The sequence below is a fragment of the Winogradskyella sp. genome (assembly GCF_013213835.1).
Classification (GTDB): domain Bacteria; phylum Bacteroidota; class Bacteroidia; order Flavobacteriales; family Flavobacteriaceae; genus Winogradskyella.
This window is the reverse complement of record NZ_JABSSU010000008.1, coordinates 57,672-173,014: the sequence shown is the minus strand read 5'-3', so window position 1 is coordinate 173,014 and position 115,343 is coordinate 57,672. Positions and strand designations below refer to the sequence as shown.

Annotated in this window: 102 protein-coding genes (2 of these 102 cut by a window edge); 36 read left to right on the top strand and 66 right to left on the bottom strand. The window is 34.0% G+C overall.

The annotated features are described in order from the left end of the window. Nucleotides 1-1,676 carry the 3' portion of a zinc-dependent metalloprotease gene (locus tag HRU50_RS13275; protein WP_296351602.1) on the top strand. The gene continues 778 nt to the left of window position 1, outside the view, so 1,676 of the gene's 2,454 nt are visible here — the last part of the coding sequence; its start codon lies beyond the left edge, outside the window; it ends in the stop codon at nucleotides 1,674-1,676. A gap of 35 nt (nucleotides 1,677-1,711) precedes the next feature. On the opposite strand, the gene HRU50_RS13270 is transcribed toward HRU50_RS13275, so the two are convergent. Genes HRU50_RS13270 through HRU50_RS13255 form a run of 4 tightly spaced genes read right to left on the bottom strand, consistent with a single transcriptional unit; the run spans nucleotide 1,712 to nucleotide 4,294 of the window. Beyond that, nucleotides 1,712-2,476, bottom strand: coding sequence for an alpha/beta fold hydrolase (locus HRU50_RS13270; RefSeq protein WP_296351578.1), 765 nt, complete (start codon nucleotides 2,474-2,476; stop codon nucleotides 1,712-1,714). A 34-nt stretch (nucleotides 2,477-2,510) separates the two neighbouring features. Next, a complete protein-coding gene (locus tag HRU50_RS13265; protein WP_296351577.1) occupies nucleotides 2,511-3,389 on the bottom strand; it encodes an alpha/beta fold hydrolase in 879 nt (292 codons plus the stop codon). A 33-nt stretch (nucleotides 3,390-3,422) separates the two neighbouring features. After that, nucleotides 3,423-3,689: a hypothetical protein gene (locus HRU50_RS13260; RefSeq protein ID WP_296351576.1), complete on the bottom strand. Its 267-nt coding sequence runs from the start codon at nucleotides 3,687-3,689 to the stop codon at nucleotides 3,423-3,425. Nucleotides 3,690-3,691: 2 nt separating this feature from the next. After that, the gene (locus tag HRU50_RS13255) at nucleotides 3,692-4,294 is read right to left on the bottom strand and encodes a CPBP family intramembrane glutamic endopeptidase (RefSeq protein ID WP_296351575.1); all 603 of its coding nucleotides are present in this window, start codon (nucleotides 4,292-4,294) and stop codon (nucleotides 3,692-3,694) included. Nucleotides 4,295-4,425: 131 nt separating this feature from the next. Between HRU50_RS13255 and HRU50_RS13250 the strand changes: the two genes are divergently transcribed. After that, entirely contained in the window at nucleotides 4,426-4,740 is a 315-nt protein-coding gene (locus tag HRU50_RS13250) for a hypothetical protein (protein WP_296351574.1), read from the top strand. Nucleotides 4,741-4,796: 56 nt separating this feature from the next. Here HRU50_RS13250 and HRU50_RS13245 read toward each other — a convergent pair whose 3' ends face one another. Both HRU50_RS13245 and HRU50_RS13240 read right to left on the bottom strand, forming a co-directional pair. Next, the gene (locus tag HRU50_RS13245; protein WP_296351573.1) at nucleotides 4,797-5,276 is read right to left on the bottom strand and encodes a hypothetical protein; all 480 of its coding nucleotides are present in this window, start codon (nucleotides 5,274-5,276) and stop codon (nucleotides 4,797-4,799) included. Nucleotides 5,277-5,310: 34 nt separating this feature from the next. Next, nucleotides 5,311-5,655 carry a hypothetical protein gene (locus tag HRU50_RS13240; protein WP_296351572.1) on the bottom strand — a complete coding sequence of 115 codons (345 nt, stop codon included), beginning with the start codon at nucleotides 5,653-5,655 and terminating at the stop codon, nucleotides 5,311-5,313. A 457-nt stretch (nucleotides 5,656-6,112) separates the two neighbouring features. Here HRU50_RS13240 and HRU50_RS13235 point away from each other — a divergent pair, with 457 nt between their 5' ends. From HRU50_RS13235 to HRU50_RS13225, 3 genes are all read left to right on the top strand, one after another. After that, on the top strand, nucleotides 6,113-7,624 hold the full coding sequence (locus HRU50_RS13235) for a hypothetical protein (RefSeq protein WP_296351571.1): 1,512 nt from the start codon (nucleotides 6,113-6,115) through the stop codon (nucleotides 7,622-7,624). Nucleotides 7,625-7,713: 89 nt separating this feature from the next. Further along, nucleotides 7,714-8,154, top strand: a complete 441-nt coding sequence (locus HRU50_RS13230) for a hypothetical protein (protein ID WP_296351570.1) — start codon at nucleotides 7,714-7,716, stop codon at nucleotides 8,152-8,154. Between the two features lie 101 nt (nucleotides 8,155-8,255). Further along, nucleotides 8,256-8,585, top strand: a complete 330-nt coding sequence (locus tag HRU50_RS13225; RefSeq protein WP_296351569.1) for a hypothetical protein — start codon at nucleotides 8,256-8,258, stop codon at nucleotides 8,583-8,585. A gap of 50 nt (nucleotides 8,586-8,635) precedes the next feature. On the opposite strand, the gene hemL is transcribed toward HRU50_RS13225, so the two are convergent. Genes hemL through HRU50_RS13210 form a run of 3 tightly spaced genes read right to left on the bottom strand, consistent with a single transcriptional unit; the run spans nucleotide 8,636 to nucleotide 11,637 of the window. Continuing rightward, a complete protein-coding gene (hemL, locus tag HRU50_RS13220) occupies nucleotides 8,636-9,922 on the bottom strand; it encodes a glutamate-1-semialdehyde 2,1-aminomutase (RefSeq protein WP_296351568.1) in 1,287 nt (428 codons plus the stop codon). Between the two features lie 3 nt (nucleotides 9,923-9,925). Next, entirely contained in the window at nucleotides 9,926-10,747 is an 822-nt protein-coding gene (locus HRU50_RS13215; RefSeq protein WP_296351567.1) for a glucosaminidase domain-containing protein, read from the bottom strand. Beyond that, the gene (locus HRU50_RS13210; RefSeq protein ID WP_296351566.1) at nucleotides 10,744-11,637 is read right to left on the bottom strand and encodes a 1-aminocyclopropane-1-carboxylate deaminase/D-cysteine desulfhydrase; all 894 of its coding nucleotides are present in this window, start codon (nucleotides 11,635-11,637) and stop codon (nucleotides 10,744-10,746) included. The genes HRU50_RS13215 and HRU50_RS13210 overlap by 4 nt, the downstream gene beginning before the upstream one ends. A 150-nt stretch (nucleotides 11,638-11,787) precedes the next feature. On the opposite strand from HRU50_RS13210, the gene HRU50_RS13205 reads away from it, so the two are divergent. From HRU50_RS13205 to HRU50_RS13180, 5 genes are all read left to right on the top strand, one after another. Beyond that, a complete protein-coding gene (locus tag HRU50_RS13205) occupies nucleotides 11,788-14,694 on the top strand; it encodes a T9SS sorting signal type C domain-containing protein (RefSeq protein ID WP_296351565.1) in 2,907 nt (968 codons plus the stop codon). A 370-nt stretch (nucleotides 14,695-15,064) separates the two neighbouring features. Then, nucleotides 15,065-15,226 carry a DUF5522 domain-containing protein gene (locus HRU50_RS13195; protein ID WP_296351600.1) on the top strand — a complete coding sequence of 54 codons (162 nt, stop codon included), beginning with the start codon at nucleotides 15,065-15,067 and terminating at the stop codon, nucleotides 15,224-15,226. 14 nt (nucleotides 15,227-15,240) lie between these two features. Further along, entirely contained in the window at nucleotides 15,241-17,235 is a 1,995-nt protein-coding gene (locus tag HRU50_RS13190) for a urocanate hydratase (protein ID WP_296351599.1), read from the top strand. An 11-nt stretch (nucleotides 17,236-17,246) separates the two neighbouring features. Next, on the top strand, nucleotides 17,247-17,807 hold the full coding sequence (locus HRU50_RS13185) for a DUF4136 domain-containing protein (RefSeq protein WP_296351564.1): 561 nt from the start codon (nucleotides 17,247-17,249) through the stop codon (nucleotides 17,805-17,807). A 121-nt stretch (nucleotides 17,808-17,928) separates the two neighbouring features. Beyond that, the gene (locus HRU50_RS13180) at nucleotides 17,929-19,578 is read left to right on the top strand and encodes a SulP family inorganic anion transporter (RefSeq protein WP_296351563.1); all 1,650 of its coding nucleotides are present in this window, start codon (nucleotides 17,929-17,931) and stop codon (nucleotides 19,576-19,578) included. 31 nt (nucleotides 19,579-19,609) lie between these two features. On the opposite strand, the gene HRU50_RS13175 is transcribed toward HRU50_RS13180, so the two are convergent. The 17 genes from HRU50_RS13175 to HRU50_RS13095 all read right to left on the bottom strand — a co-directional run bounded on the left by HRU50_RS13175 (nucleotide 19,610) and on the right by HRU50_RS13095 (nucleotide 37,511). After that, nucleotides 19,610-21,682 carry a thiamine pyrophosphate-dependent enzyme gene (locus tag HRU50_RS13175; protein ID WP_296351562.1) on the bottom strand — a complete coding sequence of 691 codons (2,073 nt, stop codon included), beginning with the start codon at nucleotides 21,680-21,682 and terminating at the stop codon, nucleotides 19,610-19,612. A 216-nt stretch (nucleotides 21,683-21,898) separates the two neighbouring features. Next, complete coding sequence (locus HRU50_RS13170) at nucleotides 21,899-22,966, bottom strand: branched-chain amino acid aminotransferase (protein ID WP_296351561.1); 1,068 nt, start codon at nucleotides 22,964-22,966, stop codon at nucleotides 21,899-21,901. An 84-nt stretch (nucleotides 22,967-23,050) separates the two neighbouring features. After that, nucleotides 23,051-24,358 (bottom strand): dihydrolipoamide acetyltransferase family protein, encoded by a 1,308-nt coding sequence (locus HRU50_RS13165; RefSeq protein ID WP_296351560.1) that lies wholly within the window; start codon nucleotides 24,356-24,358, stop codon nucleotides 23,051-23,053. A gap of 24 nt (nucleotides 24,359-24,382) precedes the next feature. Next, entirely contained in the window at nucleotides 24,383-24,979 is a 597-nt protein-coding gene (locus tag HRU50_RS13160) for a transferase hexapeptide repeat family protein (protein WP_296351559.1), read from the bottom strand. 71 nt (nucleotides 24,980-25,050) lie between these two features. Beyond that, on the bottom strand, nucleotides 25,051-25,803 hold the full coding sequence (locus tag HRU50_RS13155; RefSeq protein ID WP_296351558.1) for an enoyl-CoA hydratase/isomerase family protein: 753 nt from the start codon (nucleotides 25,801-25,803) through the stop codon (nucleotides 25,051-25,053). A gap of 68 nt (nucleotides 25,804-25,871) precedes the next feature. Beyond that, nucleotides 25,872-28,409, bottom strand: a complete 2,538-nt coding sequence (gene paaZ / locus HRU50_RS13150; RefSeq protein WP_296351557.1) for a phenylacetic acid degradation bifunctional protein PaaZ — start codon at nucleotides 28,407-28,409, stop codon at nucleotides 25,872-25,874. 241 nt (nucleotides 28,410-28,650) lie between these two features. Then, nucleotides 28,651-29,859, bottom strand: coding sequence for a 3-oxoadipyl-CoA thiolase (pcaF, locus tag HRU50_RS13145; RefSeq protein ID WP_296351556.1), 1,209 nt, complete (start codon nucleotides 29,857-29,859; stop codon nucleotides 28,651-28,653). 44 nt (nucleotides 29,860-29,903) lie between these two features. Further along, on the bottom strand, nucleotides 29,904-30,311 hold the full coding sequence (locus HRU50_RS13140) for a hotdog fold thioesterase (RefSeq protein ID WP_296351555.1): 408 nt from the start codon (nucleotides 30,309-30,311) through the stop codon (nucleotides 29,904-29,906). A 90-nt stretch (nucleotides 30,312-30,401) separates the two neighbouring features. Next, nucleotides 30,402-31,577, bottom strand: coding sequence for a 3-hydroxyacyl-CoA dehydrogenase NAD-binding domain-containing protein (locus HRU50_RS13135; RefSeq protein WP_296351554.1), 1,176 nt, complete (start codon nucleotides 31,575-31,577; stop codon nucleotides 30,402-30,404). Between the two features lie 2 nt (nucleotides 31,578-31,579). Then, nucleotides 31,580-32,362, bottom strand: coding sequence for an enoyl-CoA hydratase-related protein (locus HRU50_RS13130; protein ID WP_296351553.1), 783 nt, complete (start codon nucleotides 32,360-32,362; stop codon nucleotides 31,580-31,582). A gap of 37 nt (nucleotides 32,363-32,399) precedes the next feature. Then, the gene (gene paaD, locus HRU50_RS13125) at nucleotides 32,400-32,897 is read right to left on the bottom strand and encodes a 1,2-phenylacetyl-CoA epoxidase subunit PaaD (protein ID WP_296351552.1); all 498 of its coding nucleotides are present in this window, start codon (nucleotides 32,895-32,897) and stop codon (nucleotides 32,400-32,402) included. Between the two features lie 34 nt (nucleotides 32,898-32,931). Beyond that, on the bottom strand, nucleotides 32,932-33,684 hold the full coding sequence (gene paaC / locus HRU50_RS13120; RefSeq protein WP_296351551.1) for a 1,2-phenylacetyl-CoA epoxidase subunit PaaC: 753 nt from the start codon (nucleotides 33,682-33,684) through the stop codon (nucleotides 32,932-32,934). Nucleotides 33,685-33,733: 49 nt separating this feature from the next. After that, complete coding sequence (paaB, locus tag HRU50_RS13115; protein WP_296351550.1) at nucleotides 33,734-34,021, bottom strand: 1,2-phenylacetyl-CoA epoxidase subunit PaaB; 288 nt, start codon at nucleotides 34,019-34,021, stop codon at nucleotides 33,734-33,736. A gap of 75 nt (nucleotides 34,022-34,096) precedes the next feature. Beyond that, a complete protein-coding gene (paaA, locus tag HRU50_RS13110; protein WP_296351549.1) occupies nucleotides 34,097-35,053 on the bottom strand; it encodes a 1,2-phenylacetyl-CoA epoxidase subunit PaaA in 957 nt (318 codons plus the stop codon). Nucleotides 35,054-35,161: 108 nt separating this feature from the next. Continuing rightward, entirely contained in the window at nucleotides 35,162-36,235 is a 1,074-nt protein-coding gene (locus HRU50_RS13105; protein ID WP_296351548.1) for a 2Fe-2S iron-sulfur cluster-binding protein, read from the bottom strand. A gap of 86 nt (nucleotides 36,236-36,321) precedes the next feature. After that, nucleotides 36,322-36,894, bottom strand: coding sequence for a TetR/AcrR family transcriptional regulator (locus HRU50_RS13100; protein WP_296351547.1), 573 nt, complete (start codon nucleotides 36,892-36,894; stop codon nucleotides 36,322-36,324). Beyond that, complete coding sequence (locus HRU50_RS13095) at nucleotides 36,891-37,511, bottom strand: DUF4230 domain-containing protein (RefSeq protein ID WP_296351546.1); 621 nt, start codon at nucleotides 37,509-37,511, stop codon at nucleotides 36,891-36,893. Before HRU50_RS13095 ends, HRU50_RS13100 begins: the two co-directional genes overlap by 4 nt. A gap of 378 nt (nucleotides 37,512-37,889) precedes the next feature. Here HRU50_RS13095 and HRU50_RS13090 point away from each other — a divergent pair, with 378 nt between their 5' ends. Continuing rightward, nucleotides 37,890-38,615 carry a hypothetical protein gene (locus tag HRU50_RS13090; RefSeq protein ID WP_296351545.1) on the top strand — a complete coding sequence of 242 codons (726 nt, stop codon included), beginning with the start codon at nucleotides 37,890-37,892 and terminating at the stop codon, nucleotides 38,613-38,615. Here the strand turns inward: HRU50_RS13090 and gldC are convergent. Next, on the bottom strand, nucleotides 38,602-38,940 hold the full coding sequence (gldC, locus tag HRU50_RS13085) for a gliding motility protein GldC (protein WP_296351544.1): 339 nt from the start codon (nucleotides 38,938-38,940) through the stop codon (nucleotides 38,602-38,604). The two genes, HRU50_RS13090 and gldC, sit on opposite strands and share 14 nt — an antisense overlap. Continuing rightward, on the bottom strand, nucleotides 38,940-39,905 hold the full coding sequence (gene gldB / locus HRU50_RS13080; RefSeq protein ID WP_296351543.1) for a gliding motility lipoprotein GldB: 966 nt from the start codon (nucleotides 39,903-39,905) through the stop codon (nucleotides 38,940-38,942). The genes gldC and gldB overlap by 1 nt, the downstream gene beginning before the upstream one ends. Nucleotides 39,906-39,986: 81 nt before the next feature. Here gldB and nadE point away from each other — a divergent pair, with 81 nt between their 5' ends. Continuing rightward, a complete protein-coding gene (nadE, locus tag HRU50_RS13075; RefSeq protein ID WP_296351542.1) occupies nucleotides 39,987-40,775 on the top strand; it encodes an NAD(+) synthase in 789 nt (262 codons plus the stop codon). Nucleotides 40,776-40,896: 121 nt separating this feature from the next. Next, nucleotides 40,897-41,526 carry a response regulator transcription factor gene (locus tag HRU50_RS13070; RefSeq protein ID WP_296351541.1) on the top strand — a complete coding sequence of 210 codons (630 nt, stop codon included), beginning with the start codon at nucleotides 40,897-40,899 and terminating at the stop codon, nucleotides 41,524-41,526. Between the two features lie 6 nt (nucleotides 41,527-41,532). Here the strand turns inward: HRU50_RS13070 and dnaG are convergent, their stop codons facing one another. From dnaG to HRU50_RS13045, 5 genes are all read right to left on the bottom strand, one after another. Continuing rightward, a complete protein-coding gene (gene dnaG, locus HRU50_RS13065; protein WP_296351540.1) occupies nucleotides 41,533-43,494 on the bottom strand; it encodes a DNA primase in 1,962 nt (653 codons plus the stop codon). Between the two features lie 120 nt (nucleotides 43,495-43,614). Next, nucleotides 43,615-44,715, bottom strand: coding sequence for a hypothetical protein (locus HRU50_RS13060; RefSeq protein ID WP_296351539.1), 1,101 nt, complete (start codon nucleotides 44,713-44,715; stop codon nucleotides 43,615-43,617). 90 nt (nucleotides 44,716-44,805) lie between these two features. Beyond that, complete coding sequence (locus tag HRU50_RS13055; RefSeq protein WP_296351538.1) at nucleotides 44,806-45,558, bottom strand: hypothetical protein; 753 nt, start codon at nucleotides 45,556-45,558, stop codon at nucleotides 44,806-44,808. After that, nucleotides 45,545-46,108 (bottom strand): RNA polymerase sigma factor, encoded by a 564-nt coding sequence (locus tag HRU50_RS13050; protein ID WP_296351537.1) that lies wholly within the window; start codon nucleotides 46,106-46,108, stop codon nucleotides 45,545-45,547. Before HRU50_RS13050 ends, HRU50_RS13055 begins: the two co-directional genes overlap by 14 nt. A 119-nt stretch (nucleotides 46,109-46,227) precedes the next feature. Further along, complete coding sequence (locus HRU50_RS13045) at nucleotides 46,228-47,205, bottom strand: polyprenyl synthetase family protein (RefSeq protein ID WP_296351536.1); 978 nt, start codon at nucleotides 47,203-47,205, stop codon at nucleotides 46,228-46,230. A gap of 137 nt (nucleotides 47,206-47,342) precedes the next feature. On the opposite strand from HRU50_RS13045, the gene HRU50_RS13040 reads away from it, so the two are divergent. Continuing rightward, the gene (locus HRU50_RS13040) at nucleotides 47,343-48,989 is read left to right on the top strand and encodes a T9SS type A sorting domain-containing protein (RefSeq protein WP_296351535.1); all 1,647 of its coding nucleotides are present in this window, start codon (nucleotides 47,343-47,345) and stop codon (nucleotides 48,987-48,989) included. Between the two features lie 51 nt (nucleotides 48,990-49,040). Here HRU50_RS13040 and rlmN read toward each other — a convergent pair whose 3' ends face one another. From rlmN to rsgA, 8 genes are all read right to left on the bottom strand, one after another. Continuing rightward, a complete protein-coding gene (gene rlmN, locus HRU50_RS13035) occupies nucleotides 49,041-50,081 on the bottom strand; it encodes a 23S rRNA (adenine(2503)-C(2))-methyltransferase RlmN (protein ID WP_296351534.1) in 1,041 nt (346 codons plus the stop codon). Between the two features lie 96 nt (nucleotides 50,082-50,177). Then, a complete protein-coding gene (gene queA, locus HRU50_RS13030; protein ID WP_296351533.1) occupies nucleotides 50,178-51,227 on the bottom strand; it encodes a tRNA preQ1(34) S-adenosylmethionine ribosyltransferase-isomerase QueA in 1,050 nt (349 codons plus the stop codon). Between the two features lie 68 nt (nucleotides 51,228-51,295). Next, nucleotides 51,296-52,522 (bottom strand): 3-phosphoshikimate 1-carboxyvinyltransferase, encoded by a 1,227-nt coding sequence (locus tag HRU50_RS13025; protein WP_296351532.1) that lies wholly within the window; start codon nucleotides 52,520-52,522, stop codon nucleotides 51,296-51,298. A 30-nt stretch (nucleotides 52,523-52,552) separates the two neighbouring features. Then, a complete protein-coding gene (locus HRU50_RS13020; protein ID WP_296351531.1) occupies nucleotides 52,553-52,879 on the bottom strand; it encodes a nucleotide pyrophosphohydrolase in 327 nt (108 codons plus the stop codon). Continuing rightward, entirely contained in the window at nucleotides 52,876-54,930 is a 2,055-nt protein-coding gene (locus tag HRU50_RS13015; protein WP_296351530.1) for a hypothetical protein, read from the bottom strand. Before HRU50_RS13015 ends, HRU50_RS13020 begins: the two co-directional genes overlap by 4 nt. Nucleotides 54,931-54,954: 24 nt before the next feature. After that, entirely contained in the window at nucleotides 54,955-56,865 is a 1,911-nt protein-coding gene (locus tag HRU50_RS13010; RefSeq protein ID WP_296351529.1) for a DUF3857 domain-containing protein, read from the bottom strand. Between the two features lie 105 nt (nucleotides 56,866-56,970). Further along, nucleotides 56,971-57,423: a D-aminoacyl-tRNA deacylase gene (gene dtd, locus HRU50_RS13005; protein WP_296351528.1), complete on the bottom strand. Its 453-nt coding sequence runs from the start codon at nucleotides 57,421-57,423 to the stop codon at nucleotides 56,971-56,973. Next, nucleotides 57,423-58,370 (bottom strand): ribosome small subunit-dependent GTPase A, encoded by a 948-nt coding sequence (rsgA, locus tag HRU50_RS13000; protein ID WP_296351527.1) that lies wholly within the window; start codon nucleotides 58,368-58,370, stop codon nucleotides 57,423-57,425. The genes dtd and rsgA overlap by 1 nt, the downstream gene beginning before the upstream one ends. 82 nt (nucleotides 58,371-58,452) lie before the next feature. Here rsgA and HRU50_RS12995 point away from each other — a divergent pair, with 82 nt between their 5' ends. Next, nucleotides 58,453-58,947 carry a hypothetical protein gene (locus HRU50_RS12995; RefSeq protein ID WP_296351526.1) on the top strand — a complete coding sequence of 165 codons (495 nt, stop codon included), beginning with the start codon at nucleotides 58,453-58,455 and terminating at the stop codon, nucleotides 58,945-58,947. Between the two features lie 39 nt (nucleotides 58,948-58,986). On the opposite strand, the gene HRU50_RS12990 is transcribed toward HRU50_RS12995, so the two are convergent. The 4 genes from HRU50_RS12990 to HRU50_RS12975 all read right to left on the bottom strand — a co-directional run bounded on the left by HRU50_RS12990 (nucleotide 58,987) and on the right by HRU50_RS12975 (nucleotide 62,954). Next, nucleotides 58,987-60,069 (bottom strand): bifunctional 3-deoxy-7-phosphoheptulonate synthase/chorismate mutase type II, encoded by a 1,083-nt coding sequence (locus HRU50_RS12990; RefSeq protein ID WP_296351525.1) that lies wholly within the window; start codon nucleotides 60,067-60,069, stop codon nucleotides 58,987-58,989. A 62-nt stretch (nucleotides 60,070-60,131) separates the two neighbouring features. Continuing rightward, a complete protein-coding gene (locus tag HRU50_RS12985; protein ID WP_296351524.1) occupies nucleotides 60,132-60,983 on the bottom strand; it encodes a prephenate dehydrogenase in 852 nt (283 codons plus the stop codon). 4 nt (nucleotides 60,984-60,987) lie between these two features. Next, nucleotides 60,988-62,130, bottom strand: coding sequence for an aminotransferase class I/II-fold pyridoxal phosphate-dependent enzyme (locus HRU50_RS12980; RefSeq protein WP_296351523.1), 1,143 nt, complete (start codon nucleotides 62,128-62,130; stop codon nucleotides 60,988-60,990). Further along, on the bottom strand, nucleotides 62,127-62,954 hold the full coding sequence (locus HRU50_RS12975) for a prephenate dehydratase (RefSeq protein ID WP_296351522.1): 828 nt from the start codon (nucleotides 62,952-62,954) through the stop codon (nucleotides 62,127-62,129). The genes HRU50_RS12980 and HRU50_RS12975 overlap by 4 nt, the downstream gene beginning before the upstream one ends. 313 nt (nucleotides 62,955-63,267) lie before the next feature. Between HRU50_RS12975 and gldA the strand changes: the two genes are divergently transcribed. Then, nucleotides 63,268-64,161: a gliding motility-associated ABC transporter ATP-binding subunit GldA gene (gene gldA / locus HRU50_RS12970; RefSeq protein ID WP_296351521.1), complete on the top strand. Its 894-nt coding sequence runs from the start codon at nucleotides 63,268-63,270 to the stop codon at nucleotides 64,159-64,161. A gap of 71 nt (nucleotides 64,162-64,232) precedes the next feature. Here the strand turns inward: gldA and HRU50_RS12965 are convergent, their stop codons facing one another. Both HRU50_RS12965 and HRU50_RS12960 read right to left on the bottom strand, forming a co-directional pair. Further along, the gene (locus tag HRU50_RS12965; protein WP_296351520.1) at nucleotides 64,233-64,985 is read right to left on the bottom strand and encodes a head GIN domain-containing protein; all 753 of its coding nucleotides are present in this window, start codon (nucleotides 64,983-64,985) and stop codon (nucleotides 64,233-64,235) included. Between the two features lie 35 nt (nucleotides 64,986-65,020). After that, nucleotides 65,021-66,115: an acyloxyacyl hydrolase gene (locus HRU50_RS12960; RefSeq protein ID WP_296351519.1), complete on the bottom strand. Its 1,095-nt coding sequence runs from the start codon at nucleotides 66,113-66,115 to the stop codon at nucleotides 65,021-65,023. 478 nt (nucleotides 66,116-66,593) lie between these two features. On the opposite strand from HRU50_RS12960, the gene metK reads away from it, so the two are divergent. The 4 genes from metK to HRU50_RS12940 all read left to right on the top strand — a co-directional run bounded on the left by metK (nucleotide 66,594) and on the right by HRU50_RS12940 (nucleotide 72,250). Next, nucleotides 66,594-67,847 carry a methionine adenosyltransferase gene (gene metK / locus HRU50_RS12955; protein ID WP_296351518.1) on the top strand — a complete coding sequence of 418 codons (1,254 nt, stop codon included), beginning with the start codon at nucleotides 66,594-66,596 and terminating at the stop codon, nucleotides 67,845-67,847. A 149-nt stretch (nucleotides 67,848-67,996) separates the two neighbouring features. After that, entirely contained in the window at nucleotides 67,997-69,820 is a 1,824-nt protein-coding gene (locus tag HRU50_RS12950; RefSeq protein WP_296351517.1) for a hypothetical protein, read from the top strand. Nucleotides 69,821-69,967: 147 nt separating this feature from the next. Further along, entirely contained in the window at nucleotides 69,968-70,411 is a 444-nt protein-coding gene (locus HRU50_RS12945; RefSeq protein ID WP_296351516.1) for a carboxypeptidase-like regulatory domain-containing protein, read from the top strand. 69 nt (nucleotides 70,412-70,480) lie between these two features. Further along, nucleotides 70,481-72,250 carry a hypothetical protein gene (locus HRU50_RS12940; protein WP_296351515.1) on the top strand — a complete coding sequence of 590 codons (1,770 nt, stop codon included), beginning with the start codon at nucleotides 70,481-70,483 and terminating at the stop codon, nucleotides 72,248-72,250. A 111-nt stretch (nucleotides 72,251-72,361) separates the two neighbouring features. Here HRU50_RS12940 and HRU50_RS12935 read toward each other — a convergent pair whose 3' ends face one another. After that, nucleotides 72,362-72,556, bottom strand: a complete 195-nt coding sequence (locus tag HRU50_RS12935; protein WP_296351514.1) for a hypothetical protein — start codon at nucleotides 72,554-72,556, stop codon at nucleotides 72,362-72,364. Between the two features lie 91 nt (nucleotides 72,557-72,647). Here HRU50_RS12935 and HRU50_RS12930 point away from each other — a divergent pair, with 91 nt between their 5' ends. Next, entirely contained in the window at nucleotides 72,648-74,483 is a 1,836-nt protein-coding gene (locus HRU50_RS12930) for a hypothetical protein (protein WP_296351513.1), read from the top strand. 118 nt (nucleotides 74,484-74,601) lie between these two features. On the opposite strand, the gene HRU50_RS12925 is transcribed toward HRU50_RS12930, so the two are convergent. The 5 genes from HRU50_RS12925 to HRU50_RS12905 form a co-directional block, all read right to left on the bottom strand. Next, nucleotides 74,602-77,370, bottom strand: coding sequence for a carboxypeptidase regulatory-like domain-containing protein (locus HRU50_RS12925; RefSeq protein ID WP_296351512.1), 2,769 nt, complete (start codon nucleotides 77,368-77,370; stop codon nucleotides 74,602-74,604). Nucleotides 77,371-77,512: 142 nt separating this feature from the next. Then, the gene (locus tag HRU50_RS12920; RefSeq protein WP_296351511.1) at nucleotides 77,513-78,388 is read right to left on the bottom strand and encodes a GLPGLI family protein; all 876 of its coding nucleotides are present in this window, start codon (nucleotides 78,386-78,388) and stop codon (nucleotides 77,513-77,515) included. Between the two features lie 116 nt (nucleotides 78,389-78,504). Then, the gene (locus HRU50_RS12915; RefSeq protein WP_296351510.1) at nucleotides 78,505-79,386 is read right to left on the bottom strand and encodes a GLPGLI family protein; all 882 of its coding nucleotides are present in this window, start codon (nucleotides 79,384-79,386) and stop codon (nucleotides 78,505-78,507) included. A gap of 100 nt (nucleotides 79,387-79,486) precedes the next feature. Continuing rightward, a complete protein-coding gene (locus HRU50_RS12910; protein ID WP_296351509.1) occupies nucleotides 79,487-80,350 on the bottom strand; it encodes a GLPGLI family protein in 864 nt (287 codons plus the stop codon). A 17-nt stretch (nucleotides 80,351-80,367) separates the two neighbouring features. Beyond that, the gene (locus tag HRU50_RS12905) at nucleotides 80,368-80,739 is read right to left on the bottom strand and encodes a hypothetical protein (protein WP_296351508.1); all 372 of its coding nucleotides are present in this window, start codon (nucleotides 80,737-80,739) and stop codon (nucleotides 80,368-80,370) included. Between the two features lie 124 nt (nucleotides 80,740-80,863). On the opposite strand from HRU50_RS12905, the gene HRU50_RS12900 reads away from it, so the two are divergent. The 4 genes from HRU50_RS12900 to HRU50_RS12885 are packed head-to-tail and all read left to right on the top strand — an operon-like array spanning nucleotide 80,864 to nucleotide 84,511. Continuing rightward, complete coding sequence (locus HRU50_RS12900; RefSeq protein ID WP_296351507.1) at nucleotides 80,864-82,387, top strand: HAMP domain-containing sensor histidine kinase; 1,524 nt, start codon at nucleotides 80,864-80,866, stop codon at nucleotides 82,385-82,387. After that, nucleotides 82,380-83,063, top strand: coding sequence for a response regulator transcription factor (locus tag HRU50_RS12895; protein WP_296351506.1), 684 nt, complete (start codon nucleotides 82,380-82,382; stop codon nucleotides 83,061-83,063). Before HRU50_RS12900 ends, HRU50_RS12895 begins: the two co-directional genes overlap by 8 nt. A gap of 46 nt (nucleotides 83,064-83,109) precedes the next feature. Next, nucleotides 83,110-83,892 carry a hypothetical protein gene (locus HRU50_RS12890; protein WP_296351505.1) on the top strand — a complete coding sequence of 261 codons (783 nt, stop codon included), beginning with the start codon at nucleotides 83,110-83,112 and terminating at the stop codon, nucleotides 83,890-83,892. Nucleotides 83,893-83,896: 4 nt separating this feature from the next. Continuing rightward, nucleotides 83,897-84,511 (top strand): deoxynucleoside kinase, encoded by a 615-nt coding sequence (locus tag HRU50_RS12885; RefSeq protein WP_296351504.1) that lies wholly within the window; start codon nucleotides 83,897-83,899, stop codon nucleotides 84,509-84,511. Here the strand turns inward: HRU50_RS12885 and HRU50_RS12880 are convergent. The 5 genes from HRU50_RS12880 to HRU50_RS12860 all read right to left on the bottom strand — a co-directional run bounded on the left by HRU50_RS12880 (nucleotide 84,508) and on the right by HRU50_RS12860 (nucleotide 92,321). Next, the gene (locus tag HRU50_RS12880; protein ID WP_296351503.1) at nucleotides 84,508-85,503 is read right to left on the bottom strand and encodes an App1 family protein; all 996 of its coding nucleotides are present in this window, start codon (nucleotides 85,501-85,503) and stop codon (nucleotides 84,508-84,510) included. The genes HRU50_RS12885 and HRU50_RS12880 overlap by 4 nt on opposite strands. Nucleotides 85,504-85,563: 60 nt before the next feature. Further along, complete coding sequence (locus HRU50_RS12875; protein WP_296351502.1) at nucleotides 85,564-88,014, bottom strand: sodium-translocating pyrophosphatase; 2,451 nt, start codon at nucleotides 88,012-88,014, stop codon at nucleotides 85,564-85,566. A 129-nt stretch (nucleotides 88,015-88,143) separates the two neighbouring features. After that, complete coding sequence (locus tag HRU50_RS12870) at nucleotides 88,144-88,671, bottom strand: inorganic diphosphatase (protein ID WP_296351501.1); 528 nt, start codon at nucleotides 88,669-88,671, stop codon at nucleotides 88,144-88,146. Nucleotides 88,672-88,743: 72 nt separating this feature from the next. Beyond that, nucleotides 88,744-91,254: a DUF5686 and carboxypeptidase-like regulatory domain-containing protein gene (locus HRU50_RS12865; RefSeq protein WP_296351500.1), complete on the bottom strand. Its 2,511-nt coding sequence runs from the start codon at nucleotides 91,252-91,254 to the stop codon at nucleotides 88,744-88,746. 89 nt (nucleotides 91,255-91,343) lie between these two features. Beyond that, nucleotides 91,344-92,321, bottom strand: a complete 978-nt coding sequence (locus tag HRU50_RS12860) for a pyruvate dehydrogenase complex E1 component subunit beta (protein ID WP_296351499.1) — start codon at nucleotides 92,319-92,321, stop codon at nucleotides 91,344-91,346. Between the two features lie 239 nt (nucleotides 92,322-92,560). Between HRU50_RS12860 and HRU50_RS12855 the strand changes: the two genes are divergently transcribed. The 6 genes from HRU50_RS12855 (at nucleotide 92,561) to HRU50_RS12830 (ending at nucleotide 98,322) form a co-directional block, all read left to right on the top strand. Then, the gene (locus HRU50_RS12855; RefSeq protein ID WP_296351498.1) at nucleotides 92,561-93,307 is read left to right on the top strand and encodes an electron transfer flavoprotein subunit beta/FixA family protein; all 747 of its coding nucleotides are present in this window, start codon (nucleotides 92,561-92,563) and stop codon (nucleotides 93,305-93,307) included. Between the two features lie 73 nt (nucleotides 93,308-93,380). Beyond that, entirely contained in the window at nucleotides 93,381-94,343 is a 963-nt protein-coding gene (locus HRU50_RS12850) for an electron transfer flavoprotein subunit alpha/FixB family protein (protein WP_296351497.1), read from the top strand. A 147-nt stretch (nucleotides 94,344-94,490) separates the two neighbouring features. After that, nucleotides 94,491-95,108, top strand: coding sequence for a bifunctional nuclease family protein (locus HRU50_RS12845; RefSeq protein WP_296351496.1), 618 nt, complete (start codon nucleotides 94,491-94,493; stop codon nucleotides 95,106-95,108). A 14-nt stretch (nucleotides 95,109-95,122) separates the two neighbouring features. Beyond that, nucleotides 95,123-96,844, top strand: a complete 1,722-nt coding sequence (locus HRU50_RS12840) for a nucleoside transporter C-terminal domain-containing protein (protein WP_296351495.1) — start codon at nucleotides 95,123-95,125, stop codon at nucleotides 96,842-96,844. A gap of 209 nt (nucleotides 96,845-97,053) precedes the next feature. Then, complete coding sequence (locus HRU50_RS12835) at nucleotides 97,054-97,878, top strand: thymidylate synthase (protein WP_296351494.1); 825 nt, start codon at nucleotides 97,054-97,056, stop codon at nucleotides 97,876-97,878. 3 nt (nucleotides 97,879-97,881) lie between these two features. Next, entirely contained in the window at nucleotides 97,882-98,322 is a 441-nt protein-coding gene (locus tag HRU50_RS12830) for a hypothetical protein (RefSeq protein WP_296351493.1), read from the top strand. A 60-nt stretch (nucleotides 98,323-98,382) separates the two neighbouring features. Here HRU50_RS12830 and HRU50_RS12825 read toward each other — a convergent pair whose 3' ends face one another. Continuing rightward, nucleotides 98,383-98,679, bottom strand: coding sequence for an isoamylase early set domain-containing protein (locus HRU50_RS12825; RefSeq protein ID WP_296351492.1), 297 nt, complete (start codon nucleotides 98,677-98,679; stop codon nucleotides 98,383-98,385). A gap of 285 nt (nucleotides 98,680-98,964) precedes the next feature. On the opposite strand from HRU50_RS12825, the gene HRU50_RS12820 reads away from it, so the two are divergent. Genes HRU50_RS12820 through lspA form a run of 3 tightly spaced genes read left to right on the top strand, consistent with a single transcriptional unit; the run spans nucleotide 98,965 to nucleotide 101,332 of the window. Continuing rightward, a complete protein-coding gene (locus HRU50_RS12820) occupies nucleotides 98,965-99,897 on the top strand; it encodes a dihydrofolate reductase (RefSeq protein ID WP_296351491.1) in 933 nt (310 codons plus the stop codon). Between the two features lie 36 nt (nucleotides 99,898-99,933). Beyond that, nucleotides 99,934-100,827, top strand: coding sequence for an ACP S-malonyltransferase (gene fabD, locus HRU50_RS12815; RefSeq protein ID WP_296351490.1), 894 nt, complete (start codon nucleotides 99,934-99,936; stop codon nucleotides 100,825-100,827). Between the two features lie 10 nt (nucleotides 100,828-100,837). Beyond that, nucleotides 100,838-101,332 carry a signal peptidase II gene (lspA, locus tag HRU50_RS12810; RefSeq protein ID WP_296351489.1) on the top strand — a complete coding sequence of 165 codons (495 nt, stop codon included), beginning with the start codon at nucleotides 100,838-100,840 and terminating at the stop codon, nucleotides 101,330-101,332. A gap of 40 nt (nucleotides 101,333-101,372) precedes the next feature. Here lspA and galE read toward each other — a convergent pair whose 3' ends face one another. Then, a complete protein-coding gene (gene galE, locus HRU50_RS12805) occupies nucleotides 101,373-102,389 on the bottom strand; it encodes a UDP-glucose 4-epimerase GalE (RefSeq protein ID WP_296351488.1) in 1,017 nt (338 codons plus the stop codon). 4 nt (nucleotides 102,390-102,393) lie between these two features. Beyond that, nucleotides 102,394-103,551, bottom strand: coding sequence for a DegT/DnrJ/EryC1/StrS aminotransferase family protein (locus HRU50_RS12800; protein ID WP_296351487.1), 1,158 nt, complete (start codon nucleotides 103,549-103,551; stop codon nucleotides 102,394-102,396). 118 nt (nucleotides 103,552-103,669) lie between these two features. On the opposite strand from HRU50_RS12800, the gene HRU50_RS12795 reads away from it, so the two are divergent. Continuing rightward, nucleotides 103,670-104,905, top strand: coding sequence for a glycosyltransferase N-terminal domain-containing protein (locus tag HRU50_RS12795; RefSeq protein WP_296351486.1), 1,236 nt, complete (start codon nucleotides 103,670-103,672; stop codon nucleotides 104,903-104,905). A gap of 55 nt (nucleotides 104,906-104,960) precedes the next feature. Here HRU50_RS12795 and HRU50_RS12790 read toward each other — a convergent pair whose 3' ends face one another. Further along, nucleotides 104,961-105,965, bottom strand: coding sequence for a LacI family DNA-binding transcriptional regulator (locus tag HRU50_RS12790; protein ID WP_296351485.1), 1,005 nt, complete (start codon nucleotides 105,963-105,965; stop codon nucleotides 104,961-104,963). Nucleotides 105,966-106,414: 449 nt separating this feature from the next. On the opposite strand from HRU50_RS12790, the gene HRU50_RS12785 reads away from it, so the two are divergent. Beyond that, nucleotides 106,415-107,158 carry a hypothetical protein gene (locus tag HRU50_RS12785; protein ID WP_296351484.1) on the top strand — a complete coding sequence of 248 codons (744 nt, stop codon included), beginning with the start codon at nucleotides 106,415-106,417 and terminating at the stop codon, nucleotides 107,156-107,158. Between the two features lie 136 nt (nucleotides 107,159-107,294). Here the strand turns inward: HRU50_RS12785 and HRU50_RS12780 are convergent, their stop codons facing one another. The 4 genes from HRU50_RS12780 to HRU50_RS12765 all read right to left on the bottom strand — a co-directional run. Continuing rightward, nucleotides 107,295-109,415 carry a thioredoxin domain-containing protein gene (locus tag HRU50_RS12780; RefSeq protein ID WP_296351483.1) on the bottom strand — a complete coding sequence of 707 codons (2,121 nt, stop codon included), beginning with the start codon at nucleotides 109,413-109,415 and terminating at the stop codon, nucleotides 107,295-107,297. Between the two features lie 106 nt (nucleotides 109,416-109,521). Continuing rightward, nucleotides 109,522-110,988: a T9SS type A sorting domain-containing protein gene (locus HRU50_RS12775; RefSeq protein WP_296351482.1), complete on the bottom strand. Its 1,467-nt coding sequence runs from the start codon at nucleotides 110,986-110,988 to the stop codon at nucleotides 109,522-109,524. Nucleotides 110,989-111,187: 199 nt separating this feature from the next. After that, complete coding sequence (locus HRU50_RS12770; RefSeq protein ID WP_296351481.1) at nucleotides 111,188-114,490, bottom strand: VCBS repeat-containing protein; 3,303 nt, start codon at nucleotides 114,488-114,490, stop codon at nucleotides 111,188-111,190. A gap of 84 nt (nucleotides 114,491-114,574) precedes the next feature. Continuing rightward, on the bottom strand, nucleotides 114,575-115,343 hold the 3' portion of the coding sequence (locus HRU50_RS12765) for a glycosyl hydrolase family 17 protein (RefSeq protein WP_296351480.1). 143 nt of this gene lie beyond the right edge of the window; only the last 769 of its 912 coding nucleotides appear in the window; its start codon lies beyond the right edge, outside the window; its stop codon occupies nucleotides 114,575-114,577.

Sequence of the window (115,343 nt, the reverse complement as noted above, 5' to 3'; positions counted from 1 at the left end):
ATTACGGTTCTGGTGCACAAAGAAGTAAAAGCTTAACTTATCTAGATCGATGGAGATTAGAGGTGAAAGATGAGGATATAGAAAAATTTAAACGCGGTGAATTAGTAGTGCCTAAAAAACAAATCATTTACTACGTTGACAGAGCAACACCAGAAAAATGGAGAAAATACATTAAACAAGGTATTGAGGATTGGCAAGTGGCCTTTGAAGCTGCTGGTTTTAAAGATGCTATTATTGCTATGGATCCACCAACACCTGAAGAAAACCCAGAGTGGACACCAGAAGATGTAAGATATTCAGTGGTGCGATACTTAGCGTCACCAATACCAAATGCAAACGGACCTCACGTTAGTGACCCAAGAACTGGTGAAATTCTTGAAAGTGATATAAACTGGTACCATAATGTAATGTCATTGTTACGCGGATGGTTCTTTGTACAAACTGCCGCGATTAATCCAGACGCTCAAAGTCCAGAATTTAAAGATGAAGTTATGGGTGAGTTAATACGATTTGTTGCTGCTCATGAAGTTGGACATACCTTAGGATTACCTCACAACATGGGAAGCAGCTCAGCCTATTCTGTTGAGAAGCTGCGTGATGCTGAGTTTACCAAGAAAAATGGAACTGCACCTTCAATTATGGATTATGCACGTTTTAACTACGTAGCACAACCTGGTGATGAAGGTGTTGCATTAATGCCTAATGTTGGTGTATATGACAAGTATTCAATTGCTTGGGGTTATAGACCAATTTTAGATAAAACTGCAGAGGAAGAAAAAGAAACTCTTAATGAGTGGATTATGAAACATGCAGGTGATCCACTATATAGATTTGGACACCAGCAAGTTGGCGATATTCACGATCCAAGTTCGCAAACCGAAGACTTAGGAGATAACGCTATGTTAGCTAGTGATTATGGTATTAAAAACCTTAAACGTATTGTTCCTAACTTAATTGAATGGACTACTGACAAAGGTGAAGATTATGATGATTTAGGTGAAATGTATGGTCATGTAGTATCTCAGTTTAACCGTTACATGGGTCACGTTTCAAGTAATATAGGTGGAGTTTATGAAGATTATAAAACAGCAGACCAAGATGGAGTTGTATATACACCAGTAGATAAAGCACACCAAAAGGAGGCGATGAAGTTTTTACAAAAACATTTGTTTGAAACGCCTGAATGGTTAATAGACAAAAACATTTTTGATCGTATTGAATACTCAGGTTCGGTTGAACGTGTTCGAAGAATGCAAGCAAGAACCTTGAACAATCTTTTAAGTCTAGGAAGAATGCAGCGTCTAACAGAGGCTCATACGTACGACATTAAAGCGTACTCTTTATTAGAAATGATGAGCGAACTTAGAAAAGGTGTTTGGAGTGAACTTAGAACTGGAAAGAAAATAGATACTTATCGTCGTAATTTACAGCGTGCACACATAGACAGATTAGCGTATTTAATGACTGCTGAAAACCAAAGTGGTAGAACTTTTAGCCCATACGTTAAGGTGACAGCCGTTAATACAAGTCAGTCTGATATTAGAGCTGTAGTTAGAGCAGAATTAAAGTCTTTACGCAGTCAATTAAGATCAGCTCGTGGTGGAGATGCAATGAGTAGAATACACATAGCAGATGCCATTGAACGTGTAAACAATATTCTAGATCCTAATAAATAGGAATTCAACTTATATCAAACAAAAAAGACTTCAAGTTAACTCGAAGTCTTTTTTGTTTTTAAACAGCTTTCTATAGCTTGATGATATTTTTTAAAGTTGATTAAATTATTATGATTTCCACCAACAATAGTTGCGAATTGAATTAATTTTCGGTTAGTACCTACAAGTTTTCTACCGGAAGCAAATGGCACAACTGTATCTTCCGTTCCATGAATTATGGTAATCGGACATTTTACATTAGGTAAGTACTTATAGGTAGGGAATTTATACTTAAGTAAAGACTCTACAGGAAATACTGGAAATCTTCGGCTAGCCACATCGGCAATACTGTAATATGGTGTTTCTAAAATAAGTTGCTTAGGTTGATTTTCTAAAGCCAAATAAGATGCTATTCCTGTCCCAAGAGATCTACCGTAAAGGGTAATTTCATTTTCTTTATAGTGCTTCAACAGATAATCATAACAATATTGCGCATCATTATAAAATGCATCTTCAGACAATTTCCCTCTACTTTTTCCATAGCCTCTGTAATCCATAACCAATACATCGTACTGCTTTGCAACAAAATATTCAGTTATTTTTCCCCAACGACTCAAATCACCAGCATTTCCATGAAAATAAAGTATAATACCTTTAGGATTTTCTGTTTTAAAATGAAGGGCATTAATACTAGAATTAGATTCTGTCTCAAAAAATAATTCTTCAAAATTATAAGTAAACTGATATTGATAATCTTGCTCTAATTTAGTCGGAAGAAACAATAGCCTTTCTTGAAAAAAATACAGTGCGGAACCCAACATAACGTATAAGCTTAAAAATATTATTAATACTGTTTTAAGCTTTCTTTTTACTTTTTTTTGATGAATGAATGACATTAATACTTGTGGTTTCTAGATCTATCGTTTTAGGTTCGTTATTAAGAATATCATCTAGCATCTTATGATAAGACTCAAAATTATTAAGATTTTTATGTCCACCACCAAGTACCGAATGTAGCTTAGTTGTCTCAGGCTTAATCTGAGCCAGCTTCACACTAGTTTTAAACGGTATTAATTTATCCTTTGTACCATGAATTATATGAATAGGACAGTTGACATATTTTAACCACTTGTATGTCGGCATCGGATATTTCATAAGCAACGACAGTGGCATAAATGGAGCATATCGCGCTGCTACCTTCTTTAAACTGTAATATGGCGCATCAAGTATTAACATTCTAGGATTATTAAGCGACGCTAATTTTGTTGCGAAACCAGAACCTAATGAACGTCCATAAATGATAATGTTATCTTCAGAAGTACGTTCTTTGAGCTTATTATAAATTTCTTGTAAATCACGCTTTATGGCTTTATGAGAGCGTTTACCTGTACTTTTACCAAAACCTCGATAATCTATCATTGCCACATTATAACCATGTCGTGTAAAATCTACCGCAAATTTCCCCCAACCTTTTATACTTTTCGAGTTTCCTTTAAGGTAGAGCACAACACCTTTGCTTTCGCCCTTTGGGTAAAAACGCAACCCATTAATTATTGCACCATCTCTAGTCTCTAGATTGTACTCTTTTGTTAACTGATTATCGTAATGAAACTGAAAATTTTTCGGAAGCTTTTCAGGCTTAAAAAGCATGTAATCTTGCAAATAATACAAAGCTACGCTCACGGCAATATAAATAGCCAAAACGAGTAAAATTGTAGAAATCCAATATTGCATATACTAAGTTTACTACCAACAAGATACTAAATTTTACTTATGCGGAAATAGAATCAAATTTAAGAAGACAAGAATTAAAACCATTATTACAAATGCTTTACGTCTAATTAAATCACTTTTAGTTTTAAATGAATAATTGAAGATGATTGTCGTTATTATTGCAATCAAAATAATAAATGGTATTGTGATAACAATTATTAAAGATGCGCCTCCTCCTTCAACTGGTAGTATTTCAAGCAAAGGAATGGTTAAAAACCCAAGCAACAGTAAAATAGAACTTCGTATTAAATTTGTTCTCATAGTTAAAAATATTTCAAGAAAATTTCACTAAAAGGGTCTTGGTTAAGCACAGTGTAATAAAAAAACGCGCCTAACCAGCCATGCAGTAAACCTAAAGCATAAAGGTTTTTAGATTTTAAATAAATAAAGCCGTAATACAGTGCAAGAATAAAAGTTCCAATCATTAACCAAATCGAAGGAAAATGCACTATTGAGAAAAAGATAGCTGTTATTATAATTACTGAAGCTCTCTTGAGTTTTACCCTTTTCATATTTGATAAATTACCAGCTAGCAGACCAATAGTTAAAAATTGCTGAATACTTCCCCAAATAGGATAACTTATCAAAATTGGAATGATATGCCAGGTTAAGTTTATAGATCCCTGAAGCAGACCCACAACAAAAAAAGTGATCACTGAGAATATTGCAAAAGGCATCATTAACCTTAGCGTTGGGACAAAATTATCTAACCTAAAACCCCAATCTTTTATCACGTTTTTATTCTTCTTATAACGATAAAAAACATAAATAGACCATGCTAAAATCGCCACACAAACATACTGTAATCTCCAATTGAGATAATCCATAAAAACGAACTTACCCAAACCAGTTGCAGCAACACCCAAAATTTCTAAAAGTCTAACTTTATCTTCAACCCCTTGACCTGAATTTAGGTCTCTCGACGTTTTGAAATATTTTTTAAACCTGACTACCATTATTCTATCTTTTTTTAATTGTTAAAGCGTAATTTTGAATTATGTATAAAAACTTACTTGGCGTTATTCTTGGACTTTTAGGTGTTTTACTTTTATATAACTCATCAATTGGGATAACAGGTTTATATCGCCAAATACCATTAAGAGGTGTTTTAGGAATATTAGGTATTCTTTTAATCTACCTAAGCGCAAAACTTATAGATTTAAAGCTATTTGAGTCGCCAAAATGGAAGAACAATAAGTGGGTCAACTATACTATATCACCTAATAGGGTTATCATCATTCTCTTAATATTTTTGACAATAGCTTTTTGTTTAATTCTATTTATAACATATATGATAACAACTAACATTTAAAACCTCGCAGCCCTAAACCAATCTGCGAGGTTTTTTGGTCATCCTCTGACTAATCATCAAAACAAAAAAATCATATATACAATAATACCTTCCGCAATGCCTGTCACTATAGACATTCCTAGTATATCCTTAATCTTACTTCTCAGAAAAAACACAATACTCAGAATGGCTATTATACCGGCTAATAAGATTTCTAAAGCCTCTATTTTTGATAGTAAAAATGTAACCCCAGTAAATGCTAGGGTAATTCCTAAAGTGATTACACAAAACTTTACGATTTCTTGTTTGGTATAATTACCTTCAACAAAGCCTTTCCTTAAATCTCTTAAAATTGACAAAACAAAAAGCAAAGGAACTACTGACAGAAATGGCGCAAAAACCACTTTAATACCCTTTACTATGCTTAAGTCGTTATAAAAGAAAAAGGCAATTGTTGTAAAGGTGAGTAACCCTGCTACTATAATGGTCTGAAAGCTAAACAGCATATCTCTTTTATTAGCATTAGACTGATCGCCTGATGTTTTAAATAAATTCATAATAATTGTGTTTGATGATTTTACATTTAAAGTTTTAAGCGGATAAAAAGAAGATATGTACTGCCAAGGCCAAAAGGACTCCGCTTAAGATACCGTTAGCCTTTAGATTATTATATAACAGAAAATTAAAAACGTAAGAGCTTATAGTAGTTGAATTAATTAAGTGCGCAAGAACTAAAGCATTTTCAAGTTTCTTATTTGTAATCGCCTCTAGTAACTGAATTAGAACAACAGTCACTATTATAGAAACTACTAAAAACTTTGTCGCCGACTTTTGATGTTTCGCCTTATACTCATCTGTATTTTCAGGCAAAAAATGCTCAATCACTATAAAACGTGTAAAAAATAAAATTGGAATTGGAAATAAAATAGAGCTCACTATTTTAACTATATCCTTTAAGGTCTTTATCTCATCGTAACCCAAAAAAATCAAATAAATAAAGACAATTAAGGAGACTCCAACTGTAATAAAAAAAGTAATATTTAAACTTCTTTTTAGCATACTAATACCTCAAAATCCCTGTACTTGTTAAAGTGTTGTTGGCTAAAAACTCTACTTTTTGGGCATAAGCTTCTAGAAGATAACCATGTATTGATTTTACAAATACTATTAAAAGACAGAAGGTTACTAGTAATAAGATTGAAAAAATTCGCTCTGTTTTTGAAAACTTTGATATTGATACCATAATTTTTGTTTTAATGATTCTGGTACAAAGCTCAATTATTAGATGGCATTAGAAAAACCTAATTTCTATCATAACTGACGACTTATTTTTACATATTATGATAATATTATTATATTTATGTGGCATTGTGTATTTATATATGACGACTAAATGACTGATTTAACTACGATAATAAATGCCTTAAGCACTAAAGAACAACACAAGTTTGTTGCATATTTAGAAGATAAAAACAAAAGAAAGGATACTAAAAATGTGCTACTTTTTAAACTAATAGCTAAATCCGAATTAGACTCGAAGTCTATATGCACTCAACTTTACAAGGTAGAACAATGCAATGCTTATCACGCGCTAAGAAAACGCCTATTTCAATCTCTAATTGATTTTACAGCCAATAAAAATCTTGAAGATGAAAACTCAACAGACATGCAGATTATTAAATATATTCTTGCTTCAAGAACATATTTACTGCAGAATAACTTTGAAATAGCCTATAAAATATTGGATAAGGCAGAACGAATAGCTGAAGAACATTCATTATACCCAATACTCAATGAAATTTATCACACTAAAATTCAGTATGCACCTAATTACTCAAAAGTCAACTTAAAAGACTTAATTAAAAAACAAACAGAAAATCACAAAAAACATCTTCTTGAAGATCAACTTAATATAGTCTACGCAAAACTAAAATCAGTCTTAAATCAAATTAATTATGAAGGAAAGATTATAAATTTTGAAGAAGAATTAAATACTATTCTCAAGGAGTTAGACATCACATTAAATGAATCACTTTCATTTAAATCGCTATACCAAATACTAGCTATAGCTAATATTTCGGCCTTAGTAACAAGTAAGTATTATGAGATTGAGGAATTTGTTTTAAAAAGCTACCAAATACTTAAAAATAAAAAAGACTCAGAGAAACAACTCTTTTACCAAATACACATCGTTTATATTATTGCTAATACCTTATTTAGAAACAAAAGATTTAATGAATCACTTCGTTACATCCGCGAGATGAAATTACTCATGGAGTCTAAAAATGGAACTTACAAGAACACATTTATTCTTAAAAGCACTTTGGTCGAAGCCCTTAATTACAATTACACGAATCATCAAGGCAAAGCTATTAATTTAGTTGAATCAATTATTAAAAAGAAACACAAAGACATAGAATCGTTGTTAGACTTACACCTGTCTTTACTTATGTTTTATTTTCAAAATGAAGAATTTACAAAAGCAAAATCAATTTTATCTAAATTCTATCACACAGATAATTATTACATAGAGAAAGCAAGTATAGATTGGGTGATTAAAAAAAATATTGCCGAAATACTACTATACATAGAACTAACTGAGGATGATCTTTTATTTTCAAGATTAAAGAGCTTTAAAAGTAAATACACATCTTACCTTAAACAGATCGGTCAAAACCGCATACTTCTCTTTATTTCGTTTGCAGAACGCATCTACAACAATCCTGTTATAGTCAATAATCCAGAATTTAAAAAGCAAATAGCAACAAGTTTTGACTTTTCTAATCCTGAAAAAGAAGACATTTTCGTTTTGAGTAGTTATGCTTGGTTGAAAAGTAAAATAACCAAGACTAATCTTTATGAAACTACCATTAAAACCATTAAACAAAGTACTTTCTATCCATAGCGTATTAAATAATTTTTTAAATTAGCATTATTACATAGGGAACTTCTAATGGTATTTAGTTTCCGTTTTTTAATAAAAAGTAACTCGACATGAAAAAATTATTAGTCATCGCATTAGCACTATTTACATTCAACGGATTTGCTCAAGAAGAGACGAAGCAAAACACTGACGGTAAAGAAATTACAGCTAAAAAAAAGATTACAACTCCAATTGACGCTGCTAATGAAGAGGTTGACATGCTTACAAAAAGACTAAATCTTACACCAGAGCAACAAACCAAGGTAAGAGAATTATTTGTTAAGATTGCTGAAGAAAATGAAGTAAGAATTGCAGAAGTAAAGAGAAAGAAAAACGAATTACGAAGTGAACAGGACAAAGGTGCCACGGCGAAATCTAAGAGTCATAAATTAAGTCAAAAGAGTGAATTGCAACAAAAATTGAAAGAAATTCTTGATGAAAAACAGTATGAGACCTACATGAAGTATTTCGGAAATAGAGGTCAACGAAAAAATAGACTTAGATCAAACTAATATAAATCTAGAAAGAAAAAGTATCGCAAATGCGATACTTTTTTATTTAAAACAAATAAATTGTTATTTTAGACCTCTTATAATTAAACAATAATATATTAATGAAAAAGATCATTACACTTTGTTTGTTTGTATTTGCTCTGTTAGTAGGGTCGCAAACTGCATTCGCTCAAAAAACATCTACTCTAGATAGAGAAGCAATTAGTAAAACTGAAATACTTCAAAAACAAATTGGTTTTGATGACGCTCAAGCGGACAAAATTTACGAAGCTATAAAAGAACATGCTAAAGCAGCAAATGAATTTAAAAGCAAAGACGGCATGGATAAAAGCCAAAGTATGAAAAAGATCAATGATGAATTAGATCGTAAACTCAAAGGCATCTTAACCGAGAAACAATACGAAACTTACATAGCTAATAAAAGATATTAGTTAGTTACTATCTTATAAAAAAAGGCTTCGTTTTAACGAAGCCTTTTTTATTACAAGTCTTTGGCAATTTCTTCTACGGCTGTTATCGTCTCATTTAAATCTTGATAGGTGAGCGCATCGGTTATAAACCAACTCTCAAAAGCACTTGGCGCGATATAGATGCCTCGTTCTAACATGCCATGAAAGAACTTTTTAAACGTATCATTATTACCTTTTGCAGCTGAATCAAAATCTACAACAGCATCTTCTGAAAAATGTACAGAAATCATTGAGCCTATTCTATTAATGGTATGGGCAACATTGTTTTTGTTCAAAGCATCAGCAATACCGTTATGTAAATATTTAGTCTTCTCCTGTAACCTATTCATGAGACCTTTATCTTCATTTATTGACTTAAGCATAGCCAATCCTGCTGCCATTGCAAGCGGATTTCCGCTCAAAGTTCCTGCTTGATATACTGGCCCTAATGGTGCCAAATGATTCATTATTTCTTCTCTAGCAGCAAAAGCACCTACAGGCAAACCACCACCAACAACTTTACCAAAGCAAACGATGTCTGCATCAATACCTTTTAGTTCTTGCACTCCACCATTTGCCAATCTAAATCCAGTCATTACTTCATCAAAAATGAGCAAAATATCATTCGCATCACAAATAGCTCTTAAACCTTCTAAGAATCCTTCTATTGGTGGAATACAGCCCATATTCCCAGCTACTGGTTCTATGATTATAGCAGCGATTTCATCTTTATTAGCACTTACAAGATCTTTCACATTTTCCAAATCATTATACCTTGCAAGTAAGGTATCCTTAGCTGTACCTTGTGTTACACCAGGACTATTGGGTGTTCCAAATGTAACCGCACCACTACCTGCTGCGATTAAAAATGAGTCACTATGACCATGATAACAGCCAGCAAACTTTACTATTTTGTCTTTACCAGTAAATCCTCTTGCCAATCGAATAGCACTCATACAGGCTTCTGTTCCAGAATTTACAAAACGAATTTTATCAATATTTGGAACCATTGATACCGCCAGTTTTGCTATTTCTGTTTCTAGTTCTGTTGGCATACCAAAAGATGTCCCTTCTTTAGTTTTTGATATCACAGCATCTACCACAGGAGGAAACGCATGTCCTAATAACATTGGACCCCATGAATTGATATAATCAATAAATCGATTTCCATCCTCATCATAAACATATGCACCCTTAGCAGATTTTGCGAAAATTGGTGTTCCACCCACTGCTTTAAATGCTCTTACCGGTGAATTAACACCACCCGGAATAACGGTTTGTGCTTCTATAAATAAAGCACTACTTCTTTGATATAACATAAATTAATTAGGAATCATTAATTCTTGACCTGCTACAAGGTCATTAGAATTCATATTATTTAAGCTTTTAATTTTATCTACTGTAGTATTGTATCGTTTGGCAAGTGAATAAAGTGTATCACCTTGCTCTACAATGACGCGCTTAACACCATGATTAACTTTTATAAGTTCTCTTTTTTCTGAATTACTTTGCCCTAAAACCTCTTGATCGTATTTATATAATTCATAGCGCTCGATTAGACTTATTAGCTTTTGAGGGTATTTTCTATCTGTGGCATAACCTGCAGCTCTTAAGCCTTTTGCCCATCCTTTATAATCATCAGGTTCTAAATCGAACAACTTGGCATAACGTTTTCGACCAGTTAAAAAATCAGAATGATCTTCATAGGAAGATTCAGGTTTTCTATATTTTCTAAAACACTCTTGAGAACGATCATCATCATGATAGATTTTAGCACCTTTCCATCCATGACATTTTATTCCAAAGTGATTATTAGCTTTAACAGCCAACCTACCATTTCCAGATCCAGATTCTAAAATACCTTGTGCTAGAGTAATACTCGCAGGTATTTTTGACTTTCTCATTTCGGTCATTGCTATATTTGAATAACGCTGTATATAGGCGTCAACTTTAGAAACTGGTTTAGACTTCTGTTCAGTCTTCACTTCCTTTTTATCATTCACCTTTTGTTCTTCAGTGCTTTCTTTTGTACCTTCTGTTTTTTGTTTTTCATCACTTCTTTTGGTAACGATTCCTTTCTTAGGACCACAACTAAACGCAAGTGTAATTAGCAATAACAATATGTGTTTGTGAGTTTTTTTCATTCTTTAATTAGTGGCATATTTTTTCTTCTCAACCTTTGATTCATACCTGAAATACCTTGTAAACCACCTGTATGGATTGCCAATATTTTCGAATCTCTAGGGAAATAATTCTTTGCAAATAAATCATAAATCCCAAACATCATTTTACCCGTATACACAGGATCTAAAAGGATATTAGTTTTTTGTTTAAATTCATTAATAAACGTTACCAATTCAGGCTTTATTTTAGCGTAACCGCCAAAATGATAATCAGTGATCAATTCCCAATTTTGCTGATTTGCAAATTTACGAATATCTACCTTTAAAAAGTCACCTTTTAATGCCGGAAAACCTAAAATTTTCTGTTTATTACTAGAACTATTTATGATACCAGAAATCGTGCCACCTGAACCAACACAAACACATATATAGTCAAATTGCTGATCTTCTGGTATTAATATTTCTTCACATCCTTTAACTGCCAATGTATTGGTTCCGCCTTCAGGTACAGTATAAAAGGAACCGAACTTAGATTTTAAATCTTCAAGAAAATCGTTCTCATTCTTTTTCCTATATGCTTCCCTATCGATAAAATGGAACTGCATACCACATGACTTTGCAAAAGTTAATGTTGGATTCGATTTAATTTTATGAGCCAACTCTTCACCTCTAATGACTCCAATGGTATTAAAACCGCATATTTTGCCTGCGTATGCAGTTGCTGCAATATGATTTGAGAATGCACCACCAAATGTTAACAATGCATCTTTATTTTGATTTTTCGCTTCAATCAAATTATATTTTAACTTCCGATATTTATTTCCAGAAATAAATTGATGCGTCATGTATTCTGGTTTTATAAAAACCTGATTATCAATCCGTATATTTTCAAACTGAATGTCTTTTAGCATACACCAAAACAAACTAAATTAATTTTCTAAAAATGTTAAAGTTTAATTTATTTTTTTACATTTAGCTCGTCAACCCATCAAAATCTATCTTTTCAATGAGCTCAATTATTGTGAGTTACATCCTATTTATAGTTGTGTGAACTATAAATTATGAAGAAACTATTACTATCCACAATTGTTGTTTTTATTGTTTTTACTTACTCTGGTTTTTCGCAATGTGCGGCATTTAACACTATTGCTTGCACCGAGGATGCACCAACGATAGTCGGTAACTCTATAACTTGCACTCCACCTTTAAATGATGCTGGTAGACGAAACTTTAGGGTAAATAATATGCTTGCTGGTGCCACTTATAGAATTTCTAATTGCGGCTCTGGTCAGGATACTCAAATGACAATAAGAACTTTAGCAGGTGGATTTGAAGCATTCAATGATAATAACGGACCTGCCTGTACCGGAACAGCTGCATCAATTGATTTTACACCAACAGCAGATGGCGATTACAGAATTCAACTAAACAGGTCTAATTGTCAATCCTCTGGTTTTTTGTCTAACGGCAACATTGAAGTTACCTTATTATCTGATCCGCCACTACCTCCAGGAGTTTATGGCGTTACTCTAAATTGCCCAGGTGAGGCTAGCCAACCATTAGTATCTAGTTTAGAATGCGATAGTTCTACAAGCATAGGCAATACAATTAATGGTAACCTGAATGCTTCTACCGATAGTGTTGCTTTACAACCTCAAATATTTATTTCTAGCGGTGATCCGTGCGCTTTTGATGCTACAGATACCGCAAATTATGCATCTCTTGATTTTACTGTAGATGCAACTGGCGAATATGTCTTCTCAATGGATGAACCTGTACCCTATTTTGATGCAATGGGATATATTTATGAGACCGACTCTGGTTTTGTACCTGGAGTTTGTTCCGCAGGTTGGGTAGCAGGTTCTGATGATGACGGACCAGATTTAAATCCAGAATTGACCGTTGACTTGGTAGCTGGTGTAAATTATACATTGGTTACGACTAAATATTCATTTTCAAGCACCACACATACCGGACCCTTTACTTGGAATGTTAGTGGTCCACCTGGCAATACAGAATGGTACACCTCTGAAACTGGTGGAACATCAATAGGTAGCGGATCATCGTTTGATCCTGTAGGAGTTACTGGCTCACCACTTTCGGATACAAATACGCCAGGAATTTACACTTTTTGGGGAGCGTGTACTAGTAATCCAAACGTTAGATATCAGGCAGATTATGTTATAGGCAAAGTATGGAATGGAGCATCAGGCAGTACTGATTGGGATATTGATGATAATTGGACACCAAGTGGCGTCCCAGACGATACCAATTGTATTTACATACCTAATACATCTGGTAATAACCCAACATTTTACAGTAATTTAGATGCTGTTGGTTATAGTCTCTACATTGCAAATGGTGCAGAATTAACTCAAGAAACTAATTCTACCTTAACCATTACCAATAGTGTTACTGTTGAATCTGGTGCAACGTATCACATTGATGACAGTGCTAGCCTTATTCAAATAGATGATGTTGCCAATACCATTAATGGCAGTTTTACAATGAATCGTACTGCCAATATTAGAATAAGCGATTATGTTTACTGGTCTTCTCCGGTTAGTGCTTTTAATATTGAAAACGTCTCACCGCTTACACCAAACGGATTTAAATATCAATGGATTCCTACCTTGTTTCAAGGAATTACACCTTTTGGAAATATGCTTTTTGGAGAATGGCAAGGCTATAATAATGGAGCGATGACAGTTGCAAAAGGGTATGCAGTAAGAGGACCTTCTGGTCATACTACAACGCCTTCTGATTATACAGCAACATTTAGTGGAACCCCAAATAATGGCACAATTGTTTTTCCAATAGAACGCGGAACACATACTGGTGGCGCTTATTTTTACCAACCAATTGTAGGAGGAGATTTATTAGAAGTCACTAATAATGATGACAACTGGAATCTCGTTGGAAACCCATATCCTTCAGCAATAAATGCCATAGATTTTTTATCTAGTCCGAGCAACACTAATATTTCTGGAAGTATATACTTATGGACCCATGGCACAGAGGTTGGGACTGCAAATCCAGATCCATTTTATGATGATTTTCTCTATAATTATAATTCTGCAGATTACATAGTATATAACCTCAGTGGTTCATCAACTCCTGCAGGTTTCAATGGAAATATTGGTGCAGGACAAGGATTTTTTGTTCTCATGACAGATGATGCATCTACTAATGAGACAATTACCTTTGACAATTCTATGAGAGATAGTACCCATGATAATGACCAGTTTTATAGAGATAATACAAACACAACTAATAACTCGGATGAAGAAGGTATTGCACATAGAATTTGGCTAGATTTTATTAGTCCTGCCGGTAGTACAAACACAACACTTGTCGCCTACGTTGATGGGGCTACAAATGATGATGACAGACTATATGACGCCGCTGCAGCATCTGGTAATGGTCTAGATTTATACACTTTTATTAATGACCAGAGTTATTTAATACAAGGACGCCAGACTCCTTTTGACAGTGCAGATAGCGTTCCTATTGGAATGAATATTTCTGAGCAAGGCATACAAACCATAGCCATTAATACCTTGGAGGGTATTTTTGACAATTCAGATCAGGATATATATATTGAAGACCTTGAACAAGGCATCATTCATAATATTAAAAATAGTCCATACTCCTTTACTAGTGCTATTGGTGAAATCAATGATAGATTCATTCTGCGCTACACAAATACCACATTAAGTGAGGATGATTTTAACGTGTTAAATAGCATTAAAGTTTTTGAATCTAGAGAAACTCTACATGTAACGTCTGAGAATGAATTGCTGCGATCGATAGAGATTTTTGATGTTATTGGTAGACAATTATTTTTTGAAAGTGCTGTGAATATGAATACTTTCACAGTTACAGGTATGCGTCCACAAAAGCAAACACTACTTATAAAAGTAGTATTAGAAAATAATGCTCAAAAAACGTTCAAAATTATTTTTTAAAAAAATAAATAAAGTTCCAAAATGCTCTTTTTTGAAGGAAGTTCAAATCCCCTTCATTCTGATAAGCCTCTCGTTCAAAAGACATATTTCTATAGGCAACTTTTCTGGATTTATACTGAATTAACCTTACCAAGAATTCAATTCCATAAATGATAAAAAACGGAACAATTAACAACTCTAATTGCTGTCTGAGATGAATCTTTTCATGATTTATTAAAACATTGTTTCTTTTTAATGTTTCACTCTTTAAAAACATGAAAGGAAAAACAGTAAGTCCAACAAAACCTCTCGGCACTAAATATTTTGAAATTATAAGCACTATTCTATAGAAAGCAAAAATCAATCCAAATTAAGCTATCTTTGTAATATGATGAAGAAATATGTCCCAATAGAAGAAGGAGATTACTATTTAACACCTGAAGGCTATCGCTGTTTTACAGAGCAATATCATCTAAAACGCGGTTATTGCTGTGAAAGCGGATGCAGACATTGCCCATATGGTTTCGATAAAGAAAAACTTAAAAAGAAGTAATGCAAACAACTCAACTGTCATTTAAAGACCAAATATTACAAGGTATCCCTAATGAATTACCACAACCTAAGGTGTATGATTCCAACATTAATCACGCGCCTAAACGAAAAGATATTTTATCGATTGAAGAAAAAAAGTTAGCGTTACAAAATGCACTACGTTACTTCGACAAAAAGCATCACTCAATACTTCTACCAGAATTTAAAGAAGAACTAGACACTTATGGTCGCATATATATGTATCGCTTTAGACCAGACTATAAAATGTATGCACGACCTATAGATGAATATCCTGCAAAATCTAAACAGGCTGCTGCGATAATGTTGATGATTCAGAATAATTTAGATTATGCTGTAGCGCAACATCCGCATGAGTTAATTACTTATGGTGGTAATGGAGCTGTATTTTCAAATTGGGCTCAATATTTAATAACCATGAAATATTTAGCAGAGATGAATAATGAGCAAACTCTGGTAATGTATTCTGGTCATCCATTGGGTTTATTTCCTTCACATGAAAACGCACCAAGGGTTGTAGTCACTAATGGTATGATGATTCCTAATTATTCAAAACCGGACGATTGGGAAAAATTTAATGCACTTGGAGTAACTCAATATGGACAAATGACTGCTGGAAGCTACATGTATATTGGGCCGCAAGGTATTGTTCATGGCACTACAATTACTGTTCTAAATGGATTTAGAAAAATAAAGAAAGAACCAAAAGGTAACGTATTTGTTACGTCTGGATTAGGTGGTATGTCTGGCGCGCAACCAAAAGCTGGAAATATTGCTGGCTGTATTACCGTTTGTGCAGAAGTAAATCCTAAAATCACTCAAATACGCTTAGATCAAGGCTGGATTGACGAAAAAATCACTGATTTAGATGAATTAGTTTCAAGAGTTAAAAAAGCTAAAGCTGAAAAAGAAATCATTTCTATTGCTTACCTAGGCAATATTGTTGAAGTTTGGGAAAAATTTGATGAAGCTAATATTAAGATAGACTTAGGAAGTGACCAAACCTCACTTCACAATCCTTGGGCTGGTGGTTACTATCCTGTCGGACTATCTTTTGAAGAATCTAACGATTTAATGGCTAATCAACCGGAATTGTTCAAAGAAAAAGTCCAAGAGAGTTTAAGGCGTCATGCTAAAGCTATTAACAAACATACGGCAAATGGCACTTATTTCTTTGATTATGGAAACGCCTTCTTACTTGAAGCCTCCCGAGCCGGTGCCCATGTTATGGCAGAAAATCCGACTATCGGAAGAGAGTTTAAATATCCTAGTTATGTTCAAGATATTATGGGACCAATGTGTTTTGACTATGGATTTGGCCCATTTCGCTGGGTTTGCTGTTCTGGTAAACCTGAAGACCTGGCCAAAACCGATGCGATTGCCTGTGAGGTCTTAGAAGAGATAATGAAGAATTCACCTTCTGAAATTCAACAGCAAATGGCCGATAATATTCAATGGATAAAGGGAGCTCAAGAAAACAAATTAGTCGTAGGTTCACAAGCCAGAATCTTATACGCTGATGCTGAAGGGAGAATGAAGATTGCTAAAGCTTTTAACGATGCTATTGAAAGAGGTGAAATAGGATATGTTGTTTTAGGACGTGATCACCACGATGTCTCTGGAACCGATTCACCATACCGTGAAACTTCAAATATTTACGATGGTTCTCGTTTTACAGCAGATATGGCGATTCATAACGTTATTGGTGATAGTTTTCGAGGCGCAACATGGGTTAGTATTCACAATGGTGGAGGTGTTGGTTGGGGAGAAGTAATGAATGGTGGTTTCGGCATGGTTATTGATGGTAGTAAAGAAGCTAAAAAACGCTTAAAATCAATGCTTTTCTGGGATGTAAACAACGGAATATCTCGACGAAATTGGGCACGAAATGAAGGAGCTACCTTCGCAATTAAACGTGCAATGGAAGTTGAGCCTAATCTAAAAGTCACCATCCCAAATATTGTTGATCACGACCTATTAGAAACCATTTAAAAAAAAGCAATATGAAAAATTTAATTAAAATCGCACCTATTCTTTTGTTTGCTGTATTATTAACATCATGTAGTTCTGTGAGAGTTGCTGCAGATTATGACAGAGAAACAAATTTTGACCAATACAAAACCTTTGCTTTTTTTAAGCCAGGAATTGATAAAGCCGAAATTAGTGATATCGATAAACGAAGAATTTTAAGAGCTATCGAAGCTGAATTATTAGCGAAAGGAATGACTAAATCTGAGAATCCAGACATGCTAATTAGTATATTCACTAAGTCAAATCAACGTGTTAATGTCTATAACAATGCCTGGGGCGCTGGTGCCTGGGGTTGGGGAGGCTTCGGTGGTTGGGGCTGGGGTTGGGGACCTGGTTTTGGCTGGGGAGGCAACCAAGTTTCTACGAGAACTGAAGGTATGCTATTTATAGACTTCATAGACACTAACAAAAAAGAATTAATCTGGCAAGGATCTGGAACGGGTTACCTTGTTACTCGAAATGTTGATAAAAAAGAAGCTAGGATAAAAGAGTTTGTGGCCAAAACCATGGAGCAATTTCCACCAACAGAATAGAAATAAAAAATTATTTAATTTCAAAAGCATCAGTTTAACTGATGCTTTTTTGGTTTACAGCCTTTTATTAGGCATTAAAACTAAATACTATATCTTTGCCGACTTTCAAAAGCACAATATTATGATTTTAGGTCAAACCACTCGAAAAAACTTCACACAGAACCCTAAGAACGATATTTTATCAGGTTTAACAGTTGCACTTGCATTAGTACCAGAAGCAGTCGCCTTTGCCTTTATAGCAGAAGTACCACCAATAGTAGGACTTTATGGTGCTTTTATGATGGGAATTGTGACTGCACTTTTTGGTGGTCGCCCTGGCATGATTTCTGGAGCTACTGGAGCTATGGCTGTTGTTATGGTGCATCTTATAAAAAAAGGAAATGATGTTGGCCTAGCCTTAGACACACCAATAGATAATCTTGGACTCCAATGGTTATTCATCACCTTATTGATTGTTGGTGGTATTCAAATACTGGCTGGATTATTCAAACTTGGAAAATTTGTACGTTTAATTCCACATCCTGTAATGATGGGATTTGTAAATGGTTTAGCTATTGTAATCTTCATGGCTCAACTCGGTCTTTTTAAAGAACTCGTAAATGGTGAATTACAATACATGAGCGGGACAAGCTTATATACTATGCTTGGTCTAGTAGCCTTAACTATGGGAATAATGTATGGATTACCAAAATTGACCAAAAAAATTCCAGCTGCATTAATTGCGATAATTGTTGTTGCATGTATAACTATTTTTGGAGATATCGATGTAAGTACTGTTGGGTCTTTCATTGCTGATCGCGGTGGAAAAGAAGGTATAAAAGGCACATTACCAACTTTTCAAGATCAAATATTTGGATTGTTTGGCACATTAGATGGTCATTTACTAAGTACTATTTTGCCTACTGCATTTATTCTTGCAGCAGTTGGACTTATAGAATCTTTAATGACCTTGAACCTTGTTGATGAAATTACTGAAACTCGAGGAAACGGAAATCGTGAATGTATCGCTCAAGGTGGAGCAAATATATTGAATGGATTATTTGGCGGAATGGGCGGATGCGCAATGATTGGTCAATCTATCATTAATGTAGATTCTGGCGGACGTGGACGTTTATCTGGTGCTGTTGCAGCTATTGCCTTATTATGCTTTGTTTTATTTGGCGCACCATTAATTGAACAAATACCAATTGCCGCATTGGTAGGTGTAATGTTTATGGTAGTCATAGGAACTTTCGCTTGGAGTAGCTTTAGAATTCTCAGAAAAATACCATTAGCTGACGCCTTTGTTTTAATTGCAGTTTCTGCCATTACGGTTTGGAAAGATTTAGCTGTTGCAGTTATTGCTGGTGTTATTATTTCTGCACTTGTATTTGCCTGGAAGAATGCAACAATGATTAGAGCTCGTAAACGTATGCAATCTGATGGCACAAAAACATATGAAATTTGGGGACCACTCTTTTTTGGTTCTATTCAAAATTTTAACGCAAAGTTTGATGTGAAAAACGACCCAGAAAAAGTAGAAATAGATTTTATTGAATCTCGTGTAACCGATCATTCTGCACTTGAAGCTATCTTTAATTTAGTAAACAAGTATGAAGCTGAAGGAAAGTCAATAAAACTAAAACATCTAAGTGAAGATTGTAAAATACTTTTACGTAAAGCCAACCCTAAGTTTGATGAAGTCATTGTAGAAGATATTGATGATCCAAGATATCATCTTGCAGAAAATCCGGAAGAGTTTACGAAACCACTTTCTGAATATAATCTATAATAAAAAGCGACTCTTATGAGTCGCTTTTTATTTAATATGCTAATATCTCTTCTATTTTAATTTTTACTTTTTCTGTTGAAGGTATCATGGTTTGTTCTAAAGTAGAATTTAAAGGAATTGCAGGCATATTTTCACTTCCGATTGTCATAACTGGTGCATCTAAAAATTTAAAACATTCTTCTTGAATTTTACCTGCTAATGCTCTTGCAAAACTATTGTTTGAAGGCTCTTCGGTAACGACTAAACATTTTCCTGTTTTCTTTACAGATTTCATAATCGTGTCTTCATCTAAAGGAAACAATGTTCGTAAATCGATAATTTCAATTTGATTACGCATTCCTAATTCACCAGAAGCATTATAAGCCCAATGCACTCCCATTCCGTAAGTAACAATGGTTAGAGTTTCAACATCTTCTTGTTTCCAGATCTCTTGTAATAACCAAGCTTTTCCTAATGGCAATATATAATTATCGGAAGGTTCTATTGAAGTTGCTCCATCTGTACCTTTTACCTTAGACCAATACAAGCCCTTATGCTCTAAAATCACCACAGGATTTGGGTCGTGATAAGCCGCTTTCATAATCCCTTTTAAATCTGCGCCATTGCTAGGGTAAGCAATTTTTATACCTCTAATATTGGTAATCACACTTTCAACCGAAGAAGAATGGTATGGACCACCACTTCCATAAGCTCCAATTGGCACACGAAGAATCATACTTACAGGCCATTTTCCATTTGACAAATAACAACTTCTACTTACCTCAGTAAATAATTGATTTAATCCTGGCCAAATGTAATCTGCAAACTGAACCTCAACAATTGGCTTTAAACCAACTGCACTCATTCCTACTGTAGACCCAACAATAAATGCTTCTTGAATTGGTGTATTAAACACACGATCGTCACCAAACTTTTGAGCCAAAGTTGCTGCTTCTCTAAACACTCCACCAAGTCTTCCACCAACATCCTGTCCATACAACAAGCATTTTTTTTCTTCTCTCATCAACTCTTCAATAGCGTGCAAAGCACAATCAACCATTACAACACGCTCACCATCTTTAGGTTCGCGCTCTCCTACTTCATCAGTAATTGTTGTTGGAACAAAATCGTGAGTAAATAAATCTCCAGGTTTTGGGTCTTCGGCTTTTAAAGCCTCTTCAAAATCTGATTGTACTTTTTCTTTAGCAGAATGCTCTATTGCTTCAACATCTTTTTCTGAAAAACCATTGTCTAAAAGTTGTTGTTTTAAAACTGGATAAGGATCACGAGAACGTGCTTCGTCTAAATCGTCTCTATACCATTCCATTCGAACCCCAGAGGTATGATGATTTAATAACGGAACTCTAGCGTGCACTAGAAAAGGGCGACGTTCTTTTCTAATCGTAGCAATTACCTTTTCTATGGCTTCATAACTATCAATAAAGTTTGCACCATCAATACTTATAGCTTCTAACCCATGAAATCCTGCTGCATATTCAGCTGCATTTTGCGCTCTAGTTTCTGCTTCATTTGCAGAAATATCCCAACCGTTATCTTGCACCAAATACAAAATTGGCATTTGTTTTAAAGCTGCCATTTGAAATGCTTCTGCAATTTCCCCTTCGGTTACTGATGCATCACCTAAGGAACATACTGTTATTGGGTTTTGAGACGTTCCGGCTGCGCTCAACGTAACATTTGAATTTTCAAGATATTGTTTTTCTAGATATTGCATTCCCATTGCAACACCTGTAGCTGGAATGGCTTGCATACCTGTTGCTGAAGATTGATGTGGAATTTTAACCTTATCTGCATCTTTTAAACTTGGATGCGAATAATAGGTTCTTCCACCAGAAAATGGGTCATCTCTTTTTGCCAACAATTGCAACATCAAATCATAAGGTTGTAACCCGAAAGCAAGCAACATAGCATCATCTCTGTAATACGGAAATGCATAATCTTGTGGTAATAATTGCATACCCAAAGCTGTTTGAATTGCTTCGTGACCACGTGATGTTGCGTGAACATATTTTGATACTTGCTTGAAGTTATCTTCATACAATTCTGCCATTGCTTTTGCTGTGCAGAGATTCAAAAATCCTTTTTCTAATATTTCTTTTTTCATATGTCTTCTCATGAAAATGGAATCATTTAATATTCCAGTCTATTACTTCAGATTCCTGCTTTCGCAGGAATGACAGTCTTGCTATTCCGGACCCAGCGTTAGGGATTGAGGCTTTGTTGAAGCTCATTTTTTGGCATTTCGAATGCCTCAATGACCAAAAAATAGCGACTGCCGAAAGCCCGACCACAATACTATTGTAGTAACGCCCAATATTTTCTACGCTAACTCTTTTCTTGTCTTCAACATCCAATTAAACCTATCTTCAAGTTTCCCTGTTTTTATGGCGTTTAAAGTATCGTTAATCTCTATACCTACTGGACTTTCATCTGAAACATGAATTACTTGACCTTCTAACCCAATCTCTTGAATGTATGCGATACCAACTGCTGTACCTGCTCCAAAAGCTTCTTCTAACTCTCCATTTTGTGAGGCTTGCTTAATTTCATTTAATGTAATTAAGCGTTCGGTTACATTAAAGCCTTTGTCTCTTAATATATCAATAACGCTTTTTCTAGTAATACCATCTAAAACAGACCCGTCTAATTTTGGTGTAATGAATTCACCATTAATCTTGAAAAAGATATTCATGGTGCCTACTTCTTGAATGTATTTATGCTCAGCAGCATCTAACCATAATACTTGGTCGTAACCTTTTGCCTTTGCAAGCTCAGTTGGTCTTATTGCAGCAGCGTAATTACCAGCTGCTTTTGCTTCACCTGTTCCACCATGTGCAGCTCTGATAAATTGTTTTTCTGCCCATAACTTTATGCGCTTGCTAAAAAATGGACCTGCTGGTGATGCCATTATAATAAATTTGTAATGGGTTGCTGCGCGCATTCCTATAAAAGGTTCATCAGCATACATAAAAGGTCTTAAATACAACGCGCTTCCTTCTTTAGGCGGAATCCAATTATGTTCTAAACTTACGAGTTCTTTTAAACCTTCTACAAATAATCCTTCTGGAAAATGTGGCATACCCATTCGGTCAGCACTTTTGTTTAAGCGCTTTGCATTTTGGTCTGGTCTAAATAACATTGGTTCACCATTCTCATTTTTATAAGCCTTCATACCTTCGAATATGGCCTGACCATAATGTAATGCCATTGCTGCTGGATGCGTTGGTATCATACCCATAGGAACTATTCTAGGATTTACCCATTGACCATTTTCATAATCGGAAATAAACATATGATCTGTAAAGGTTGTACCTAATGGAATATTGTCAAAATCTAATTGGTCTACATTAGACCTTTCTACTTTGGTTGTTGTTATTTTGTAACTCATAATTCTTATCATTCCTGCGAAAGCAGGAATCTCATTTACATTATTTATTTAAAAGATTCCTGCCTTCGCAGGAATGACAGTACACTAAATTTCTCTATCTACATCAAACTGCTCAAAGTAATCCGCAACTCTGCGTACAAAACTTCCTCCTAAAAATCCATCAACCACACGATGGTCAAAAGACAAGGACAAATACATCATACTTCTAATTGCTATTTCATCACCATTTTCAGTTTCAATAACTTCTGGACGTTTTTTTATAATTCCTAAAGCTAGAATCGCTACTTCTGGCTGATTGATAATTGGTGTTCCCATAACACTTCCAAATGTTCCAACGTTTGAAATTGTAAAGGTGCTTCCTTGTATATCGTCTGCTTGTAATTTATTTTCTCGCGCTTTATTTGCTAATGCATTAACATCTGCAGCTAATTCTTTTAGATTTTTAGTGTTCGCATTTTTAACCACAGGAACAATTAAATTTCCGCTAGGCAACGCTGTTGCCATACCAACATTTATATCTTCTTTTATGATGATATTTTTACCATCAACTGAAGCATTGATATTTGGAAAATCTTTAATTGCCTTTGCTACGGCCTCAACAAAAAGTGGTGTAAACGTTAATCGTTCTCCATATTTTTCTTGAAATGATTTTTTATTTTCATTTCTCCATTGTACCATATTTGTCAAATCCGCCTCAACATAAGCAGTTACGTGTGGTGACGTATGTTTAGAATACACCATATGATCGGCAATCATTTGTCGCATTCTGTCCATTTCTACAATTCTACCTTTTCCTTTATCTAGATTTAATTGCGGAATTCTGTAAGCTGTTGGGTCTTGCACAACTGGTTGTGCAAACTTGTATGGTCTGCCTTCTTCAATATATTGAAAAACATCACTTTTACGTAATCTTCCTTCGTGACCTGTTGCTGGTATTCGAGCTAATTCTTCAAAACTTATGTGATGCTGTTTTGCTATTTCAATTACTAAAGGTGAAAAGAATTGGTTTGAGTTAGAAACTGAAAAAGACTGAGATTCCTTCACTTCATTAGGAATGACAGCACGCTTTTTTGTTTTCTTTTTCAAAGATTGAGATTCCTTCTCTTGGTTCGGAATGACAGAGGATTTTTGTGTTGAACTTGAAGTCTTTCCATCTGCTTTTATAATAGCAACGGTATCGCCAATTTTTATAACTTCATTAGCCTCAAAACATATTTCTTCTATTATTCCTGAAACATTGGATGGCACTTCAGAATCTACTTTATCTGTAGCAACTTCAAGAAGCATCTCATCTTCTTCAATATAATCACCTACATTTTTAAACCAAGTAATTATGGCTGCTTCTGTTATACTTTCGCCTAGCTTAGGCATTTTAAATTCAACTCTAGACATTATAATGAACTAATGTTTGTTAGTTTATTTTTTTAAAAAATCACGAAGTGTTTTATAAACATCTTTCTGCATTTTCATATGCTTTGGAACCTCACGCAAAGGTTCCACTTCTTTCAAACTGTTATGACAGTCTTGAGGTAATTGTTGGTACAATTGCGTACCTTTTGTTTTCCAAGCAATCATGTCATCACTAACTTCTTTTACAATTTTTGCTGGATTACCAACGACTAAACTTCGAGGTGGAATTTTTGTCTCTGCTTTTACAAATGTCATTGCTCCAACAATTGATTCGTCTCCAATTTCAGCATCATCCATAATAACAGAGTTCATTCCTATTAAACAATTTCTTCCAAGGTTTGCTCCGTGAATTATTGCACCGTGACCAATGTGCGCGCTTTCTTTTAACACAATTGACTTGCCAGGAAACATATGTACAGTGCAATTCTCTTGAACATTAACTCCATCTTCGAGAATGATTTGTCCCCAATCTCCACGAATAGCTGCTCCAGGACCAATGTAACAATGCTTGCCAATAATGACATTTCCTGTGACAGCTGCCAAAGGATGCACGAAGCTAGTTTCGTGAACAACTGGTATGTATCCTTGAAATTCGTATATCATTGATAGTTGTGAGATTTTAGTTTTGAGTATTGAGATTTGACTCACATCTATTATCTCAATACTCTGTACTTCTATTTAAATCGTTTTAATGTTTCTTTTGTAAACTCACTTAATACCAAACGACCACTAATTGCAGCCCGTTCAGCTAAAAGCGTATCCCAATCTTCTGTTCCTTTCCAAAACATTGTTTTCATTTCTTTCATTGCTTCTGGATTGTATGTACATAAGTTCTCAGCAAATGACCTTACAGATTCATCTAACTCTTCAGTTGTATCGTAAACTTGTGTAAATAAGCCTTTCTGCTTTGCCCAATCTGGCGAATAGAATGTATTTGAATCTATTGCAATTTGAGACATTCCGCTAAGACCTAATTTGCGTTCTACTGCTGGTCCCACAACAAATGGCCCAATACCAACATTAAGCTCACTCAGTTTAATTGCTGCAAACTTTGTTGCCATACAGTAATCTGTTGCAGAGGCTAATCCTACTCCACCACCAACGGTCTTTCCTTGAACGCGTCCAATGATAAATTTTGGACATTTACGCATGGCGTTAATTACGTTTGCAAATCCTGAAAAGAACACTTTCCCAGTTGCTTCGTCATTAATATTTATAAGCTCTTTAAAGCTTGCGCCAGCACAAAATGTTCTGTCTCCTCCACTTTTTAAAACAATAACTTTAATGGCATCGTTTTGTCCAGCTTCAGCTATTGTGTTGGCTAGTTTTGCTAAAATATCTCCTGGTAAGGAGTTATGAGCAGGATGAAAAAACTCTATGTATCCTACTTGGTTATCTATGGTTTGTTTTACGTATGGTTGTGTCATAATTTTAAATATTAGTAGTGAGACAATAGTATTGAGATGTCTTCATACTCAATATCATATCCATATTCTTATAAAAGTCCAAATTGTTCAAAATGATGATTAAAATGTTTTCGATGGAATAGATTCCATTCGTATTTGTTCAACTCGCCAAAAACTATATTTGTAAGCTTTGCTTCTGAATATTTCTTGAAGAATTCGATGTAATTATCATAAGCCTCTAACAAGTTTTGTTTTGCTTCCTCTAAACTATTATAACTCAAAGTCTCCAATTCCTTTTCTAATTGTTTAGGTGCTGGATGTTCCTTTGGCATCTTCTTATAGTTGTATAAAGTAGCGTGAACTTTTTCTAGTATTTTTTCTGGTGTGGCAATTTCATTTACTTCAATCTCACCTGAAGAAATTCTTACTGAATATTCTAAGTGTTCTACCATATGCTGTGCAGACATTGTTCCCCAAAGCGGTTTTGAATCTTCACTTAATTTGCTCAAGCAATTTTCAATTGAAGCTTTATTAATTTCAACAAAAGTTTTCTGTTTCTTTTGAACCATAGTGAGAATGGTTGCCACTGCAACTAAAGGACTATCTTTTGGTCCTTTTTCACTTTCTGGTCTATCTTCAAAATTAGCATCAAACACCTCAACGTGCCATTTTACAATTCCGCTAGGATGCTCTGTACTTGCCACATCTCTATCTACTTTTTCTTTACAAGTTAATCGCACATAAATGGTATCGTTGTGATACAATGGTCTTAAAAACCTGATACTATCTAAACCATAATTTGCAGCTACTGGACCTTTATTCGGATACACAAATAATCCTGCTGCGGCTGAAATAATGAAATAACCGTGAGCAGTTCTTTTTTCGAAAATACTCCCATCTAAAGATGTAATATCTGTATGTGCATAAAAATGGTCCCAAGTCAGATTTGCAAAATTTACAATATCTGAATCTGTAATCGTTCGCTTATGCGTTTTAAGAGACATTCCTGGTTGAATATCTTCCCAATGGTATTGAAATGGATGCTTCTCAGCTTCTTTGTATTTTGCATTTTGCTGATATACACCTGTAATCTCGGTTATAGTTGATGGTGAACCTTGAATAGCTGTACGCTGTAAATAGTGTTTTATACCACGCATTCCACCCATTTCTTCACCTCCACCAGCTCTTCCTGGTCCACCGTGTACCAAATAAGGTAAAGGTGAACCATGACCGGTACTTTCCTTAGAACTTTCTCTATTAAGCACCAAAATTCGTCCGTGATGACTAGCTGCATTTACAACATAATCTCTAGCGATATTATCATCATTAGTCACAATTGAAGATACCAGCGAGCCTTTACCCATTTGCGCTAATGTTACTGCTTCATACAATGTTTTGTAAGGCATAATTGTACTTACAGGACCGAAAGCTTCACGTTCGTGAATGACTGTATTCTGAAACGGATTGTCTGCTCTCAATAAAATTGGACTTATGAAAGCACCTTTTTTTGCATCTGCTCCAACTGTATCTATCTTATCTAAATTTCCATAAACAATTTGCGCTTCTTTAGCTAAATCATTTACCGAATCTCTAACCGCTTCAACTTGTTGTTTACTGACTAAAGCTCCCATTCTAACTTCTTTCAGTCTTGGGTCACCTATAGTCACTTTATCAAGCGCTTTTCCTAATGCTATTTGAACATCTTCGACTAAATTTTCAGGAACAATGATTCGACGTATTGCGGTACATTTTTGACCAGCTTTTACTGTCATTTCTTTTCGAACTTCTTTGATAAACAAATCAAATTCTGGTGTTCCTGGAACAGCGTCTTCACCAAGAACTGAAGCGTTTAAGGAATCTGCTTCAGTTGTAAATGGAACCGATTCTTGAATTAATCTTGGATGTGCTTTTAATAATCTTCCGGTTGCCGCTGAACCTGTAAACGTCACCACATCTTGAGATTCGACTGTATCTAGAATTGTTTTAACCGTTCCGTTAATGATTTGCAATGCGCCTTCTGGTAAAATTCTAGATTCTATAATTGTTCTAGTCACTGCTTCTGCCAAATATGATGATGAAGGTGCTGGAAGCACAACAGCAGGCATTCCTGCCATCCAATTTACAGCACACTTTTCTAACATTCCCCAAACTGGAAAGTTGAAAGCGTTAATATGAACAGCAACTCCCTTTTTTGGTACCATAATGTGATGCGCCATAAATCGTCCACCTCTTGATAAATCTATTGGGTCGCCTTCGACGTGAAACGGTTGATTTGGAAATAATTTCCTTAATGAGGCATTTGCAAAAAGGTTTCCGAAGCCACCTTCTATGTCAATCCAACTATCAAGTTTTGTTGCTCCAGTTCTATAGCTTAGTTCATAAAAAGCATCTTTTCTTTTCGTTAGATATAATGCTAACTTCTTTAGTATATTACCACGCTCTTGAAAGGTCATTTTACGAAGCACTTCTCCACCGGTTGTTCTGCCATATTGAAGAATCTCTGGAATATTTAATCCTTCTGTAGCTACTGAAGCGAAAGCTTCGCCTGTAACTGCATCAAGGATTGGCTGACCTTCTTCAGTTCCTGTTGTCCAGTTTCCAGTTACATAGTGCTCAATTTTTCTCATATCTTATTCTTTTTATGTTCATTTTGTCTTGAAACAAAACGAACCAAAAATTCAAGTTGAAATGAGGAATTTTTCAATCTTGTTTCTCAGATTGAAAACCAAAACTAAAATCTAAATTTCTTCCAAGGGTTCAGAAATTCTTAACGATTTGATTTTTATATTCTACATTTCAACATTTATTTCAATGCTTCGCATTGATTTGGTTTAACATCTAAAAGCGAAGCGGTATTGTATCTTGTTTTTATCCTACTCTTTCTATAATTGCAGCATATCCTTGTCCGACGCCAATACACATCGTAATTAAGGCATAACGCTTTTGTTGTTGGTGTAATTCTAATGCTGCTGAATATGCAATTCTTGTTCCTGTGACACCAAGTGGATGACCGATAGCGATTGAACCGCCATTTGGATTTACCCGTATGTCATCGTCCGCTAAACCTAATGCTCTTATACAAGCTAGAGCTTGAGCTGCAAATGCTTCATTAAGTTCAATAACATCAATATCATCTAATGTTAAGCCTGCTCTCGCTAAAGCTTTTTTAGAAGCTTCAACTGGTCCAATTCCCATAATTCTTGGTTCTACTCCTACTACTGATGAGCTAACGATACGAGCTACAGGTTTTAGACCATACTTTTTTACTGCCTCTTCAGAAGCAATTATTGTTGCTGCTGCTCCGTCATTTAATCCTGAAGAATTTCCTGCTGTCACACTTCCATCTTTTTTAAAAGCTGCTCTTAGTTTACCTAAAACTTCTAAACTCGTATTTGGTTTCACAAATTCGTCTTTTGAAAAGACAATTGGATCTTTCTTTCTCTGAGGAATTTCAACCGAAATTATTTCTTTTGCTAACCTTCCATTTTCTTGAGCTTTGGAAGCTTTCATTTGAGACCAATATGCAAATTGGTCTTGGTCTGCTCTTGAAATGGCATACTTATCCACTAAGTTTTCAGCAGTATTTCCCATTCCGTCCGTACCATACATTTCTTGCATTTTAGGGTTTACAAAGCGCCATCCAAAAGTGGAATCATATAACTTAGAATCACCTCCAAACGCACTTGAAGGTTTTGCCATAACGTATGGTCCACGTGTCATATTTTCGACTCCACCAGAAATAAACACATCGCCATCACCAGATTTGATTGCCCTGTTTGCGTGAATAATTGCCGACAATCCTGAACTACATAAACGATTTACCGTTTCGCCTGGAACAGTATATGGTAATCCTGCTAATAATGATGCCATTCGTGCAACATTCCTATTATCCTCTCCTGCCTGATTAGCACAACCTAAAATAACATCATCATAAGCCTCTTTAGGTATGCTAGGATTTCTTTTAACTAATTCCTGAATAACCAACGCAGCCAAATCATCCGTTCTAACGGATGAAAGTGTTCCTTTGTAATTTCCTATTGGTGTTCTTACACCATCTATAATATATGCTTCTATCATATTAAAATTTCTATAAAAGTAGGTCTTACATTATTCCATACTTTTTAATCTTCCCAATCTTTGTTAGTTCTGTAAACTACTCCTTTAAAAAGAGCAACTAATTGTTCCCCTTTCTTCACTTCAACAATGTTAAAACCTACTTTTATTTTCTGTAAATTAACCGTCGATTCTGCCGTGATATAATCGTTTTCTTCCAGAGCTTCTATATGGTTTATACTGGACTCAATTGACACTGCATATTTGCCATGTGTATTTGCTGTAAAACCAAATGCTGTATCCGCCAACGAATATGTTATTCCACCATGGGTTTTAAACATACTATTGAGCATATCCTTTCTAATCCTCATTCCAAGCTTACATCTTCCAACTTCTGATTCTAAAATTTCTATGCCTAGCCATTGACTGAACGCGTCTTGGCTTAGCATTTTATATGGAATTAGTTCTCCTTTCATATTTACAATTTGTCACTTCCAGTGATTTTTGAAATAAAATGTATCGAGAAGTCTCGCTTGTTCTCCATACGCTTCGCACTGGGACTGACGCTAATTAAAAAACGTTTTGTTCTCTAGTTTCATTTTGCGTAATAACGGTGAACATCTGTATCTATCTTCGTGATATACATTATATAATTCGTCCATCATATTCACACACCAAGCAATGCCTTTTTCATCTGCCCAAGCCAGTAAACCTTTTGGATAATTTACGCCTTTGGTCATTGCGTTATCTATATCTTCTGCTGATGCTATATTTAGAAACAATGCGTCTGCTGCTTCATTAATGAGCATTACTAAAACACGATTGAAGATTTGCTCTTTTATATTCTCTGTGTTTTGAGATTCAATCGCTTCGTCTGGAATTATAATTCGTCCACTTTGGTCGTAATCGTAGTAGCCTTTTCCTGTCTTTCTACCTAAAAATCCAGCTTCGGATAAGCGTTTTTGGGTAAAAGATGGTTTATATCTTGAATCAAAATAAAATGCCGTAAACACAGTTTCGGTTACTGTATAATTCACATCATTACCTATAAAATCCATTAACTCAAATGGCCCCATTCTGAAACCTCCTAATATTTTTAGGCTATAATCAATTGTTTGAAAATCAGCTAATCCTTCTTCATATATTCGTAATGCTTCACCATAAAATGGTCTTGCAACTCTATTGACTATAAATCCTGGTGTATCTTTTGCTACAGCAACGACTTTCTTCCATTCGGAAATGGTTGCAACAGATTTATCTAACACTTTTTTTGATGTTTGGATAGCTGGAATCACTTCAACCAACTTCATTAATGGTGCTGGATTAAAAAAATGAATTCCTATACAACGATCCGGTTTTTGAAGTGATGAAGCTATTGATGCTATTGATAAACTTGATGTGTTTGATGCTATGATACAATCTTCTGAAACATAAGTTTCTAGTTCTGAAAATACGTTTTGTTTGATTTCAAGGTTTTCAATAATAGCTTCAATAGTAAGATTGGAATCTCCTAAATCCTTTAAATTATCGACATAAGAGATATTAGATTGAATTCTACTCTTTTCAACTTCATCAATTCTCCCTTTTTCAACTAATCGAGATAATATTTTTTCTAATGCTGATTTCGCTCTGTCTAATGCAGCTTGGTTGGTATCGTAAAGTTTTACTTTACAACTTGCTGTTGCTGCTACTTGAGCAATTCCGCTGCCCATTGTTCCAGAACCTATGATTCCTATGTTCATTATTATTTACCTTTAAAAGTTGGCCTTCTTTTCTCAATAAAGGCGGCAACACCTTCGGCATAATCTTCAGTTTCTGAGGCTTCTATTTGATATTTTGATTCTAGTGTTAATTGTTCCTCCAAATCATTTGTCATGGATTTGTTGAAGGCTTTTTTTATGAGACCAAGAGCTTTTGTAGGCATATTAGCTAGTTTTAGTGCTAACTTATTAATCACCTCCTCGAACTCATCGGCTGGAACTTGCTTGTATATCATTCCCATTTTTTCTGCTTCTTCAGCTGATACTTTATCTCCTAGCATAGATAGAGCTAGTGCTTTTTGAAATCCTATTAACCTTGGTAAAAAGAATGTACCAGCACTATCAGGAATCAATCCAATTTTGCTAAAGGCTTGAATAAAACTTGCATTGTCCTTTGCCACTACTACATCACATGCCAAAGCTATGTTAGCGCCAGCACCAGCTGCCACACCATTAACAGCAGCAATGATTGGCTTTTCAATTGTTCTTATTCTTGAAATAATTGGGTTATAATGATTATCAAGAATGCTTTTCAATCCCGGATTAATTTCTGGAGTAGTAATCTCAACAATGTCTTGTCCTGCACAAAATGCTTTTCCGCTTCCTTCAATTACAATGGCTCTTACTTCTACGCTATTTCTGCAGTAATCTAAGGCATCTTGCATTGCTATGGCCATTTCTTTGTTAAAGCTATTAAAAACGTCTGGTCTATTAAGCTTAATATAACCTACACCATCTTTGATATCTAATAAAATACTTTTGCTCATATATTCTTCGAGTAATTGAATATGTTTTAATTCAAGTTTATTTTAAGCATTTGAAATAATCGAATGGTTCGTGACAGTCATTGCACTGAAATTGTGCTTTACATGCTGTTGAACCAAATTGACTAACCATTCTAGTATTTGTTGATCCGCAATTAGTACATTTTACTAATTGCTTACCATTTAATAACACCTCTTTATCTGCTTCAGCTTCTAATGGCGCTGCAATCCCATAATCTTCAAGTGCTCTTCTCCCTCTTGGTGTTATCCAATCGGTTGTCCAAGCAGGATGCAAAATCAAATCTACTTCTGTATTATATCCTGCATTTTTCATAGCGCTTTTTATATCGTCTCCAATAACATCCATTGCTGGACAGCCACTATATGTTGGTGTAATTTCAACCTTTACAATTTCATTTATCACTTTCGCAGAACGTACAACTCCCATATCCATAATGGATAATACTGGAATTTCGGGATCAGAGACTTTTTCCAAAATTGGAATTAAAATGTCTTCTATGTTTTGTTCTGTTGTCATCGCATTATGAGATTTCTGCTTTCGCTGGAAAATGTTACCATTCCATATTAGGATAGGTGCGTTGCATGTATTGTAAATCTGCCAACAAATACCCTAAATGTTCTGTATGAATGCCTTGCTTACCTCCTTTATGGAAATATTTGCTTTCTGGAACTATTAAACCTGCTTCTTCTAAAACTTCCGACACATAATTGTAATAGTCATCTTTGAGCTTTGTTACATCCACTCCAACACTTTCTTCAACCATTACCTTGTCTGCGTCTGTTTGATGAAACAACTCATCTGTATACATCCAAAGATCATTAATAGCTTCTTGCATTTTTGCTTTACTCTCATCTGTTCCATCGCCTAGCCGCTTTACCCAATCTGACGAAAAGCGTTCATGATAACTCACTTCCTTAATGCTCTTATTTGCTATTGCAGAAAGTGTTAAATCTGCGCTTTTTTGTAACTCTTTTAAGAAGCTTAAATGATACGCATCAAATAAAAACTGCCTTCCAATGGTGTAAGCAAAATTTGTATTTGGTTGCTCTACCAATAATACATTTTTGTATTCTCTCTCTTTTCTTAGCATGGCAATATCATCTTCAGTCCTTCCATCTCCTGCTATTTTAGCTGCGTACTGAAAATAACTGCGTACTTGCCCAAATAAATCAAGTGAAATATTTGTTCCAGCAATATCTGTTTCTAAAGTAGGACCATGACCACAAAGCTCACCAAGCCTCTGCCCAAGAATAAGGCTATTGTCCGCTATACCTAGAATATAATTATATAAATTTGAATTCATTTTGAAATTGAAATTAAACTTGATTGAGAGTCCTGCTTTCGAAGGAAAATTACATGTGTTTTACATCATCAGGCACATCATAAAATGTTGGATGACGATATACTTTATCTTGAGCAGGTTCAAATAATTCACCATTATTTTCTGGATTTGACGCCGTGATATGTTTTGACTCAACAACCCAAATACTCACACCTTCGTTTCTACGTGTATAAACATCCCTTGCATTTTCTAACGCCATTTCGGCATCTGCGGCGTGAAGACTTCCGAAGTGCCTGTGTTCTAATCCGTTTTTACTTCTGACGAAGATTTCCCAAAGAGGCCAATTTTTTGATGACATATTATTAGTGTTGAGATGTTAGCATTTAGTATTGAGAATAATCTAGAGTCTCATTACTTAAAACTGACATCCTAATTAAACTGCTTGCTTTTCTTTTCGCTTTTGTTTCTTTTCTGCATGAGCCATTGCCGCTTCTCTAACCCATTCACCACGTTCCCAAGCACCAACTCTAGCCTTCATTCTTTCTTTATTCATTGGTCCATGACCTTTGACTACTTGCCAAAACTCTTCCCAATCTATTTCTCCGAAATCGTAACTCTGACGTTCTTCATTCCACTTTAAGTCTTTATCTGGAACCGTAAGTCCTAAGACATCTGCTTGAGGAACGGTTTGATCAATAAATTGCTGACGTAATTCATCATTTGTTTTACGCTTTAATTTCCACTTCATCGATTGTTCTGTATGCACCGATTTGTCATCTGTTGGACCTAACATCATTAAACTAGGCCACCACCATCTATTAAGAGCATCTTGCGCCATTTCTTTCTGTTCTGGTGTGCCGTTACAAAGTTTTAGCATAATCTCAAACCCTTGTCTTTGGTGAAAGCTTTCTTCTTTACACACACGAATCATTGCCCTTGCATAAGGACCATAAGATGTATTACAAAGTGGTACTTGATTAATAATTGCAGCCCCATCAACAAGCCACCCAATAGCTCCCATATCAGCCCAAGTTAATGCTGGATAGTTAAAGATGCTTGAATATTTAGCTTTTCCGGTGTGTAATTGTTCATACAATTCATCCCTCGACACACCTAAAGTTTCGCATGCACTGTAAAGGTATAGTCCATGACCAGCTTCATCCTGTACTTTTGCCAATAAAGCGACTTTACGTCTTAATGAAGGAGCTCTTGTTATCCAATTGCCTTCTGGCAACATTCCAACAATCTCTGAATGCGCATGCTGAGAAATTTGTCGTATGTGAGTTTTACGATACTTTTCTGGCATCCAATCTTTCGGTTCAATTTTCTCATCGTTTGCAATGCGCTCATTAAAATGTCTTTCTAAACTTTTAATCTGTTCTTCACTCATAATCCTTAACTTTTAACTATTTGCTTATGCCAAATAGCTTGTGATATTTATTCTTCTTTTTCAATATATTTTATAACCCTTCAACTTGGGTTTGTAATATCTTTTTCCTTAAACGTCAAAATCAACAACTACTTTATCGCTTGTTGGTACAGCCTGACAACTTAGTACTAGATTTTGAGAAACTTCTTTTTCATCTAAAGCATAATTGATCTTCATCTCTACTTCACCATCTTTAACTTCGCATTTACAAGTACTACAAACACCACCTTTACAAGCAAAAGGTAAATCTGCACCTGCACCTAAGGCGGCATCCAAAATATTATCGTACTCTTTTGTCATTGTAAATACAAACTCCTTTCCTCCATCTAAAACTGTTACTTCAATACCTTCAACGTTTTGTTTAGACAGTCTATCAGCTCTTTTAATATCTTCCTCTGATAACCCACTTACAAACAGTTCGTAATGCACTAAATCTTTAGATAAACCTTTCGCTATCAAATACTCGCTCACATAATTTACCATTTGTTCTGGTCCGCAAAGAAAAACTTCGTTGGTATCTGGAATGTCAATAAAAGTCCTACATAGTATTTGCATTTTATCATCGTCAAAACGACCATTAAACAATTCTATATCTCTTCTTTCTTGAGTTAAAAAATAGTAGATTTCTAACCTTCCGAAGTATTTATTGCGCAACTGTTCTAACTCTTCCTTAAAGATAATTGATTTTGCAGTCTTATTGACATAAAATAATTTACAGGTAGATTGCTGTTCTTGTGCTAAATGTGACTTTATCATAGATATTACTGGAGTAATACCACTTCCTGCGGCAAAAAACAGATAGTTCTTAGCATTTTCTGAATTCGTGTCAATACCAAAATTTCCACTTGGTGGCATTACTTCCAAATCATCACCTTTTCTTAAAAAAGTATTGACATAGGTAGAAAATTTACCTTCGGGTATTTGTTTCACCGCTACTTGCCATTTATTTTCTAGAGGACTTGAACACAATGAATATGATCTTCTCACGTCTTCACCATTAATGATGGCTTTTAAAGTTAAATGCTGCCCTTGTCTAAACTTAAATTGGTCTTGCAAGTTATCTGGTACATTCAAAGTAATTACAGATGTGTCTGATGTTTCTTTATGAATATCTTCTACCTCTATATTGTAAAATTCTGCCATAGCCTACGAAAACGTTATCGAAAAACTTAAAAATAAAAACTAACAATCGTTAGTTTAGGTAACAAAGTTAAAAAAATAAATCTAAACTATTTGTTAATTCCTTCTATTAGAATTTCACTAAGATGAAGGGCAAGGTCACTAGAACTCACATCTTCTTTATTTGGAAGCCATAAATACAAAGACCTTAAAGTGGATAGCATGGAAAACATGATAACCTCAGGATTCTTTGACTTTATTTCTAAATTTTTTACACCTTCCTTAATGATTACCAAAAAATTCTGTTCGTAATCATTACGCAATTTTAAATAATACTCTAATTGATCTTCTAAATGCATCCAATCTGTATTTAAAGAAGCCATACCATTAGTATTAGCTGAAGCAATAGTCACATGAAGCTGAACAATTTTTTTTAATTTTTCGATACTAGATTTTTCGGAACGAATAACCTTATTCATCCCTTCAGTAAATTCTTCTGCAAGAGAAATAATTATAGTTTGTAAAATATCTTGTTTTGAAGTTATATGATTGTATAAACTTGCAGCTTTTATGCCCATTTCTGCAGCTAGATCTCGCATTGTAACGGCGCTATAACCCTTTTCTTTAAATAATTGAGCCGCTACTCTTACTATTTCTTCTTTGCGTGTCTCTAGTTTTCTCAAAGCTTGAAGTCTATTGATTTAAATTGTTCAATATTTGAAATAGGTGATTGGTTATACTGCAATTCCCAACCCAGAGAATTGGTAAGTATAAAAAATTTAGATAATTCACTTATTAGCCTATTTTCTGCATTGGATTTTAAATCTGACTGTTCTACCTTTTTGGCTATTGAAGACTTAACTGTTTCTGCTATTTTATTATAATCTTCAGGTTCAAAAGGATTTAAAAAATCAGAATCCATATCGTAGTACTCCAACTCTGGACTTATCTTTATTTCTTCTTTAGGAATATTTTTTATTCTCAAAACCTTACTCTCACTATCTATATCAAACTCAATTTTACTTAAGTCATAAGCAACTGTAACATCAGCATTGACAATAACCACTGCTTTTTTATTAGGATTGTACCAATTATTAAACATGGATTTAGATTGTTGATATGTAATAACTTCACTAAAATGTCCTTCAGTAACTACCAATTTACCAACATTATTAATCTGCTCTTGTATTAAAGCTGAGTTCTCTTGGATAGAAATCTTGGTATTGTTTTGATCTCCGCAATATTTGAAAGTAAATAGGATTATTAATGCAATAACTACACCAAATAAAATTTTTCGCATAAAGCTAAGTTAATCAGAAATAAGATAAAAAAAAACACTAGTTCTCTTCTCATGTGAAGATCTAACTAATGTTTGTCAATGATTAATAGCATCACAAATCTACACTTTTGACTGATTTTATTTATTAAAAAAATATCACTTCTTAGTTATCAAAACGTAACTAGAAATTTAAAAAAATACAACTCTAACATGTTGATTTTGATTCACGTTTAATCCCTAATTTTTTGCATTAAACCGAATAGCATTGCCATTCATCTCAAAAATTTGCAGAATATCTCTTTTAAATATTTAAAACTATTTATGTGTATAATTTTGTTTTTAAAGATTCTTTCCCCTCAACAGAATTTTAAAAAGTACCCAAACCAAAACCTACTTATTATGAAAAGAAGTTGTATTGCTATACTGCTGTTTATTTCTACACTTTGTTATGGCCAAAAAACCACATTAATACAGAATATTAATTTTAGAGCTAAAGAACTTAAACATCATTTGAATAAAAGTGGAGACAGTCTCGTACTTTCTAGCGATAATGTTATTTATAAGGTTGAAATTTTTAATAATGATTTTACCAAGTCTTTTGAGATTAATGATACCGCAGCCAAGATTCCATTGGCAGAAATTCCTAAAGGTCGATTTGTAACTGAAGTTAAAGTCAATCAGAAATTAATTATTCTAACATTAATAAGGCATAAAGACATTTCGTTAGCCGATGCAACGCCTGATCTTTCTAGTGATAATTCTGAGGTAAACCTCGCGGCATCCTTTAACCCTCACGAAGGCAAAGAAAAACAACTAATTATACCTATCAAAGTAGCGAAGTTTTTTTGGGTAATAAAAAAAATAAACAAGGGACACAGCTCAAGTAAAATAACCAAGCTTGCTGATAAAGAAACTGTTGAAAAGATGATTGAACAACATAAAATTGATCAAAAATCTAAAGCAGGTAGATTAAATATGTTAACGATCTGGGAAGTTTATGACACCTCTGCTTTTTTGAGACATAAACGCATTAACCCAAATGATTACACAACAAAAGACGCTGAATTTTTCAACTCAACGCCTTTTTACGATTCTAAGCCACAGAAGGAAATTACTTCTTCTTAAGCTCTAATTTTTCGGCAAAATAATCGCAAAAATCTTTCATTGTTGCTGTCATTTTTTCATCTTGAGTTGCCCTCATAAAAGTGTCACTCATAGTGACTAAAGTTTGATGAAAAAACTGTTTCATCTCGTCAACAGGCATATCTTTTGTCCAAAGATCTATTTTTAAAGTTTCTTGTGCATTGCTATCCCATACTGACAACATTAGCGCCTTTGCTTCTTCATTATTTATACCTCCATCCTCAGCAGACCATCTTAATTTTTCCGGCACACGATTTTCATCGAGCTCTACGTTCAATTCTATTTTTGACTTTATATTGTTTGCCATTATTTCTTGGGTTTAAAATTCGATTTTCTAAATAATTCTTCTGGTTGCATTTTCATGATATCAAAAACATTATCACCTGTTCTTTTGGCATAGGTCTTAACAATTTGCCAACCAATATACTGACCTAATCTTCCGGGCGATTCATTATCCAATTCCAAATAAAACTTGGAAAAAGGTGCATTAGCAATAAATCTACCAGGTAATTTACTATCTGTACTATAAAGCAGTTCTTTTTCTATAAAATAACTCCATATAGCACTTTCATTTGCTTCTGCCCACTTTAATTCTTCTTCGGTATACTCTATTTTACTAGCATCTGACTTAAAAGGAATCATAATATCTTTAAAATAATGTAGTTTTCCGAAGTAAATCATTTCATCTAAAAAGGTTTGCCTTTTTGGCTGAAAGATATATTTCTTAGCGTACTGTTCTGCAACATTTACAACAATTAAATCATCTCGCATATTCTCTGACAAATATTGAGGAATACTTTGATAAAATCTATGCTCACCACCTAAAAAATTGTCTAATGCAATAAGCACAATTGAGTCCGTAACAATTGTTTTATTTCTATAATCAACATAGTTAGTTAAAGTTACTACTCGCGGTATTGAAAAGCTTTGGTCATAATACTTTAAATGTTGAAATAAGTTTTGTAAGTCGGCTTTAGAATTCTTTAAATCTTGAAACTTAGCAGATACCTCTTGGGATAATTCTTGCTGCAAAGTGTCTTGCATTCTCTGAACCCAAACAGAATCTGGTATATGCTTAGAAAACAAAAATGGGAATGTTTTTTTAAGATTTGGCAAATCTTTAGAATCTGCATTGGCATATACTTTATCAAAACGTTCTATATCGAATTGAACCTCAACATTTGAAATTTCTTTTTCAAGCTTTGAATCTTCCTCGCAAGACACCAAAAAAGAAACAAACATTAAAACAGAAAACAATCTCGTTAACTTCATATAAATCATTTTTAATCCTAACACGATTCTGTTATTTTTGTTGTGCAAATGTACATTTCTTTGTCTTAAATTTAAATTATTATGCAAACTGAAAAGGTAGTAAATCATATTGTTAGTTGGATGAAAGATTATGCCTCAAAGGCAAAAGTTGACGGCTTTGTTGTAGGAGTTTCTGGTGGTATTGATTCTGCAGTTACCTCAACACTTTGCGCGGAGACAGGATTAAATGTTTTGTGTATTGAAATGCCGATACATCAAGCAGCAAGTCATGTTACAAGAGCACAAGAGCTTATTGCTCAACTCAAAAAGCGCTATTCGAATGTAAATGATGCTAGAGTTGATTTAACACCAGTGTTTGAAGAGTTTAAAACTGAAGTTAGTCTTGATGGCGAAAAAGCAACTGTAGATATGGCATTAGCCAATACTAGAGCAAGACTTAGAATGACCACCTTATACTATCATGCCGGTCTTTTAGGCAGATTAGTTGCCGGTACTGGTAACAAAGTTGAAGATTTTGGTGTTGGTTTTTTTACAAAATATGGTGATGGCGGAGTTGATTTAAGCCCAATAGCTGATTTATTAAAATCTGAAGTCTATAAGGTTGGTGAATTCTTAAAAGTACCAGAATCTATTATGGAAGCAGCGCCAAGCGACGGTTTGTTTGGAGACGCAAGAAGTGATGAAGATCAGATTGGTGCATCTTATCCAGAACTTGAATGGGCTATGCAAATGAAGGACGAAGGAAAAACTGCTGAAGATTTTTCTGGTAGAGAACAAGAAGTCTTTAAAATTTTTATGAGTTACAACACAAGAAATCATCACAAAATGATTCCAATTCCGGTTTGTGAGATTCCGTCCGATTTTAGGTAAAAAGCTCACCTTTAACGAATATATTGCTCTTTTTGTTCAGAAATTACTTATTTTTAGTGAACAAATCTTCTAGTTACACCCTTAAAGTAACTGTACTAACCGAACTAAAAGAAAATTTGAAATGATTCGTATTTTAATTGTTGACAACCATCCTATCGTAAGAAAAGGATTGGAGCTATTTTTGAATAGCAAACCTGACCTCAAAGTGGTAGGAAGTTTAAGTAACGGTATCGAAATCTTTGATTTTGTAAGACACCATGATGTCGATGTTATAGTTTCTGAAATTGATCTTCCAGAACTCAATGGTATCACTGCTCTTAGAGCGATTAAGAAAGAAAAAAAATCCATTAATGTATTGATGTTTAGTCATCAACCTGAAGAAATTTATGCAGTTAGCACCATTAAAGCTGGCGCATCTGGTTATCTAAATAAGGCTGCAGATGTTGACACCATTGAGGCTGCTATTAGAAAAATACATAATGGAGAAATCTCTTTAAGTGAAAAGATGGATAAGCATCTTAGATATGAGGATACCAGAAAAAGTCAGACAAGATTGTTTAAGAAACTTTCTACAAGAGAGGTAGAAGTTTTAAAACTGTTATCTATTGGTAGAAAAAATAAGCAGATTTCGCAAGAATTAAATATCAACGAGAAAACAGTAAGTACTTATAAAGCACGTCTTTTTAAGAAACTTAATGTGAATAATATTGTGGATTTAATTCATCAGGCAAAGCACCATAATTTGGCTTAATAAAAGTTAACTTATAACTTTTCCGAGCTTTCTTGACAGTAACATTTTAAGACCTAAATAATCCTTAACATCTTCCATTATGTTGCGTGTATCGGTATTATTTAGTGTCTTATTTTGATACTCTGCTACTTTTTTATCAATGAGATGACAACGCAAGCTTAGAATAGTCTGACTCACTAATTGAGAAATTGAGTGTTCCTTTTCTTTAGGAATTATTTGGTTGCGTTCCCAATCGTGTAAGTTGTATTTTTCATCTTCCATCAATATGCTCGTTACTTCACTTGCCGATTCTTGATCTAATTGATTAATGAAATTTTTAGTTGAAAAGTTTTGATCTTGATTTAACTTATCGATAAGTGAATAATACAACGTTTTAAACCTCTCGTTAGAAAACATCATTTCGTCTTCTTGAAGGTCTAAGTATATTTTTTCGAATACTCTGGCTTGATGCACAGTTGGCTCTAAAATTAAATCTTTAGACACTTCATCTTCCTTAAGTATTAAATCTTCAAATTGTTCTGTCTTATCACCATACAGCATTAGAATTTCAATAATCTTTCTTTCTAGTTCATATTGAACATCTATTTTATGTTTAGAACTTGGTTCGTTTTTTACAACTTCAAAGGCCTTTTGCTGTTGCTTGTATTGTTTATTTGCTTCCTGAGCACCCTTTTTACTAATCTGAGCAAGCGTACTAAATAAGACACTTTCACTTATATCCATAATTGAAGCACACTCTTGCACATAAACTTCACGCTTTATCGCATCTGGTATCTTAGCTATACTGTTTACAATTTCTCTTATAGTTTCAGCTTTCTTAATAGGATCATTATTAGCCTCTTTAACTAAAAGTGAGGCTTTAAATTGAATAAAATCTTTAGAATTAGTATGTAAGTAGTCTTTTAATTCTTCTAGCGAATTGTTCTTAGCAAAACTATCTGGATCTTCACCATCAGCGAACGTACAAACACGTACATTCATGCCTTGTTCTAGAATAAGATCAATCCCACGAATTGAAGCTCTTAATCCCGCCGCATCTCCATCAAACAGTACGGTAATATTATTTGTAAGCCTATTAATTAATCTAATTTGCTCAGATGTTAAAGCTGTACCTGATGAAGACACCACATTCTGAACACCTGTTTGGGAAAACTGAATAACATCAGTATAACCTTCAACCAAATAACAATTATCCTCTTTTGCTATGCTTTGTTTGGCGAAATACAGGCCATACAACACCTTACTCTTATGGTAAATTTCACTTTCAGGTGAATTGAGATATTTTGCTGCTTTCTTATCATTGGTCAGAATCCTTCCACCAAATCCTAAAACACGACCACTCATACTGTGTATAGGAAACATGACACGACCTTTAAATCTATCGAATCGTTTTTCTTCCTTTACAATTGTAAGTCCTGTTTGTTCTAAAAACTCAAGCTTATAACCTTTACCCAATGCATCATCTGTAAAGGCTTGCCATTCATCTAATGAATACCCAAGCTGAAACTTTTTTATAGTGTCCTCTGAAAATCCTCGTTCGTTAAAATAGCTTAAACCAATGGCTTGACCTTTATCGGTTTTGAGCATTGTTTTTTGAAAATACGTATTTGCGTATTCACTCACCAGATACAAACTCTCCCTAGCATCAGCTTGTGCCTTTTGCTCATCTGTTTGCTCGGTTTCTTCAATTTCAATATTATATTTCTTAGCTAAATACTTTATGGCTTCTGGATAGGTAAAATGCTCATGCTCCATTAAAAAAGTCACAGCATTTCCGCCTTTACCAGTTGAGAAGTCTTTCCAGATTTGTTTTACTGGTGACACCATAAAACTTGGTGTACGTTCGTCACTAAATGGGCTTAAACCTTTAAAATTACTACCTGCTTTTTTTAATTGCACAAAATCACCAATCACCTCTTCTACTCGAGCGGTGTCAAATACTTGCGCTATGGTGTTTTGAGAGATCAATTAATGCCTGTTTAATTAAGATGGTAAAATTAAGATAATCTCCTTGTAATAAAAAAAGACCCTAGTCAAATATTAACTAGGGTCTTTAAACACTCAAAATTGATTGATGAAAAAATTGCTTTAATCCATATCGAAGCGTACTCCAACTGAAATATTATTTTGATTTATAGTTTGATTTTTGAATAACGGATTTAGATCGTATTTTACATATAGTGCAACCTCACCTAGAGCAACATATCCACTCAACCCATATACAAATTCACTCACTTCAAAACCGCCACGCTGCTTATCTTTAATACGGTTGCCATCTTCTTTATATTTAAGTTTTTGCATACTTCCAATATTAAGACCTGCATAACCTCCAATACCTATTTTTAGTTTTCTGTATGTTGAATATCTAAAGTAATCCTTCTTCTCAATCTTCTTTGAAGGTCCAAATTCTAAATGTACAGGGAACACTAAATTTGTAGTTCTAAATTTAGCTTTTGTTAATTCTACAGGAAACTCCTGTAAAGTAATATCACCATCGTTATTGACTAAAAACTGATTATCTTTAATATCAAACTTGTTCCATTGAAATGAGAACCCGTACTTTAATCTCCAAAAATTAGTATTATCAAATAATCTAGTTTTCCAAGCATAACCGAGTTCCATGAATCCAGAACCTCCGATTTTATAAGGTGAATCGTCTAAGCTTACACCATCTATGATTGCGTTATTAAATCCGAAGGCAAACACGACATCTTCAGTTGTACGCAAGTCATATTTTCTTGGTTTATTTTTAGTTTTTTCGCCTATATAAATAATACCATCACTTTCTCCATCTGGACTCCCTATTCTGATCACAAAAGAATCTTCATTATCCTTACCAAACTCATAATTATCAATACCATTACGTCTTAATAATTCAATCTTACTATTAATGATATTTGTTCGAGTTTCAATATTTAATGCTGCCAATTCAGCCGCTGCTTTCTTTTGCGCCTCTGCTTCTGCAGCTGTAATAACCTTATCGTCTAATTGGCTATTAATACGAGCTATTTTAGCTTTTAATATCTCCTTTTCTTCGTCTTCAATCTTTGCTTTTTCCTTTTCTAAACTTTCTATTCGTTGGTCTAGCTTAACTTGATTGATTGAATCTTGCTCCTTATTCTGAGCGTTTACTGTTGTTATGGTTAACGATATAACCAATAGCACTGCTAATCTTGTAATTGTGTTCATAACTGTTCGTTTTTATTGATGATTAAAATTGATTCTATTTCATTGTCACTTCTAAAGCACTTCGACAAGCTCAGTGTGACACTTTGTGATTTAATTATTTCGTTCTGCTACGGCAGTTTTAACGGTTTCATAGCTACCTTTTAATGCTTCAAAAACTCTACTTCGAAACGACTGTCCCATTTCTTCTTCCACATCTTCTAACAATAAACTTGCATCTACCGTTACTTCCGTATCCTTTGTATATTTATTTTTAGTGATCTCTTTATGAGCTAATTTTAAAAGTGAATCTACCTCTTTATTAATCGCTTCATCACCTAACTCTTTTTGTTGATTTACAGCGCTCGCAATAGCAGACTTAACCTCCTCAGGATTTAATACTATTAGTATTTCTTCTTTAATTTCTTGTTGGTCAACTGCAGTAGTTTGCTCTTCTGCTAATCTTGTATCTGCTTTAGTTTTTTGACTGACTTTATTTTGTATAATAATTGGCTTTGGATCTTCAATAATAGGTAATTCTACTTCTTCCTCATCTATATCTTCACTTGCTACTTCACTCTTAAAAGTCTCTAAATCTTCTTGTTCTTCAGCTTGCTCTTTTATGTTATCTTCCACCAATACAGGTGTATTATTTTCGAGTTCATTATTGTTGAAAAATTGCACAGCTACTGCAACCATGATAATTAATCCAGCAGCAATACTCATCGACCAAAACCATGGAAACTTACCTTTATTGTCATCCTTGTCTAATCGTTCTGACAGTTTAGCCCAGCTATCTGCTGATGGCGACAACCTTCTCTCCTCTAACTTATCTTTTAATTGTTCTTCAAACTTAATTGGTGCCATAACTACTGTTATTTAATTCTTTAATTCCTTTTTGAAGCATTTGCCTTGCTTTAAACAACTGCGATTTAGATGTACCTTCTGAAATATTAAGCAATTCAGCGATCTCATGATGCTTATAACCCTCTATGGCGTACATTACAAAAACCATTCTGTATCCTTCAGGCAATCTGTCTATTAATTGCTGAATTTCTGCAACCTCAATATTCGACTTAATATTATTGTCATAATCATGGTCTAAATATTCATCTTCAGTAGCAAATTCAATATTCTTTTTTTGTCTCAAAAACGAAATTGCTTCTCTGACCATAATTCTTCGTATCCAACCTTCAAAGCTTCCTTCACCTTTAAATGCCTTAAGATTTTTAAACACTTTAAAGAATCCATTTAACATTACCTCTTCTGCTTGATGCACATCTTTGATATAATATCTACATACACTCAGCATTTTAGGGGCATGTAACTCATACAGCAGATGCTGTGCCTCGCGATTGTTTTTCGCTGCTCTTTGTATAAGTTTAGATTCATTTTTATGAAGTTGGATAACTTTCATTAATACGGTTTCTTTTGCGCTTCTATTAACTAAGACGCAAAAAGTTTAAAAATGGTTGTCTGAATAATTAAAAAAAATAAAAATAAATTACAAATTACTTGTTTTCAGTATTTTACAATCTATTTTTTTCTATTAATTACGTAATCCACCATTAAAATAAGTGAAGATTTATATGGAGATTCAGGATAGTCTTGTAATAAAGATAGAGCTTCTTGCTGAAAAGCTTTCATTTTTGATATGGCATATTCTAATCCATTATTAGATTTTACAAAAGCAATAACCTCCTTTACTCGTTTTTTATCCTTATTGTGATTTTTAATAGAATTTATAAGCCACGATTTCTCTTTTTTAGTACAATTATTAAGTACATAAATAAGAGGTAATGTCATTTTTTGCTCTTTAATATCAATACCAGTAGGCTTACCAATGGCTTCTTCTCCGTAATCAAAAAGGTCATCCTTAATTTGAAAGGCCATACCAATAAGCTCACCAAATCTGCGCATAATTTCTATGTGTGAAGTATTTGGCTTTACTGATGCCGCGCCTAAACTACAACAAGCTGCAATCAGAGTAGCTGTTTTTTGTCGAATTATGTCATAATATACCTCTTCAGTAATGTCTAAATGTCTAGCCTTTTCAATTTGAAGTAGCTCACCTTCGCTCATTTCTTTTACCGCAATAGATATTATTTTCAGAAGGTCAAAATCATTGTTATCAATTGATAGTAATAGGCCTTTAGACAATAAATAATCGCCAATTAAAACTGCAATTTTATTCTTCCATAGTGCGTTGACAGAAAAGAATCCACGACGACGGTTACTATCATCTACAACATCATCATGAACTAAGGTTGCTGTATGAATCAATTCAATTACTGAAGCACCTCTGTAAGTGCGATCACTAACATTACCATTGTTTAGCATTTTGGCTACCAAAAACACAAACATTGGTCGCATTTGTTTTCCTTTGCGATTGACGATGTAATGAGTAATTCTATTAAGTAACGCCACTTTACTTGCCATGGAAAGCTGAAACTTTTGTTCAAAAAGTTCCATTTCATAAGCAATGGGCTGCTTTATTTGTTCAGTAATCTTCATTTTAACTCAAAATGACTGCTAAATTACAAATAAAAGGAGTTTATATCGACAAAATGTGAATTTTACAGATTTAACATTAGCAGGTAAGAATTTATTGTAACTTTAGACCAATTAAATTAATCTTAAAACTAACATTTATGAAGAAAATTACATTATTGATGACATTATTCTTTACCTCAAGTTTAATGTTTGGACAAGTATTATCCGAGGATTTTGAAGGCGGCGGGCCTTTTGGTGCTTTTCCACCTACTGGATGGACAAACAACGAAATCGCACCGATGGGTGGATCATGGGTTAGTGCTTCTGATGGAGACGCTGTGGGATATAATTCACCTAATACTATTCTTTATGATAATGGTTTACTAGCAGGTACTTATGCATTATTTAATAGTGATGCTCTTGGAAATGACGGTAATGCAGAAAACACGGCTTTAGAAAGTCCATCGTTTGATGTATCTACTGCGTCGAATGTATTACTTTCTTTTAATCACTTCTTTACGGCTGGATATGGCGGACAAGGATTTGTTGAAGTTTTTAATGGAACAACTTGGATTGAGGTTGCCAATTATACTGGAGCTTCTCAAACCGATAGTTCATTTGGATTGGAGACTATAGATGTATCCACTGAATTAACCGGTGTTGCTAATGCACAAGTACGATTTAGATGGACTGGAGATTGGGCCTGGGGATGGGCCATTGATAATATTGTAGTTACCGCCCCTTCTTGTGTTGACCCTGCTGTAAGCTGGGTTGATTTTAGTACAACAACTGCCGATATAACGATAGATATTACAGGAGATTTTGAACTTGAATGGGGTGAATTCCCTTATACTCAGGGTAGTGGTGGAAATACGGCTACAATTTCAGCTGGCGACTCATATCAATTTACTAATCTAACACCAGGAGTTTCTTACGATCTGTTTGTAAGACAAAATTGTGGGGCTGATGGTTTCTCTAACTGGGTAGAAGCGGGGTTTGGCACTAGTCCTGACTTAAGTACTTTGCCGTATAACGAAGATTTTGAGTTTGCTTCTAACCAAAACTTCTTTGTAAACAAAGCCATTACTTTTGCTGGTACTGGTGTATGGAATTTTTCACAAGACGACCTATCTGATGGTGACGACACTAATGATTTTGCGAATAGTGGGGTAACTACATTTTTCTCAAATAATACAACTGTAGCTGATCCGGCGGATGCAATAATCTTTGTTGGACCTTTTCCTTTAACCACGGCTAACGAGTATATATTTTCTTTCCAACAAAGAACGTTGGCTGCAGCTGAACCAACAAGACCAGCAAAAGATTTTGATATTGTAGTTGCTGCAACAAATGATGGTATGGGTACTTCTGTACTTGGTTCTTTTGATGATGTAGATAATGTAACGTATACACTAAGAACTGGATCAGCATTTAATCCTCCCGCTGACGGAGACTACTATTTTGGGATACATGATAGAACAGATGTTCTTGCAGGAGTGGCACTTGCCAACACTATTTTTGTGGATGATTTAAGTATCACTAGCCAACCATTAAGTATTGATGAATTCGACCAAAACAGCTTCACTCACTTTTACAACAAAAGTTTAAAAACTTTAAATATTTCATCTGAAACCATAGCTTTTACGGGAATTGAAATTTACTCTGTTTTAGGAAAGAGTGTTGTTAACAATTCACTTACTGACACATCTGTAAGCATAGATGTATCAGCATTAAATGATGGTGTATATTTAGCAAAAATTAATACAGCTAATGGCACATCGACGTTTAAATTCGTGAAAAACTAACATAACATTATTCATTAATAAAAAAAAGTGGCTTAAAGCCGCTTTTTTTTATTAACTCTTGTTAGCGAGCTGCCCACAAGCAGCATCAATATCTTTACCTCTACTTCTTCTTACCGTAACGGTTATATTATTTTTTTCTAAAGTCTTAACATACATATCTAAAGCTTGCGGATTAGCTTGTTGAAACTCACCATCATCAATTGGATTATATTCTATAAGGTTGACTTTACTTGGTGAGAATTTGCAGAACTCTACTAAGGCCTCTACGTCTTTTTGCTTATCGTTTATACCTTTCCAAACAACATACTCGTATGTGATTCTGTTTCTGGTTTTAGCATACCAATATTCTAATGCTTCTCTTAAATCCTTAAGAGGAAAAGTAGCATTAAATGGCATAATGGAAGTTCGCACCTCATCTATTGCAGAATGCAGAGATACTGCAAGTTTAAACTTTACTTCATCATCTGCCATTTTCTTAATCATTTTTGGCACTCCAGAAGTGGAAACCACAATACGCTTTGGAGACATGCCTAAGCCTTCTGGTGATGTAATTTTATCAATTGCCTTAAGTACATTATTGTAATTCATAAGAGGTTCACCCATGCCCATAAATACAATATTACTTAAAGGTCTGTCATGATATAATCGACTTTCGTTATCAATAGCAACAACTTGATCGTATATCTCATCAGGATTAAGATTACGCATTCGCTTTAGTCTCGCCGTGGCACAGAATTTACAATCAAGACTGCAACCAACTTGAGAAGAAACACAGGCTGTGGTGCGTGTTGGTGTTGGTATTAATACAGACTCTACAATAAGATCATCATGAAGTCTCACCGCATTTTTAATGGTACCATCAGAGCTGCGTTGCATTTGATCTACTTTAATATGGTTGATGACAAAATTATCCTGAAGCATCTGACGTGTTTTTAAGGATATATTAGTCATATCCTCAAAACTATGTGCAGACTTTTGCCATAACCATTCATAGACTTGATTTCCTCTAAAAGCTTTATCACCTTCCTTAACAAAGAAATCTCTCAACTGCTCTTTGGTGAGTGCTCGTATGTCTTTCTTTTTCGCTTCCATATTGTTGCAAAAGTACTCAAATATAAATGCATAAAAAAAGCCTCAACACTTAAGATAAACTCAGTGATAGAGGCTTAAATTTAATATTCTTCTAAATTATATAATTAGCATTGCGTCACCATAAGAATAGAATCTGTACTTTTCTTTTACGGCTTGGTCATACGCCTCCTTCATAAAATCATGACCTGCAAATGCAGAAATCATCATTAACAACGTTGACTTAGGTGTATGAAAGTTTGTAATCATACTATTAGCAATGCTAAAATCATAAGGTGGAAAGATGAACTTGTTTGTCCAACCTTCGTATGGATTTAATTTTCCACTTGAAGACACAGAACTTTCAATTGTGCGCATAGATGTTGTCCCTACAGCACACACTCTTTTTTTGTTATTAATACCTCTATTCACAATATCAGCAGCTCTTTCAGATATACGAATTTCTTCGCTATCCATTTTATGCTTAGATAAATCTTCAACCTCAACCGGATTAAAAGTCCCTAAACCAACATGAAGTGTAACTTCTGCCATATCAACACCTTTAATTTCTAACCGTTTTAATAAATGCTTAGAAAAGTGTAACCCAGCAGTTGGTGCAGCAACAGCACCTTCATTTTTAGCATATATCGTCTGATAACGCTCTTCGTCTTCTGGCTCTACATCTCTTTTAATGTACTTAGGTAATGGCGTTTGGCCAAGCTCAGTCAGCTTAGATCTAAAGTCTGAATAAGATCCGTCATATAAAAAACGAAGTGTGCGCCCTCTAGACGTGGTATTATCAATTACTTCGGCTACTAATGTTTCATCTTCACCGAAATACAATTTATTTCCTATTCTAATCTTACGCGCAGGATCAACAAGTACATCCCACAAACGTTGATCTTTATTTAACTCACGTAATAAAAAGACTTCTATTCTTGCACCTGTTTTTTCTTTGTTACCATATAATCTCGCCGGAAAAACCTTAGTATTATTCATTATCATGACATCACCTTCATCAAAATAATCAATAACATCCTTAAACAACTTATGCTCAATTGTTTGATTAGCTCTATCTAGAACCATTAATCGAGATTCGTCTCTATGTTCTGCAGGATGTTCTGCTAATAATTCTTCTGGAAGGTCAAAATTGAAGTTAGATAATTTCATATAGATCTTTTATTTTTAAAGTCGCAAATATACAATCTCGACATAGGCGTTGTCAAGTAATTGATTGTTTATTTTATATGAAAACCAATTGAACTAAAGTCTTTCCAAAAATCTGGGTAAGATTTACTCACAACATTGGCATCTTCAATAAATAAAGAAGTTTTTAATCCAAGAGGTGCAAATGCCATTGCCATTCTATGGTCATTATAAGTGGCAACGCTAACATTAGGTCTGATATCTTCAGACGACTTTAAGTGTAAAGTCTTGTCTGTAATGATAACCTCCGCACCGAACTTTTCTAATTCTGTTTTTAAGGCAACTAACCTATCCGTCTCTTTGATCTTTAAGGTATGAAGCCCCGATAAATAACACTCTACACCAAGACCAAAAGCAGTCACAGAAATGGTTTGCGCAATATCTGGAGCATTACTTAAATCTAGCTCAATTGATAATTCACGATTAACGATTGACCATTTTCTCAATGTTATTGTATTGTCCTTAAAGGTAGTTTCAACTCCAAATTGCTGATATATCTCTGCCAGCACAGAATCGCCTTGTAGCGAACCCTTTTTGTACGACGACAATGTCAATTCTGTTCCTAAATTACTTAACGCTACTACACTAAAAAAATAAGACACAGAAGACCAATCTGACTCCACGGTTAAAGTTTGAGACTCAACAGATTTTATCACAGGCTTTACTGTAATAATATTTCCTTCAAACGATGTCTCTATGCCTATTTGATTTAACAACGCCAAAGTCATCTTAATATAAGGTACTGATGTAATCTTACCATCAAGATTCAATTCTAGTCCATTCTCTAGCTTAGACGCAATTAATAATAATGCAGATATATATTGGCTGCTTACATTAGCTTTTAATGTAACTTTTGATTTATCGAGTTTTTTTCCTTTTATTATTAGAGGTGGAAATCCTACATTTTCCAAATATTCAATGTCGGCACCTAAAGCTCTCAATGCTTCAACCAAAATCTGAATTGGTCGTTCTTTCATTCTCGAAGAACCTGTTAACAGGACTTCTCTGCCATCCTTTATAGAAAAGTATGCTGTTAAAAAACGCATTGCTGTGCCGGCATGATGAATGTCTACAATATGCTCATTAGACAATAATGCCTTTTTCATTAAAACTGAATCATCAGAATTTGAAAGATTCTTTATTTTAATGTCTGGATATAACGCTTGTAGTAATAATAAACGATTAGACTCGCTTTTAGAACCAGTTATCGCAACTGAACTTGATTTGGTAATTCTTGACTTTAATATCTGGATATTCACAACAATACACTTGAATTTAAAGATGCAAAGCTACTTTAATTTCTCATTATTATGGTGTCTGTCGTGATCTCGCTTTGCTTTTTTATCCATTTTTTTATCAAAAGAAGCTTGTAAATCTATTCCTGTTTGATTTGCCAAACACAATACCACAAAAACAACATCAGCCAATTCTTCACCTAAATCTTTATCCTTATCACTTTCTTTCTCACTTTGTTCGCCATATCGTCGGGCTATAATGCGCGCAACTTCACCAACTTCTTCCGTGAGTTGAGCCATGTTGGTTAGTTCGTTAAAATAACGTACACCGTGTTCTTTAATCCATTTGTCTACTTCTTGTTGCGCGTTTTTGATGTTCATGGTTGTGCTTTAACTAGTACTATTTGCTCAGCATTTTTTTCCAAAACTTTACTGTAGAATGCTTTGAAGTTCTTATAATCTTCTGCGGCAATTATTGGGTTATTAATTTCAAAATTAACCTTTAAACTTAAATACTTGCCATTTTCTTTCATAATATAAGAAAACTTAACATTACCCTCGCCAAAATCCATTGCACTGCTTTCTGGCAAAGATTCTACTGAATAGCCTTCAGGTAATAAAATATTGACGATGGTAGAATTTTGAGTAGTTGTTCTAAAATCAATAGGATAAATTCTGTCCTCTAACTTAAAAGGATTTTCTCTTTTTGTCATAAACAATAATGGAGAGAAGTATAATTTATCAGCAATCTCGTCAACACCATCTTCTAAAAGGTAATTGTATGTTACTTTTACTGGCTTTATAAGATCTTTCGCATTTTCAAAATTTAATTCTGAAACTTCAATATTACCTTTATTATTCTCTATCAATTTAATATGATCTTCGCTACTTAAATTCGTATAACGCTTTCTGTAATCTAAAGCTAGATTTGAAGTATAACTCTCTCTAACTTTACCTTTTACAACAAAATCATCCTGAATCTGAACATTTAACATCGTGGTTTTTTTTGATTTGATATCAGGTGATACGTCAATCCATCGAGACTGACCATCTTCGGTTATAACTCTACCTTGCCAATTGATAACGCGTTCCGGAAGAACATTATTTATACTATATGGCTCAGTCGCATCCATTAAAAGGATTTTTCCGTCATGTTCAACTAAACAAATAACATAATTAAAACCTTTTCTTGTTGGGAATAATGGAACACCATTATTTCTAGTACTAATTAGGACTGGACTCGCATTTATCCCTTGAGACTTCAACATAGATACTAATAACAAATTTATATCCGCTACATTTCCTGCACCATCTTGATAAGCAGTCCTTATTCCATTTTCAGAATACTTACCATAATTACCGTTCCATTTTACGCGAGACTTAACCAATGCTTCTGTCAGAAAGACTTTTTGAAAGACATCTTCAACCCCATTCAAGTGGCTTTCTAACTCTTCTTTATAAAAAGAGGATTTTCTCAGTTGCCCTCCGAATTTTTCACTCTCGTATATAGTTTTTGAAACCCCTTCCCAAGTAGAAGCAAATGATTTCTCAACATAGCCTTCTCTGGCTAGACGCGCTTCAAGTTCTAAACTTAATTTTGCTCTATAATTATTTAAATTTCCTCCAAAAGATTCTGCTTTTAACGATGGAATATTTAATTCTGAAATACTAATTACATTATCGTTATATTCAAATTCTCTATTAACAATAGACGAGCCCGAACCTACCTGCCCACCTCCTGTATTTAAAAGACTCACCGAACTTTCGCCTCTTTGTGTAATTGATGCTTTTCTATTTTTTTTAGATTCCGATATATTTGGTGTAAAAAAGGCCTTTGAATTAAATCTTCTATTATATTTATAAAACTGAGGTGTCGCCACAGAAACATCAATTTTGTTTAATGGAATGGTATATTGTAAATTTATATCATCTATTTGAAGAAATGGAGATTTTACCATATACTGATATTCAATGACAGAACCTTCATTAGCATTAGGAAGTGTAAAAGATGTTAAGTCAAATATTTCGGATGATTGTTCTGTAAAAATGCCATCACTTTTTAGTTTACTTTTATTTATTTTACCTTTAACTAGATTATATGTATAGCCTTTAATGCCTTTAATTTTCTCATCATTTCCAGATTTACTTTTATATAAGTACACTTTTTCAGTTGCCCAATTTAAACCCTCTTTATTGTAAATTTTTATTCTTACTGAGACTTCCTTGACTTGACTAAATCCTTCGGATTGAGTGTAATTAAATGTCACATTCTCACTTTTGTATAAAATTGCCGCATTTGTTGAAGAATCTAATGGATGATATTTCTCTTCTATTTCTTCTTTTGAGACTTTACCAAACTTGAAATTCTGGCTTATTAAATTTTGACTAATAAGGGTGAGCAATGTTAAGAGAACGAAAAATTGTTTGTTCATTGGTATTGATTTATTGTGTTCTAATTATTGTTTGATTAATACAATTTTGTTTTTATCTAACCTAGCGATTTGTTTTCTAAAAGAACGAAACTCTTTATAATCTTCTTTATTATAATCACCTTTTAGTAATACATAAGTTCTTGTATATTTAATTTTATTACCGTCAATCTTCTCAACCTTAAAATTATAATTACCGAATTTACTTTCTATAGATTTACTCGCTGTCATAGCCTCAATACCATACTCTTCTGGTATTGTAATAACCAACTCATCGGTATCTTTAAATGAACGATCAATTTTAAAATCTAATCGTCTGTTCTTATACCTTGTTGGTATGTTTGTAGATCGTGTGAACATATTTGGTTCAAAAATCAATCTAGAACCGCTTTTTGATGCGTAATTACTTGAAGTAAGACTAACCTTTTCAGTGTAAACAATCTCTTCTTTATCATTAATCAGTTTTATATCATCAATGGTTAGGTCATTTATATTATCCCAATACTCCTTGTAGTGCAATTCTTGATCTCTTAATGCCTCATTCTGAAGCCCTTCGTGAAGTTTATATTGATAACCTGTTGTTTCAATTGTTACTATTGCAGAAAATCCACCATCCTCTGATAATAATACATTAGCTTCTGTTTTCTGCATACTATCATCGGCGTCATAAATTTTGGTATGAACAATCTCACCACCTTCCGGTTTTACAAGTAGCACATCTCTGTCGTCCGTAAAACCAGCAATTAAGCCAAAAGGACTTGATTGACTTGTACACTCCAAAAAAATATTTTCTTCAGGTGTAGGGACACATAAAATGGCATGATTCCCTTGGGTCACTGAAAAATCTTTATCTATGTCTTTGATTGTTCGTCCACCGTAAACTAATGTATAATATGATTTTACACCAACCGCCTCGAGTAAAGATTTTGTATAATTTGTTAGCCCTTTACAATCAGAATACCCTAATTCGTCCACATCCCTAGCCATCATTGGTTTCCAACCACCAATACCAATTTGAATACTTATATAACGGGTTTTATTTTGCATGTATTCATAAACTAGTTTTGCACGTTCTATATCGTCTTCTACACCATCCGTAAGGAGTTTAACTTCGTTAATCGTTTCTTCAGGAATATCAGTAGTACCACTAATTAATCCATCGTATATCCATTTACCAAAATCTGACCAATTATTATTAACACCAGGTACACCAAGCATATTAAAATTGACTAAAGCCACTTTTAGTGATGGTACAATATCACTGAGCAATGGTGCATAACTTTCATGCTTTATCCCACCTATATTGCTGGCTATATAATGATATTCATCTAATTTTTCAATTGAATAATCTTCAAAATTTAACTCTTTGGTTTTTAATTCAATTCCAGATGTGTTTTTGATTTTAAACTCTGAATGTTCTACACTCAAATAATAACCATCAATAGGCTGCCATTTAGGAAAGAATGCTGTATTTCTAAATATTACTTCAGAATAATACTCTAATGTGTAGGGATATTTTAATGGCGTGTATTCTAAATATTTTATGCGGTCATCGGTATAGATTGATATCTCATTAACGGCACTAACATCCTTAAAATCTCTTTGTTTATACTTTTTGATGTTATTACCAAATTCATCATAAACAAACGCACTTATTTCTTCTATTTTTGTGTTATCATCATAGTATTGACCGGCATTAATGTGACGATCTCCATATTTATTTAATACCGTTGTTACTCTTTTAGTTTTAACCTTAATTTCTTCAATACTTAAGACTTCAACATCTATAGTTTCATACCTTACAATAGCATTTGCATTTTCTCTTAAACTATCTGAAACCGTTAAACTTAGATAGGTAGATGCATCTTGTGTAAAAGAATAAAATGAGGCAAAAAAACACATGCCCCAAAGGATAGATTTTAGGCATTTTAAACTCATAAGTATATCGTTAATTTAGTTCACGAAAGATACGGAGTAAAATAAATTTTTCAAACGAAAATTATGTAAATTTCCGAAAAGATAATATAGACTTAACAAACGAAATTATTCCCTGTTTTTGGAATCAATAATTATAGTTACCGGACCGTCATTAAGCAAGCTAACCTTCATATCTGCACCAAATTCTCCTGTTTGAATAGACTTACCTAGCTTAGTCTCTAAGGACTGAATGAAGTCCTTATAAATTGGAACCGCTAATTCTGGTTTTGCAGCCTTTATATAACTTGGTCTATTCCCTTTTTTGGTGCTTGCGTGTAAAGTGAATTGACTAACTAAAACAATATCACTATTTGAATCTATTAGAGAAGTATTCATGACGCCATTATCATCAGGGAAAATACGGAGATTTACAATTTTATTACACAACCAATCAATATCTTCTTGAGTATCCTCATTAACGATACCTAATAAAACTAAAAGACCTTTTTTAATAGAGGCAACTTTATTATTATTTATTGTTACTGATGCTTCAGAAACTCTTTGAATAACTACTTTCATTAATTATCCCAATTATCGGTTCTGTAATGTTCGTCTTCTCCTTCTAATATTTGGAGATAACTTCTGTAACGCGAGTATGCTATCTCATCATTTTCTAGAGCCTGTTTAACAGCACACTTCGGCTCATGAATGTGTAAGCAGTTGTTGAATTTACATTCATGTTTTATAGCAAAAAACTCAGGAAAATAGTCACCAACTTCTTCCTTCTCCATATCCACAACACCAAATCCTTTAATTCCTGGTGTATCAATAATTTTAGCATCAAAACTTAGATCAAACATCTCTGCAAATGTCGTAGTATGTTGCCCTTGCATATGTTGCTCTGATATTTGTTTAGTCTTTAAATTAAGACTTGGCTCTATTGCATTGACTAAAGTTGATTTTCCCACACCAGAATGACCTGAAAACATGCTCACTTTACCCAACATCAATGACTTAACCTTATCTATATTATAACCAGTTCCTGCCGAAATCTCAATACAGTCGTAACCAATTTTTGTATAAATACTTTTGAGATATTTAACTTCAAACATGGTGTCTTCATTGTAAACATCTACCTTATTAAACAATAATACAGTTTTAATAGAGTATGCCTCGGCGGTTACTAAAAAGCGATCTATAAAACTTGTTAAGGTTGGTGGATTATCTATAGTAACTAACAGAAAGACCTGATCTATATTTGAAGCTATTATATGTGTCTGTTTAGAGAGATTAACTGATTTGCGAACAATATGATTCTTACGCTCTTCAATCCGGTTAATAATACCAGTTTCTGTATTGTTCTTGGTCTCTAACTGAAATTCTACAATATCTCCAACAGCAATGGGATTAGTACTCTTAATACCTTGCAACCTGAATCGGCCTTTTATTCTACATTCATAGAATTTACCATTCATGGTTTTCACTGTGTACCAGCTCCCTGTAGATTTATATACTGTCCCTGTCATTCAAATAATTGATAAAACAAAGTAACAACTTTTAAGGAAAAAAGTCATTACTTTATAAACACAAAACAAATATTAAACAATCATGAAAAAAAATTTACTTATTATCGGTGCGGTAATCGTTGGTTTCATTTCTTTTTCCTTCATTCAAGAGGAAGAAATACCACAAGAAGAAAACAAACCTGTTTTAGAATACAAGGTTATTACAAGTGTTGAATCTATAGTACCAAGTGGTTTGGGACGATCTCGATTAATTTCATCAAATGCTGAAAGAGATTATGCAGAATTCACATCAGAACGTACTGAAGAAAACAACAAAAGAAATAAATCAAAAAGAAAAGACATTCGTGTTAAAGATTTTGAGGAGACCAAACTTCTTAACTTCTTTAATTTAGGTGGTATCCGTTTTCAAAATATCGTAGCTAACGACGCCGTAATTACATCGAAACTAATTGCAATGGGACAAGAAGGTTGGGAACTTGCTTTTGTAACAAGCTCTTCTGAAAGTGATGCTGGTGAAGGTGATGGAAAAGGTATTTTTGTAACAAGATATATTTTTAAAAGAGTAAGAACAGAATAAACATACAAAAGGCTCGCAAATTGCGAGCCTTTTTATTATTTAATGATTTAGAATTTCTTCTTGATGATTAATCGATTCTTGGTGGATCGCTTTAAACATTCTTAGCACGAATTCTTCACTCAGATTCTTTTCTTCTCCTTCAAGAATCATTTTCCCTAGAATCTCATTCCAACGCTTATTTTGAAGGACTGCAACATTATGATCTTTCTTTAATTGACCGATATCATCTGCCACTTGCATTCTCTTTCCTAAAATCTCAATTAACTGATGATCTATAACATCTATCTTAGTTCTCAGTGTTCCTATCTTTTTATTAAACTCTGTACCATCACCAACTTCTTTTCTAATACGTAAGTCCTCCGTGTACTGTTTTAATGTGTCTGGCGTAATTTGTTGTGCAGCATCACTCCATGCATTATCTGGATCGTGATGTGTCTCTATCATTAATCCATCATAATTAAGATCTAAAGCCGTTTGACTTAAATCAAAAATTATATCTCTACGGCCAGCGATATGTGATGGATCTAAGATTAAAGGTAAATCTGGAAAGCGTGTTTGTAAATCTACTGCCACTTGCCAGTTAGGGTTATTACGATATCGTGTTTTTTCATAGGTTGAAAACCCTCTGTGAATAACACCTAAATTCTTAACATCCGCCGTATAAAAACGTTCTACTGCACCTAACCACAATGACAAATCTGGATTTACAGGATTCTTGATTAAAACAGGCTTATCAGTCCCCTTCAATGCATCGGCAATATCCTGAACAATAAATGGACTCACTGTGGTACGCGCACCAATCCATAAAATATCTACATCGTGTTTTAAGGCCAATTCAACATGGTTGGCATTAGCAACTTCAGTGGTAATCTTTAAACCTGTTTCTTCTTTTGCTTTTTGTAACCATTTTAAACCTAAAGCGCCCACGCCTTCAAAATTCCCTGGTCTTGTTCTTGGTTTCCAGATACCAGCTCTATATACGGTTGCATCACTATCTTTTAATTGATGTGCAATATTTAAAACCTGCTCCTCTGTTTCCGCACTGCAAGGTCCTGCTATAACTAAAGGATGCTCTAAATTAAAAGCATCTAACCAATTTCTTAATTCTTTTTTATTTTCCATAGTTTAAAAATTCCAACTCTTTAAACGAAAGGTTTCGACTGCGCTCAACCTGACATTGATTTTTATTGTATTCCGTTTAGTATATCTTTTATATGATTTGTTTTTTCCATTTCATTGTAAACCTCGTCAAAATCACCTTTTTCCATTAGCGACTTAAAGTGCTTAAGGTTATTGATATATTCATCTAAAGTTTCTATAACATTTGTTTTATTTTGCTCAAATATTGGTGTCCACATAGCTGGTGAACTTTTTGCCAATCTCACCGTACTTTCAAAACCACTACCTGCCATATCAAAAATATCGCGTTCGTTTTTCTCTTTCTCTATGACCGTTTTTCCAAGCATGAAAGAACTGATATGTGACAGATGTGAGACATACGCAATGTGTTTATCGTGTGCTTTTGGATTCATGTATCTAATACGCATTCCTAAATCTGCAAAAAGCTTTAAGGCTTTTTCTTGAAGCTTAAAAGCAGTTTCTTCAACTTCACAAATGATATTGGTTTTATTCTTATATAATCCTTCAATCGCGGCACTTGGACCAGAATATTCTGTACCAGCAATAGGATGAGTCGCTAAATAATTTCGTCTTTTTGGATGCTCTTTTACAACCAAACATATATCTTCTTTGGTAGAACCGGCATCAAACACTATAGCTTCATCATTAACGATATCCAGAACTTTGGGAAGTACTTCTAAAGTAGCATCAACAGGAACAGCTAAAATTACCATGTCAGCACCTTTCACATCCTGAAGATTCGCCTTTTCATCTATTACACCTAAAGCTATTGCTTCATCGAGATGTGCGTCATTATGATCAATACCATATATCACAAACTCTGCATTCAGCTTCTTTAAATCTAAAGCGAAACTACCACCAATTAACCCTACACCAATGACATATATCTGCTTCATAACTCTAGACTCTTGCTATTGCCTCTTTAATTGTTGATTCTGGCGCACACAAAGAAAAACGCACATATCCTTCACCATTAGTCCCAAATACTGTTCCTGGAGCAATAAATATGGAATGCTCTTTTAAAACCTTATCTGCAAATGCTTCTGATGTTATGTTTGGTGGTAATTTTGCCCAAACGAACATACCAGTCGCATACTCATCATATGTACAATCAAGTTTCTCTGCTAATTTCCAAACCAATGCTCTTCTTAGTTCGTAGACACTATTTAAACTTACATACCACATATCTGAACACTGCAACGCTTCTATCGCACCTTTCTGAATACCATAAAACATTCCAGAATCCATATTACTTTTCACTTTTAACACAGCAGTTAAATGCTCGTAACTACCAACCATAAATCCAACACGCCATCCTGCCATATTAAACGTCTTACTTAATGAGTTAAGCTCTATGCAAACCTCCTTAGCATAGTTGTATCTCATTATACTAATAGGTTTTTTGTTAAGCACAAAACTATATGGATTGTCATGAACGATCAGAATATTGTGGCGGCGCCCAAAAGCAATAACTTCATCATAAAACTTATTTGGAGCATTTGCACCTGTCGGCATATGAGGATAACTAATCCACATAATTTTAACCTTACTCAAGTCTAATCGCTCTAGTGCTACAAAATCTGGCAACCAATTATTTTCTTCAGTGAGATCGTAATAAATTGGTTTTGCTTCGAGTAACTTCGTAACTGACGCATATGTTGGGTAGCCAGGATTTGGAATTAAGACCTCATCACCTTTATTTAAAAAAGCCATAGAAATGTGCATAATGCCTTCCTTACTTCCCATTAACGGTAATACCTCAGTTTTACCATTTATAGTGACTTTATAGCGGTCCTTATAAAAGGTCTCTACCGCATCTCTTAATTCTGGTAACCCTTGATAACTCTGATATTTATGGGCACCTTCATCATCAAGACTATCTCTAAGCATCATCGAAGCCTTGAAAGGTGGCTCTAAGTCAGGACTTCCTATTCCTAAATTAATGATTGGCTTACCTTGAGATTTTAAAAACGCTACCTCCTTTAATTTTCGAGAGAAATAATATTCCTCAACACTATTAAGTCGTTTTGCAACTTCTATCATACTCTAGCATTTTTATATTCTCCTAAAACTTTAAAATTTTCAGCCATAATTTGCATTATGGATTTTGCTTTATCGTAATCTTTAAATTCATCAAAAGTGACATCAACAAAGAAACCATATTTCCATGGTGTATCAATTTTTGGTAAAGATTGAATCTTAGTTAAATTTAGTTTGCAGTCGCTCATTACATTCAAAATTGTTGCTAAGCTACCTCGTTTATGATCTAACTGAAACTTTAAGGATGCTTTGTTAATTATCTCTGAATTTTCAACATCAGTATTCCGTTTTACAATCACAAACCGTGTTTCATTATGCTTTATGGTTTGAATACTTTCAGCTAGCACCTGTAAACCATATAATGCAGCAGCATTTTTACTTGCGATAGCTGCAATTCCCTTAACATTGCCTTCTGCTATTTGTTTAGCTACGTCTGCAGTATCCTTCGCTTCTACAAGCTTGATTTGAGGATAGTCTTTAAAAAATACTTTACATTGCAGCAAGGCCATTGGATGTGAATGTACTTCTTTGATATCTTCAATAGATTGCCCTTTTAAAACCAGTAAATTATGCTGGATATCTAAATAGTATTCACCAACTATTTTTAAGTCATGATTATCAATTAAAGCATAATTTGGTATAATAGAACCCGCAATAGAATTCTCTAAAGCCATAACAATATTGTCTGTACGGCCATTTAATAGACTATCTACAGCACCATCAAAAGACATGCACTCAACAACATCGGTTGCTTCATTAAAGTAATGCTGTGCCACCTCATGATGGAATGAGCCTTTAATACCTTGTATTGCAATTGGTTTGTTCAAATTTTCAATCTTTTAAATTCTTAGCACAAAAGAAAAAGTCCCGATTACATCGAGACTTTTTGAAATTATACTTTAAAATAAAACATATTAAGTCTCGTTCCTTTAGCTAAAAAAGAAATAAAACCAGTTATAATATGTTTTAGTGATATTCATTACCTATTGTTTATCAATATGTGGCTAATGTAAATAATATTTTCACAAATCAAAATTGAATAATCCTATTTTTTAGAGGTTTTCTGAAATTTTAAAGATTTGATAATAAATATTGAGTGCTATTATATATTATTTATTTTTGATTTAAATATTCCCGTTTATGTCTATAGAAGTAAAAAACATCACAAAAGTATATAAAGACCAAAAAGCATTAAATGATGTTTCTTTTAAGGTTAATGATGCTGAAGTAGTTGGATTTTTGGGCCCAAATGGAGCAGGGAAATCTACCATGATGAAAATTTTAACGACTTACATAGATGCCTCTGAAGGAACTGCCATGGTTAATGGTTATGACGTAAACACAAACAAAAAAAATGTTCAAAGTAGCGTAGGTTATTTACCAGAACATAATCCGTTATATCTAGAGCTATACGTCAAAGAGTATTTAAACTTTAATGCTAATGTTTATGGTGTTGCCAAATCTCGGATTAATGAAGTTATTGAATTAACAGGGTTAACGCCAGAAGCACATAAAAAAATAGGCCAGCTATCTAAAGGTTATCGTCAACGTGTTGGGTTAGCTAATGCGCTTTTACATAATCCTGATGTTCTTATTCTTGATGAGCCTACTACTGGATTAGACCCTAATCAATTAGTAGAGATAAGAAACCTCATTAGAACCATTGGTAAAGAAAAAACCATCTTTTTGTCTACGCATATTATGCAAGAGGTTGAAGCAATGTGTGATCGTGTTATTATCATAAACAAAGGTGAAGTTGTTGCAGATAAATACCTTCAAGATTTAAGAGAAGGACAAGAACAAGTGGTTATCGTAGAATTTGATTACCGTGTTGAAGATACTTTTCTTTTAAGGCTTCCTCAAGTCACCAACGTTAAAAACACCTACGGTTTTGTGTACGAAATCACCTTTTCAACAAAAGAAGACATGCGCTCTCATGTTTTTGATTTTGCTCATGATAATGAATTAAAAATTCTACAACTTAACCAGAAGAATGCAAGTTTAGAAAGTTTATTTAGGGAGTTGACAAATTAACTTCTGTCAGCCCATACTTGATATCGAATTTATTAAATACTAAAAAATTTATGCCTTGCAGGAATGACAATTCATTGCTCATCAAAAACTAACTGGCCTGTATACAATCTTTCTACATCAATAATTGGTGGCTCATTAACTGAAATTAGATTTCCTGTTCCTCTTAAAATTCCTGTTAAAGACTGTTGCGGATTTACAATCATATCATTGCTACCGCGATGACTTACCTCAACATTCTCAACTATTAGATTTTCGCCTTCAAACCGGCCAGAACCAGAAAAAAAACCTACGAATAAATTTTGCGTGCTACCATCAAGGTAAAAAGAGGAAATATTATTACCTAACGCATTTATGACTTGAGAATTAACGGTAACTCTAAAGTCTCCGACCGTAAATTCTTGGTTCTCATTAAAATCCTCTGAAACTAAACTTAAGTTGTTATAAGAGAGCACGCCATCTGAAGACACTTCATATTGCGACGAATTCCGAATTTCAATAATATTTGGAGCTTCAACATATACTTTAGTAATACCATAATCTCTTACATAATTGCAAGTGTTCTTGTCAGTAAGCACTAATCGATTATCCACAACCTCCGCATTTACATCATTAATTAGATTCTCACCTGTTTCAACAGTTACCTTAAATTCATCCGAATCCTTTACAATTAACTCTATATCTCTATTTACTAAAATGCGTTCAAATGAAGCCACCTCAACTTCTTCCTGAATGATGTCACCTGAGTTTTGAAAACAATCATTGGCATCTTCATTATTACAAGTAAAGACTAAAAGTGATACTATGTAAATTAATTTTTTCTTCATAATGTTTAAGATTCCTGCTTATACAGGAATGACAGTTATAATCTTATACCTAATCCAAATTCAACAGCTTCTGCCTTTGCGCCATGAGATTTTAGTGTTGCTGCAGCAAATAATTTCTTTCCGAAATAGCGTTTCAATCCTACTCTTATGTATGTTCTCCCTTCAAAATCAAAAGGATAATACACATAATACCCAAGTTGAGTTTCAACAGATATTCGGTTTACAAATAACTCATGCCCTACAAAAAGACCTACACGCTTATAATCCTCATCTCCTGTAACATCTAACTCAGGAAAAGCAACCGATTGATAATAAATGAGCTCTTTTAAAAAGTTAGAGAAAAACACATCTGTTCCAAACTGAATTGCACTTGTATGACTTAAACGTTTATCAGCATATGCTGATAAAATATAAAATGCATATTGACCGCTATTTATAATATCACTTTCATTAATCCCAGTTCTAAAAGCTAAATTAATACGAATAGGCTCTGTAAACTTTTCTTTAGTAAGATTCTCTATATATTCAGATGTTGTTTCGTCCAAATTATAATTAAGCCCTACATTCAAAGCAACTGTGTTTACACTTGTATTTGGTGCTTTAACATTAGCATTAGAATAATGAATAAATGACAAGCCTGCCTGTAAGCCAAACTTATCAAAAAGACGTTCTTTTTTATAATTTAACATTAGATAAGTTGAACTTAATAAACGAGAACCAAAGGCTACATTTTTATGGTTTTCAACTTTATCATATGGATTTGAAGTATATGCAATACCTTGGGCAATACGAAGCATTACATTCCGCTTTAAAAAGTAGAAATTGTAATGGGCATACAGCCCTAAGTTATTACCTAAAACATCATTTTTTAAATTCTGATAAATTAACGACGCACCGTAATCAGGATAATTAAAGCGTTGTTCCCAATCTTCATTCCCAAAAGTTTTTTTATTCCAGCTGAAAATAAAACCCTCAGGATGACCTGATATTAAGTGCAGTATATCATTATTATGAAGTGCAATGTTTCCTCCAAAATAATTCAAACCAAAATAGGAATCGCGATTTGTTTTATCTTGAGAAAACAAACATAATCCATAAAGTAAAATACAACTCGTAAGCCAGTGCTTCATAAATAATTGGTTACTGGCAAAAGTAAGAGAATATTTAATTTATAAATAAAGTTGCCACTAAAGATACTGCTGCAATAAATATAAGCTGAACTGCAAACTTAATTTCGGCTTTATTCTTTTTTAAATATTTCATGATGCATTGGGGTTTATATTGCTTGTCGCAAAAATCAAAAATTTCAGCCTACTGTTTGTTATTAAAACTCAAATAAAAGGTTAGGTTATTTAAACCTTTACCATTTTATGAAAACTTTAAAACTATGATCGCGTCAAACGTTTCTAAATTTAATTTTAATGCGTACTTTTGCCGAGCTAAATAATAGAGGAAAAATTTGATCTGATTGCAACCTCTTCCAATTATAAGTCATCTGGATAACAGATGTTCAATTTAATTGGGAATTAAATGCTAAAGCAGTAATGATTCTACTTCTCTAGCGACCAATCGATCCATCAAATTTTAATTATAAATTGAAGAACGTATATGGCGTATTTGTTTACATCTGAGAGTGTGTCTGAAGGACATCCAGATAAAGTTGCAGATCAAATTAGTGATGCATTAATTGATAACTTCTTAGCTTTTGACCCAGAATCTAAAGTGGCTTGCGAAACTTTAGTGACTACAGGCCAAGTTGTATTAGCTGGCGAAGTAAAGTCTAACACATATTTAGACGTACAAAAAATTGCGAGAGACACCATTAATAATATTGGCTACACCAAAGGCGAATACATGTTTGATGGTAATTCTTGTGGTGTTTTATCAGCAATACACGAACAATCTGAAGACATTAATCGTGGTGTGGACAAGGCTACTAAAGAAGAACAAGGTGCGGGTGATCAAGGTATGATGTTTGGTTATGCCACAAATGAGACTGAAAATTATATGCCTTTGGCATTAGATTTATCACATCGTATACTAAAAGAACTCGCTGCATTACGTCACGAAAATAAAGACATTACATATTTAAGACCAGACTCTAAGAGTCAGGTAACTATAGAATACAGTGACGATAACACACCGCAACGTATTGATGCTATTGTGGTTTCTACACAGCATGACGATTTTGGCACTGATGAAGAGATGCTTTCTAAAATCAGAAAAGACATTGTAGAGATTTTAATTCCAAAAGTCATTGCTAAACTTCCTAAACATATTGCCGCGTTATTCAATGATGACATTACGTATCACATCAACCCAACAGGAAAATTTGTTATCGGTGGACCTCATGGTGATACAGGATTAACGGGACGAAAAATCATTGTAGATACTTACGGCGGAAAAGGAGCACATGGTGGTGGAGCATTTTCTGGGAAAGACCCAAGTAAAGTAGATCGAAGTGCGGCTTATGCAACACGTCATATTGCAAAAAACCTTGTTGCGGCTGGATTATGTGAGGAAGTCTTAGTACAAGTATCTTATGCAATAGGTGTTGTAGAACCTATGGGAATATTTATAAACACTTATGGCACTTGTCCATTTAATTTAACTGATGGAGAAATTGCAAATAAAGTCGCTGAAATATTTGATATGCGACCAGCAGCTATCGAAAGCAGATTAAAACTGCGTCAACCCATGTATAGCGAAACGGCAGCTTACGGACATATGGGAAGACAAAACGAAACTATTTCTAAAACCTTTACGCAACCAAATGGTGATTCTAAAACATTAGATGTAGAATTATTTACTTGGGAAAAACTCGATTTTGTAGATAAGGTAAAAGCGGCTTTTAACCTTTAATAGGTTATGAATCGAAGATATTTAAACTCTGATCTTTACTGGTCAGAGTTTTTTTTTGAACCTGGTAGAGGTAGGAGTTTTGTAATTATAATTGTTATATCCTTGAAACCCCAAATAACAACTTATTGTATAACTAAATCTATTTCACTATGAAAAGAATTAAACTACTCTCTCAGTTTTCGATACTACTTTTATCTTTAGCCTTAATTACGGCTTGTCAAAAAGATGATGGCCCATCCGGAAGCAATAACAATGATCCTCAAGAAAATATTCCAGATACATTTTCTGAATATTTTGGAAATGAAATTTCTAGAGATTTTATTGGTAACGTCATTGACACTAACCATAATCCTATTGAAGGTGTTACTATTTCTATTGGTAGCGAAACTGCTACGACAGACAGTAACGGTGTTTTTATTATTAACGGTGCCAACGTCAATGAACGTTTCGGATACGTTAAAGCAGAAAAAGTTGGATACATACACGCATCGAGATCTGTAGTGCCTTCTAATGGCACCAATAAAGTGACCATTATGATGCTTGAAGAAACTGTTGTTGGCACAGTCAACAGCGGAAGCTCTGGTACAGTTACTGCTAATGACGGAAGTTCTGTAAACTTTGATGGAAATTTCATAAAGGAAGATGGTACCTCATATTCAGGATCGGTAGATGTTATTATTCACCACCTAGACCCGACGGATGAAGACATGAACATGCAAATGCCGGGTATGTTATATGCAGAAAACGAAGAAGGCGCGGAACGCATGCTACAAACTTTAGGTATGTTGGCTGTAGAACTCAGAGGTTCTGGAGGTGAAGATTTAAATCTTGCGGAAGGATCAACTTCTGAAATTCAAATTCCGGTAGATGATAGCCTATTAGGTATAGCACCTGCAACTATTCCATTATGGTATTTTGATGAGGTAACAGGATATTGGAAAGAAGAAGGTTTTGCTACACTTCAAGGCAATATGTACGTGGGTACTGTTACTCACTTTTCATTTTGGAACTGCGATATCCCAGCCGAAGCCATTACGCTTTGTGTTAATGCAACAGATGAAAATAATAACCCATTAAATAATTTACTTGTTACTATTACTAGTGGAACATTTGGTACAACTAGCGGCTACATTAATGACAACGGAGAAGTATGTGGTTATGTACCAAGCAATGAGTCATTAATTTTAGAAGTTTTTGGATATGATATTTGTGGTGATATTTCATTACTGAACCAAAATATTGGTCCGTATAATGAGGACTCTACACTAACTATTGTGGTGCCAGATAATGCTGACCTCATCCAAGAAACAGTTACTGGTAATTTTAATACATGCAGTGGTGATGCCGTAACTGAAGGTTATGTGCAAGTAACTTATGGGAACCAAGTGTTTTTTGACGAAGTCTCTAATGGTACCTTTGAGATTAATTTATTAAGATGTTCTGAAGATGTGACGTTCTCGGTTAAAGGTAGTGATTATATCAATTTACAATCTACAGACACTATTAATTATACGTTTACGACTCCTTCAACAAATATTGGCACAATATCAGCTTGTAATACGATAACAGAATTTATTGAATATACAATAGATGATGGTGAAAGCGTGTTGATTTTTGACAATATTAGCGCTAATTATTATGGTGTAGGTCAAGGGCAAGTTGATGGGCCTTCTTTAGACATTTTTGCTAGTAGTCCTAATCAGAACAACTGTTTTTATCTTTGGGCTGTACTGAATACTCCAGATTATTTAGGTACTTATGATAGTTTAGATTGGGGAGTAGCCAATGATACAGGAATGTTTATAGGAGAATGCTTAAGTATGTCAGACAACAACAATACAATTACTTACAATTTAACAGCATTAGGTAATGTTGGAGATTACATAGACATTAATTTTAATGGTTCTTATGAAGATTTTAACGGTGACCCTCATACTATAACAGGAGTTATTCACGCACTAAGAGACCAATAAATGATCTGTTAATCAGTTTTTTATAGACTCAAAACTCTCAAATCGAAAATTTAAGATTTGAGAGTTTTTATTTATATAATATTTAACGTTAGACCTACGTTCTTTATTTATATTCGCAGGAATTATCATCATCAATCAAAACAAAAAATGAAATCAATTCTTACAATAATTTGTGCACTAGGATTAGGTATTATCTTCGTGGCTGCCAGTAGTCCTTTTGGTTCAGCAAATAATCCAAACACAACAAAAGCCTTTTCTGATTATTTGGGTAATAAAACAGAACTAAACCTAAAAGGTCAAATTGTAGACCACAATAATCAACCTGTTGAAAACGCCACAATAACTATTGGAAATACTTCAGTAACTACCGATGCCTATGGTAAGTTCGACTTAAATAATGTTGCTGCACACGAGAATTTAGCGGCCATAAGCGTACGTAAAGATGGTTATAAAAGTGAGCATGTTGATGTCACACCAACAGATGACACCACAAAGGTGAATATCACACTTCATAAGCAAGAAGATTTAAGTTTATTTTGGTTTAGCAAAAACAATCATAACCTACCACAAATTACTGAAGGGGAAAATTAAGTAAGTATTTTCACGCAACCATTTCTTGATTTTAGCATCTCTTAAAAAAGAAAACTAAAATCAACTGCTATGAAAATCAAAAAACTTATCTCTAAATTCTTATTTATTTTACTCATAACAATAACATCTTGTCAACGAGATTTCATTGATTCTGGTGATGCGAGTCAAACTGAAATTATCCCAGATACTTTCTCTCATTATTTTGGTAATGAAATATCACGCGATTTTATTGGTAATGTCGTTGACACAAACTCTAATCCAATAGTAGGAGTTATTATTACAATAGGTGATCAGACAACGACAACAGACACCAATGGAGTGTTTATAATAAATGATGCTACGATTAATGAACGTTTTGGGTATGTAAAGGCTGAAAAAGCTGGTTATATCCATGCCTCAAGATCTGTTGTACCTTCTAATGGCACCAATAAAGTGACCATTATGATGCTTGAAGAAACTGTTGCAGGTTCTGTAAATAGCGGAAGTTCTAGCACTATAACTACCGCTGATGGCAGCTCAGTAAGTTTTGACGGCAACTTCATTAAAGAAGATGGCACCGCATATTCTGGCTCTGTTGATGTTATTGTACATCATTTAGACCCAACAGATGACGATATGGAACTGCAAATGCCAGGTATGCTCTATGCACAAAATGAAGATGGTGAAGAACGTATGCTACAAACCTTAGGTATGCTCGATGTAGAACTTAGAGGTTCTGGTGGTGAAGATTTAAATTTAGCAGAAGGCTCAACTTCTGAGATTAGAATGCCAGTAGACCCAAGCTTACTGAATATTGCACCAGCAACAATACCTTTATGGTATTTTGATGAAGCTAAAGGCTATTGGATAGAAGAAGGAGAAGCTACTTTACAAGGTAATATGTATGTAGGTACGGTTTCGCATTTTAGTTTTTGGAACTGTGATATACCAGCCAGAGCCATTAACCTTTGTGTCACTGTTACGACCGAAGACGGTATTCCTTTTGCCAACGCAGAAGTTACTATTACAAGTATAACATATGGCACAAGATCAGGCTTAACCAATAATCTTGGGGAGGTTTGTGGGTTGGTGCCTAGTGAAGAAAGCTTAGAATTAAATGTATACGATCCTAATGTCTGCGATGCAAATTCGCTATTAACACAATCCATTGGGCCATATACAACTGATAGCGCTATTACTGTTATTGTGCCAGATAACACCTATTTGGTTCAGGAAACGATAACAGGTGTACTAAATACCTGTGATGGTGATGCAGTAACCAATGGTTATGTAGAATTGACTTATGAAGGGCAAACCCTTTTAATAAATGTTACTAACGGTAGTTTCGAATTCCAACTCATGCGATGCTCAACAAATGACAATAATGCATTTACGTTGACTGCTACTGATTTCACCAACCTTCAAACAACAGAAAGTTTGGAATATAACTTAACATCACCGACAACCAATATTGGAGAGATAAACACCTGCTTGGATCAAGATGGATATATACAATACGTAATTGATGATTCAATTACAGTGTTTTACACAGATTTTATTGATGTGATTCTTGGTGAGGAAAGATTTGTAATCTATCAAGTGACAAATGGTTATTTTCTTGCCGATTTCCCTGCTCAAGTTGGTAGTTATACGGTCTCAACCAATAATACAAATAATTTAGAATTTGAAGTTCCTGGGAGTGGCTCTATAACTACTGGACAAGAAAATATTACAATAAATGTGACATATGTAGGTACTGGAGTTGGAGATTTTATTAACCTCAATTTTTCAGGTACGTTCACAAATCTAGGCACCACAAGTACTATCAATGGTGATGCTCATGTTAGAATTGATTTGTAGCATAAACAAGAGGGCTTTTCTTATCCTAATTTATAGGTATTTAAAAATATTGAGAAAAGAAAAGCCTTCTCTTATCGAGAACCTCAGCAACCAGAGAAGGCTTTTGCTATATTATAAACTATATGTTAATCTAAAGGTGATAAATCTCGGCTGAATAAAGGTCTCAGAGCTTCGCACAAATATGTTACCTGCACCATTACTAATATTAGAATCTATATCTAAGATATTAGACGCTCTTAGCGAATACACCCATTTAGCATCTCTATCTTTTCGGTAACGTAATGAAGCATTTCTGGTAGTGCGCATGTTAGAATAGACCTCTAACTTAACATTTTGATAATCAAAATGTTGTTTTGGTATTAAATTTGTGGTATATTTCTTATTAAAAATATGTTATATGAAATCAGCTAAAAACCTTCTGTCCTTAATTTTATGTTGTGCATTAATTATTTTCTCTTGTCAACAAGACGACACGCCATCTCAAAACAATAATGATGACCCACAAGAAAACATTCCAGACACCTTTTCTGAGTATTTCGGAAATGAGATTTCCAGAGATTTCCTAGGTAATGTTATTGACAACAACAATAATCCAATTGAAGGAGTGACCATTTCTATTGGTGACGACATTGCAACAACAGATAGTAATGGTGTGTTTATAATTAACGAGGCTAATGTCAACGAACGTTTCGGATATATTAAAGCAGAAAAAGCCGGTTATATTCATGCTTCTAGAAGTGTTGTGCCGTCTAATGGCACCAATAAAGTGACCATTATGATGCTTGAAGAGACCGTTGCAGGTTCTGTAAATAGCGGAAGTTCTAGCACTATAACTACCGATGATGGTAGCTCAGTAAGCTTTGATGGTAATTTTATTAAAGAAGATGGCACCACGTATTCCGGCTCAGTTGATGTGATTGTTCATCACTTAGACCCAACAGATGACGATATGGAACTACAAATGCCAGGTATGCTCTATGCACAAAATGAAGATGGTGCGGAACGTATGCTACAAACCTATGGTATGCTGGCTGTTGAATTAAGAGGCTCTGGAGGTGAAGATTTAAATCTTGCGGAAGGATCAACTTCTGAAATTCAAATTCCAGTAGATGATAGTCTATTAGGTATTGTACCTGCAACTATTCCATTATGGTATTTTGATGAGGTAACAGGATATTGGAAAGAAGAAGGTCTTGCTACACTTCAAGGCAATATGTACGTGGGTACTGTTACTCACTTTTCATTTTGGAACTGCGATATCCCAGCCGAAGCCATTACGCTTTGTGTTAATGCAACAGATGAAAATAATAACCCATTAAATAATTTACTTGTTACTATTACTAGTGGAACATTTGGTACAACTAGCGGCTACATTAATGACAACGGAGAAGTATGTGGTTATGTACCAAGCAATGAGTCATTAATTTTAGAAGTTTTTGGATATGACATTTGTGGTGACGTTTCATTACTGAACCAAAATATTGGCCCATTTAATGAAGATAGTGCGATTACTATTGTGGTACCAGACAATACAGACATCATCCAAGAAACAGTAACAGGAACCTTTAATACTTGTAGTGGTGATGCAGTCACAGAAGGTTATGTGCAAGTAACTTATGGAAACCAAACCTTTATAGATGAAGTTTCTAATGGCGCTTTTGAAATTAATCTATTAAGGTGCTCTAACGATACAATGTTCTCTGTTAAAGGAAGTGACTACAGCAATTTTCAGACGACAAACGACATTAACTTTACATTTACCACTCCAGCAACAAATGTTGGAACTATTTCAGCCTGCAACAGTATTTCAGAATATATTCAATACACCATAGACGGAGTCGAAACGGTAACATTATTTGACTATATTAGTACTTGGATAACAGGATTAGATGACCCTATATTAAACGAACTACCGGTTCTAAATATTTTTGCCGAACCTGGAACCGCTAATGGAGATGATTGCTTGTTTCTTTATGCCGTACTTGAAGAATCAAACTTGGAAGGTACTTATGATAATTGGGATAGTTCTATAGCAAACGATACTGGGATAGATATATCTTTCTGTCAAGAACCAGAACCCTGTTTTGAAGGTGAGATTAACATTATATTCAATGTTACTCAAATTGGGGGAATAGGTGAGTATATTGACATTAATTTTAATGGCTCATTTGATGACTGTGAGAATGTACCTCACACCATTAACGGTGTCATTCATGTATTAAGAGACCAATAAGCATTTAATTAAGACCTTAAGAGCCTTCTCTGCTTCGAGAACACTTTGACCACTTCGAATGCCTCAGTGCCCAAAGTTCAGTGTGACACCTCGGCAACCAGAGAAGGCTTTTCTTTTATTATAAACTATAGGTTAATCTAAAGGTGATAAATCTTGGCTGAATAAAAGTCTCAGAACTAAACACTGAGATGTTACCAGCACCATTACTAATATTAGAATCAATGTCTAAGATATTAGAAGCTCTTAGCGAGTACTCCCATTTAGCATCTCTATCTTTTCGGTAACGTAATGAGGCATTCCACGTTTTAAAGTCTTGTTTTTGCCCAGCATTTTCTTGTTCTGTATACGCAAAATCAGTTACAAAGGTCACAGAGTCCCAGATATAAGCATCAAACTCAATAGATGGTGCTCTGGTAATGAACTTATTGGTATTTGCTCCTTGATCATTTGTTCTTACAGTGTACCCATAACGTAATCTCACATTTGGTGCTTCTCTAAAATTGGTACGAATCTCTGGCGTATAATTTTGAGAAAAACTTTCATTTACAGATTGTGCTCCACCAATAAACTGGTTGAATTTACTATAGGTGAAATTAGCTCTTAAGCTTGCTCTTATTTTTCCGAATGTACGTTGTACACGACCAAATACACTTGCCGTTTCATCTGCAAATTGCGAGTTAAAGAAACTATTGGTTCTAATAACACTTTCAAAATTTGTAAGCGAACGTATCTGATCTTCATTTCTACTATAATTGGCACCTGCAAAAACATTGGTGTAATTAAATAAATTAAAACTACTATAAAACAGTCTTATGTTGTGAGATAGCGCATTTTGTAATTCTGGGTTACCAAATTGAAAATTATTAAAATTATTCATTACCAAACCTTCAGCAATATTAGTAACATCGGTAAACGTATTAGTCATGTTATAATTTAACTGTAAAGATTCACTCTTTTTAAACTGAATACGCATTTCAAAATCTGGTAATACATCAAAGAAATTATCTTCAAATGTTTCTGAACCTTGCGTATTTCTATTGCTGTACGCGTGGAAAGACACACCTGGAGTAAATGTAAACTTACCTGTTTTAAATCTGTAATGTACACCTAAATACACATCACTAAAGGTATAGTCTACATCGTCATTGTTAGCAGATACCAAATTACCTTCGTTTGTAATATCTGGCACAGGATTAAGTCGTGTACCATCATCTAAAAATTGAAAAATATTAGAATTAAACTTTTGGTTACTCAATATGGTACCTAATGTAAGATTGATGTTACTTTTAGCATTTAAGATATTAAAGTAATCTAGTTTTGCATCTAATTGGTTAGACTTTACACGTCTTTCTTGGTTAATATCGTAAGCTAGCTGGTTGACATCAAAACCAACATCATCAGCAGTAGCGTCAAAAGCATCACCATTATCACCAGGATTATTCACTAACAATGCATTGTAAAAAGGATCTTCATCTTTAATTAAGTGTTGTGCTTCAAAAGCAAAGATGTTATTCTCGTCTAAAGTGTAATAGTAGTTTAAATTCTGATTAATACTATAAGGATTCACCTGATCTACTTGATTTGTTGCGCCAACAATAGAAGACACTAAATTTTGACGTTCTTCATCATCAGATACTCTTGCTAAAACATCATAATCTAGCTGATTATTTACATTGGGTTTGTACGAGGCACTTAGCTTTGTAATAAACTGGTTAGAAGCTTCTCTACCTGTTGATACCGTTTCTTCATCTGGTGGTGTAAGTGTAGACTCATCAATTGGTGTATTAGGGTCATCTTCTACTTCAATGTAGTCAAAAGAATTCTCCTCTCGGGTTCTTAATCTACTGACATTATAAATTAAAAAACCGCTTAAATCTAAGGCGCTATTTGGTGAATAACTAAAATTAGCAGAACCCAGCTTTGTTGTTACTTCTTGTGCATCTGCGATATTAGTTAAGCCGCCAAGTCCGTTATCACCTAAATTAATACTCGTTCCACTCGTTCTACTTGGCAATCTAAAACCGCCACCGAAACCTCTTAAATCTCGATTAGTTAGAGCGACTTCACCTATATTATTCATATCACCAATAAAGTTGATGCTGTACTTAGGACTGTAATAAAACAATTTGGGTTGCACCAAATATAATTCGTCATTAGGTGATGGAGCTGTACCTGCACCTGCAGTAACATCACCAAACCAGAAGTTTTCTTTTCCTTCTTTTAATTTAATGTTTATAGCAACGTTATCTTGATTATTTCTAACACTACTCAATTGCCCTACCTCTGCATAATTTCTTAGCACCTGAACCTTATCAACAGCATTAGCGGGAATATTCTTTGTTGCCAACTTGGTATCTCCATCAAAGAAATCCTTACCATTGACCATTAACTTATTTACAACTTTTCCCTCTACTTCAACTTGTCCGTTTTCATTTATTTCCATTCCGGGCATTTTCTCTAAAACATCCTCAAGTTTCCTTTCAGATCCGTTTTTAAAGGAGTCTGCATTGTATATTAAGGTGTCCCCTTTTATGGTAACTGGCATTTCGTAGGTTAACTCTACTTCATCTAAAGAATTGTCTTCAAGCATCACAAAATCCTTGGTAACATTCGCCTCTTTAGTTGTGAAAATTTCTTCAATGGATTTGTAACCAATATAACTTACTTGTAACTTATATTTTTGGTTTTTACTCAATGATAATACGTATTTTCCTTTATCATTAGTTACCCCAAAAGACTCTAAAGCATTGGTTTCCTGATTAATAGCAATAACATTTGCTAATTCTAATGGTGCACCGATACTATCTTTAACAACTCCTTGCATCTTAATTTGAGCAAAAGAATTCATGGCTACTATAAAACATAGCAGTGATACTATTTTTTTCATCTGTTGATACTTGTTTTTTTGGTTGGTCAGATGGAACATTCAAAAGATCGAAATTTTTAGATCTAATTATTCGAATGTTTCATAATTGTGCTTATTCGTTTTTGATTGATAATGCTAACAAAAGCATTCATTCTTTTTTATTCTAATTGCGTCTACCACCATTTCTACCTCTTCTACCGCCATACATTTCGCGCATTTCTTTCATCTTTTTAGTGATGATTTCGGTATACTCTTGCTGTGTTACTTCTTCTCCTTTAGTTGGCTTTTCTATCTCTTCCTTCTCTTCAGGATTCATTACAATTTTGGTGCAAAGGATTGTAGTTCTATCAGCATTCACCTCTAATATAAGACCTGGTAATCCCCAATAATCGTCTGGCCCTTGATTAATTGGAATCTGAGGCGTGTACCATGCTGTAACTTCGATAGTCTTAGGAACTTCTACTTCATCCATAGGATCATCACTCTTCTTCGTTTGGGAAGAATCTGCTTCTTTCTCTTCTTTCTTTGGTTGTCTGCGTCTCATACTACGCCAATCAAATTCATCAACAGTTTTTATTGCAGTTGCCTTAAAGCAAGTATAGTTACCTATCACTTTTGTTTCAGTACCCATTTTCCATTCTAAGGATTTCAGTTCATCTTTAATTAAAAATTCTTTCCCGAAAAACTCTTGATCTTGTAAAAGTTCTTTTTCTTTTACATTTTTATATTTAGGACCACCACTAAAACTACTTGCAAAACCACCCCAACCACGCTGACCAGGCATCTCTAGTTTTTCATCTTCCTTATAAACGGATTCTTCCTTATTGAAAGTTAGGACATATTGCTTTTCTAAAAAACTTTTCATGCGCTCCTGAATCATCTTCTTTCGTTCTGGGCTCATTTCTCTTCCGCCCCATTCATCAAGATTCATGGTAGTTTTAGTTTGGTAATATGCCTTTCCTTGAAAATCTTGAGCTGATAGGACAGTCGTTAAAGAAAACAGCAGTACTGCAATAATTGGTAAAAGTGATTTTTTCATCTTAAAAATTTATAACGTAGATTGTTTAATTAAGCTCCTAATAACATGAAGCATCATGTTAGACTTTTATAGATGATAAAAGTAAAGTTTATATTCGTTAAACTTCTGTTAATAAATTAACCACGTCTTCTACCCATGCGGTTGTTTCTGAACTCCTTCATTTTTTCAATGACTGTAACTTGATATTCAGCTTTCGTTGTTTCTTTACCTTTGTCTGGTGCTTTTATTTCAAGTTTCTCTTTAGGATTCATTACTATTTTAGTACACAACATTGTTGTATTACCGGCACTTACTTCTAAAATTAAACCTGGTAAACCCCAATACTCTAGAGGACCATGACTCACAGGAATTTGTGGTGAGTACCATGCTTCAACTTCAGTCATTTCAATTTCTGGCTCATCAGTCTCATCAGTTTTAATTGAATCTGCCTTTTTTTCATTAGCTTGATTATTTCTCAATCTACCCCAAGAAAAATCGTACCATGCTAAATCATTAGAAGGAATTGAAGCGGTTGCTTTAAAACACATGTAATTTCCTATTTGCTTCGTCTCTTTCCCTAATATCCAATTAATGTCTTGCAATTTATCTTTAACTAAAAACTTCTTTCCATAAAATTCTTGATTTTGAATCTGGGTATTTGTCTTTACATTTTTATATTGTCTTCCTGGTGCAAAATTCTTTCCCCAAGAATCGGTAGCGCCAGACATAGCATCAAGTTTTTCATCTTCATAGAATACTGCTTCCTCTTTATTGAAAGTTAAAATGTATTCCTTTTCTAACCTGTTTTTAAGTCTTGCCGCTATTTGCTTCTTTTGAGCTTCACTCATGCGAGCTCCCCATCTACCAAGTTCCATTTTAGACTTAGACATATAAAATGCTTGTCCTTGAAATTCATCGTCAGCTTTAACCGTGGCTGCATCAACATTATCTGAATTTGGTATTAAAACGAATAAAAAAAGTGAGACAAATAAGCCTGTTTTTAATAGTAAAGATCTCATAATCAACGAAAATTAAATTGTTTTGTTTAACAAATATAATTATACATTAAACACATAGCTTCCGTTTATCATAATATTAACATTAATAAAGACTTTGTTTTTAGCCACCTATACTAATACTAAAACTATTACCATTATTTCTATCGCCTTTGGCAGGTCTAAAACGCTCCATCATCTCTTTTGCTTTCTTTTCCATAATAGCCTCATACTTTTCTTGATCCACTTCTTTACCTTTATCTGGCTCATTAATCTCTACCTTCTCCTTTGGATTTAGGACAATTTTACTACAGATTATAGTTAAATCACCATCATGGACTTCTAGAATTAGTCCAGGAAGTCCTTGATAATTATCTGGACCATTATTAATAGGGATTTGAGGTGTATACCAGGCGGTAACTGTACGCTCTTCCATTTCTGTCTCCTTAGTTTCTTCCTCATCATCACTACCAAAACTAACATTCATTTTTTCGACCTCTTTGGTGTATGTTGCTTTAAAGCAAGGGTACTCACCAATATATTTTGTCTCAGAACCTAATTTCCATTCTATCCCTTCAATACTATCTTTTACTAAAAAGATTTTACCATAGGTATCAACTTGTTCAGCATACCGTTGTTCTTTAGTGTTTTTATATAATACGTCAGAACCGCCTCCTCCGCCAATCGCTACAATTTGAATACCACTTCCCATACCCGTATTTGGCTTGTCTAATTCTTCATCTTGTTTATAAACAGATTCTTCTTTATTAAAGGTTAGCTTAAAAGTTTTCTGAAACTGCTTTTTCATCATTTCCATCATTTGTTCATGCATCTCCTTTGACACAGCAGATGTGCTTGTACTATCCATTTTTATATCTAACTTACGTTGTGTCTTGTAGGTAGCCACTCCTTGAAAATCTTGAGCACTAGCGATGGTAGAAACTACCATCACAAGCGCCAAGACCATTACTCTAATAATTGTTGTCATTTGATTGATTTTTAAATTTATTTTTTCTTGTTGTAATATTTAATCGCAGCATCTCTGAGTTCCTTAACTCTTACAATGAAGTCTTCAACATTGTTTGAATTACCTTTTATCTTATAGGATAATTGAGACTGCTCACCATTGCTCATCGTTTCTCCGTTGCAAATTAATTTGAACGACACAGATTCGTTATCGCCAGTTAAATCAAACATCTCTTTAATGTCTTCTACCTTAAAAGTTCGTTTAATTTCTTCAGCCGAATCTACGGTCACTACTATATCTAGATTTTCAACCTTAACCTTCTCAATAGAATTGATGTTTGTCGTTTCACTATCTTGAGCCATTCCATTTAAACTCCAAAGGAATAAGGCTGTTATAACTAATTGTTTCATTTTTTTTGATTTTATGATTAATACATCACAAATATCTCAACTGTTTTTTAGCTTTAAAGTTAATCAGTGTTAACGTGTGTTAACCGTTTGAAATTTAAGCTATAATACTTTATACATTTGTAGTATGAACGACAAAAAGTACAGGTGGATTTTATATGTTATTATAGTAGTAATTACTGCTACAATTGCAATTCAATCTTATTGGAATTATAAAAACTATCTAAATAATAAGGATCAACTCATCAGTGATGTGCAAACAAGTTTAGATAAGGCAGTTGACGACTATTATACAGCTTTGGCTGAAAATACTACTGTTGGTATTTTCCTTGAAGGTGACCAGCAGAAAAATGCATTTGAAGAAGGAGGTAAATTAGAAAGCTTCTTTCAACGTATTGATAGCGTTAACTATAAGTACAATAGTCTTGACTCTTTAAATATTGATAACATACAAGGGATCAATATTTTTAAAGGTGAAGCATTGGATTCTATGTCTCAAATTCATGACAGTTTGCATCCAACAAAATCATTAGGTGCCTTTAGAAATACTATTGATAGTATAAAAATTGAAAAATTAGAGTTTGATGATTTTGAGTTACTAACCTCAAAAATTGTTGTTTCTATTACTAATGATAGTCTAGATACTTTTAAAATTGATAGCCTTCTCAAAGGAGAACTCAATCAAAAACGTATAGATATAAACCATGAATTGAAATTTTATAAAAGTAATGTGATAAGACAAGTTTCTAAATTCAAAGACTCTCTGACCAAACCTATTGAAACAAACTTGGTTTTGAATACAACCTCAAGATCTAAATTTTTACCTAAAGGAAGTATTTTAGAATTACACTACAGCAACTCCACAATAACGGTTTTAAAACGTAGTTTAAATGGTATTTTAATATCAATCTTATTGGTATTGGCTATTATTAGCTGTTTATTCTATCTGCTTAAAATCATAAAACAACAAAAGCAGTTAGCCGAAGTAAAAAATGATCTTATTAGCAACATTACACATGAGTTTAAAACACCAATAGCAACCATAGGTGTTGCCTTAGAAAGTATAAATAATTTTAACGGAATAGATGACAAAGAAAAGACTAAAAAATACATTAATATGTCGTCTACACAGTTAGAAAAACTGAACCTTATGGTTGAAAAGCTTCTTGAAACTGCAACATTAGACAGTGATAAATTAGAGCTTAACAAGGAAGAAATTGATGTTGTAGCACTTATTACTGAGCTCACAAAAAAATACGAATTACAGTTTCCTAAAAAGCAATTTAGCTCTAACCTAAAAGTTGAACATTTATTAGCTAAAGTTGACATCTTTCATTTTGAAAATGCCATTAACAACATATTAGATAATGCGGTAAAATATGGTGGAGATACCATAGAAGTCGACCTGTTACCAAAAGAACATTCTTTTGATATTTTAATTTCTGATAATGGGTCTTCACTTTCTCAAGCTAATAAGGAACAAATTTTTGAAAAATTCTATCGCGTACCAAAAGGAAACACACACGATGTCAAAGGGTTTGGAATTGGACTTTATTATACTAAAACCATTATAGAAAAGCATAATGGTACAATCGACTTAAATTTAGCTAAAGGTTTAACTACATTTAAAATATCATTACCAAATGGCTGATAAAATAAAATTACTATTAGCCGAAGATGAAGCGGCGTTAGGACAGATAATTAAAGAAAGTCTAGAAACTAGGGATTTTGACGTTACACTATGTGAAAACGGAGAAAAAGCTTTTGAAAAATATAAAACTGAAGCACCAGAAATCTTAGTATTAGATGTAATGATGCCAAAAAAAGATGGCTTTACTTTAGCTAAAGACATTAGAGCTATAGACGATACCATACCAATCATTTTCTTAACTGCTAAATCTCAAACAGCAGATGTTGTTGAGGGTTTTTCTATTGGTGGTAATGATTACCTAAAAAAACCATTTAGTATGGAAGAACTCATAGTTAGAGTTCATAATCTTCTTAAACGAAAGCAAGTACAATCAGCTTCAAAAGTTATAGAAATTGGCGATTATATGTTTGATTTCCCAAAACAACAATTACTTTACAAAAATGATGATGTACAGCAATTGACTCATAGAGAAGCGCATTTATTATTTCATTTAATAAAAAATAAAAATCAAGTCTTAGACCGTTCTTTAATATTAAACAAACTTTGGGGTACAGATGATTTTTTCTCAGCAAGAAGTATGGACGTTTTCATTACTAAACTGAGAAAGAAATTAAAAAAAGACGAAAACATACAAATCATTAATGTTAGAGGTTATGGCTATAAGTTAACCATTTAGTCATTCAGCTCATTATTGGTTCAATTTTTGTATTTTTCTGCAACGTATGCAGAATTTAGTTTATTTCGTTTTTATAGTTAGTTTATCGGTATTTGCCCAAAAAAAGGTCAAAGGTGTTTTTATAGATTCTACCAAATTAAAAGTTGCATCTGTTTTTGGCATCGATACTTTTGAAACGTTGTACTACACCACTAAGGATTATACTTTTCATAAAAAAACTAAAGACACTACAATTACTTATACCAACTTTCAGTTAGGTGAAGTTACCACAGCAAATGCTTTTAATCCTTTAAAGATTAATCTCTTTTACAAAGATTTTAACACAGTCGTAATCTTAGATAATCGATTGGCCGAAGTTTCTAAAGTAGATTTTAACGTTGTGCAACCCTACAAAAATGTAAGTTTTGTTTCTACAGGGTTTGACAACACACTTTGGTTGTTTAATCAAGATATGCAACAACTAGAATTGTATGATTACAAAACCAATACAACAAGGCTTAAAACGGTTCCGATTCAATCCGAAGTTTTAGATCTTAAAAGTGATTATAATAATTGCTACATGCTTACTGAGAGGTACTTATACATCTATAATTACTTCGGCAGCCTTATAAACAAGTTTGAAAATAATGGCTATACAGACATGGCCTTTAGTAAGGCGAATTTAATTCTTAAAAAGGAAAATGAATTAAGTATTCTTACCAAGAACAGCAATGAAATTTGGCCTATAGCATTGCCAAATTTGTTAATAAGTCAGTTTTTGGTAACCAATGAAACCTTGTATATTTACCATCTTGAAATTCTTCGTGAATACCACTTAAAACTCGACTAAAATTATGCATATTGCTGTTGCTGGGAATATTGGAGCTGGAAAGACAACGCTCACTAAATTATTAGCTAAACACTACAAATGGGAAGCGCAATTAGAAGACGTTGTAGACAACCCATATTTAGATGATTTTTATAATCAAATGGAACGTTGGAGCTTTAATTTGCAGGTATATTTCCTAAACAGTAGATTTCGTCAGGTTAACCAAATTCATGATAGCGGAAAAGACATCATTCAAGACAGAACCATATATGAAGATGCACACATCTTTGCACCAAACCTTCATGCAATGGGTTTAATGACTAACCGTGATTTTGAGAATTATTCGTCATTATTCGAGCTTATGGAATCCTTTGTTAAAGGTCCGGATTTGTTGATTTATCTGCGTAGTTCTATTCCTAATTTAGTTGCTCAAATACACAAACGTGGTAGAGATTACGAAAACACCATTAGTATTGATTACCTAAGTCGCCTGAACGAGCGTTATGAAGCTTGGATTACTACCTATGATAAAGGCAATTTGTTAATCATTGACGTTGACAATCTAGACTTTGTTGCTAACCCTGAAGATTTAGGTGGCATAATCAATAAGATTGATGCCCAAATTCATGGTTTATTCTAAGCAATAAAACCAAACCTTCTTGCATGTTCTAATGCGTCCTCTCGTTTTTCAATAATAAGAACAGGTATTTCTTTAATCTGATCAACAAAATTAGATATGCGCTTCATGCGTCTTTTGTGTTCTACTGCTCTTAGATATATTGCTGCTACTCTATTAGGAAATTGTTTTACGACGTCTAGGTATATGTAGGCATCTTTTTCCCCACAATCCCCGATGAGTATAAACTTCATTTCAGGATAGGTGTTAAGGATATTATGGATTTCGTGATACTTATGAGCTAATTCTGTTTTTGGAGTTCTATCAAAAGGTGTTCTGAAATCTCGAAGTAAAATTGGCCCTTTAGGGAAATCATTTACTTTCAAAAAATAGTCAAGATAGCGATACAAATTCCAAGGACTATTACTCACATAAAAAATAGGATTGCTTAATTGACCTGATTTACCTTCATGAAGTAAATTATAAAATTCAGCTGAACCCTCTAATGCTTTTCGTTTATGAGGTGTTTTAAAAAACGTATTAACAATAACTCGCCATTTTAATGGCGATGCTACACCTGTATGTAAAATAGTATCATCAATATCGCTAATAACACCAAATTCCGCATTTCTAGGTATCAACATTTCACCTTTAAATCGATTATTAAGTTGAATTTTCCTAGAAGATTTCACAGCTGTATAAGCTATTTCATAACTCAACCAACCTTCATTATCACTTCCCGATATTTCTTTATCAATAGATTCATCTAAAAGATAATATCCTTCTGCATCTGAAGACAAATCAAAAGACAAATCGTTAGATAAAGATATTTTTAAAGATGTATTTCTAATTTCGTCAGTTTCAAATCTGTTCCAAGAGTTTATTAAAAGGTTAAACCATCCTGTTTTTTCTAGATTGATATTCTCATCCTCTAAGGCTCTACCCTTAAGATACAAATGAGATTTTGTTCCATAAGAGGAAAAGGGTATGATTTGTAATGGGTCCTTTTTAAACATATGGTAAAAATAAAAAAGCCTCGAATAAAACGAGGCTTTTCTTTATTAATTTAAAAGGTACTATTGTTTCTTAATATCAACCTTTTCAATGACTTTTTGCACTTCTGTACCCTCAGTTTTAAGGCTTGTTTCAAAAGTTTCTAATTCTTTTTTAACTTCAGCTTCGCTGCCTTCAAAAACAACCGTTTCAGTTACTTTTTCACCATCCTTGATAGTAGAGAAATCAACAGTAGCCTTCGCCATATCTTCCGATGCAACAGTCATTTCAATAGTTACTTCTTTTTCATTTTCAGCTACAGCCGATTCGTCACCATGACCTCCCAATATTGGTGCAATCACTAAACCTACTAAACACGTTAACTTAATTAAAATATTCATAGATGGACCTGAAGTATCTTTAAACGGATCTCCAACAGTATCACCAGTTACTGCAGCTTGATGTGGTGGAGAAGGATTATCCTCTTTATGCTTGTAGAATGTTTCACCATTTATTTCAACACCAGCCTCAAAAGATTTCTTAGCGTTATCCCATGCACCACCCGCATTGTTTTGAAAAATCGCCCACATTACACCACTCACACATACACCTGCCATATAGCCACCTAAAACTTCAGCGCCTAATAAGAAATCATCATTAACTATTGCAGTACCTAGTCCCATAACTACTGGAGTTACAATGGTAATAAGACCAGGAATAACCATTTCTTTTAATGCTGCTTTAGTTGAGATATCTACACACTTACCGTATTCAGGTATACCTGTACCTTCCATGATACCAGGTATTTCTCTAAACTGACGTCTTACTTCTTCAACCATTTGTCCTGCGGCTTTACCTACAGATTCCATCGCTAATGCTGAGAAAATTACAGGTATCATTCCACCTATAAACAGCGATGCTAAAACCGGTGCCTTAAATATATTAATACCATCTATACCCGTAAAAGTAACATACGCCGCAAATAATGCCAGCGCCGTTAAAGCCGCTGAAGCAATTGCGAATCCTTTACCAACGGCCGCAGTTGTATTACCTACCGAATCTAAAATATCTGTACGTTCACGAACGTGAGGTTCTAACTCACTCATTTCAGCAACACCACCAGCGTTATCAGCAATTGGTCCGAAGGCATCAATAGCTAGCTGCATAGCAGTAGTTGCCATCATGGCTGATGCAGCTAATGCTACTCCATAAAATCCAGCGAGCACATAAGCACTCCAAATAGCTACCGCAAATAATATTACTGAAAGGAACGTTGACTTCATTCCTACTGCTAACCCAGAAATAATATTTGTCGCTGCACCAGTTGAAGAGTTCTTAACAATATCTAATACAGGTTTTTTACCTAAACTAGTATAATAAGCCGTGACTATTGAAATTAAAGCTCCTACAGCTAAACCAATTGTTGCCGCATAAAACACGTGTCGCGATGGAATTACTTTAACACCTTCACCAAAGAAGTCCATTTCAATATTCATTGGTAACATCCAACGAATTAAGAACCAAGAAGCAACCCAAGTAATAGCTATTGATACCCAGTTCCCCATGTCTAATGCCTTTTGTACTTGAGACTCTTTGGCCTCGTTATTAGATATTCTCACTAAGAATGTTCCTATAATAGAAGCTAAAACACCTACACCTGCTATTACCAATGGTAATAGAATAGGTCCCATATTGTTGAAGTCATCAACAAATGCAGTTCCTGTTTCCTTGACAATATCTCGTATAACGTAGTTACCTAGTACCATAGCAGCTAATACGGTCGCCACATAAGATCCGAATAAATCAGCACCCATACCAGCAACATCACCTACATTATCACCTACATTATCTGCAATAGTTGCAGGGTTACGTGGATCATCTTCAGGAATACCTGCTTCTACTTTCCCTACTAAATCAGCGCCAACATCTGCTGCTTTTGTGTAAATACCACCACCAACTCTAGCGAATAGGGCAATACATTCAGCACCTAATGAAAAACCTGCTAAAGCTTCAAGTGCTACGGTCATTTCATCATAGAAGTTGTCAGAACTTCCAGTCACAAACATTTTAAGAAAAATAATGAAGAATATGCTTAAACCTAATACCGCAAGTCCTGCAACACCAAGACCCATTACAGTTCCACCACCAAAAGATACTTTTAAGGCGTGAGGTAAGCTCGTCTTTGCTGCCTCAGCAGTTCTGGCATTTGCATCTGTTGCGATTCGCATTCCGATGTTCCCTGCTAGGCCCGAAAACAGTGCGCCAAAAATAAATGCTACAATAATGATCCAGTGTGTAGATGGTACAATATATGCCACAACCCCTAAAGCAACCGATGCCATTACTACAAAAATTAAAAGTAAACGATATTCAGCTGCTAAAAATGCTAAGGCACCTTCTTTAATTGATTTAGAAATACTCTGCATTTTTTCATTACCAGGAGCTTGTTTTTTTACCCAAGACATCTTTATAAACATAAAAAGCAGCCCTACAACTGCAAATGCCATTGGAATAAAAATGATATTAGATTCCATAAATTTAAATTTAATTTGATTAGTTATTTTTTCTTCCGGGTAAATGTAACAAAATAGATTGCAATAGAAAAACCCTTTGATAGTAATTACCAAAGGGTTATTTATAACGTATTTAAATCCTTTCTTAACTTATATTGTAAAGTCTCCTTTGGTTTTGTGTTCGCTATTTTCATATCGCTCAACACATTTGTTGAAGATTTCATATGCTTCTTTGGCATTTCCCCAACCACCAACATCTACTTTTTTCTCTTCTAAGTCCTTGTAAACCTGGAAGAAGTGCTCTATTTCTTTAAATCTATGAGGATTTAATTCGCTTATATCGTTTAATTTGTTCCAGAAAGGGTCACTAACTGGTACACAGATTATTTTTTCATCTGGACCTTTTTCATCTGTCATATGGAATACTCCGATAGGACGAACCTCAACTACCACCATAGGATACATTGGCGCAGAACCCAATACTAAAACATCTAATGGATCACCATCTAAAGCTAATGTTTCAGGTACAAAACCATAGTCACCTGGATACATCATTGATGAAAACAACATTCTATCAAAACGAATCTTATTTAAATCAAAATCGTATTCATACTTATTTCGGCTTCCTTTAGGAATTTCTATTAACACATCAAAAGTCAAATCACCAGTACTTGTCATAATTCAATTTTTAGGGCTGCAAATATAAGCTAACACCTAAGTTTAACAAAAGAAATGTATATTATTTCAAGATTAAAAGAAAAATCCAAAACTACCTGTAACCCCAAACTTTCTAGCGTCAGGTGCATCCAGATAGTTACCTCTAAAGTTAAAGTCTAAACGTAGCACCTTGAAAATATTTGCCACACCAAAACTATACTCGTAATAAACCCTTGTATCTGGTGCAAATAATGGAATTTGTGATGGATTACTCGTTGTGTTTAATGCAATATTCTCATCAGATAACTCACCCCAAACACCTCTTAAACTTAGAATAGCTCTTAAATTATATTTTTTAAGAAAAGGAATCCTAGAAAATAAACGCCCATTAAAATTATGTTCTATGTGCATTGAAGTATAGGTATCTGTTACGAACTCATAAAAATCTAACTGAGAAAAGGTATTGTATATAGAAAAATATGTCTGGTTACCTGGCACAACACTTAACAAGGCCAACGGCACTTCACCAAAAGTTTTTCCAGCTTCAATAGATGTGGTAAGTCGTCCAAATCCACCAACTTGCCATGGTTGAATATAGGAGAATTGCACTTTAGTATAATCAAAGTCACTATTTAACCAATCGCGATCTCCTCTGGTTACTTGCGCAAAAAGTCTGGCAAATCCATCATTTTTTTCCTTGCGTTCTACACCGTAACCTGTCATCTGCCTTTTAGGGAAAAAGGATAGCGCTAAACGACTTTCAAATTGATTAACTTCTGAAGAGACACGCGAAGCCACCTCAGGGTCATTGTAGTCTAAACTAAATGTTGGTGAAGCTGAGCTAATGGTTCTGTAACTTCCATCTAGCCTGACTTCAAAATTACGTAAAGGCTCTAAAGAAAATCCAAGATTTGTTAAATTGATATTAGAAAGCCTGTCATTTGCCCCAGCAGTAAAGACTGCATTTGATGCCAAACTTCTACCTAAAACATCTGTAGAACTGGTTAAACTCGCCCCAATTTGTTCAATATCTCGGCGTTGGCCTCCAAATATAGTAAAACGGCTTTTCTTATCTAGTAGCCATTTACCAGAGATGCCATATTTAAACTTATCATCTCTAAATCCGTAAGCTACAAAACCTTCTAACCTCCATAAATCATTCGGTCCAAAATAGGTTCTACCACCAGTTCTTAATCTTAAGCCTTCAACATCATTAAATCCGAAAGTTGAAAAAATTGGTCCATAATCAAAATTGATACTTGGAAACTCTATATATCCTGAGGCTAGGATACTCCCCAAGTTGTATATTCGTTTAAACTTTTTTACAGTCTTTAGTGTATCAAGCATTTTATAGACGCCTATTTCATCTTTATTTAAGGCTTCTAATCTGTTTTCTTCCCAAAAATCATCCTGCCTGTTATAAACATCCTTGTCATAGTTATAAACTACCTTATCATAAAACTTTTGATCCTTAGCTTCATCAAATTTGTAATTATCGTATAAGGTAGTTCGTTTACCGTAAATACCTCTCGACTTTTCCTTTTTATTAAACGCAAAATCAGAAAGAAAATAATCACGTTTAATCAGGAATAAAGAGTCATTTAAAACATCGAACTCCTGCTCTATATAAATTTCTTTAACCCAGTTAATATTTGCACTTTTTGATGCCTGAAGGTTGATTTCTTTTATAGCAAAGGTTGAATCATTTACCCAAAAATCTCCTTTAAATGTAAGTTCATTTGTTCGTCTTGGATAATAAATGATATTATAACACCATTTGTTATCAATAAAAGCACTGTCTGAAAGTACATAATTGTAGGTTTGCACACCTGTTCTACTCAAGGGACTTACAAAACTCTTATCAAAAAACTTTAGGTAATTATTATAGATATTGTATTCAGAATATAAATCATCTATAAAATCGATAATAACTTGATTATTACTAAACCCAGAGTTTTTATTCCCCCTTAAGTCTTCACGCTTTTTATTAAGAATGTTATCCCCATAAACTTTCTTTACAGATTCATTTAAAAAGATAGGCAGGTAGGTTTTACCTGTGACACTTGAAGTATCAACTTCTTCAAAAACAAACTCCATACCTCTAAAAAGTTTGCTTTTTATCAAAGAACTGTCTATGGTATTTAGATCAAATTCAACTTTCTCGTACTGGTCATATTCATACTGCTTAAACTGATTAAGACCATTCTGGCGCTTACGCTCCCAAATTTTCTTTAATATTCTAATTGCAGGATTTTCTGAGGCTTTCTTTGATTGCTTTCCTGTAACTATAACTACCTCGCTAAGTGACTCGGCCTCTTCTTTAAGGGTAAACTTTAAGTCATAGTTCACTTTTTTACTCAGTGGAATTTCTAAGACTTCATAACCAATAAATGATACTACTAAAGCCTTCCACGTTTCATCAGACTCTAAATAAAACTTACCATCTTCATTGGTAATGGTACCTTCTGTAGAACCTTTAAATAACACACTAGCAAAAGGTATAGGCTGATTGTTTTCATCATATACATGACCACTAACCTTTGTCTGCGCAATTGCACTGTAAAGACTAAGAGATAAAAAAAGTAAGAGTAATTTAAGCTTCATAATTTAAAAACAAACTTCATCAACAACCATGCTAAACATTGTATTTGGTTGCTAATGAAGTTTACTAAACGCAAAAAAATGCGATTTATTTATTTATACATTACTTTTTTCACAGCCTTAATTACATCATTACTGTTAGGTAACCATTCTTCTAACAATACTGGTGAATATGGTGCTGGAGTATCAGCTGTATTTATTTTAACTATTGGTGCATCTAAATAATCAAAAGCTTCAGACTGTACCAAATATGTAATTTCAGTTGCTACATTACCAAAAGGCCAAGCTTCTTCTAATATTACTAAACGATTTGTTTTCTTTACCGACTCAACAATAGCATTTCTATCCATAGGTCTTACTGTACGTAAGTCTATTATTTCACAAGAAACACCTTCTTTTTCCAATTCGTCAGCTGCTTTGTATGCCTCTTTAATAATTTTACCAAAAGAAACAATTGTAACATCATCACCTTTACGCTTAATATCTGCAACACCAATAGGTATTACGTATTCTCCTTCTGGCACTTCACCTTTATCTCCATACATCTGCTCACTCTCCATAAAAATAATCGGATCGTCATCTCTAATTGCTGATTTCAATAATCCTTTTGCATCATACGGATTTGACGGCACAATAACTTTAAGACCTGGTGTGTTGGCAAACCAATTTTCAAAAGCTTGCGAATGCGTTGCAGCTAACTGACCTGCAGAAGCTGTTGGCCCTCTAAATACAATTGGGCACTTAAATTGTCCACCAGACATCTGTCTAATTTTAGCAGCGTTATTTATGATTTGATCAATACCTACCAAAGAAAAGTTGAATGTCATATACTCCACGATAGGTCTATTTCCTGTCATTGTTGACCCAATAGCTATACCAGCAAAACCTAATTCAGCAATTGGTGTATCGATAACACGCTTTGGTCCAAACTCATCTAACATTCCTTTAGAAGCCTTATATGCTCCATTATATTCTGCTACTTCTTCACCCATCAGATATACGCTTTCATCTCTGCGCATTTCTTCACTCATAGCTTCAGCAATAGCTTCTCTAAATTGAATAGTCTTCATTATCTTAATTTTATCGAAGAGCAAAAATAGAAATAAATGGAAAATTATATAAATCTTCACGACTAAAAAAATTTACTATGCATGCATAGTAAATTCAGAATTTCTATTTATCTTTGTCAACTCAATAATACAGCTAAATTGGCTTTATTATCATAAAAATGTCGACTTTTACATAAAATTTACGAAATCGTTTTAGTGAGTCGATTTTTAATATTTAAAAAACCTAAATAAATAATTATATGAAAATTTTAGTGTGTATTAGTCATGTTCCTGATACGACTTCAAAGATTAATTTCACTGATGGTGATACTAAATTTGATACTAATGGTGTTCAATTTGTAATTAACCCAAATGACGAATTTGGTCTAACACGTGCTATGTGGTTTAAAGAAAAACAAGGCGCAAGTGTTGACGTTGTGAATGTTGGTGGTGCAGAAACAGAACCTACTTTAAGAAAGGCTTTGGCTATTGGGGCAGATTCTGCCATTAGAGTAAATACAGAAGCCACTGATGGTTTTGCAGTCGCTAAACAGTTAGCAAAAGTTGTACAAGATGGTGGCTATGATCTTGTTATTGCTGGAAGAGAATCTATAGATTATAATGGTGGTATGGTACCTGGAATGCTCGCAGCGATGACAGGTGCAAATTATATCACAAACTGCATTGGATTAGAAATTGATGGCGCTAGCGCTAAAGCTACAAGAGAAATTGATGGTGGTAAAGAGACTGTTTCTACAGCTTTACCTTTAGTTATAGGAGGACAGAAAGGTTTAGTAGAAGAAAGCGACCTTCGTATACCAAACATGAGAGGTATAATGATGGCCCGCAAAAAACCTCTAAACGTTCTTGAACCTATCGATGCCAAAGCTGAAACCAATTCAGCTAGTTTTGAAAAACCAGCACCGAAAGGTGCAGTGAAACTCGTTGATGCAGGTAATATTGATGAGTTAGTAGATTTACTTCATAACGAAGCTAAAGTCATTTAAAAACCAAAAAGTCAAACACCAAATCACAATTATTGAAATTTGGTAATTGATATTTATTAATTGAAAATTTATTATGTCAGTTTTAGTATATACAGAATCAGAAAACAATAAGTTTAAGAAAGCTGCTTTTGAAGTAGTGTCTTATGCAAAAGCAATTGCAGATCAAATGGGCACTACTGTTACTGCTGTTGCAATCAACGCAGATAACAGTGAAAGCTTAGGAAATTATGGTGCTACAAAAGTATTGTCAATAAAAGATGACTCATTAGCAACATTCAATGCTAAAAAATACGCTGGCGCTATTGAAAGCGCTGCCAAAAATGAAGATGCAAAAGTAGTAGTCGTTAGTTCTAGTGCAGACAGTAAATATCTAGCTCCACTTTTAGCAGTAGGATTAGAGGCTGGTTATGCTTCTAATGTGGTTGAAGCACCATCTAGTGTTTCGCCTTTTACAGTTAAACGTACTGCATTCACAAATAAGGCGTTCGCTAATACAGAAATAACAACAGACGTTAAAGTTGTAGGTTTATCTAATAACTCTTTTGGTATAGTTGAACATGGTATTAGTCCTAGCATAGAGGATTTTTCACCTTCAATTCCAGATTCTGGAGTAAGCGTTGAATCCGTGGATAAAGCAACAGATAAAGTGAGTATTGCTGATGCAGAAGTTGTTGTATCTGCCGGTCGTGGATTAAAAGGTCCTGAGAATTGGGGCATGGTTGAAGAGTTAGCCGATGTACTCGGTGCTGCAACCGCATGTTCTAAGCCAGTATCAGATTTGGGTTGGAGACCTCACGGTGAGCACGTTGGACAAACTGGAAAGCCGGTAGCATCTAACTTATATATTGCGATAGGTATTTCTGGGGCAATTCAACATTTGGCTGGTATTAACGCCTCTAAAGTTAAGGTAGTCGTTAACACAGATCCAGAAGCACCATTTTTTAAAGCTGCTGACTACGGAATAGTTGGAGATGCTTTTGAAGTAGTACCTCAACTAATTGAAAAATTAAAGGCTTTTAAAGCACAAAACGCTTAATTTTATTACCTTGTAATAGTTAGAGCTGTTTAAATTTAGAATTCTCAAAAAACATAACTACAATTATGTAATGAGAAAAATTACCCAAATCTGCTCTTTGCAGTTGGTAAATTCCAAATTTAAACAGTTCTTTGTGTTTTGAATTTTATGAGTTTAGTACGTTTAAATATAAAAGGTATTTCTTACAGCCAAACCCAAAATGGCGCCTATGCCTTAATTCTTAACGAAGTAGATGGTGATCGCAAACTGCCAATAGTAATTGGGGCTTTTGAAGCACAATCTATTGCCATAGCATTAGAAAAAGAAATTAGACCTCCACGTCCATTAACTCACGACTTGTTCAAAAATTTCGCTGACCGTTTTGATATCGTAGTAAAGCAGGTTATAATTCACAAACTAGTTGATGGTGTATTCTATTCTAGTCTCATTTGCGAAAGAGATCAGATTGAGGAAATTATCGATGCTAGAACGAGTGATGCTATAGCTTTAGCCTTACGTTTTCAAGCACCAATTTTTACATACAAAAATATTCTTGACAAAGCTGGTATTTATTTGAAAGTAAATCCTAAGAAAGAAGATGAAGAACAAGAAGATAGTATTCTTGTTGATGACCTAATCGCTGAAGAAATTGAATCTGCTACGGCTGGACAAGAAAACTACGCCAATAAAACCTTAGAAGAGTTACATCAACTCTTAGATGAAGCCGTCAATAACGAAGATTACGAAATGGCAGCTAAAATAAGAGACGAAATTTCTAAGCGTTAAATATATCCTTATTTATGAACACTTTTTTCAAAGCCTTAATTGCTATTTATATTGTATTTAATTCGAATTCAATTACGGCTCAGGAACTTGAAAAAGTATGGCAATTCAGTTCAATTGAAGGAAATAGCACATTACCGATAGATGACTCTGATGTTTTAAAACTTAAAAACGGAGACTTTGATTATAAACTAAACGCAAAAAAACTTAAAGCTTCTGGTCATTACATTTATCAGAACAACCTTCTTGTTTTCTATTACAATAAGCCAACAGATACAATAAGAAAATATAAAGTCAGAGAATTAACAGACTCAACCTTAGTATTCACCGAGACATCTACAACCTATAAATTTAAAGCCTTTAAGTCAAAAAAAGAGGATAGAGCTGTAACTGAAGTTTCGAGTAAAACAAATGGAAATGACATCATACCTAGTCAAGGCTTTTCATTTACGAGTTTATGGCGAGGTGTTTTAGGAATGGTTACACTTGTATTTTTAGCATTCCTTTTTAGCAGCAATAGAAGAGCTATAAACTGGAAAACCGTTGGAATTGGTTTAGCTTTTCAACTTGTTATAGCCATTGGTGTTCTTAAAGTAGAAATTATTAAAACTGCTTTCGAAACTATTGGAAAAGTTTTTATTAAGGTATTAGATTTTACAAAAGCTGGAAGTCAATTTTTGTTTGAAGGATTAGTTGTTGATATGGACACCTTCGGATTTATTTTCGCTTTTCAAGTATTACCAACCATTCTTTTCTTCTCAGCACTTACATCTGTATTATTTTACTTAGGAATTATTCAAAAGGTTGTACAGGCATTTGGTTGGCTATTATCTAAACTCTTAAAAATATCTGGTGCTGAAAGTTTAAGTGTTGCCGGTAATATTTTTCTTGGACAGACTGAAGCTCCGTTGCTCATTAAAGCCTACTTAGAAAAAATGACTAAGTCAGAAATACTGCTAGTAATGATTGGTGGTATGGCAACTGTAGCAGGCGCTGTACTTGCGGCATATATCGGGTTTTTAGGTGGAGATGATGCTGAATTGCGTTTAGTATATGCTAAGCATTTATTGGCAGCATCTGTAATGGCTGCGCCTGGTGCCATTGTAATTTCTAAGATTTTATTTCCACAAACTGAAGAAATAAATACAGATGTTTCTGTGTCTCAAGAAAAAATTGGTTCTAATATATTAGATGCCATTGCAAATGGTACTACTGAAGGATTAAGACTTGCAGTTAACGTTGGTGCCATGTTATTAGTATTTGTAGCGTTCATAGCCATGATTAATTATATACTAACATTGGCCGGTAGTGTTACTGGAATTAATACCTGGATAGCCGCGCACTCACCTTATGAATCTTTGTCACTAGAAGCCATTTTGGGAACTGTGTTTGCGCCTTTAATGTGGTTGATTGGTGTAGCCAAGGAAGATATGATGATGATGGGTCAATTATTGGGTATTAAATTGGCTGCTAGTGAGTTTATAGGATACATACAGCTTGCTGATTTAAAAAATACTGCTAATGCCACGCATCTGACCTATGAAAAATCAATCATCATGGCAACATATATGCTATGCGGATTTGCAAATTTTGCCTCTATAGGTATCCAAATTGGCGGTATTGGTTCTTTAGCACCAGGTCAAAGAAAGCAATTGTCTATCTTCGGCATGAAAGCCTTAATAGGTGGTACAATAGCCTCTTTAATTTCAGCTACTATAGCAGGAATGATTATCGGATAACGACTTCCTGCGAAAGCTGGAATTTCGTTAAGTCAGTTAATAACTTTTAATATTATATAAAGCTTCAATATTAAATCAATTGTAGCTTTTTTTTATTTTCGTTTTCTGTCATACTGAAATGTCATACTGAGCCTGTCGAAGTATTTTTTCAGTATCCCATCGAATTTTAGTTTAATTAAAGAGATTCCTGCTTTCGCAGGAAGTGAAGCATGAAACAATATCACGATTTAGTAAAATACGTTTTAGAAAACGGCAACGAAAAAGGAGATAGAACAGGTACAGGTACAAAAAGTGTTTTTGGGTATCAGATGCGTTTTGACTTGAACGAAGGATTTCCTATGGTGACTACAAAAAAACTGCACCTTAAATCAATTATTTATGAATTGCTTTGGTTCTTAAAAGGTGACACTAATATTAACTATCTCACTGAAAATGGTGTACGCATATGGAATGAATGGGCTGATGAAAACGGTGATTTAGGACCAGTTTATGGACACCAATGGCGTAACTGGAATAGCGAAGATATTGACCAAATAAAAGAAGTGATTCATACATTGAAGAACAATCCAAATAGCAGACGTATGCTTGTATCTGCTTGGAATCCTTCTGTAATGCCAGACACTGCAAAGTCCTTTTCTGATAATGTTTCTAATGGTAAAGCTGCTTTACCACCATGTCATGCATTTTTTCAGTTTTATGTAGCAGACGGTAAATTATCCTGCCAACTCTATCAGCGCAGTGCAGATATCTTTTTAGGTGTACCATTTAATATTGCTTCTTACGCATTATTTACGATGATGATGGCTCAAGTTTGTGGATATCAACCTGGTGAATTTATACATACGTTTGGTGATGCACATATCTATAACAACCATATGGAGCAATTAGAACTTCAAATGTCAAGAGATATTAGACCATTGCCAAAAATGATTCTCAATCCTGAGGTAAAAGATATTCTAGATTTTAAGTTTGAAGATTTTACGCTTGTAGATTACAATCCACATCCACATATTAAAGGTGTCGTTGCCGTTTAACGAATGAAAAATATTTTCTTATTCCTTTTTGTTCTAATTGGATGCAGTTTCGTTTTTGGACAGGAAAACGACAGTTTAAGTGTAGACCATGAAAACATTAAATTTCCTGTTTATAAAGGTTGTGAAAAGAAATCTTCTAACGAAGACATAAAAAAGTGCACCATTAAAAAGATTCAGAATTTTATTGTAGTAAGTTATGATACTGCCATTGCTGAAGTTGCCTTACCACAAGATAAAACCACACAATTTCAACTAGATTTTATTATAAATAAGAAAGGTAAAGTAGAACAAGTTAATGCAAAAGCACATCATCGAGCCATTGCTATAGAGGCAATAAAGGTAGCTAAACGCATTCCAAAATTTAGAATACCGGGAACACTAAATGGTGAAGCTATTGATGTACCAATAAGTCTTTTAATGACGATTTACTTCAATGAACACTAAATAAAAGAGCGTCTTGATTACTCAAGACGCTTTTTTGTAAGTTTAAGTTTGGGTAGTATATTATAAGTTTAACACACCATTTTCTGCTGCTGCAAAATCATTCCATGCGTAAGCATCAGCTTGGTCATCATTGATGTAAGCGCCATCAACAACATATCTAAACTCATAAGATTTATCACTTTCTAAATCAACGGTAGCTTTAAAAGTACCATTCTTTAATTTTTTTAATTCTGTAGCTTCAGTATTCCACTCGTTAAAGCTTCCAACCACAGACACATTTTTTGCCTCCTCTGCAGGAACTGAAAATGTTACCTTACAAACTGGCTTACTTTTTAAATACTGTTTTTTAATTGCCATAATTTTTTAGTTTAATTAAAGTCCAAAAGTATAAAAGAATTTTCCATAATCTTAGCATTAAACCTCTTGACATGAAAGAATTATCATTTTAATAAAATTGATATTACTTTTTAGTAAACTCAATATTTTTTTTGCAGTTAAATTGTGAGATATTCAACGGTAAAATACAGTGTTTATCGCTGATTATCAACTACATCGTTTGCGAAAATCAATTCAAAAACATGCAAATCTCAACGATATCGTTTTAGTAAAAAAGAAGTATCTTTAACTTATAAAACCACTTATATGTTTGGAAAGAAAAAGCAAGTTCCTACAATAGATAAAGACCAATTAGAACTTATAGAAAATGCTCAAAAAAGAATTCGACAAAAGAAGCGTTTATACATTCATTTTGTCATTTTCTTAATTGGTGCCGTGTTCTTAATAATTGCAAACACAGTACTAGGAATTGGTAAGGACATTACACTTTTAGGAAAAGAATGGTTTTTATATGCCATATTAATATGGTTATTCTTGTTCGCCTATCATTTCTTTAATGTTTTTATTACCAACAAATTTATGGGTAAAGATTGGGAAAAAAAGCAATTAGATAAACTGGTTGGTCAACAACAGCAGAGAATAGAAAAGCTTAAATCCAAATTGCTAAAAGAGGAAACTAAAATTGCACAATCCCAAGCATATAATGAAGCTAAAGCATTAGAATCTAATAAAACTAAGAGAACCTCTAACCTATTAACTATTATTGTTGCCGCTGGTGAAGATAATGCTATAGGAAAAGACAATGATCTCATCTGGCATCTTAGTAACGACCTTAAACGTTTTAAAAAACTAACATCTGGGCATCATATCATCATGGGAAGAAAAACTTTTGAAAGTTTCCCTAAACCTTTACCAAATAGAACTCACATTGTTATTACAAGACAAAGTGATTATAAAGCGCCTGATGGTGTAATCATCGTTAATAATCTTGAAGACGCCATTGACGCAGCAAGATCTGATGAGCAACCGTTTATAATTGGAGGTGGTGAAATCTATAAGCAATCTTTAACCATTGCGGATAAACTTGAGATCACAAGAGTACACGCAACATTTGAAGATGCAGACACCTTTTTTCCAGAAATTAACGAATCTCAATGGAAGGAAATCTCTAGAACAACACATGATGCTGACGAAAATCATAAATATGCATTTTCGTTTATTACCTATGAGAGAAGATAAATATTCCTATTTTTGCAGCACTAATTTTAAAAAATTATGAAAGCATACGTATTTCCAGGTCAAGGTGCACAATTCTCAGGAATGGGCTTAGACTTATATGAAAATTCACCATTAGCACAAGAACTATTTGAACAAGCTAATGATATTCTTGGTTTTTCTATTACAGATATCATGTTTGAAGGTTCAGCTGAAGACCTAAAACAAACTAAAGTTACGCAACCAGCTATTTTCTTACACTCTGTTATTCTAGCTAAAACTTTAGGAGAAGATTTTAAACCAGATATGGTTGCAGGTCATTCTTTAGGAGAGTTTTCAGCATTAGTAGCAGCCGGTGCATTAACGTTTGAAGATGGTTTAAAACTGGTATCTCAACGTGCTCAAGCCATGCAAAAAGCCTGTGAATTACAGCCTAGTACTATGGCTGCTGTTTTGGGATTAGAAGATGAAGTTGTTGAGAATGTATGCGAAGAAACTGAAGGTGTTGTTGTTGCAGCCAACTACAATTGCCCAGGTCAATTAGTAATCTCAGGTGAAATTGATGCTATCAACAAAGCTTGTGAAACTTTAAAAGAAGCTGGCGCAAGACGTGCTTTGGTATTGCCCGTTGGTGGTGCATTTCACTCACCTATGATGGAACCTGCTAGAGAAGAACTTGCTGCTGCGATCGAAAACACAACGTTTAGTAAACCTAATTGCCCAATCTATCAAAATGTGACTGCTTCTGCCATTACTGACGAAAACGAAATTAAAGCTAACCTAATTTCACAGTTAACGGCTCCTGTAAGATGGACACAATCCGTTCAGCAAATGATTGCTGATGGCGCTACTCATTTCACAGAAGTTGGACCAGGAAAAGTACTTCAAGGTTTAGTGAAGAAAATTAATAGACAAGCAGAAACTGCTTCTGCTACTTTTAACACTAACGCCTAATTCTCTTGTTTTGAATAGAAATGTCTTTATAGTAATTCTGATTATTTTCAATATCGCAATTGATCAAATCACTAAAGTGATTGTGAGAGCTAACATTGAACTTAGAGAGGTCAAAGAAATAATCGGTGATAAGTTTATACTTACCAACGTCTACAACGAAGGAGCTTTTTTAGGTATGGGAAGCGATATGAATCAAACTCTAAAAACCATATTCTTAGCGATACTTCCAGTTTTGGTATTGGGTTATGTGATTTATTACATAATAAAAAATAGAGATTTAGATCGCTTAAGTTTAATTGCTTTTTGTTGCATTATTGGAGGTGGAATTGCCAATGTATTTGATAGAATAGTATTCGGAAAAGTAACAGATTTCTTCTTTATAGATTTAGGAGGAATATTTAAGACAGGAATCTTTAACGTTGCAGACATGTCTGTAACAGCAGGAATGATTATGCTACTTTTTAGTAGTTTTTTCAATAAAAAGAAACAAGTAGATACTGAATAAATCGGTATCTACTTGTCAAAATCTTTATTAGTAAAAGTCTCTAGCTTCTAACCTTTTGCTCCCATTTCCAAGCAGAAGCCATAGCATCATCTAAAGTAAGTTCTGTTTTCCAACCTAGTACATCATTTGCATACGACGTTTCTGCGTATGCTGCGGTGACATCACCTTCTCTTCGGTCTACAATTTTATAGTTTAATTTTTCTCCTGATACTTTTTCAAACGAATTAATCACTTCTAAAACTGAACTCCCTGTTCCTGTACCAAGATTAAATATTTCATAGTTTGAAGCATTCTTCTTACCAATTAGACGTTGTAATGCAACAACATGTGCCTTAGCTAAATCTACTACATGGATATAATCTCTTATACATGTACCATCTGGTGTTGGATAATCACCTCCAAATACCGACAGTTGCTCCCTGAGACCAATAGCTGTTTGCGTTATATATGGCACCAAATTTTGCGGAACACCAATTGGCAATTCACCAATTTCAGCTGTTGGATGCGCACCAATAGGATTAAAATAACGTAACGCTATAGTATTCAATTTCTCGTTGACTTTACAGGTATCTCTAATAATCTCTTCACCTACTTGTTTCGTGTTTCCATACGGAGATTCTGCTGCTTGAACAGGTGCATTTTCAGTAATTGGTAATTCTTCAGCTTGTCCGTAAACAGTACAAGATGAACTAAAGATAAAATTTTGATGCTCTAGCTTGGTAATCTGTTGCAACATATATACCAATGTACCTATATTATTTTCATAATACATTAACGGATTATTGACACTTTCACCAACAGCTTTATTGGCTGCAAAGTGTATAACACCAGCGATATCCTTATGCTTCTCAAAAAAATTAATCACATCTTGTTTTTCTTTAAGATCTAATTTCTCAAATACAGGTTTTTTACCTGTGATTGCCTCAATACCATCTAATACATTTATTGAGGAATTACTTAAATCGTCAATAATAACGACTTGAAATCCTTCATTTTGTAATTCAACGACTGTATGAGATCCTATAAACCCAAGACCTCCTGTAACTAATATTTTCATATGCTTAATTATTATCTATAAAATTAATAACTGTGCTAGTTATATGCGCTATTTGCTCATCATCTAATTCCGTATGCATAGGAAGGGAAATAACAGATTTCACTAATGCATTAGTGACTTCAAAATCTGCTTCATTATAACGGTCATCTTCGTATGCCTTTTGCTTGTGAAGTGGTATTGGATAGTAAACCCCACATGGAATATTTTTTTCCTGTAAATGCGCTACTAGAGCATCTCTATCTACATCAATAAGATTTAAGGTATACTGATGAAACACATGACAATCACATGTATCACAAATACCGTCGCAAGATCTTCTTCCACTAGGAGTTACAATCTTTGGATGATTTTTGAAAGCTTCTGTATATTTTCGTGCAGCATTTCTTCTTGCATTATTATAATCATCTAAATGTGGAAGTTTCGCATCCAAAACTGCCGCTTGTATAGAATCTAATCTAGAATTTACACCAACCACGTCGTGATGGTAGCGCTTATACATGCCATGATTCACAATACCTCTTATAGTATGTGCCAAATCATCATCGTTAGTAAAGATGGCTCCACCATCACCATAACATCCTAAATTCTTTGACGGGAAAAATGATGTTGATGCCACATGACCTATAACACCGGTTTTAGTTTTAGAACCATCACCATGTGTATAACTAGCACCTATTCCTTGTGCATTATCTTCAATAACGTAAAGATTATGTTTCTCTGCCAAAGCCATAATTTCATCCATATTCGCCGCCAAGCCAAATAAATGTACTGGTACAATAGCCTTAGTTTTTGGCGTAATTGCCTTTTCTATTGCAGCTACATCTATATTAAAAGTTACAGGGTCTACATCCACCAAAACAGGTGTTAATTGAAGTAATGCAATAACTTCAACCGTAGCGGCAAAAGTAAAATCTGCCGTGATGACTTCCTCACCAGGTTTAAGACCTAATCCCATCATGGCTATCTGCAAAGCGTCTGTACCATTAGCACAAGGAATAACGTGTTTAACGTTTAAGTAATCTTCTAAGTTTTTTTGAAATTGATGAACTTTTGGTCCATTTATAAATGCGGCACTCTCTAATATTTCTTGGATCGAAGGATCTACAACATCTTTTATTTTTGTGTATTGACTTACCAAGTCAACCATTTGAATTTTTTTCATTATTTAGCTTTTATTAATGAAGTCTTTAAAGCATTGAGTTATAGCTAAAGTACAAAATTGTAATTCTATCCCAATGCATTTAATTGAAAGAAATGTATTTTAGCATAAATCTAAATTATTGAGACTACTCTACTCCATAGGAATTGCTTTTGCAGGAATTATAATTAAGATTATTGCCTTATTTAATTCTAAGTTAAAATTGGGTGTTCTTGGTAGAAAGGAGACTTTTAGAAAGCTAAAAAACTCTATTAATCAAGAAGATAAGACCTTTTGGTTTCATTGCGCATCATTAGGTGAATATGAGCAAGGCTTACCAGTTTTTGAAGCACTAAAGGCAAAATACCCTAACTATAAAGTAGTTATTTCCTTCTTTTCGCCATCTGGTTATGAAATAAGAAAGAACACTAAAATTGCCGATTTGGTAGTGTATTTACCATTAGATACTAAAAATAACGCAAAGCGTTTTTTAGACATCGTTAATCCAGATTTCATTGTTTTTGTAAAGTATGAAATTTGGCCTAATTTTCTATTTGAAATTAAAAAACGAAATCTTAATGCAATTCTGATTTCTGCAGTATTTAGGGAAAAACATAGCTTCTTTAAATGGTATGGTAAGTTTATGAGACTAGCTCTCTTTGCCTTCAATCATATTTTTGTTCAAGATGAATCATCTAAATCTTTACTTGAGTCTATAGATTATAACAATGTGACTTTATCTGGAGATACCAGGTTTGATAGAGTTACCAATCAGTTGAGTATTGACAATGCTGTACCTTTTATTGAATCCTTTAAAAACAATAAAACCTGCGTTGTTTTTGGAAGTACTTGGCCAGATGACGACGAACTTTTTTTAGATTATATTAATAGTTGTAAAAATGATGATGTAAAGTATATTATTGCACCTCATAATATTAAGCCGAGCTATGCAGAAAACATAAAATCTTCACTAAAAGTAAATACTTTAAGATTTTCTGAAATGAAAGACGAAGAGTTATCCAAATACAAAGTATTTATTTTAGACACAATCGGATATCTTAGTAAAGTATATAGCTATGCTGATATCGTTTATATAGGTGGTGCAGCAGGTACTACAGGTCTTCATAACATCTTAGAACCAGCTGTTTTCGGTGTGCCAATCATTATTGGTAAAAACTATAGTAAATTCCCTGAAGCCCTTAAACTGATCTCTTTAAATGGAGTCACTACTGTAAAAAATAAAATCGAATTCTCAGAAAAGCTTGAAGACCTTATAAAGCATCCTGAAAAAATTCAACTTCAAGGTGATATTAATAAAAATTTTGTAGCTGATAATAAAGGTGCTGTCGGCAAAGTATTGAATTACATTAAACTATAACAGACAGTCCTTATAAGTTGAATTAGAAAAGTACTGTAATTGCGAGACACATTTATTACGAACTTTTAGAAGACTCGCCTAGTTTCAATTCGCTGGGTACAACTATGGTTTGCAATTGGTGTTCTTCGGCCTTTAAACTATCTACTAATAGCTTAACAGACATTGCACCAATCTCGTGGGCTTTTTGATGAATTATAGAAATCTTTGGACTTGACAATAAATGCGTATGTTCATATCCAAAACCTATAACGGATAAATCCTCAGGTATGCTTCTCTTCAAATTCTTAGCCATATTTATTGCAATAATTCCTGTAATATGATCAATTGATAATACGGCATCGATTGATGGATCATCCTCTAAACATTTATAGACAGCTTCCTCAACATTTTCAATGCTACCCAGTTTCAGTACATTAGATTTTAAAGCATTGTCGGCAATAGCTTTTTCATAACCACTAATTCTGAGTTTACCAACACTTAACTCTTCAATATTACTTACTAGCAGAATATTCTTTCGCCCTTCTTGTTTTATTAAATACTCTGTAGCATCATAAACGGATTGAAAGTCATCCACAACCACTTTATCACACTCTATCTCGTTAACCACACGATCGAACATTAAAACTGGTACTCTGCTATCAATAACAGATTGTATATGCTCAGAATATTCTTCTAACTGACTTTCTCTTGCTACTGCCATAATAAACCCATCAACACTTCCATTAGACAATAACTCAAGACTTCTTCTTTCCTTAAGTAACGTTTCGTCAGATAAGCAGACAATAATATCATAATCTAAGTCTGTTGCTTTCGTCTCAATACCGTGAAGAACTTCTGCAAAAAATGGGTTGGTTACTGTTGGAAGGATAACACCGAGTGTCTTTGTTTGATTCGTCTTTAACTGTTGTGCTATTCGGTTTGGTTTATAATTGAGTTTTGCCGCTAATTCATTAACTCTTCGTTTAGTGTTCTCACTAATCTCATGACTATCGTTTAATGCCTTAGAAACGGTAGAAACCGAAATGTTTAATAATTTGGCAAGTTCTTTTAATGTTGTCATAAGCTCTTATTTTGAAATCTGACCGATCGCTTCCTCTACAGTTGAAACAGGAAGCTTACATGTTCCATTTACACAAACATATATTAAAGTTTCATCTTCAATATACTTATTTTTTAACAACTGTAAGTTACATTAATATTCTAAAAAAATTACATTTGATGTACATCTTTTATGTATCATTAATAGCAGCAAAACATTTATTTATATAAAGCTAGAATTTAAAATTTACATGAAAAAAACAATAACAGCTATGCACTTACTTTCAAGAATTAAGTAACCTTAATTATAACATATTCTGAATCGTTCCTTTATATTTTTAAATGTCAAAAAAGGATTTTAATTTAAAGCATGAAGTATACTAAAAGACAATTATTGAAAATAAAATTTTAAGTTTTAAAATTAATTTATAATTTCATACTTCATTATAAACCACTAAACAACATACTTTTATGAATAAAAAACTACCTTTTTTAATGTCTCTCATTCTATCGAGCGTGCTATTTATTGAGGCTCAAGAAACTATTAATCTATCGGACTATGACGGTTCAGCAATCAATGTAACAGCAACATCTACTGTAAATGATGAGATTACTATAGTATTTGAAGATACTGATATTGTAAATAACTTTTACACTGAATTTCAAGATCAAATATACATGTATGGCGGACTAGATACATCTAATGGCGGATTTCAAGGCGCACCCGATTTTAATGATCTTACTTCACAACCAGTATTAAACCTAACTGATGGTGATAATGGCACTCAGCCTAACACATATAGTATTACCATTAATTTAGCTAATCATTATACGGGTGTACCTGATGGTACTACTATTTTTGGCTTTAATTTGCTTTTTCAAAATCAATTCGGTGGTGGCGGAAATAATCAAACAGTAGATTTATATATTGATCTTACCGATGCTACAAAAAGTTCTACCTTAGGTAATTCTTTATTCAGCAACACTAATAATGTCAATATGAAATTTATTGACAATAAATTATTTCTTGAAAATTTTGAAAGTGGAAAAATCTCAATTCAGATTTACGATACTATAGGTAAAAAAATTTATGATAATAAAGCTTTAAAAATTCAAAATTCATATTCTACTGAAATTAATCTGAATTATAAAGGTATAATCCTCATTGCGGTCGAAGTGAACGGTAAAAGAAAGACCTTAAAGGCATATAATTAAGTATTCGTAGAATACTTCAAGACTAACTAAATTGACTTCAATTACTGATAAAATATTGAATTAATAACTCAATTTAAAGCCAACTCAATTATTCACCATCTTAGTAATTGAGTTGGTTTGTTATTATGTACATGAATCACTTAGAAATTTGACTCAATGCTTCATCTAAAACAGAAACTGGAAGTTTACATGTCCCGTTGACACAGACATATATTAAAGTCTGATCTTCTATGTACTTGTTTTTAAGTAATGGTAATTTGCTTTCTTTTATAGAACTAGAAATTAGAATATTTGGCAAATAATATGCATTTAATTTCTTTAACATACCTTGAGCTTCATCACCGATTATAGCTACCTCATAGTAAGGATTTGAACGATTTAAATACAATGTCAACCAATTAGTATAACCGGAAGGTGTCTTTAACATATCTCCACTCAAATTGTTCAGCATTTGATTACTCATCTGTATATATTTCTTTTCTGAATAATAATGTCCTAGTTTAAATAGAACAACTGCCATAATAGAATTTGAAGATGGAATTACATTATCAAATACTTCAGTTTTCCTTGCTATTAAATTTGTTTCACTGTTTGAAGTGTAGTAAAACATCCCATTGCCCTCATTTACAAAATGCTCCACGGTATAATCAAGTAGATTTTTAGAAACTGTAAGCCACTTTTCATCTAAAGTAACTTGATAAAGCTTTATGTATGCTGATATTACGTGTGCGTAGTCCTCTAAAAAACCATTTATGCTACTTTTATCATCTTTATAGTTATGGTTTAAACCACCATCTTCTCTTAATTGATTTTCTATTATAAAATGTGCATTCTTTATAGCCTTATTTAAATAGTCCTGATTCCCAAAAGCTTTATGAGCATCGATATAAGCGGATAGCATTATAGCATTCCATGATGTCAATGCTTTATCATCTTTTCGAGGTAACTCACGCTGATTTCTATAATCTTTCAGTATTCTTTTCCATTTTTTAACCTTAAAATTTAAATCCTCAAGAGGAATATTTTTCTCTCTAGAAAATTCTTCATCTGATTTGGTTTTATAAAGTACGTAAGTGTCATTTTCCCATTTTCCAACCGCATTTACATTATAATAAGACTGAAAAAGTTCAAAATCATTTTTTAAGGCTGCTTTTAATTCTTCTCTTGACCAAACATAAAAAGCTCCTTCTTCCATCTCACCTTTATCATTTTTACTATCTGCATCTATGGCAGAATAGAATGATCCGTTTTCGGCAGTAAGTTCATCTTCAACAAATTTTAAAGTTTCCTCAACTATTGTTTTATAGTTTTCATCTTGACTTACTTGAAAAGCCTTAGAATATAAACTTACAAGTTGAGCATTATCATAAAGCATTTTCTCGAAATGTGGAATATGCCATTTTTCATCAACCGAATATCTTGAAAATCCACCACCAATATGATCATATATCCCACCATTTGCCATTTTATCTAATGATTTCAATACATAACCTTGTAATGTTTTATTGTCATTATGGTGACTGTAACGCAATAGTAAATTTAGTTGGCTAGGCATTGGAAATTTAGGATAACCCAAGCTTCCACCAAACTTATAATCTAATGATTTCTCTAATACTGAAATAGATCTAGAAATACTATCGAAATGAAAGGGAACATGATTTTTGTTTACTGTTATAAGGTTGGAGTTTTTAATTCCTTCTGTAAGCTGCTCTGCATAAGAAATAACCTTATCAGGGTTTGATTTAAATAAATTAGACATATCCTCAAGGATTTTTGTCCATTGCTTTTTTGTAAAATAAGTTCCTCCAAAAACTGGTCTTCCGTCAGGTAGTGCAATACAGTTAAGCGGCCAACCACCACTACCAGTCATAAGTTGAACGGCATTCATATAAATTTGATCTACGTCTGGTCGTTCTTCTCTGTCTATTTTAATATTAATAAAGTTATCATTCATTAGCTTTGCTACTGAATCGTTTTCAAAACTTTCTTCCTCCATGACATGACACCAATGACAAGCTGAATATCCAACAGAAATTATCATCAATTTATTTTGTTGCTTAGCTAATTTCAGTGTTTCCGTATTCCAAGCCTTCCAATTAACCGGATTATAGGCATGCTGTAACAAATAAGGACTTGTTTCATTAATTAAATCATTAGCCTCGTCGTTTGCATTGGTAAACACAGCTTTGTTTGTTTCATCACCACAACTGTTTAACCACAACCCTAAAATTATCAAGATCAATGCTTGCTTAATCATAAAATTATCTTTCTGTAAATTTAGTTTATTTAAATAAAAAGAGCGTGTTATATACACGCTCTTTAGTATCAAATAATAAGTATGGGATTATTATCTGCTATTAATTTTATTCTTTCACAAGCTTAACAGTTTGAGAACCATTAACGCCCTCTACTCTTGCAAAATAGATCCCTGATTTCAAGGATAACGTACTTATTCTAGCCTCTGAGTTATTTGGAGTTAAACTAGCAACTTGCTTCCCTAATATATCGTAAACGTTGATGCTGCTAATTTCACTAGAACTTGAAATAGTCCAATCGCTTGAAGTTGGATTTGGGAATACTCTTAATTCTGCTGCTTCAAATTCATCAGTACTCAATACTGTATTTTTATGTAAATACAAATTATCCCACCATACATTATTCATAGATGTTGTAAATACAAACTGTACTATGTCATCTCTATCTAACAAACCACCAACTAATGGGTTTATCGGCATAGCAGTCAGGTCAATATCAACCGATACCCAAGTCCCTGTTGCTAAACCTGGTGTTGTTCCATTATTTACATTAAACTCTAAAGCAGAAACTTCTCCACTCGTTCCGCCCCATTGAGAAAACTTCATATTTAAAACATCTGTTGTTACATCTGGATCGTCGGTGTAGAAATCTATATGAAAATGTGTAAATGTAGAGGCATCTACAGTTCTACTGCTTTGCCAATCTATTCCATCACATGATGCACCTGTGAGTAATTGTGTTGCGTTTCCATCAATCATAACCTCAGTTGTTGTTCCAGGACACCAAGGCGTATCATAGGTATCAACACCAATATCTGTATAAGCATCACTATAAATAGAGATTACATCTGCGGCAGGTCTCGCAGGTGGTGTTGGTGCCGCAGTTGTAGGCGCAACAGCGCAGGGAGGACAACTGGAGCCACCACAATCTATACCTGTTTCATCTTGATTCTGAATTCCATCATTACATGTTTCGGCAGGTGCTGCTGCAACAGCCGTAATATTATCAACTACAATAGTTTCCATGGCTGAAACACCAGGTGTTCCATAAGGCGAATAACATCCAGTAGTACATGTACCACCTAAATTATTCCATAATGGATAGAAAATAATATTTTGATATGTTCCATTTGCTGCAGCAGTATTATCTCTCGTCGCAGAAAAGTCAAAGCTCAAGGTCTCCCAACCGCTTCCAGTATGAGAGGCATCAGTTGCTGAATCAGCACCTGTACCACCACCACCGGCAACTACTTTCGCTAATATATCCGTTGCAGTAGTGGAATAAACATCTATTTGTACTGTAGTATTTGAAGATAAATCCATTAAATCACCTTGAAGAATTAATTCCGCTCCTTGCCAGGCATTTCCACTAGCATTGGTAATAATTTCTAGCGCATTCGCACTTGTGTTTACCGCATTCATTGTGTCCGGATTCGATATCACATTTATTTGACCACCGCCGTTATCATCGAAAAATTGTGTTGATGGTGCTGATCCCTCCAAGTCTTCTAAAACAACTTGAGAGTACCCTAACATGCTAAGAAAGCTCATTAACAAAAAAGTAATTTTTTTCATATTTATTTAGTTAATTATTATTTAAGTTATCAAGAAAGTGAATTTTTTAGAATTTACTACTATAAAACACCTATACAAAAACTATACACAACGTAATTTAATATAGTTGACTACACCTTAAATTGACCACAACTATTTCATTATCATTTATTTAGATATCATTACTTATTTCAATTCAAAATTAGACGACTATACATCACTATTTATTATTTAAATCAAAAAACTGAGGTTCAGAATTATTGTTTGCCAAGATGAAGTATTCCTTATTCCTATCTACTTTCACCGATTTTATTTGTCTACAATCTAAAGGCGCATAAAATCCACTTTGCTTTACAGGTAAAAATTCAAAATTATTATTACCATCACCTAGAAGCAATCCTCCATATCCAGCATCATATCTTGTTGTTTCAACTTCCACACCATAATGATTACCGACAACAAGTATATCCATATTTCCATCACTATTTATATCTCTAACTAATGATGATTTGATTGGAGACACTTGTACTTCATTTGGTAAAATCTTTTTTCTTAATTCCCCATTATCATTAATAAGAATTACACTCTCAAAACTCTTTATCTGATATTTAACTGCTTCTTTAACTTTTTCTTCGGGAAGAATATCTATAAGCTTTGACGATGCAAAACTGTGATAGTCCTCGAACTTTTCAGCTACATAGGGCATCTGCTGACTGGTACATTCTCTACCTCTAACAGGCACATAATCGTCTTTATAGTACTTTGCTAGCACAACATCATTGGTTCCATTATTATCAAAATCATTAGCATAAACTTTAAAAGGATGTTCTTCAGTTGCCTTAAACTTGTTGTTTTTTCCGAGATTACCTACGATATAATCATCATCGCCGTCACCATCTAAATCACTAGCAGTTATAGACCACCACATTCCTGTGGTATCTTTGAGTCCGAGCTCTTCTGTTTTATCTTGAAACATACCATTGTTATAAATGAATGTTTTGATCTCCATCCACTCACCAACAATTAATAAATCCTTGTCATCATCCTTATCTATATCTGTAAATACAGCGTCCGTTACCATACCAATATTTTCAAAAGGAGCCATTTCTTGTGAAGCTTTTGAGAACTTACCTCTTTCATTTATTAACAAAAAACTAGTTGCAGGATGTGTATATGCTCTAGCAACTAAACGTGTACCTACAAACAAATCTAGATCTCCGTCGTTATCAATATCTGTTGCCTTTACAACTTGTGTACTTTCTCTGATATCAGGTAAAGTAGAAATAGTTAAAGAAAAATTACCTTTACCATCATTTTCATATAATCTATCCTTTAATAATACATCGCCTCTTTCATATTCACTACCACCACTAGCTATATACAAATCTAAATCACCATCATTGTCATAATCAAAAAATAAAGAACCTAAATCTTCTGATTCTTTATTATTGCGCCAAGGTTGAGAAGTACTTTTAACAAACTTGCTTCCGCTTTCTTGCAAATACAGAACTCCTGCCTGACCAACAGCTCCTCCGATAAATAAATCCTCTTTACCGTCATTATTAACATCACCTGTAGCTGTAAATGGTCCATTTTGCGAAACGTTATGTGGTAATAAAATTTCCTCTAAAAATTCATCAAATTCATTCTCTTGATGTTTAAAATCAATGCCTATTTCTTCCGAATCTTTTGAAGTTAAAAGAGATTTTTGTTCTACTCTTTCTTCAGCAAATGGTTTAGCGTCCTTTATATTAGCCACTAAAACTTGATTTGCTTTAATATTTTCAAAAACATTAGCTGTTCCGTTAGGCCACAATACTTTAACCTTATCTATTTTAGTCGTCATTCCTAGACCAAAAAACATTCCATGTTCTACGGATGAAATAAACCCTCTTGTAACGGTATTTTCGACAACTTGTATTTGATCGTCGTAATAAACCAAAGCTTTAGCACCTATTCCAAATGTATTATTTTCAGGACCAACAACATTGATTTTTAAGAAGTTGCCAGTTGCTTTATTTTCATATACAAAAGCCTTATCATCTATATTATTGGTAACCACATCTAAATCCCCATCATTATCCAAATCGCCGTATGCCATACCATTTGAAAAGCTTGGTGCGTCAAAACCCCATTCTTTGGCTACTTTCTCAAATTTTAGATTTCCCTTATTTTTAAATGCATAATTAGAAACTGGTACTGATGGAGTTTCTACACTTAATTTAAATAAATCATCTGCGGTAGCACCTTGTGAAAGGTTTTTAACTTTATTTCTGTAATCATTATTATCTACATCTTTCTTTATCCCATTTGAGATAATTATATCCTTAAGACCATCATTATCAAGATCAACAAGAAGACTAGCCCAACTCCAGTCCGTATAAGCTATACCTGCCATATTTGCGATATCAGAATAGGTTCCCATACCTGTATTAATATGTAAACCATTTGCCATATATTGACGATGGGCTCCGGCATCTACCATATTATAGAAAGCTTCTGTACTCATAGAAGCCATATTTGTTTTAGACCTATAATGATCCTCAGGTGTCATATCTGTGGTTATCAAATCCAATAAACCATCATTATTGATATCCCCTGTATCTGAGCCCATGCTTAATTGGGTAATATGCTTTAACTTATCATGAATTACATTTGTAAATGTCCCATCTCCATTGTTGTAGTACATAAAATCAGGTTCAGCATAATCATTCGCAACATATAAATCCATCCAGCCATCATTGTTAAAATCAGTTGCATTAACACTGAGTCCATAGGCAACATCTCTTGATATTCCAACTTCTTCTGACACATCCTTAAATCTTCCGTTGTCGTTTCTGTAAATGCGATCTCTAAAGTACTTAAACTGATCTCTTGGTATTTTGTTAATGAGCAACAACTTTTTATCAGCTAATTGATTAACCTGATACATGTCTAGGTCACCGTCATTGTCCATATCAAAAAATACTGCTTGAGTAGAAAAACCTACATCTGCTAGGCCGTATGAAATAGCAGACTCGGTAAAGGTTAAATCTTTATTATTTATGTAGAGCTGATTTCTTCTTTCTGAAGGGTTTGCTGATATTCCATTTCTACTTACATAAATATCTAAATAGCCGTCAGCATTTACATCAGCCATAGTCACGCCCCATGTCCATCCAGAATTTACTGCTACTTTAGATTTCTTGGTAATATTTTCAAACTTAAAATCCCCTTTATTTAGGTATAAACGATCTTCTACTTGATTTCCCCCAAAAAAAACATCTGGTAAACCATCATTATTTATATCACCAATAGCCACGCCAGAACCAACATACATTTGACTGTAGTAATAATGATTGAAGTATGTAGACTCTTTTATTGTATTTTCAAAATCAATACCAGTTTGTTCTGCTGATAACAAATTAAAACCACCAACTAATTCTGTAGGATTTAAATCTCTTTTTGGTGAATTATCACATGAATTAAGAACAATAAATGCTATGACAACGAATCTTCTGAAAATATTATAGTTTTTCATCATTATTATAAAAAAATAAACTCAGTAAATATAAGTATTTACTGAGTTTTATAGAATTTGAATATGTGTTAAAAACAGATTAACAAATTAAAATTTTAGACTTTCATGTTTATCCCAAAGTCCCCAGTAAGCACCAACATCACCTTCATCACCAACTTTCCAAGATTCATCAAAAGAAGAGAAGTAAAACATTTCAACATTGTCTACTTCGGACCATACTTGTGAATTAATAAAGTACTTCATTGCATTTTCATCTCCGGCTATAGCTCCACCTAAACTTCCTCCTTCACTTGGCCAACCAGTCTCGGTAATTATTACTTTTTTACCTTGACCAGCATCCTTAGCTTGATGATACATCTGTTGCATGTGGTTTAAGGAATACTCTTGAGGGCAACCTTCCCAATATGGATAACAATTAGATAGAATCACATCACATGCTTCGGTAATAGCAGGTCTAACAGAAAACTCATAATAAGCATCCACATAACCTACTTCAACATCTGGAAGCGCTTCTTTTACTCTATAGATGTAATCTAATAGTTGCTGCTCCGTTAGCTCCTTTCTGTACAGTACTTCATTACCAACAGCTGCAATATCTACACATCCTTCTTTTGCTAATTGAATTAATCCAGCTATTTCTTCTTCATTTTTCCCAAAATCATCACCTAACCAAGCACCAACCATAGTTTTCATACCATGCTTTTTTGCAATTCTTGGAATGTGTTCATTACCTTCGATACAAGAAAAAGATCTCACCCATTTACTATATGGCTTCAAAATTTTAATTCTTCTCTCAACTTGTTCTTCTGTAATTGTATCACCTGGTTCTTGTCCATCTTCATACATACTGAAACAA

Coding starts and splice junctions, on each gene's coding strand:
- HRU50_RS13270 (WP_296351578.1), bottom strand. CDS start 2,476: ATGTTGGGTTCCGCACTGTATTTTTTTCAAGAAAGGCTATTGTTTCTT.
- HRU50_RS13265 (WP_296351577.1), bottom strand. CDS start 3,389: ATGCAATATTGGATTTCTACAATTTTACTCGTTTTGGCTATTTATATT.
- HRU50_RS13260 (WP_296351576.1), bottom strand. CDS start 3,689: ATGAGAACAAATTTAATACGAAGTTCTATTTTACTGTTGCTTGGGTTT.
- HRU50_RS13250 (WP_296351574.1), top strand. CDS start 4,426: ATGTATAAAAACTTACTTGGCGTTATTCTTGGACTTTTAGGTGTTTTA.
- HRU50_RS13245 (WP_296351573.1), bottom strand. CDS start 5,276: ATGAATTTATTTAAAACATCAGGCGATCAGTCTAATGCTAATAAAAGA.
- HRU50_RS13235 (WP_296351571.1), top strand. CDS start 6,113: ATGACTGATTTAACTACGATAATAAATGCCTTAAGCACTAAAGAACAA.
- HRU50_RS13230 (WP_296351570.1), top strand. CDS start 7,714: ATGAAAAAATTATTAGTCATCGCATTAGCACTATTTACATTCAACGGA.
- HRU50_RS13225 (WP_296351569.1), top strand. CDS start 8,256: ATGAAAAAGATCATTACACTTTGTTTGTTTGTATTTGCTCTGTTAGTA.
- hemL (WP_296351568.1), bottom strand. CDS start 9,922: ATGTTATATCAAAGAAGTAGTGCTTTATTTATAGAAGCACAAACCGTT.
- HRU50_RS13215 (WP_296351567.1), bottom strand. CDS start 10,747: ATGAAAAAAACTCACAAACACATATTGTTATTGCTAATTACACTTGCG.
- HRU50_RS13210 (WP_296351566.1), bottom strand. CDS start 11,637: ATGCTAAAAGACATTCAGTTTGAAAATATACGGATTGATAATCAGGTT.
- HRU50_RS13205 (WP_296351565.1), top strand. CDS start 11,788: ATGAAGAAACTATTACTATCCACAATTGTTGTTTTTATTGTTTTTACT.
- HRU50_RS13195 (WP_296351600.1), top strand. CDS start 15,065: ATGAAGAAATATGTCCCAATAGAAGAAGGAGATTACTATTTAACACCT.
- HRU50_RS13185 (WP_296351564.1), top strand. CDS start 17,247: ATGAAAAATTTAATTAAAATCGCACCTATTCTTTTGTTTGCTGTATTA.
- HRU50_RS13180 (WP_296351563.1), top strand. CDS start 17,929: ATGATTTTAGGTCAAACCACTCGAAAAAACTTCACACAGAACCCTAAG.
- HRU50_RS13175 (WP_296351562.1), bottom strand. CDS start 21,682: ATGAAAAAAGAAATATTAGAAAAAGGATTTTTGAATCTCTGCACAGCA.
- HRU50_RS13170 (WP_296351561.1), bottom strand. CDS start 22,966: ATGAGTTACAAAATAACAACAACCAAAGTAGAAAGGTCTAATGTAGAC.
- HRU50_RS13165 (WP_296351560.1), bottom strand. CDS start 24,358: ATGTCTAGAGTTGAATTTAAAATGCCTAAGCTAGGCGAAAGTATAACA.
- HRU50_RS13160 (WP_296351559.1), bottom strand. CDS start 24,979: ATGATATACGAATTTCAAGGATACATACCAGTTGTTCACGAAACTAGC.
- HRU50_RS13155 (WP_296351558.1), bottom strand. CDS start 25,803: ATGACACAACCATACGTAAAACAAACCATAGATAACCAAGTAGGATAC.
- paaZ (WP_296351557.1), bottom strand. CDS start 28,409: ATGAGAAAAATTGAGCACTATGTAACTGGAAACTGGACAACAGGAACT.
- pcaF (WP_296351556.1), bottom strand. CDS start 29,859: ATGATAGAAGCATATATTATAGATGGTGTAAGAACACCAATAGGAAAT.
- HRU50_RS13140 (WP_296351555.1), bottom strand. CDS start 30,311: ATGAAAGGAGAACTAATTCCATATAAAATGCTAAGCCAAGACGCGTTC.
- HRU50_RS13135 (WP_296351554.1), bottom strand. CDS start 31,577: ATGAACATAGGAATCATAGGTTCTGGAACAATGGGCAGCGGAATTGCT.
- HRU50_RS13130 (WP_296351553.1), bottom strand. CDS start 32,362: ATGAGCAAAAGTATTTTATTAGATATCAAAGATGGTGTAGGTTATATT.
- paaD (WP_296351552.1), bottom strand. CDS start 32,897: ATGACAACAGAACAAAACATAGAAGACATTTTAATTCCAATTTTGGAA.
- paaC (WP_296351551.1), bottom strand. CDS start 33,684: ATGAATTCAAATTTATATAATTATATTCTAGGTATAGCGGACAATAGC.
- paaB (WP_296351550.1), bottom strand. CDS start 34,021: ATGTCATCAAAAAATTGGCCTCTTTGGGAAATCTTCGTCAGAAGTAAA.
- paaA (WP_296351549.1), bottom strand. CDS start 35,053: ATGAGTGAAGAACAGATTAAAAGTTTAGAAAGACATTTTAATGAGCGC.
- HRU50_RS13105 (WP_296351548.1), bottom strand. CDS start 36,235: ATGGCAGAATTTTACAATATAGAGGTAGAAGATATTCATAAAGAAACA.
- HRU50_RS13095 (WP_296351546.1), bottom strand. CDS start 37,511: ATGCGAAAAATTTTATTTGGTGTAGTTATTGCATTAATAATCCTATTT.
- HRU50_RS13090 (WP_296351545.1), top strand. CDS start 37,890: ATGAAAAGAAGTTGTATTGCTATACTGCTGTTTATTTCTACACTTTGT.
- gldC (WP_296351544.1), bottom strand. CDS start 38,940: ATGGCAAACAATATAAAGTCAAAAATAGAATTGAACGTAGAGCTCGAT.
- gldB (WP_296351543.1), bottom strand. CDS start 39,905: ATGAAGTTAACGAGATTGTTTTCTGTTTTAATGTTTGTTTCTTTTTTG.
- nadE (WP_296351542.1), top strand. CDS start 39,987: ATGCAAACTGAAAAGGTAGTAAATCATATTGTTAGTTGGATGAAAGAT.
- HRU50_RS13070 (WP_296351541.1), top strand. CDS start 40,897: ATGATTCGTATTTTAATTGTTGACAACCATCCTATCGTAAGAAAAGGA.
- HRU50_RS13060 (WP_296351539.1), bottom strand. CDS start 44,715: ATGAACACAATTACAAGATTAGCAGTGCTATTGGTTATATCGTTAACC.
- HRU50_RS13055 (WP_296351538.1), bottom strand. CDS start 45,558: ATGGCACCAATTAAGTTTGAAGAACAATTAAAAGATAAGTTAGAGGAG.
- HRU50_RS13050 (WP_296351537.1), bottom strand. CDS start 46,108: ATGAAAGTTATCCAACTTCATAAAAATGAATCTAAACTTATACAAAGA.
- HRU50_RS13045 (WP_296351536.1), bottom strand. CDS start 47,205: ATGAAGATTACTGAACAAATAAAGCAGCCCATTGCTTATGAAATGGAA.
- HRU50_RS13040 (WP_296351535.1), top strand. CDS start 47,343: ATGAAGAAAATTACATTATTGATGACATTATTCTTTACCTCAAGTTTA.
- rlmN (WP_296351534.1), bottom strand. CDS start 50,081: ATGGAAGCGAAAAAGAAAGACATACGAGCACTCACCAAAGAGCAGTTG.
- queA (WP_296351533.1), bottom strand. CDS start 51,227: ATGAAATTATCTAACTTCAATTTTGACCTTCCAGAAGAATTATTAGCA.
- HRU50_RS13020 (WP_296351531.1), bottom strand. CDS start 52,879: ATGAACATCAAAAACGCGCAACAAGAAGTAGACAAATGGATTAAAGAA.
- HRU50_RS13015 (WP_296351530.1), bottom strand. CDS start 54,930: ATGAACAAACAATTTTTCGTTCTCTTAACATTGCTCACCCTTATTAGT.
- HRU50_RS13010 (WP_296351529.1), bottom strand. CDS start 56,865: ATGAGTTTAAAATGCCTAAAATCTATCCTTTGGGGCATGTGTTTTTTT.
- dtd (WP_296351528.1), bottom strand. CDS start 57,423: ATGAAAGTAGTTATTCAAAGAGTTTCTGAAGCATCAGTAACAATAAAT.
- rsgA (WP_296351527.1), bottom strand. CDS start 58,370: ATGACAGGGACAGTATATAAATCTACAGGGAGCTGGTACACAGTGAAA.
- HRU50_RS12995 (WP_296351526.1), top strand. CDS start 58,453: ATGAAAAAAAATTTACTTATTATCGGTGCGGTAATCGTTGGTTTCATT.
- HRU50_RS12990 (WP_296351525.1), bottom strand. CDS start 60,069: ATGGAAAATAAAAAAGAATTAAGAAATTGGTTAGATGCTTTTAATTTA.
- HRU50_RS12985 (WP_296351524.1), bottom strand. CDS start 60,983: ATGAAGCAGATATATGTCATTGGTGTAGGGTTAATTGGTGGTAGTTTC.
- HRU50_RS12980 (WP_296351523.1), bottom strand. CDS start 62,130: ATGATAGAAGTTGCAAAACGACTTAATAGTGTTGAGGAATATTATTTC.
- gldA (WP_296351521.1), top strand. CDS start 63,268: ATGTCTATAGAAGTAAAAAACATCACAAAAGTATATAAAGACCAAAAA.
- HRU50_RS12965 (WP_296351520.1), bottom strand. CDS start 64,985: ATGAAGAAAAAATTAATTTACATAGTATCACTTTTAGTCTTTACTTGT.
- HRU50_RS12960 (WP_296351519.1), bottom strand. CDS start 66,115: ATGAAGCACTGGCTTACGAGTTGTATTTTACTTTATGGATTATGTTTG.
- metK (WP_296351518.1), top strand. CDS start 66,594: ATGGCGTATTTGTTTACATCTGAGAGTGTGTCTGAAGGACATCCAGAT.
- HRU50_RS12950 (WP_296351517.1), top strand. CDS start 67,997: ATGAAAAGAATTAAACTACTCTCTCAGTTTTCGATACTACTTTTATCT.
- HRU50_RS12945 (WP_296351516.1), top strand. CDS start 69,968: ATGAAATCAATTCTTACAATAATTTGTGCACTAGGATTAGGTATTATC.
- HRU50_RS12940 (WP_296351515.1), top strand. CDS start 70,481: ATGAAAATCAAAAAACTTATCTCTAAATTCTTATTTATTTTACTCATA.
- HRU50_RS12935 (WP_296351514.1), bottom strand. CDS start 72,556: ATGCGCACTACCAGAAATGCTTCATTACGTTACCGAAAAGATAGAGAT.
- HRU50_RS12930 (WP_296351513.1), top strand. CDS start 72,648: ATGAAATCAGCTAAAAACCTTCTGTCCTTAATTTTATGTTGTGCATTA.
- HRU50_RS12925 (WP_296351512.1), bottom strand. CDS start 77,370: ATGAAAAAAATAGTATCACTGCTATGTTTTATAGTAGCCATGAATTCT.
- HRU50_RS12920 (WP_296351511.1), bottom strand. CDS start 78,388: ATGAAAAAATCACTTTTACCAATTATTGCAGTACTGCTGTTTTCTTTA.
- HRU50_RS12915 (WP_296351510.1), bottom strand. CDS start 79,386: ATGAGATCTTTACTATTAAAAACAGGCTTATTTGTCTCACTTTTTTTA.
- HRU50_RS12910 (WP_296351509.1), bottom strand. CDS start 80,350: ATGACAACAATTATTAGAGTAATGGTCTTGGCGCTTGTGATGGTAGTT.
- HRU50_RS12905 (WP_296351508.1), bottom strand. CDS start 80,739: ATGAAACAATTAGTTATAACAGCCTTATTCCTTTGGAGTTTAAATGGA.
- HRU50_RS12900 (WP_296351507.1), top strand. CDS start 80,864: ATGAACGACAAAAAGTACAGGTGGATTTTATATGTTATTATAGTAGTA.
- HRU50_RS12895 (WP_296351506.1), top strand. CDS start 82,380: ATGGCTGATAAAATAAAATTACTATTAGCCGAAGATGAAGCGGCGTTA.
- HRU50_RS12890 (WP_296351505.1), top strand. CDS start 83,110: ATGCAGAATTTAGTTTATTTCGTTTTTATAGTTAGTTTATCGGTATTT.
- HRU50_RS12885 (WP_296351504.1), top strand. CDS start 83,897: ATGCATATTGCTGTTGCTGGGAATATTGGAGCTGGAAAGACAACGCTC.
- HRU50_RS12880 (WP_296351503.1), bottom strand. CDS start 85,503: ATGTTTAAAAAGGACCCATTACAAATCATACCCTTTTCCTCTTATGGA.
- HRU50_RS12875 (WP_296351502.1), bottom strand. CDS start 88,014: ATGGAATCTAATATCATTTTTATTCCAATGGCATTTGCAGTTGTAGGG.
- HRU50_RS12870 (WP_296351501.1), bottom strand. CDS start 88,671: ATGACAAGTACTGGTGATTTGACTTTTGATGTGTTAATAGAAATTCCT.
- HRU50_RS12865 (WP_296351500.1), bottom strand. CDS start 91,254: ATGAAGCTTAAATTACTCTTACTTTTTTTATCTCTTAGTCTTTACAGT.
- HRU50_RS12860 (WP_296351499.1), bottom strand. CDS start 92,321: ATGAAGACTATTCAATTTAGAGAAGCTATTGCTGAAGCTATGAGTGAA.
- HRU50_RS12855 (WP_296351498.1), top strand. CDS start 92,561: ATGAAAATTTTAGTGTGTATTAGTCATGTTCCTGATACGACTTCAAAG.
- HRU50_RS12850 (WP_296351497.1), top strand. CDS start 93,381: ATGTCAGTTTTAGTATATACAGAATCAGAAAACAATAAGTTTAAGAAA.
- HRU50_RS12845 (WP_296351496.1), top strand. CDS start 94,491: ATGAGTTTAGTACGTTTAAATATAAAAGGTATTTCTTACAGCCAAACC.
- HRU50_RS12840 (WP_296351495.1), top strand. CDS start 95,123: ATGAACACTTTTTTCAAAGCCTTAATTGCTATTTATATTGTATTTAAT.
- HRU50_RS12835 (WP_296351494.1), top strand. CDS start 97,054: ATGAAACAATATCACGATTTAGTAAAATACGTTTTAGAAAACGGCAAC.
- HRU50_RS12830 (WP_296351493.1), top strand. CDS start 97,882: ATGAAAAATATTTTCTTATTCCTTTTTGTTCTAATTGGATGCAGTTTC.
- HRU50_RS12825 (WP_296351492.1), bottom strand. CDS start 98,679: ATGGCAATTAAAAAACAGTATTTAAAAAGTAAGCCAGTTTGTAAGGTA.
- HRU50_RS12820 (WP_296351491.1), top strand. CDS start 98,965: ATGTTTGGAAAGAAAAAGCAAGTTCCTACAATAGATAAAGACCAATTA.
- fabD (WP_296351490.1), top strand. CDS start 99,934: ATGAAAGCATACGTATTTCCAGGTCAAGGTGCACAATTCTCAGGAATG.
- galE (WP_296351488.1), bottom strand. CDS start 102,389: ATGAAAATATTAGTTACAGGAGGTCTTGGGTTTATAGGATCTCATACA.
- HRU50_RS12800 (WP_296351487.1), bottom strand. CDS start 103,551: ATGAAAAAAATTCAAATGGTTGACTTGGTAAGTCAATACACAAAAATA.
- HRU50_RS12790 (WP_296351485.1), bottom strand. CDS start 105,965: ATGACAACATTAAAAGAACTTGCCAAATTATTAAACATTTCGGTTTCT.
- HRU50_RS12785 (WP_296351484.1), top strand. CDS start 106,415: ATGAATAAAAAACTACCTTTTTTAATGTCTCTCATTCTATCGAGCGTG.
- HRU50_RS12780 (WP_296351483.1), bottom strand. CDS start 109,415: ATGATTAAGCAAGCATTGATCTTGATAATTTTAGGGTTGTGGTTAAAC.
- HRU50_RS12775 (WP_296351482.1), bottom strand. CDS start 110,988: ATGAAAAAAATTACTTTTTTGTTAATGAGCTTTCTTAGCATGTTAGGG.
- HRU50_RS12770 (WP_296351481.1), bottom strand. CDS start 114,490: ATGATGAAAAACTATAATATTTTCAGAAGATTCGTTGTCATAGCATTT.